Raw genomic sequence first — 113,995 nt, forward strand, 5'->3', positions numbered from 1 at the left:
TCCCGCTGGCCGCGTTCGTCGGCTCGCTCGGCGCGGTCGCCATGACCTACCTGCTCGGGGCGGCCGGCGGGCGGGAACGCTCGACGGCGACGCTGATCCTGGCCGGGGTGGCCGTGTCCGCGTTCCTCTCCGCCGGGCAGACGTACCTGCTCCAGCGCAACGCCGACACCATCCAGCAGGTCTACTCGTGGCTGCTCGGCCGGCTCGCCACCGCCGGCTGGCACGACGTCCGGCTGGTTCTGCCGTACTTCCTGCTCACCACGGTCGTGGTGCTGCTGCACCGCCGCGAGCTGGACGTGCTGTCCGTCGGCGACGACGAGGCCAGGGGCCTCGGCCTGCACCCGCAGCGCTCCCGGTACCTGCTGATCGCCGCCGCCTCGCTCGGCACCGCCGCCGCGGTCTCCGCGTCCGGGCTGATCGGCTTCGTCGGGATCATCGTCCCGCACACCGTGCGGCTGCTCGCCGGGTCCAGCTACCGGGTCGTCCTGCCGCTGTCCCTGCTCTTCGGCGGAGCGTTCCTGGCGCTGACCGACGTGGTCGCCCGGACCGCCGCCGCCCCCGCCGAGATCCCGATCGGCGTGGTCACGGCGCTGCTCGGCGGCCCGTTCTTCGTGCTGGTCCTGCGCACCGCCCGCCGGGTGCTCACGTGAGCACCCCGGCCGGCGTCGGCCCGCCGCCCGGCGCACCCGCCGTAGAGGTGCGGGATCTGCACGTCACCCTGGACGGCGCGCCGGTCCTGCGCGGCGTCGACCTGCGCGTCGAGCCGGGCGGGTGGGTCACCGTCATCGGCCCGAACGGCGCCGGCAAGTCGACCCTGCTGCGCGCCGTCGGCGGCCTGCTGCCCGCGCCGGGGGCCATCTCCCTGTTCGGTACGCCGAGCGAGGCGCTGCGCCGCCGCGACCGGGCCCGGGTGGTGGCCACCGTCGCCCAGTCCCCGGTGGTCCCGGCCGGCATGTCGGTCTTCGACTACGTGCTGCTCGGCCGGACCCCGTACATCCCGTCGCTGGGCCGGGAGTCCGCCGCCGACCTGGCCGCCGTGCGGGACGTGCTGGACCGCCTCGACCTGGACGGCTTCGGCCACCGTGAGCTGGCCACCCTCTCCGGGGGCGAGCGGCAGCGGGTCTTCCTGGCCCGGGCGCTCGCCCAGGGGGCCACCCTGCTGTTGCTCGACGAGCCGACCAGCGCCCTGGACATCGGCCACCAGCAGGAGGTGCTGGAGCTGGTCGACCAGCTCCGCCGCGAGCACGGCCTCACCGTCCTCGCCACCATGCACGACCTCTCCCTGGCCGGCGAGTACGCCGATCGGATGGTCCTGCTGGCCGCCGGTCGGGTCGCCGCGGCCGGGCCGCCCCGTGACGTGCTCACCGAACACCTCCTGGCGACCCACTACCGGGCCTCCGTCCGCGTCCTCCCCGGGGAGCACGGCCCCCTGGTGGTCCCCGTCCGCCCCCGCTGACGCGGGGTCCCTGCCGGGCGTCCCCCCGCCGGCCGGGCCCCGCGCGCCGGGCTCAGTCGGCGAGGGCGATGACGGAGAAGAGGGCGCCCTGCGGGTCGCGTAGGGCGGCGAGCCGACCCTGGGGGATGTCGCGGGGCGGGACCAGGATCGTGCCGCCCAGCTCGGCGGCCCGGGCAGCGGTGGCGTCGGCGTCCGCTACGGCGAAGTAGACGGTCCAGTACGCCGGCAGGTCGGCCGGAAAGCCGTCACCCAGCGGCGGGATCATCCCGGCCACGATCCGCCCGCCGAGCCGCCACCCGGTGTACGTGACCGGTTCCGTCGGCTGCTCCTCCGGATGCCAGCCGAAGACCAGCTCGTAGAAGACCTTCGCGCCCTCCGGGTCCGGGGTGACCAGCTCGTTCCAGCTCATCGCCCCTGGAACGTTGAACAGCTCCGCCCCCGGGTGGGCCATCGGCTGCCAGACGCTGAACACCGCGCCGGCCGGGTCGGCGAAGACCGCCATCCGGCCCTGGTCGAACACGTCGAACGGGGCGACCAGCACCTGCCCCCCGGCCGCCTCCACCCGGGTGGTGACCAGGTCCGCGTCGTCGGTCGCCACGTACGTCGACCAGATCGGCACCTGCCCCGGGGTGGCCGGTGGCCCGGCGCCCGCCACCGACCTGCCGTCCTTGAGGAAGGTGGTGTAGCCGGACGCCTCCGGCTGCGGGGCGATCCGGCCGGTCCAGCCGAACAGCTCCGGGTAGAAGCGCCGCGCGCCTGCCAGGTCCGGGGTGGCCAGGTCGGCCCAGCACGGCGTGCCCGGCGGGACGGTGCTCACGCTGACCCCTCTCGCAGGGGGCGACCCCGGCGGGACACCCTGCCCGCATCCTGGCACCGCAGCCGGGCCGGGCGGGCGAAATTAGGACGAACTGACCCGGGTGGCGTCGACCGCCCGGCCTCCGCATGGTGTCGTCGGGGCGGGTCAGTGGAAGCGGCGACCCTCGTCGCGCCGGTACGCCGAGCAGCGCCGCGATCACCACCACCGGCAGCAGGGAGAGGAGGGTCAGCGCCAGCTCCGCGAGCACCCGGCCGGCGAAGCGCGGCGCAGGCCCGGGGACGGCCGGGCCAGGCTGTAGCGGGCCCGGGGTCGTCAGCGAGGCAGGGGGCGGACCAGCGCCGGCCCGCCGGGCGGCGGGGCCACGGCGGGCATCCGGACACCGGCCGCCGTACGGCCCGCGCCGGTACCGGCACCGGTGAGCGCCGTGACCAGGAAGGCGCCGGTCGCGGCCCCGATCGGATCCGGCTGTTCGGGCACCTGGTAATGGGTGACGTTCATGCCCAGGGTGACCTGCCGCGACCCGTCGGTGGCGTGCAGCGAGACGGTGCTGTGCCCGAAGACCAGGCCGTCGTGCCCCCAGAACCGGCCGCCCGGCAGGGCCAGCCAGAGCAGACCGAGGCCGTACCCGCCGGCCTCCGGCAGGTCGGGGCGCAGTGGCACGGTGGTCCGCATCCGGGCCAGCTCGGCGGGGCGGAGCAGCCGGCCGCCGAGCAGCGCGCGGAAGAACCGGTTCAGGTCGGCCGCCGTGGAGACCAGCGCGCCGGCCGTCCAGGTCCAGGACATGTTGGCCACGCTGAAGTCGCGGAGTTGGCCGTCGTACCAGGGCAGGTACGCCGCGCTGTGCGGCCCGGCGATCCGGACCCGCCGGCCGGGGAAGTACGTGTCGTTCAGCCCCAGCGGCCGGATGACCCGCCGGTGGACCTCGTCGGCCGCGGACCGGCGGGTGACCCGCTCGATGATCAGCCCCGCGAGGATGTAGTTGGTGTTCGAGTAGGCGAACGCCTCCCCGGGCGCGCCGGTACGCGGCTCGCCGAGCCCGAGTCGGACGAGCTGCTGCGGCCGGAACGTGGTGTACCGGTGCCGCTCGACGTCCTCAACGGTGGTGAACAGCACGGTGTCGTAGTCGCCGATTCCGCTGGTGTGGTTGAGCAGCGTCCCGACGGTGACCCCGGGGATGGCGTACTCCGGCAGGTACCGGCCGAGCGGTGCGTCCAACGCCACCCGGCCCTCGCCGGCCAGTTGCAGCAGCGTGGTGGCGACGAACGTCTTGGTGATGCTGCCGACCCGGTGCCGAAAGCCGGGCAGCATCGGTCGTCCGGTGCGGACGTCGGCCACCCCGCTGGCGTCCCGCCAGCGGTCCCGACCATCGCGCACCTCGGCGAACGTCCCCACCATGCCGGCTTCGGTGATCGCCGCCAGGCCGTCGGTGAGCGCGTCCTCCGGCAGCCGCCCTGCCGTCGGGCCGGCGTGCGCCGGCGCGCCGGTCAGCAGGGGTGCGGTCGCCAGCGTGACGCCGGCCCCGGCCAGGAAAGTGCGGCGTGACAGGTGCATGTCGCCTCCTGTGTGGACGATTAAATCGTTGAGAAGATGCCCTTCCTTCTACTCCAGCGGGGTGGGAAGGGGGGCCGTGTGCAGCACTGTCAGGCGGGAGACCGCCCGGGTGAGCACCACGTACAGCCGGTGCAGGCCGCGCGGCTCGGCGGCCACGATCGCGGCCGGCTCGACGACCACGACGTGGTCGTACTCCAGGCCCTTGACCAGCGTCGCGGGGACGACGGTGACCCGCGCCGCGGTCTCCACGTCGTCGGCGGTCGCGGTGTCGATCCCCGCGTCGGCCAGCGCCGCGCGCAGCCCGGCCACCGCGTCGTCGGCGGCGATCACGCCGACCGAGCCGTCGTGCGTCAGCGCCGCCCGCACCTCGGCCACCGTCGCCGCCGGCAGGTCGTCCACCGTACGCACGTCCAGCGCGCCGTCGCGGCGCAGCGACTGGGCCGGGGGCACGTCCACCTCCAGCGCCGGCAGCAGCCGGTTGGCGAACGCCACCACGGCGGCGGGAACCCGGAAGCCGATGCTCAGCGGCACCACCACCGCGTCCGGCTTGCCCAGGTGGGCCAGGGACTCCCGCCAGTCGCGGGCGGCCCACGGGGCGGTGCCCTGGGCCAGGTCGCCGAGCAGGGTGATCGACCCGTGCTCGCTGCGCCGGGCGAGGGCCCGGCACTGCATGGGGGACAGGTCCTGCGCCTCGTCGACCACCACGTGCCCGAAGCCGGCGGGGCGCTCCAACAGCCCGGCGGCCTCGTCGACGAGCACCGCGTCGGCGGCCGTCCACTTCGTAGCCTTCGGGGTGCGCGCCGGTTTCGCCCAGGTCAGCAGCGCCTGCTCGGCGTCGGTGAGCACCCCGTCGGCGGCCGTCGCGAGCGCCGCCGGGTCGGCGAGCAGGGAGTGCACCAGCCCCTCCGGGGTGAGCGCCGGCCAGGCCGCGTCCAGGAAGTCGGCGACCGGGCGGCACTTCCCCATCCGGCGCAGCCAGGCGTCGCCCGGCGACTCGGCCCGGCGGGCCTCGGACTGGCGTTGCAGTAGGCCGACCACCCGGGCCCGGACCCGCTCCCGCCCGGTGGCGTACGGCAGCCCCTCCCGGCGGGTCTCCTCGACCAGCCGGTGCAGCGGGTCGAGGCCGATCCGCCAGCGGAACGACCCGTCGGAGACCATGATCGGCTCGGTCGGCGCGGCGATCCGCGACTCGACCGCCCGGCGCAGCACCTCGGCCATTCGCGGATCGTGCTTGAGGATCGCCACCGCCGGGTCCTCGACCGCCCGCACCGGCAGCCGGGCGATCAGGTCCTCCACGGTCGCCTGCTCGACCTCGACCTCGCCGAGCGCCGGCAGCACCGCCGCGATGTACGACAGGAACGCCCGGTTCGGCCCCACGATCAGCACCCCGGAGCGGCGCAGCCGTTCCCGGTGCAGGTAGAGCAGGTACGCCGCCCGGTGCAGGCCGACCGCCGTCTTCCCGGTGCCCGGTGCCCCCTGCACACAGATCGAGTCGGCCAGGTCGGCGCGGACCAGTTCGTCCTGCTCCGGCTGGATGGTGGCGACGATGTCCCGCATCGGCCCGACGCGGGGGCGCTCGATCTCGGCGGTGAGGATGCGGCTGGCCGTGCCCAACTCCTCGCCCCGGTCCAGCCGTTCGTCCTCGAAGCTGGTCAGCGCGCCACGGTCGAAGCCGAAGCGGCGGCGCACGGTGACGCCCTGCGGGTCGCGGGCGCTGGCCCGGTAGAACGCCCGGGACACCGGCGCCCGCCAGTCCAGCACCATGGGCTCGCCGAGGTCGTCGGTGACGTGGCGGCGGCCGATGTGGTGCTCCTCGTCACCGAACGTGAGTCGGCCGAAGAACAGCGGGGTGTCGGGTTGGTCGGCCAGTTCGGCGACGCGGCGGGACAGGGTGCGCCCCAGCATCTCGGCGGTGTACGCGTCGCCGGCGACGTTGTGGCCGGTGGCGAAGAGCGCCTCGGTCCGTTCGCGCATGCGGGCCAGCGCGGCGCGGGACACGTCCAGGTGGGCCCGTTCGGCGGCCAGTTCGGTGTCGAGTGAAACGGGTGCGTGCAGGGTCATCCGACGTACTCCTCGGCGCGGGAAACAAACGCTGCCGCTCGCGTTTCCGGCATTGGGGCCGGCGCGGGGACGTCCGCTGCGGTGTTCGACACCGCGGCCGTCGGCGGGGCGAACAGTCTACGCCCCGTCCGGCTGCCCCGGCAGGCGGTTTACCGGGTTGGGCCGTGGGTTGGCCGGGCCGTCCCGACGCCGGGATCATGGGGTCATGACCGAGGCACGGCCCGAGCGGCAGCAGGTGACGATCAGCGATCCGCAGGTGATGCGGGCGTTGGCCCACCCGGCTCGGCTCGCGATCATGGAACATCTCGCCTCGCTTCCGGCCGGCGCCACCGCCACCGAGTGCGCGGAACTGGTCGGGCTTTCGCCGAGCGCGACCAGCTACCACCTGCGGGCGCTGGCGAAGTTCGGCCTGGTCGAACAGGCGCCGAGCCGGGGGGACGCCCGGGAGCGGGTGTGGCGTTCGTTCAGCCCGTCCTACTACGTGGAGGCGGGCCAGGCGGCAGACTCCGATGCGCGGGCCGCCGAGCGGGCCCTCGTGGAGGCGCACATCGCGCGGGACGCGCAGCGGACCCGGGACTGGATCCGCCGGGCGCCCGAGGAGTCTCCGGAGTGGTACGCCGTCGGCTCGTTCAGCGACAGCGTGCTGCTGCTCACCGCCGAGGAGTTGGGCGCACTCAACGAGGCCGTCCAGGGCCTGCTGGCGCCGTACCGCCGCCGGCTGCGGTCGGACCCGCCGGCGGGGGCGCGCACCGTCGCGGTGCAGTGGCGGGCGGCACCCATCGACTGAGCGGGGCCCGCCGCCCGGTAGGGGATTGCCAGCGGCAAGTGTGAAGGATTATTTTCGAAGCATGGCCTTCGCATCTGACCGGTCGCGCTGGTCCGACGTCTGGCTCGCCACCGTCGCCCGGGGCGTCTCCAGCTGTGGGGACTTCCTCGCGGCGAGCGCCCTCACCCTTGCCCTGCAGTCCGCGGGGGCCGGCGGTGCCGCCGTGTCGGGGCTGCTGATCGCGGCGACCCTGCCGCTGGTCGCGCTCGCCCCGCTGACCGGGCGGCTCGCCGACCGGGTGAACTCCCGCACCCTGCTGGTGGGGGCCGGCCTGGCCCAGGCCGCGATCTGCCTCGCCCTCGCGTACACCCGGCACCCGGCCCTGGTGATCGGCTTGGTGGCACTGCTCGCGGCCGGCCTCGCGGTCACCCAGCCGGTGCTCTCCGCGCTGGTGCCGACGATGGTGCGGCCGGCCGACCTGCCCCGGGCCAGCGCCCTCAACCAGACCGCCGGCACCCTCGGCGCGCTCGCCGGCCCCGCGCTGGCCGGTCTGCTGGTCGGCGGGTTCGGCCTCCGCCTGCCGTTGCTCGTGGACGCTGCCAGCTACCTCGTCCTGGTCGCCGCCGGCCTGCTGATCCGGACGCGCCGGGGCGGCGCCCGGTCTGCCGCCCGGGTGAAGCCTGGGTCAGGGCCGCAGCCCGGTGCAGAGCTGCAGCCCGGGGCAGGGCCGACGCCCGGGGCAGAGCCGACGATCGGGGCAGGGCCGACGCCCGGGGTGGAGCCGGCGATCGGGTCTGGGCCGACGCCCGGGGTGGAGCCGGCGACGCACGGGGCCGGGCCGACCGCAGGGGCGGGGCCGACCGCAGGGGACTGGCGGCTGCGCCGGGACCGGCTGCTCGTCGCGATGGTGGCCTCGCTCGCCGGGGTGATCGGCGCGGTGGGGGCGATCAACGTGGTCGAGGTGTTCTTCATCCGGGAGACGCTGGGCAGCTCCACCACGGTCTACGGGCTGGTCACCGGGTCCTGGACGCTCGGCATCGTGCTGGGTGCCTGGGCGCTCGCCCCGCTGGTCCGCCGGCTCACCGACGACGGCCGGCTGCTCGGCACGGGCCTGCTCCTGCTCGGCGGCAGCTGCGTCGCGGTGCTGGTCTCCGCCGCGGTGCCGTCGGCGTGGCTGCTGGTGCCGGTCTGGCTGCTCGGCGGGGTGGCCAACGGCGGGGACAACGTCCTGAACAACGTGCTGCTGGCGCGTCGGGTGCCGCAGGTCGCGCTGGGCCGGGCGTACGCCGTGTTCGGGGCGGCCACCCAGGGTGCCTCGATGGTCGGGTTCGCGGCGGGCGGCCTGCTGCTGGAGCTGGCCGAGCCCCGACCGCTGGTGGCGGCGTGCGGCCTCGCGGGGACGCTGGCGGTCGGGGCGTTCGCCGTCCCGGTCGCCCGGGCAGCTCGCGCGGAGCGTGTCGCCGCCCGGCGGGGCGGGGCGGTCCCGGGGCCGGATGCGGAATTGGCCACTTCGAGAGCCGCCCGCTGAGCCCCGGACGGGCCCCGGGGATACGGTCGCATCATGGCTGACCGCATCGCTCGCCCCCGCGTCGGACACATCCAGTTCCTGAACTGCCTGCCGATCTACTGGGGTCTGATGCGCTCCGGTGCCCTGATCGACGTCGACCTGCACAAGGACTCGCCGGACCGGCTCAGCGCCGCGCTCGTCGCCGGAGACCTGGACATCGGGCCGATCTCGCACGTCGAGTACCTGCGCCACGCCGACGAACTGCTGCTGCTGCCCGGCCTCGCGGTGGGCAGCGACGGCCCGGTGCTCTCGGTCAACGTGGTGTCGACCCGGCCGCTGGCCGAGCTGGACGGCGGTCGGGTGGCCCTCGGCTCGACCTCCCGCACGGGCGTGCTGCTGGCCCGGCTGCTGCTCGGCGAGCGGTACGGCGTAAACCCCGAGTACTTCCGCTGCCCGCCCGACCTGACCCAGATGCTGCTGGAGGCGGACGCCGGGGTGCTGATCGGCGACGTGGCGCTGCGGGCGCTCTACGAGGCGCCCCGGCGCGGCCTGGAGGTCACCGACCTCGGCCAGGCCTGGCGGGACTGGACCGGCCTGCCGATGGTCTTCGCCGTCTGGGCGGTACGCCGGGACTTCGCCGCCGCCCACCCCGGCCTGGTGAAGGAGGTGCACGAGGCGTTCCTGCGCTCGCGTGACCTCTGCCTCGCCGAGCTGGACCAGGTCGCCGAGGCCGCCGCCCGCTGGGAGCCGTTCGACGCCGAGACCCTGGCCACGTACTTCCGGGCGCTGGACTTCTCGCTCGGCGAGCGGCAGGTGGCCGGGCTGCGGGAGTTCGCCCGCCGGGCGGCCGAGATCGGCGAGGCCCCGCCCCTGCCCGAGGGTGGCCCGGAGTTCTTCGCCGGCTGACGGCGCGGCGAATGTACGTGCGCGGCCTGTGCACGTGCGCGGCCTGTGCGCGGGGCGGCCTGTGCACGTGCGCGGGCGCGGCCTGTGCGCGGGCGCGGCTGGCTCGGGCCAGCTCGGGCCGCCCTGGGCCGGCTGACCTCCCCCTGTTGCCGCCTATGGAGCTGCCCCGTTCGTGCTACCGCCGCCCGAGGGAGCCGAGGCTGCGCTCGTCGAGGCCGCCCTGCCCCGGTAGCGCAGACGGGGCAGCTCCATAGGCAGCGCCCCGAGCACCACCCTGTGGTCCGGCCGCGACGGGGCCGAGGGGCCGCCGTCAGGTGGTCGAGCGCAGCACCGCCTCGGTAATCTTCTGGCAGTTCTTCATGCCGTACTCGTAGCCCATGTTGATCGGGTAGCGGACCATCACGCCCATCGTCCAGTTGTCGCCGATGGCCAGGCAGTTGATGTGCATCTCCTGCTCCTTGGTCCGGTCGATCCAGCCGTTCTTGATGGCGATCTTCTTCCGTTCCGTCTCCGGGAACGCCTTGCGGATGCCGAAGTCACCGGCACCTCGGACGAGCCGCATCTCGTTGACCAGCCACTTCGTCCACTTCGGGCCGGCCGCGCGACCGTCGGAGATGCACGCGCCGAGTCGCGCGGTGTCCCGGGGGGAGAGGGCGGTCCGGCTCCAACCCCCGTCGGCCGCGACGCTGCTGTCGGTGGTCTTGCAGATGGAGATCAGCCGCTTGATCGACGCGGACCGGCCGACGGAGTTGTAGAACTGCTCGGCCCGGGTGTTGTCGCTGTCCCGGATGATCCGGGTGGCGTCGGCGAGCTTCGCGTCGCTCGGCGTCTGCCCGTCCTCGTCGGCCCGGCGCAGGTAGTCGGCGACGATCCAGGCCTTGATCAGCGACGCGGTGGTGTTGGTCTCGTCCATGTTCTTCGAACCGATGATCTTCCCGGTCCGGGTGTCCAGCACGCTCCAGGCGTACCAGCCCTCGATGTCGAGGTCGATCTGCTTGTCGGCGAACGGCAGCGGCTCCAGCGACGGCGACGGCGACGGGCTGGTGGTGGGGCTGGGGCGCGAGCTGCGGTCCGGCGGGGCGGTAGCCGCGCGGTCGACCGGGGCGGACGGGTCACCCCACTTGGCGGTGGCGGCCGAGGCCAGCGGGGAACCGGGCAGCAGCCGCAGCGACACCAGCACCAGCCCGATCAGGACGACGGCGACCACGATCAGCCGCAGCGGAGAGGCGTCCCCGTCGCGGGCCCGGCGGCTGCCCGCCATCAGAGCTTGCCGATCGGCTGCTGCGGCACCTTGAGCGCGGCGCCCGGCTGCGGGGTGACCAGCTGGGTCGCCACGCCGGCGCAGACCTTCGCGCCGTAGGGCAGACCGCTCTTCTGCGGGTAGCGCAGCATGACGGCGAGGCTCCACTTCTCGGTGACCGTGAGGCAGTTGACGTGCCAGTTCCCGTCGTAGTTCAACGGCGTCCAGCCGTTTTTGATGCTGACCGGGCCCTGCGCCTTGATCTCGGCGGGCAGGCCGTCGACGATTCCCCACTTGCCGCCGCCGGACTTGAGCTGCTGCTCCTTGACGCTGCCGCGGACCTTGCCCATCTCGTCGAGCACCCACTTGGTCCACTTCGGCCCGGCCGCCTTGCCGTTGGCGATGCAGTCGCCGAGCCGGACGGCGTCCCGGGGGGACATCCGGGTGAAGCTCCAGTAGCCCTCGTACCCGGAGACGTTGCCGCGCTTGGTGTCGGTGAGGCCGCAGATGCTGATGGCCCGCTTGATCACCGGGTTCGGCTGGCCGTTCGGATACACCTTGTACGAGCCGCCCGCCGCGCGGTGGACGGCGTTCGCCGCGTCGTCGTTGCTGTCCCGGATGGCCAGGCTCGCCTGCTTCTTCAGCGTGGCGGAGGGCTCCTTGTCGCCGAGCTGCCGCAGATAGTCGGCGACGATCCAGGCCTTGATCATCGACTCGGTCGAGTTGGTCGAGGCCAGGTTCTTCGAGCCGGAGATCGTGCCGGTGGTCCGGTCCATCAGCGCCCAGGAGAAGAACTCACCGGAGAAGTTCATCGAGACCGGGCCTGCGGCCAGGGTCGGCGGCGGCGGGGCGGTCGGCTCGGGGGCCGCCACGCTCTGCGCGCCCCCGCCTGATCCGCCGGTGTCGTCGTCGGAGAACTGGGCGTAAGCGGCGGGAACCAGCATGGCGCTGCCGAGGAGGACCGCCACGACGGCGAGCACCATGGCCACGCGAGGTCGGACGGCGAGCACCATGGCCACGCGAGGTCGCATGAGTGGATGAGCTCCAGATGTCAGGGCCGGGGGGCCCGGTCGTTTTCCGAAAGGGTCGGCGTGATCGCCGAGGCCGGGGGAAGCGGCCTCCGTCTGGCGCTGGCAATCGTCGGCAGCCGATCGGTGTGACCGGCAAAGTCTACGTCCGGACGGCCCTGATGCCAGGATCCGACGCCTGTCGGGTTGCTATGAAGGCGGGATAATGGCCCCCTTTGTCGTTCTTGGCGGCTTTCACCTTTGTTTAGTGACCCATGTCATAGCCCTGATTCGACCTGCGCCGACACCGAAAGTGACAGTCCGTGACGGAAGGTGTCTTCGGAAACCTATGACACCCTCTGGTGTCAGAAGTTGCGAGCTGTAACACTTGCTGTCATGTATGGCAACGACTTCCCCGCCCCGGACGACGCGCCCGGCGGCAGCCTGCTCGGCGAGGTGGAGGCGGCGGAGGCGGCGCTGCGGGAGGCGGCGGCCCGGCGGCGCGGTGGCGCCCCCGGCCCGGACACCGACCTGGAGGCGTACTTCGCCGACGTGATCGACGCCGATCAGAAGATCGAGCCCCGCGACTGGATGCCTGAGGCGTACCGGAAGACGCTGATCCGGCAGATCGCCCAGCACGCACACTCCGAGATCATCGGGATGCAGCCGGAGGGGAACTGGATCAGCCGGGCGCCCTCGCTCAAGCGCAAGGCGATCCTGCTTGCCAAGGTGCAGGACGAGGCCGGGCACGGCCTCTACCTGTACGCCGCCGCGGAGACCCTCGGCATCAGCCGGGACGAGCTGGTGCGGCTCCTCCTCGACGGGCGGCAGAAGTACAGCTCGATCTTCAACTACCCGACCCTGACCTGGGCGGACGTGGGCGTGGTCGGCTGGCTGGTGGACGGCGCGGCGATCGTCAACCAGGTCCCGCTCTGCCGCTGCTCCTACGGGCCGTACGCCCGCGCGATGATCCGGGTCTGCAAGGAGGAGTCGTTCCACCAGCGGCAGGGCTACGAGATCCTGCACATCCTGGCCCACGGCACCCCCGACCAAAGGGCGATGGCGCAGGACGCGGTCGACCGCTGGTGGTACCCGTCGCTGGCCATGTTCGGCCCGCCGGACGGCGACTCCACCCACTCCGCGCAGTCGATGGCGTGGAAGATCAAGCGGTTCTCCAACGACGAACTGCGGCAGCGCTTCGTCGACATGTGCGTGCAGCAGGCCGAGATCCTCGGTCTCACCCTGCCCGACCCCGCCCTGCGCTGGAACGACGAGCGGCAGGCGTACGACTACACCCAGCCCGACTACGACGAGCTGATGCGGGTGATCAAGGGCCAGGGGCCGTGCAACCGGCAGCGGATGGAGCACCGCCGCCACGCCCACGCCGACGGTGCCTGGGTGCGCGAGGCTGCCACGGCGTACGCCGCCAAGCAGGCGGAGAAGAAGGAGAAGGTAGCCGCATGACCGAGCAGTCCCCGCTCTGGGAGGTGTTCGTGCGGGCCCGGCGCGGGCTGTCGCACACCCACGTCGGCAGCCTGCACGCCCCCGACGCCGAACTGGCCCTGCGCAACGCCCGGGACCTCTACACCCGCCGCCAGGAGGGCGTCTCGATCTGGGTGGTGCCGGCCGGCGCGATCACCGCGTCCAGCCCGGACGAGAAGGACGCCTTCTTCGACCCGGCGGCCGACAAGGTCTACCGCCACCCCACCTTCTACGAGGTCCCGGACGGGGTGGCCCACCTGTGAACGGCCCCTTCGACTTCGCCCTCGCCCTCGGCGACGACGCGCTGGTCGCCGCGCAACGGCTCGGGGAGTGGACCACCCGTGCCCCCGAGATGGAGGAGGACATCGCGCTGGCCAACATCGCCCTCGACCAGCTCGGCGCGGCCCGACTGCTGCTCACGTACGCGGGCGAGCTGGAGAGCGCCGGCCGGGACGAGGACGCGCTGGCGTACCTGCGCGACGACCGGGAGTTCCGCAACTGCCTGCTGGTCGAGCTGCCCAACGGCGACTTCGCGGTGACCGTGGCGAAGCTGTTCTTCCTGTCGGCGTACCAGCTCCCGCTGTACGCCGCGCTGGCCGGCTGCGCCGACGAGCGGCTCGCCGCGATCGGGGCCAAGACGCGCAAGGAGTCCGCTTACCACCTCGACCACGCCTCGCTCTGGGTGCGGCGGCTCGGCGACGGCACCGCCGAGTCGCACCGCCGGATGCAGGCCGCCGTCGACCAGGTGTGGCCGTACGTCCACGAGCTGTTCGCGCCGTTCCCGGGCGCGCCGGTCGACCCGACCACCCTGCGCGCGGCGTTCGACGCCGCCGTCGACCCGGTGCTCGCCGAGGCCACGCTGGCCCGGCCAGCGGACGGCTGGGCGCCGGCCGGCGGGCGGGACGGCCTGCACACCGAGCACCTGTCGTACCTGCTCACCGAGATGCAGGTGCTGCACCGCGCCCACCCGGGGGCGAAATGGTAGGTCCGAGGGATGTCGTGGCGGCGGTGGTGGACCCGGAGATCCGGGTGATCACCATCGACGAGCTGGGCATCCTGCGGGCGGTCGACGAGGACCCGGCCACCGGCCGGGTGGCCGTGACCATCACCCCCACCTACACCGGCTGCCCGGCGATGGACGTGATCCGCGCCGACATCCGCCGGGCGCTCGCCGCCGCCGGCCACCCCGACGCCGAGGTCCGCACGGTCTACAGCCCGGCGTGGAGCACCGACTGGATCTCCGAGACCGGTCGGGCGAAGCTCGCCGACGCCGGCATCGCGCCGCCCTCCCCGGTCCGGTCCGGCACGGTCGTGCCGCTGACCCTCGCCGTCCGCTGCCCGCGCTGCGGCTCCCCGGAGACCGAGCAGATCAGCCGGTTCGGCTCCACCGCCTGCAAGGCGCTCTGGCGCTGCCGTTCCTGCTCCGAACCCTTCGACCACCTGAAGGCGCTGTGACTGTCACGATCACCCGCCCGGTCCGTCGCCGGCCGGTCTTCCACCCGCTTCCCGTCGCCGCCGTCGACCGGCTCACCGCCGACGCCGTGGCGGTCACCTTCGCCGTGCCCGAGGAGCTTCGAGAGACCTTCGCGTTCCGCGCCGGCCAGCACCTCACCGTGCGGCTTCCCGCCGGAGGCGGGCTCACCGGCTCCGCCGGTGCTGACGGGGAGGACGTGCGGCGGTCGTACTCGATCTGCTCGACGCCCGACGACCTGGCCCGGCACGGCCGGCTGCGGATCGGGGTGCGGGAGATCCCCGGCGGCGCGTTCTCCGTGTACGCCTGCGGCGCCCTGCGCGGCGGCGACACCGTCGAGGTGCTGCCCCCGCTCGGGCACTTCACCACGGCGTTCGCGCCGGACCGGGCCCGCCGCTACGGCGCGGTGGTCGCCGGCTCCGGCATCACCCCGGTGCTCGCGCTGGTCGCCACCGCCCTGGCCGTCGAGCCGGCCAGCACCTTCACCCTGGTGTACGGCAACCGCTCGGCGAACTCGGTGATGTTCGCCGAGGAACTGGCGGACCTGAAGGACCGGTACCCGACCCGGCTGCACCTGGTGCACGTGCTCTCCCGCGAGCGGGGCGAGTCGCCGCTGCTGTCGGGCCGGATCGACGCCGGGCGGCTGGGTTGGCTGCTGGAGACCATCGTGCCCGGCGACGCGATCGAGGAGTGGTTCCTCTGCGGCCCGTACGGGATGGTGGTCGACGCGAAGGCGGTGCTGGCGGAGCGCGGCGTGTCGGAGTCGGCGGTGCACACGGAGTTGTTCCACGTCGCCGAGGCCCCCGCGCCGCCGCGCCGCCCGGCCGACCAGCCCGGTGCCGGGGCGGAGGTGACGATCGTGCTGGACGGCCGGTCGTCGTCCTTCACGATGGGTCGTGAGGAGCGGGTCCTCGATGCGGCGCTGCGGGTGCGCGCCGAGCTGCCGTACGCGTGCAAGGGCGGGGTCTGCTCGACGTGCCGGGCGAAGGTCGTCGACGGCGAGGTGACGATGGCCCGCAACTACGCCCTGGAGCCGGACGAGGTGGCGGCCGGATACGTCCTGACCTGCCAGTCCAGCCCGGTCACGGACACGCTCACGGTCGACTACGACGCCTGACGGCCTCGCCGTACGGCCGGTGTAGAACTTTTTGTTCTACACTGCTACTCATGGAGCAGATCGCTGTCCGCGAACTCAACCAGCACACCAGCCGGGTGCTGGCGCGCGTGCGGGCCGGTGAGACCGTCGAGGTGACCGATCGGGGTCAGCCGGTGGCCCGGTTGGTGCCCGTCGTTGCCGGGGATGCCATGCTTGGTCGCCTCGTGGCGGAGGGGCGGGCCGTGGCTCCCACCTCGACCGGGCCGGTGCCGCTCCCACCGGTGCTGGGAGACCCGGGTGTCGATGTCGCGGCAGCCCTCGTCGAGGCCCGCGACGAGGAGCGCTGGTGATCTACCTCGACTCGGCGGCGATCATCAAACTCCTTCGTCGCGAGGCGGAGACCGAGGAACTGGTCGGCTGGCTCAACGACCGCACCGGCATGTCCCTGGTCGCCTCGGTACTGGTAGAGGTCGAGGTGCCGAGAGCCCTGCGTCGCTCGGCCCCCCAGGCGCTGGTGGGCGTGCCCGCCGCGCTCTCCCGGCTCTACCGGGTGGAGATTGACGCCACTGTCAGATCGATGGCCGGCTCGTACGCCGATCCACTGCTTCGCAGCCTCGACGCGATCCACCTCGCCACGGCGCAGCTTCTCGCCGGGGACGCCGGAAGCGACTTCGCCGCCTTCGTCACGTACGACCGACGGCTGCTGGGCCTGGCCAAAGGGGTCGGCCTCCCCATCGCCAGCCCCGGGGCCGAATAGGCCACCTGCTCCTCCGGCACGGCCTGTCAGGACGGTACCGGTCCGGGACGGTCAGCGCCGGTACGGGTCGGTGATCTCTCTCGGCCGGCGTGCGGGAGCGGCGAGTTCGCGCAGCGTGGCCGACGCGACGTAGTACCTGCCACGGGTCTGACCGTGTTGTTGGAGGAATCCGGCCCGCACCAGGGCACGAAGGTCACGAACGGCCTGGTCGTCCGTGAGAGCCTCGTCGCGCTGGTAGACGGTCCGGCGGACCCTGCCGCCGGTCGCCGCGAGGTGCAGGGCGCTGACCACACGCTCGGGAAGCCCGCCCTGGCGCACCCGGTCGTCGAGAATTTCCCACAGGCGGGCGGCCTGGTCGAGGCGCTGCCGGACCAACTGCGCCTGCTGGTGGTGGGCGCTCAGGCAGAATCGGATCCACGGGCCGGTGTCGTTCGCCGGTCGCCAGCTCGGGCCGCCCACCTCGGCCAGCACGTCGTAGTAGGCGTAGGTGTTCCGACCGGCACCCAGCCACTCCTCGATCGAGGAGAACTCAGGTGCGAGGACGCCGTCGCGGGCGAGGACCAGAGTGTGCAGGCACCGCGACATGCGTCCGTTCCCGTCGCGCCATGGATGGATCTTGACCAGGTTCAGGTGCGCCATCGACGCACGAACGAGGAGCGGGCTGTCGGGCTCCCCATCGGCGAGCCAGTCGACCAGCTCGGAGACCAGGGCCGGGACTTCGTCGGCATCCGGCCCCGTGTAGACGCGCCGGCCGGTGTGGGATTCGTCGACGTAGATGTCGCCGGGTCGGTACCGCCCCGGCCACTTGGCCAGCTCATGCCGCATCATCATGAAGTGCAGGGCGTTGAGGAGCATGTGGTGCCAGGCGAACTCCCGGGAATGGCCCAGTTGCTGCACGTAGGTGAGAGCGTCCCGGTATCCGGTGATGACGTCCCAGGTGCCCGGACTGGTTTCCATCGGATCTTCCCCGGTCACCGCAGCGACGGCGTCGTCCAGTCCGACCTGGTAGCCCTCGATTGAGTTCGACCCCTGGATCGCGTGGGCGATCAGGGACCTGCGCAGGTGCCCGCTCCACCGGCGTGGCTCGGCGACCTGGTATCGAAGGGCCTCCCGCATCGTCTCCAGCTCGGCGAGGACGCGCTCGTCCTCGCTCGTCAGCCTGGGTGTCAAGTACAGCATGCCCAAATCATATAAGAATTCAGGCATATTGCCGAAATCATTTAGGCAACTCAGGTCGACGGCGGTCGGTCGCCGTGGCGGACGTGGGCGGTCCAGTAGGTCAGGTCGGACTGGTGTTCCGCGAGGACGACCGGCTCGCCGCAGGACTCCTCGATCAGCCTGACCGCCTCGTCCAGGTGCGCCGGGTTGTGGTCCCAGTCGCCGTCGCGGAACATCTGGAGCCCGACCTCGCCCCGGTCGTCGCCGAGCGCCTCCGCGGCCTCCGGCGGCACCAGCACGACGGTGTGCCGCGCCGCCTCCCGCTCCGCCTCGGACGGCTGCGGCTCTTCGGTGCGCCCTCGCCGCCGGAAGCGTTCGATGACCGACGGAATCGGCCCCGGGGAGTCCGCCGGGTCGTACGGCTGGAGCCAGGCGGGCTGGTGGGGCTTGCGGATCTCCGATGTCACGGCGACCTCCGATCGATTACAACCAGTTGCAGCAATGTTGCTGGTGATGGTTGTGCAACGACGAGATCAAGTCAATACTCAGCGTGGCGGCATCGTCACCGTGTCGGCGATGGTCCTGCGTTGAGTGGAGGTAACGGATGCCTGTGGCGAACCAGCCGACCGTCGTCGGTCGGGGTCTCGGTGGCGAGTTGCGGGAGCTGCGGCAGGCCCGCAAGCTGGCCCAACGCCGGGTGGCGATGCGGCTCGGCTGGCAGCCGTCGAAGTTGTCCCGGATGGAGACGGGCATCCAGGGCATCCGCGTCGAGGACGTGGCCTCGCTGCTGGTCGTCTACGGCGTGACCGGCGACGAGCGCAAGCGGCTGCTCGGGATGGCGGAGCGGTCCGCCGAGTCCGGCTGGTGGGAGCAGATCGGCGGGCTCTCCGAGGAATCCCGGACGCTGATCCGGCTGGAGGCGGAGGCGAGCGGAATCGTCAACTGGGAGCCGCTGCTGATCCCGGGCCTGTTGCAGACCCCGGACTACACCAAGGCGGTGATGCGCGGGTGCGGGGTGCCGGAGGGCGAGGCGCAGGCCCGGGTGGCCGCCCGGCTCGGCCGGCAGGCCGTCCTCAGCCGCGCCGAGCCGCCCCGGCTGCACGCCCTGCTCGACGAGGCGGTGTTGCGCCGGGTGCTCGGCGACCGGCGGGTGATGGCCCGGCAACTGCGGCACCTGGCGGAGGCGGCCGAGCGGCCGCACGTCACGCTGCGGGTGGTGCCGCTGGCGGTCGGCGCGCACACCGGGCTCGACGGCTCCTTCGCGCTGCTGGACTTCCCCCGCAACCGGTCCGTGGTCTACCTCGACCACAAGCTCTCCGGGTTGTTCCTGGAGGAGGCGCCGCAGGTCTCGTACTTCCGGGGCGAGGCGGATAGGCTGGCGCAAATGGCGCTGGGCCCCGCCGAGTCGGCGCGGCTCGTTGCGCGGGTGGCAACGGAGCACGAACGGGAGTGAGCCGTCGATGATCATTGCCGAGCTGTCGGGCGCGGTCTGGCGCAAGTCGAGCCGCAGCGGATCGAACGCCAACTGCGTCGAGGTCGCGGAACTGACCCGCGCGGTCGCCGTACGCGACTCGAAGGACCCGGCCGGGCCGGTGCTGGCCTTCGACCCCCCGTCCTGGGCCGCCTTTGTCGCCGGTCTGTCGGTACGTCTTCACGGGTGAGCGTCGGGGGCAGTAGCCCTCGGAAGTGGACCCGGCAGCCCTCCGGACGGTGGGTGAGCCGGGTTTTGCGCTTTTGCGGCAGGGCCAGTGTCGCGTGCCCTACCGAGCTGCCCTCACGAACGGGGCACGCCTCGGAACGGTTGCGGAAGCGGCCGGCTGAGGGGTGGCACGGGGTGCGAGTTACCGGCGGGGAAACGGTCCCACAAACGGGGCAGCTCCATAGGTCGTGCACAACGACACCATCCCTCGGGGTCACCACCAGGCCCCCGGGTTCTCGCACAGCCCTGCCGGACCGGTTCCACCGTCCACGCTGGAGGTGGGGAAGGCCGGCAGGTCGGTGCGGGTGGCCAACGGCGGATGACCGCCCCTGAGTTGTCCGGCGTGACCTTCCGCAAGTCGACCCGCAGCGGCACGAACGCCGACTGTGGCGTGATCCGGCGGTGCCGGCTGCCCTCAGGCCAGCAACGGGGTTAGCAGGCGTGCTGGGTCGACGGTGGTGGGCCGGTCGCTCACCTGGCCGTCCCCCAGCTCGATCACCCGCCACTCCCCGTCGTCGCGCAGCGCCAGGTCGACCGTGACGAAGGGCAGTCCCAGGCCGGCCACCAGCGGCGCGACGGCAGTCAGGTTGGGGTCGACGGCGGGGGGTCGGTCCGGGGTGTCCGGGTGCGGGCCGACCAGCACGCAACGGCCGCCCCGCCACCAGGTCCGCACCTCCGCCGAGGTGAACAGCTCGAAGCGGCGTAGTACGAAACCGCCCACGAAGTCGTCCTCGCGGAGCTGCCGGAACCGGCGGGCCACCGCCCAGGAGGCCTTGGGGTCGGCCAGATCGGGTATGAAGGCCGCTTCGTCCCAGTGGTGCTTCATCGACTTGCAGTAGTCGCGGAGCACGGCCGGGCCGTCGCCCAGGCTGGCGCGGGCCCGGTCGAACGCGTCCCGCCCGGCCCCCACGGTCCACGTCGTGGCCGGCGTCACGGGCCTCAGCTCCGGGTACCAGCCGGGCAGTTCGTGCGCCCGCCGGTACTGCTCGGCGCTGGTACGCAGCGTGACGCCCCGCGCGGCCAGCGCGTCCGCGAAGGCGGCGTACCGCTCGGAGCGGAGCATCCAGCCGCGGTAGACCGCCTCGGTGTCCTCGGGCAGCTGTCGCAGGGCGGCGTCGGCGTCACCCCGGGCGAGCGCGTCGTGGTCGACGACCGCGACCGGCACGCCGGCCTCCCGGGCGGTCGTCGCCTCCGGCGCGAAGTGCGGGTCCGGGTGGCGGGGCCGGAGCGGGTCGGCGGGTACCAGCAGCAGCATCCCGCCATCCTTCCCGAGCCCCGCCATCCGCGTGGGCGTCAGCTCGGGGCCTTGACCTGGCCGTCGAAGGCGATGCTGCGCCACAGGTCGAACTGGCGGTCGTTGCCGACCAGGGGGTTGCCGACCAGCGCGACGGCGGCGTGCACCTCCTCGTCGTTGCGGAGCTGGCGGAAGTAGCCGGCACCGACCAAAGCGATGCCCCGGCCGGGTGACTGGATCAGCCTCATGTCGTCCTTCCAGAGGTCGAGCGGGGGTGGGGTGGTCTGCCCGCGGGCCCGGGCGATGAGCGCCTGCGCGGTGGCCTGCGCGGCGTCGTAGCGGTCCGGGAAGGCGGAGCGCTGCACGCCCTGCGCCACCCGTCCGGCCGACCAGCCGGGGTTGGCGGCGGCCAGCGGGATGGCCCGGGCGAAGAACGAGTTGGCTGCGTACGACACGTTCATGATCTGCGCGGGGGTGCCCCAGCCCTGGGAGGGGCGCTGCTGGAACACGCCCAGCGAGTCGGAGTCGCCACAGGGCAGGTTGTTCATCCGCGACTCCACCCAGCCGGCCTCGAAGCCGGCGAGCAGCACCCGCTCGTTGGCCGACAGCCCGGTGGCGACCTGGTAGACGGCGGTCAGGACGGCGTCGTCGGCGTTCGGTGGGATCGACGAGCAGGCGGCCTGGGCCGGCTCGCCGGAGGCAGTCTGGGACAGCGCGACGCCAGTGGCGACCAGGGCGGCTCCGCTGGACGCCAGGGCGAGCGCCTGGCGGCGGGAGTACGTGTTCATCGTCGGTGTCAGGCCGACGGGGCCTTGACCTGGCCGTCGTAGGCGATGCTGCGCCACAGGTCGAACTGGCGGTCGTTGCCGACCAGGGGGTTGCCGACCAGCGCGACGGCGGCCGTCACCTCCTCGTTGTTGCTGAGCTGACGGAAGTAGCCGGGGCCGACCAGGGCGATGCCCCGGTTGGTGGACTGGATCAGCCTCATGTCGTTCTCCGTGAGGTCGAGGGGTGGGTTGCCGGTGAGCTGGCGGGCCACGTCGGCGCGCATCGAGTCGAGGTCGATGAAGGAGGGGTCGATCTTGCCGCTGGTGCTGGTCTCCCGGTGTCCCCGGGCGTAGCTGGCATCCCGGCCGAGCCGCCGCAGCACGGCGGCGGTCGCGAGCACCGAGGCGGAGTACTGGGCGTTGGTCATGGCCTGGTTGACCCCGTTGTAGTCGATCTCCCAACCGACCATCAGGGTGTTGCCGTCGCCGGCCGGGATGGGGCCGCTGCCCCGGCTGACGCCGGCGTGGTTGGCCCGCCCGCCCGAGATGACGTGGAAGACGCCGTGGTAGTCGACCAGCGCCTGACAGAGCGGGCCGGGCAGGTCGGACCGGCCGTTGATGCAGATGTTCAGGGCGGGGTGCGGGTTGGCGGCGCTGGAGGTGGACGCGGTGTGGTGCCAGAGCACGCCGATCGGGGCGAACGAGCTGCCGGCCACCCGGCCCAGCCAGTTGCCGTGTTCGACCACCGCGACACCGGCCCCGCGCAGCACGTCGGCGAGCCAGGGGATGGTGGCCATCAGGCCGTGATCAGGTCGGCGAGACACTCCGGGGTCGGGGTCGTCGCCGCCTGTGCCGGCTGGCTCACCGTCACCAGGGCCAGCGCGGTGGCCGCGAGGGGTACGAGGCCGAACAGCGTCCGGCGGGGTAGTGGGCGAGGGGCGGGGGGAGTCTGATCCGTGATCATTCACGCATGCTAATTGATCGATCAATCCTGGGTAAGTCCCCGCGTTTGCGGTTGCCCGGGGCAGGCTGTGTCGTGGTCGACAGGAGTCCGGTCCGGCCGGCCGGGGGCGGGGCGACGTAGGCTCGGGGGCGTGAGTGTGAGCCGGGAGATCGACGACATCCTGCAGCGCGGCGCGGACGGCGGGCGGATCACGCCCGAGGAGGCCCTGCTGATCTACACCGAGGCGCCCTTCCACGCCCTCGGCGAGGCGGCCGACGCGGTGCGTCGGCGGCGCTATCCCGACGACATCGTCACGTACCTGATCGACCGCAACATCAACTACACGAACGTCTGCGTGACGGCGTGCAAGTTCTGCGCCTTCTACCGCGCCCCCAAGCACAAGGAGGGGTGGACCCACCCGACCGAGGAGATCCTGCGCCGCTGCGGCGAGGCGGTCGAGCTGGGCGCCACCCAGGTCATGCTCCAGGGCGGCCACCACCCCGACTACGGGGTGGAGTACTACGAGGAGCTGTTCTCCTCGGTGAAGAAGGCGTACCCGCAGCTCGCCATCCACTCGATCGGGCCGAGCGAGATCCTGCACATGGCCAAGGTCTCCGGCGTCGGCCTCGACGAGGCCATCGCCCGGATCAAGGTGGCAGGGCTGGACTCGATCGCCGGCGCCGGCGCCGAGATGCTCCCGGACCGGCCGCGCAAGGCCATCGCGCCGCTCAAGGAGTCCGGCGCGCGCTGGCTGGAGGTCATGGAGCTGGCCCACCGGCAGGGCCTGGAGTCGACCGCGACGATGATGATGGGCACCGGCGAGACCAACACCGAGCGGATCGAGCACCTGCGGATGATCCGTGACGTGCAGGACCGCACCGGCGGGTTCCGGGCCTTCATCCCGTGGACGTACCAGCCGGAGAACAACCACCTCAAGGGCCGCACGCAGGCCACCACGCTGGAGTACCTGCGGCTGGTCGCGGTGGCCCGGCTGTTCTTCGAGACCGTCCCACACCTCCAGGCGTCCTGGCTGACCACCGGCAAGGACGTCGGCCAGCTCGCCCTGCACATGGGGGTGGACGACCTCGGCTCGATCATGCTGGAGGAGAACGTCATCTCCTCGGCCGGTGCCCGGCACCGCTCCAACCTGCACGAGCTGATCGGCATGATCCGTTCGGCCGACCGTATCCCGGCCCAGCGGGACACCCTCTACCGCCGGCTCGCGGTGCACCGCACCCCGGCCGACGACCCGACCGACGACCGGGTGGTCTCGCACTTCTCGTCGATCGCCATGCCGGGGGGCGGGGCCGGCCGGCCGCTGCCGCTGGTCGAGGTCAACTGACCCACCGCGTACCGGCGGACACGCTGGGCGAGCGCGCACCGGCCGGTCGGCCGGTGAGCCGATCGGCGGTCCGGACAGTTCTGCTCGGCCTGTCGGACCTGGTGTGCGTCTTGTCGTCCGAAAGGGTCGCGCAGGCCAGCGCGGGTCGCTAACGTCCCCCGCGACGTGGTCCGAGGCTCAGTCCTCCATCGGCCCGTGCGGGCCGTTCACATAGAGCACGGCGGTGGGGGCGGGATGGTCGACCATCCCGCCCCCACCGTCTTGACGGGTGGGGCCGGACGGATGAATTGCCGTGCCGGCTCCTGGCGCAATCGATCTACCTCGGATAACGTCCGCTCGGTTCCGCAAAAAAGCTCCTTCTTCCCTAACCCCGGGGGATCAATGACCTCGTTCCACCGTTCGGCCCTGGCCCGTGTCGGCGCCGTGGCGCTGCTGGCCGCCGGAGGCCTGGCCACCGTGGCGGCCCCGGCCCAGGCGGCAGACCAGGCCGACCTGGCGCTGATCCCGCTCAGCCAGAACCTGGCCAAGGGCGTCGAGGCGGCCAAGGCCAAGCCGTTCAAGTTCACCGTCGACAACACCCGCAGCTCGGTCGCGGCCCGCGACGTCCGGGTCACCGTGGAGACCAAGGGCCTGACCAAGCGGGTCGGCTTCGTCAAGCCCGACGGCTGCGACGTCTCCGGCACCGCCTTCACCTGCCTGCTCGGCGACCTGGCCGGCGGCACCAGCGAGGACTTCGGCATCCCGCTGTTCAGCACCGGCGGCCGGGGCAAGGGCGGCGCGCTGAAGGTGACGGTCGCCTCGTCGACCGCCGACCCGAACACGGACGACAACAGCGAGACCGTCGACATCGCCGTCACCCGCCCCGGCTACGACCTCACCTCCTGGGTGCAGGACGGGTACGCCAACGTCGTGGTCGACGGCGCGCAGAGCAACGAGCCGGACCTGAAGCCGATTCCGCGCGGCGCGACCGCCCCGCTGGACTGGGCGATCTTCAACGACGGCAGCCGCCGGGCGACCGGCGTCTTCTACGCCATCACGCTGCCGGCCAAGGTCAGCTTCGCGAAGCTGCCCGAGAACTGCTTCGAGCAGGAGATGGGCGGCCTGGCCCAGGCGTTCTGCGAGGACGCCGGCGCGGTGATCCGGCCGGGCGAGTACTACACCGACGACGTACGGGTGAAGGTCGCCGACGACGCCGACCAGCCGGTGCTGCGCATCGGCGAACTCTTCGCGTACGGGCTGGACGAGGCACAGGGCGCTCCCGAGGAGGAGTCGCAGGTCGCCTCGGCGGCCCAGCGTCGCGCCTTCACCGAGACGGACGAGGTCGACAACCAGGCCGTCTTCGACGTCTTCGTGGACCTGTCCGCCCAGCCCACCCCCACCCCCACCCCGACGCCGACCGGCACCCCGACCTCGGGCCCGTCCGCCGAGCCGAGCGCGACCACCTCGCCGGGCACCGGCGGTGGCGGCGGCGGGCTTCCGGTGACCGGCGTGCAGGCCGGGCTGATCGGTGGCATCGGCGGCGCCGTGCTGCTGGCCGGAGGGGCGCTGCTGGTGCTCTCCCGCCGCCGCCGGGTGCTGCTGGTGACCCCGGGGGACGAGAGGTCGAACGCCTGACCGTCGGGAACGACTGACGCGACGCGCCGGGACGGGCGGGGTGGGTGACCACCCCGCCCGTCCGCGTACCTCCGCCGTGCGCCGCCGCCCCGGCATCGGCGGGTGGGGTGTCGGCTGGCAGAGTGGAGGGGTGAGCCTTACCCCGCAGGGCCAGCGCGCCAGCCTGGACAAGCAGCCGCACGAGGTCGCCGCGATGTTCGACGGCGTGGCCGCCCGCTACGACCTGACCAACACCGTCCTCTCCTTCGGGCAGGACCGGTTCTGGCGGCGGGCCACCCGGGCGGCTCTCGGGCTCGGCCCCGGCGACCGGGTGCTGGACGTCGGCGCGGGCACCGGCGTCTCGACCGAGGAGCTGGCCCAGTCCGGCGCGTACGCGGTCGGCGCTGACCTTTCTCTCGGCATGCTGCACGCCGGCAAGCGGTCCCGCCCCACGGTGCCGCTGCTGGCCGGGGACGCGCTGCGGCTGCCCTTCGCGGACGCCAGCTTCGACGCGGTGACCATCTCCTTCGCGCTGCGCAACGTGTCGGACACCGATGCGGCCCTGCGTGAGCTGGCCCGGGTCACCCGGCCCGGTGGCCGGCTGGTGGTCTGCGAGTTCAGCACCCCGGTCAACCCGGCGTTCCGCACGGTCTACCTGTCGTACCTGATGCGCTCCCTGCCGGCGGTGGCCCGCACGGTGTCCAGCAACCCGGACGCGTACGTCTACCTCGCCGAGTCGATCCGGGCCTGGCCGGACCAGCCGGCCCTGGCGGCGCGGATCGGGTCGGCCGGCTGGGGCCGGGTGGCCTGGCGCAACCTCACCGGCGGCGTGGTCGCTCTGCACCGCGCGGTTCGCGACTGACTCGTACCGACCGCGACGCGTTTCCCGAATTAGCGCAATTAGTCCACTTTGCCCGGTAGGCTTGCTCCGTGACGGGAGCAGAGCCGGCGCGCGCGACGCCGAGCGAGGACGCCGCAGAACTCGTCGCCCAGCTCAGGGAGTTGGCGGGGGTCGACCCGGCCGACGTGCGTCAAGTGGTGGCGGAGGTGCTGGCAGCCCTGGACCGCGCGGCCGGCGGCGCCCTGCGTGACCACCTGCCGGAGGCCATCCGGGTCGATGCGGGTCTGGACGAGCCCACCTCCGCGCCGCTTTGACCCCTTTGTGGATCCCGGCGGCTCCCACCTCGGCAAGTTAGGGCCACCTAACCCGGCAGGGGCGTAACGGCGGTCATAGACTCCACCCGACCGGCTTGTGAAGGATTTCACGAGCACGCGGGAGGAGGCCCAGATGACCGCGGTGGAGAACGACGCCGACGTGATCGTCGTGGGCGCCGGTCCTGGTGGCTCGGCGACGGCGTACCACCTTGCGCAGCACGGCGTGCGGGTGCTGGTGCTGGAGAAGACCGAGTTCCCCCGGGAGAAGGTCTGCGGCGACGGGCTGACCCCGCGCGCGGTCCGGCAGCTCATCCGGATGGGCGTGGACACCTCGCCCGAGGCGGGCTGGCTGCACAACCGGGGCCTGCGGGTGATCGGCGGTGGCGTCCGCCTGGAGTTGGACTGGCCGGACCTGGCCAGCTTCCCCAACTACGGCCTGGTCCGCACCCGGCTCGACTTCGACGACCTGCTCGCCCAGCGCGCCGTCTCGGCCGGGGCGAAGCTGCGCACCAACGTCAACGTGATCGGTCCGGTGCTCGACGCCGACAACCGGGTGGTCGGGGTGGAGGCCGAGGTCGGCCCGGACAAGGAGCCCGCCACCTTCCGCGCCCCGCTGGTGGTCGCCGCGGACGGCGTCTCCGGCCGATTCCCGCTCGCCCTCGGGCTGGCCAAGCGGGAGGACCGGCCGATCGGGGTGGCCGTCCGGCGGTACTACCGCTCGCCGGCCAAGCACGACGACGACTACCTGGAGTCGTGGCTGGAGCTGCGCAGCAAGGCCAGCGGCGACAACCTGCTCCCCGGGTACGGCTGGATCTTCGGTCTCGGCGACGGGCGGGTCAACGTCGGCCTCGGCGTGCTCAACTCCTCGACCGCCTTCGGCAAGACCAACTACCGGCGGCTGCTCACCGACTGGCTGGCCAACACCCCCGAGGACTGGGGAATGACCGACGAGTCGAACGCCGAGGGGCCGATCCTCGGCGCGGCGCTGCCGATGGGCTTCAACCGGGTGCCGCACTACACTCGCGGCGTCATGCTGGTCGGCGACTCCGGCGGCATGGTCAACCCGTTCAACGGCGAGGGCATCGCGTACGCGATGGAGTCCGGAGAGCTGGCCGCGGAGATCGCGGTGCAGGCCCTCGCCCGGCCGGCCGGCGCCGAGCGGGAGCGGGCGCTGATGGCGTACCCGCAGGAGCTGAAGGCCCGGTTCGGCGGCTACTACCGGCTCGGCGGGATCTTCGTGAAGCTGATCGGCCGTCCGGAGATCATGCGGATGGCCACCAAGCACGGCATGCCGCATCCAGCCCTGATGCGGTTCGTGCTCAAGCTGCTGGCCAACCTGACCGACCCGCGCGGCGGGGACGCGATGGACCGGGTCATCAACGCGATGACGAAGGCGGCGCCAGCCGTGTAGCACGAGGAGTGCGCGTGAGCCCGCAGGTCGCCGCCGAGTGCGGGGCTCCGGCCGGACGGTCGACGAGGACCGCAGGCCGGACAGGGATCGACCCCGCCGACAGCCGTCGTGAGGGACGTGAATAGTGTGATTTTGGCCAACGATCGCCGAGGGCAGGGAAGGACGAGCAGGAGACCACAATGACGCTCTCGCCTTACGCACCCATCATCGGGCTGTTCGCCCTCGCCGCGGCGTTCTCGCTGTTCTCCGTGGCCGCCGCCCGCTTCGCCGGCCCGCGCCGGTACAACAAAGCCAAACTCGAGGCGTACGAGTGCGGCATCGAGCCCAGCCCGCAGCCCGTCGGGGGCGGCCGGTTCCCGATCAAGTTCTACCTGACGGCGATGCTCTTCATCGTCTTCGACATCGAGATCATCTTCCTCTACCCCTGGGCGGTCTCGTTCGACGCCCTGCCGATCTTCGGCTTCGTGGAGATGGTCCTGTTCATCGTCGCGGTCTTCGTCGCATACGCCTACGTGTGGCGGCGCGGCGGCCTGGACTGGGACTGAGGGAGACACCAGATGGGTATCGAGGAGAAGCTTCCCGCCGGCATCCTGCTCACCTCCGTGGAGTCGCTGGTCAACTGGTCGCGGAAGACGTCCTTCTGGGGCGCCACCTTCGGCCTGGCCTGCTGCGCCATCGAGATGATGGCCGCCGGCGGCCCGCACTACGACCTGGGCCGCTGGGGCATGGAGGTGTTCCGCGCCTCGCCCCGACAGGCGGACCTGATGATCGTGGCCGGCCGGGTGAGCCAGAAGATGGCACCGGTCCTGCGCCAGATCTACGACCAGATGGCCGAGCCTCGCTGGGTGCTCTCGATGGGCGTCTGCGCCAGCAGCGGCGGCATGTTCAACAACTACGCCATCGTGCAGGGTGTCGACCACATCGTGCCCGTCGACATGTACCTCCCGGGCTGCCCGCCCCGGCCGGAGATGCTCATCGACGCGATTCTCAAGCTCCGCGAGAAGGTCATGCACGAGCCGCTGGGCCCGAACGGCCGCAAGATGCTGGAGGCCCGCCGGGAGCGCGGCGACCTGCCGGTCGTCCCGTACGGCTCGATGCCGTCGTCGTACCGCAGTGACAAGGCCCGCCGCGCCGAGTGGACCAAGGCGGTCCGCGAGGGGCGCGAGGAGCAGCTGCGGATCGAGAACTGGATGAACGCCCAGAACCACCTCCACCCGCACGGGGGCATCAAGTGAGCGCGAGGAGTGCAGCGGAGCGGAGCCCCGCAGTCGCGAACGGAGGGCAGGCACGGTGAGCGCAGCTTCCGACAAGCCGAACACCGGCGGCCTGCCGGTGCCGGTGACGCCGGCCGGAGCCAGCAGCGGCGCGCCCGCCGAGCACCCGCCGGCCGGCCCGGCCGGGCGCGGCATGTTCGGCAGCCACGGCTCGGGCGACGTCTCCGGCTTCGGTGGCCTGGTCCGCCCGCGCCAGCCGGTCGAGGAGGCCCCCCGGCCGTACGGGGGCTACTTCGACGAGGTCCGCGACGCGCTGGAGGAGGCCTACCCGGCGTTCGGCGACGCGATCGAGAAGATCGTGGTCGACCGGGGCGAGCTGACCCTGCACGTCCGCCCGGAGCGGATCGCCGAGGTCTGCCAGGTGATGCGGGACGACCTCGCGCTGCGCTTCGAGCTGTGCTCCTCGGTGTCCGGGGTGGACTACCTCGGTGCGCACGAGCGCCGGCTGCACGTGGTCTACCAGCTCACCTCGATGACGTACCGCCGCCGGGTACGGCTGGAGGCCGCGGTGTCCGCCGAGGAACCGCACCTGCCGAGCGTCACCAGCGTCTACCCGACCGCCGACTGGCAGGAGCGGGAGGCGTACGACATGTTCGGCATCATCTTCGACGGCCACCCCAACCTGACCCGGATCCTCATGCCGGACGACTGGGAGGGACACCCCCAGCGCAAGGACTATCCGCTCGGCGGCGTCCCCGTCGAGTACAAGGGCGCGGAGATCCCGCCGCCGGACCGACGGAGGTCGTACCAGTGACGACGTCGAACTACGCGACCGAGCGCGAGACCACCGAGGGCAGGGTCTTCACCGTCACCGGTGGGGACTGGGACCAGATCGTCTCCGGCACGGACCCGATCAACGACGAGCGGATCGTCGTGAACATGGGCCCGCAGCACCCGTCCACCCACGGCGTGCTCCGGCTGATCCTCGAGTTGGAGGGCGAGACCGTCCGCGAGGCGCGGTCGGTCATCGGGTACCTGCACACCGGCATCGAGAAGAACCTGGAATACCGCAACTGGGTGCAGGGCACGACCTTCGTGACCCGGATGGACTACCTCGCGCCGCTGTTCAACGAGACGGCGTACAGCCTCGCGGTGGAGAAGCTGCTCGGCATCACCGACGACATCACCGAGCGGGCCACCACGATCCGGGTCCTGATGATGGAGCTGAACCGGATCGCCTCGCACCTGGTCTGGGTGGCCACCACGGCCATGGAGCTGGGCGCGATCAACATGATGCTGTACGGCTTCCGCGAGCGGGAGTACATCCTCGACATCTTCGAGAGCATCACCGGCCTGCGGATGAACCACGCGTACGTCCGGCCGGGCGGCGTGGCGCAGGACGTGCCGGACGAGGCGATCGTCAAGATCCACAGGTTCCTCAAGATGATGCCGAAGAGGCTCAAGGAGTACGAGGATCTCCTCTCCGGCCAGCCGATCTGGATCGAGCGCACCACGAACGTCGCGGTGCTCGACGCAACCGGCTGCCTCGCGCTGGGCGTCACCGGTCCGGTGCTCCGCTCCGCCGGCCTCGCCTGGGACCTGCGCAAGACCATGCCGTACTGCGGCTACGAGACGTACGAGTTCGACGTGCCGACCCACACCGACGGCGACGTCTGGGGCCGCTACCTGGTCCGGCTCGCCGAGATCCGGGAGTCGCTCAAGCTCGTCGAGCAGGCGCTGGACCGGTTGAAGCCGGGCCCGGTGATGGTCGCCGACCGCAAGATCGCCTGGCCGGCGCAGCTCGCCATCGGCGTCGACGGCATGGGTAACTCGCTGGAGCACGTCGCGAAGATCATGGGCCAGTCGATGGAGTCGCTGATCCATCACTTCAAGCTGGTCACCGAGGGCTTCCGGGTCCCGCCGGGCCAGGTGTACGTCGGCATCGAGTCGCCCCGCGGCGAGCTGGGCGTGCACGCCGTCTCCGACGGTGGCACCCGCCCGTACCGGGTGCACTACCGGGAGCCGAGCTTCGTCAACCTCCAGGCCCTCCCGGCGATGTCCGAGGGCGGCCTGATCGCCGACGTGATCGCCGGCGGCGCCTCGCTGGACCCCGTGATGGGTGGTTGTGACCGATGACCGTTTTCACTGACCAGACGCGGGAGCGGGCGCGGGAGATCGTCGCCCGGTACCCGGCCGACCGGTCCCGATCGGCGCTGCTGCCGCTGCTGCACCTGGTGCAGTCGGAGGAGGGGTACGTCTCCCCGGCCGGCGTCGAGTTCTGCGCCGACGTGCTCGGCCTGAACAAGGCCCAGGTCGGCGCGGTGGCCACCTTCTACACGATGTACAAGCGCAGGCCGACCGGCGACTACCTGGTCAGCGTCTGCACCAACACGATGTGCAACGTGCTCGGCGGGCAGGAGGTCTACGACACCCTGGCCGAGCACCTCGGCGTCGGCCACGACGAGACCACCGCCGACGGCAAGGTCACCCTGGAGCACGCCGAGTGCCTGGCGGCCTGCGACTACGGCCCGGTGATGACCGTCAACTACGACTTCTTCGACGGCGTCGACCCGCAGACCGCCCTCGGGGTGGTCGAGGAGCTGCGTTCCGGCGGCCGGCCGATGCCGACCCGGGGCGCGCGGCTCTGCACGCTGAAGGAGATGGCGGTGCAGCTCGCCGGCTTCGCCGACGAGCGCGAGGGCGCGGTCGCCGACGGCGGCCCGGGCGAGCCCACCCTGCGCGGCCTGCGGCTGGCCGAGCAGCACGGCATCTCGGTGCCGGGCTACGACCCGAACACGCCGATCCGCAGCAAGGCGGAGGCGGACGCCGCCGCGGCGAGGGCGAAGGCCGCGGAGCAGGCGAAGCCGGCCCCCGCCACCACGGCGACCGGCAGCACCGCTCCCGACGTGAAGGCGCCGGACGCCAAGTCGCCCGAGGTGCGGGCCGCGGAGACCCGGCAGCCGGACGCCCGGACCGCCGTGCCGGACGCGCCCGGCACCAAGGTTCCGGCCGACCCGACGCCCCCGGCACCGCGCGACGCGCGGGAGGCCGAGGCCGCCGGCGTCGCCGCGAACACGCCGGCCGGTGACGGCAAGCCCGCCGGCGACGAGGCCGGCGCGCAGGAGCGCTCACTCAAGGAAGCGGCGGCATCCGCGGGTGCGAGGAGTGAGCTTGCGAGCCCCAATCGCCTGCGCGAGGAGCGAGCGGAGCGAGGCCCGCAGTCGTGGGCTGAGAACCGCGCAGTCGCGAGCGAAGGGGGAACCAAGAAGTGACCACTCCTCGGCCGGAGACCCTGGCCAAGCTCACCCCCGTGCTCACCAAGCGCTGGCTGTCGCCGGACGCCTGGCGGATCGGCACGTACGAGAGGCTGGACGGCTACGCCGCCCTGCGCAAGGCGCTCAAGGCCCACCCGGACGACCTGATCCAGCTCGTCAAGGACTCCGGGCTGCGCGGTCGCGGCGGCGCGGGCTTCCCGACCGGCCTGAAGTGGGGGTTCATCCCGCAGGGCGACGGCAAGCCGCACTACCTGGTGGTGAACGCCGACGAGGGCGAGCCGGGCACCTGCAAGGACCTGCCGCTGATGACGCACGACCCGCACTCGCTGGTCGAGGGCGTGATCATCGGCTCGTACGCGATCCGGGCCAGCCGGGCCTACATCTACATCCGCGGCGAGGCGGTGCACGCCGCCCGCCGGCTGCGCAACGCCGTGCGGGAGGCGTACGCCAAGGGCTACCTCGGTAGGAACATCCTCGGCTCCGGGTTCGACCTGGAGCTGGTGGTGCACTCGGGTGCCGGGGCGTACATCTGCGGCGAGGAGACGGCGCTGCTGGACTCGCTGGAGGGCTTCCGGGGCCAGCCCCGACTGCGCCCGCCGTTCCCGGCGACCCACGGCCTGTACGCCAGCCCCACGGTGGTCAACAACGTCGGCACCATCGCCAGCGTGCCGTACATCGTGCTCGGCGGGGCCGACTGGTGGAAGACCATGGGCACGGAGAAGTCCGCCGGGCCGATGATCTACTCGCTCTCCGGTCGGATCGCCAACCCGGGCCAGTACGAGTGCACGATGGGCGTCACGCTGCGCGAGCTGCTGGAGCTGGCCGGCGGCATGCAGCCGGGGCACAACCTGCGGTTCTGGACCCCGGGCGGCTCGTCCACCCCGCTGCTCGCCGCCGAGCACCTGGACGTGCCGCTGGACTTCGAGGGGGTGGCGGCGGCCGGCTCGATCCTGGGCACCACGGCCACCCAGATCTTCTCCGACCAGGACTGCCCGGTGTACGCGACGTACCGGTGGCTGGAGTTCTACCACCACGAGTCGTGCGGCAAGTGCACCCCGTGCCGCGAGGGCAACTACTGGATGGTCCGGGTCTACCGGCGGATCCTCGCCGGCCAGGGCACCCACGAGGACCTGGACACCCTGCTGGACACCTGCGACAACATCCTCGGCCGCTCGTTCTGCGGCCTGGGTGACGGTGCGACCAGCTCGGTGACCTCGTCGCTGAAGTACTTCAAGCAGGACTACCTCGACTACATCGAGGGACGTACCGCGCCGAAGCTGTCGGACAAGCAGCTGGTGGGAGCGCACTAATGACCGACGTAGCCAAGCAGACCGAGACCGTCACCCTCACGATCGACGGCATCGAGGTCACCGCGCCCAAGGGCGCGCTGCTGATCCGGGTCGCCGAGCAGTTGGGCACCGAGATCCCGCGCTTCTGCGACCACCCGCTGCTGGCCCCGGCCGGCGCCTGCCGGCAGTGCCTGGTCGAGGTGGAGGGCCAGCGCAAGCCGGTGGCCTCCTGCACCCAGACCGTCGCCGAGGGCATGGTGGTCCGCACCCAGCTCACCTCCGGCGTCGCCAAGAAGGCGCAGGAGGGGGTCATGGAGCTGTTGCTGCTCAACCACCCGCTCGACTGCCCGATGTGCGACAAGGGCGGCGAGTGCCCGCTGCAGAACCAGGCGATGTCCACCGGCCGCACGGACTCCCGGTTCCACGAGCACAAGCGGGAGTACGAGAAGCCGATGGCGATCAGCACCCAGGTGCTGCTCGACCGCGAGCGCTGTGTGCTCTGCCAGCGGTGCACCCGGTTCTCCGACGAGATCGCCGGCGACAAGTTCATCGACCTGATGGGCCGGTCGTCCGCCGAGGAAATCAACATCTACCGGGACGAGGCGTACGGCGAGGAGGGCGACGCGGGCGACGTCCCGTTCAACTCGTACTTCTCCGGCAACACCGTGCAGATCTGCCCGGTGGGCGCGCTGACCGGCGCGCAGTACCGCTTCCGGGCCCGCCCGTTCGACCTGGTCTCCAGCCCGAGCGTGTGCGAGCACTGCTCGGCCGGCTGCGCCCAGCGCACCGACTGGCGGCGCGGCAAGGTGACCCGCCGGTTGGCCGGCGACGACCCGCAGGTCAACGAGGAGTGGAACTGCGACAAGGGGCGCTGGGGCTTCCAGTACGCCCGCGCCTTCGACCGGCTCACCACCCCGCGGGTCCGCGACTCCGAGACCGGTGAGCTGCGCGAGGCGTCGTGGAGCGAGGCGCTGACCGTCGCCGCCGAAGGGCTGCGGGCCGCCCGGGACGGCGGCCACGGCACGGCGGTGCTGACCGGCGGCCGGCTGACCGTCGAGGACGCGTACGCGTACGCGAAGTTCGCCCGGGTCGCGCTGAACACCAACGACATCGACTTCCGGGCCCGGCCGGTCTCCCGCGAGGAGTCCGACTTCCTGGCCAGCACGGTCGCCGGGCGCACCGACGTCACCTACGCGGACGTGGAGAACGCGCCCGCCGTGGTGCTGGTCGGCCTGGAGCCGGAGGAGGAGTGCCCGATCCTCTTCCTGCGGCTGCGCAAGGCGTACCTGAAGAAGAAGCTCACGGTGTACGCCCTCGCGCCGTTCGCCACCCGCGGCCTGGAGAAGCTCGGGGCCAAGCTGGCCCGGGTGGTGCCGGGCGAGGAGGCGAGCGTCCTCGCCGAGCACGCGACGGTGGCCGAGGCGCTCAGCGCCCCGGGCGCGATCCTGATCGTCGGCGAGCGGCTGGGCGAGGTGCCCGGCGGCCTGTCGGCGGCGGCGGACGTCGCCCGGCGTACCGGCGCGAAGCTGGCCTGGGTGCCGCGGCGCGCGGGCGACCGGGGCGCGGTCGACGCGGGCTGCCTGCCCAACCTGCTTCCCGGCGGCCGTCCGGTCACCGAGCCGGCGGCCCGGGCCGAACTGGGCGAGGCGTGGGACATCGCGGCCGGGGTGATCCCCAGCCAGGCCGGCCGGGACACCGACGGCATCATCGCCGCCGCCGCGAACGGCCAGCTCGGCGCGCTGGTGGTGGCCGGGGTCGACCCGGCCGACCTGGCCGACCCCCGGTTGGCCGAGCAGGCCCTCGACGCGGTGCCGTTCCTGGTCAGCCTGGAGCTGCGCAACAGCGCGGTGGCCCGCCGGGCCGACGTGGTCCTGCCGGTGGCCCCGGTGGTCGAGAAGGCCGGCAGCTTCCTGGACTGGGAGGGCCGGCTGCGTCCCTTCGACGCGGTGCTGCACACCGCCGCGATGACCGACGGCCGGGTGTTGGACGCGCTCGCCGCGCTGCTCGACGTGCAGATCGGCACGGGCGACGTGCTCAGCGTCCGGCGGGAGCTGGGCAGCCTGTCGCCGACCCGGGCCGACCGGCCGTCCGCGCCGTCGGTGGAGCCGGCCCCGGTGCCGCAGCCCGGCGCCGGCGAGGCCGTCCTGTCCACCTGGCACCAGCTCATCGACCTGGGCAGCCTCACCGACGGTGACGAGCACCTGAGCGGCACCGCCCGCCCGCCGGTGGCGCGGGTGGGCAAGGGCACCGCGGAGGCGCTCGGCGTCGCCGACGGTGACCCGGTCACGGTGGGCACCGACCGCGGGGCGATCACCCTGCCGGCGGCGATCACCGAGATGCCCGACGGCGTCGTCTGGCTGCCGACCAACTCACCCGGCTCCACCGTGCGGCGCGGCCTCGGCGCGACGTCCGGCACGGTGGTACGGATCTCCGCGGCGGTCGCCGCCACGGAGCAGGCCACCCCGGCGGTCGCCGCGGACGCGGCCGGCCACCCGGGTCCGCTCCTCAACACCGGGGGTGTTTCCCAGTGAACGCGGTCTACCTGGCCCAGGACCCGACGCTGGCCGACTTCGGCAAGGACCCGTGGTGGCTGGTCCTGATCAAGGTCGTCTTCGCCTTCGTCGTCGCCGTGCTGGCCACGCTGCTCGGTGTCTGGTTCGAACGGCGGGTCGTCGGCCGGATGGCGGTGCGGCCCGGACCCAACCAGGCCGGCCCGTTCGGCCTGCTCCAGACCCTGGCCGACGGCCTGAAGATGGCCTTCAAGGAGGACATCCTCCCGAAGGCGGCGGACAAGGTCGTCTTCTTCTTCGCGCCGACCATCTCGGTGGTCTGCGCGGTCACCGCCCTGTCGGTGGTGCCGTTCGGCCCGATGGTGAGCATCTTCGGCCACCACACGCCGCTCCAGGTCACCGACGTGCCGGTGGCGGTGCTGGTGCTGCTGGCCTGCTCGTCGATGGGCATCTACGGCATCGTGCTCGGCGGTTGGGCCTCCGGCTCGACGTACCCGCTGCTCGGCGGCCTGCGCTCCACCGCCCAGATGATCTCCTACGAGGTCGCCATGGGGCTGAGCATCGTGGCGGTGTTCATGACCGCCGGCACGATGTCCACCAGCGGGATCGTCGCCGCCCAGGGGGACGCCACCCAGCTGACCATCTTCGGCACCGAGGTCCCGGCCCCCGGCTGGTACGCGATCCTGCTGCTGCCGAGCTTCATCATCTTCTTCATCTCCACCGTCGGTGAGACCAACCGGGCGCCGTTCGACCTCCCCGAGGCCGAGTCGGAGCTGGTCGCCGGTTACATGACCGAGTACAGCTCGCTGAAGTTCGCGCTCTTCATGCTCAGCGAGTACGTCGCGATGGTGACCATGTCCGCGGTCACCACGACGCTGTTCCTCGGCGGCTGGCGGGCCCCGTGGCCGATCACCCTGTGGGAGGGCGCCAACTCCGGTTGGTGGCCGATGCTGTGGTTCTTCGGCAAGGTGATCGCCCTGGTCTTCGTGTTCGTCTGGCTCCGCGGCACCCTGCCCCGGCTCCGGTACGACCAGTTCATGCGCTTTGGCTGGAAGGTGCTGCTGCCGATCAACCTGGTCTGGATCCTGGTCCTGGCCGGCCTGCGGTCGATCGAGGACTGGCAGACCAGGGACCGGCTGCTCGCCACCGCGATCGGCGCGGGCGTGCTGCTGCTGGCGACGTTGCTCTGGCCGAGCCGCAAGCCGAAGCCGAAGCCGTCGCTCCAGGAGCAGGCCAACAGCCGTCCGCACGGCAGCTTCCCGCTGCCACCGATGGACCTGCAAGTGCCACCGAGCCCGCGCACCAAGCGTGTGGTCGCCGAGCGGGAGCCGGCCAACGTCGCCGCCGGCTCGGACTCCAGGGAGGTGTGACGTGGGCGCGATCACCGGAACGTTCAAGGGCTTCGGAGTCACCTTCTCGCACATGTTCAAGAAGGTCGTCACGACCGACTACCCGTTCAAGCCGCCGGTCCCGGCGCCGCGCTACCACGGGCGGCACGTCCTGAACCGGCACCCGGACGGCCTGGAGAAGTGCATCGGCTGCGAGCTGTGCGCCTGGGCCTGCCCGGCCGACGCGATCTACGTCGAGGGCGGGGACAACACCGAGGAGAACCGCCTCTCGCCGGGTGAGCGGAACGCGTCGGTCTACCAGATCAACTACGCCCGCTGCATCTTCTGCGGGCTGTGCATCGAGGCCTGCCCGACCCGGTCGCTCACCATGAGCAACGAGTACGAGCTGGCCCGGGACAACCGGCAGGACCTGATCTTCACGAAGGAGCAGCTGCTCGCGCCGCTGCTGCCGGGCATGGAGCAGCCGCCGCACCCGATGCGGCTCGGGGACAGCGAGAAGGACTACTACGTCGGCGCGCTGACCAACCCGGGCACCTCGGCCGGTGCCGAGCACGCGACCAACAGCCCGGGCCGGTACCAGGTTCAGGAGCACCCCGGGGTGACCTTCCCCGGCGCCGAGCAGCACGCCCAGCGGGCGGCGGCGGGGAAGGGGGACAAGGCATGACCACGCAGACGGTGCTCGCCGCGGCGGGCGGGGTGTCCGGCGGCGAGGAGGTCACCTTCTACATCCTCGCCCCGCTGGCGCTGATCGGCGCGATCGGCATGGTCGCCGCGCGTAACGCCGTGCACTCGGCGCTCTGGCTGGTGCTGACCATGCTCTGCCTGGGCGTGTTCTACGTCCTGCAGGCCGGGCCGTTCATCGGCATGGTGCAGATCATCGTCTACACCGGCGCGATCATGATGCTCTTCCTGTTCGTGCTCATGCTGGTCGGCCGGGACGCCTCGGACTCGCTGATCGAGACGCTGCGCGGCCAGCGGGTCGCCGCAGTGCTGCTCGGGCTCGGCTTCGCCGGCCTGGTCGGCGGCGGCCTGTACCGGGCGCTGCACGGCGTCCAGGCGGTGGGCCTGGAACAGGCCAACGCCGAGGGGAACGTGCAGGGCATCGCCCGGCTGCTGTTCACCAAGTACGTCTTCGCCTTCGAACTGACCTCGGCGCTGCTGATCACGGCCGCGGTCGGCGCGATGGTGCTGGCGCACGTCGAGCGGCGCAAGGAAGACAAGATGGACCAGGTCGCCACGATGAAGGCCCGATTCGCCCCGGGTAACTACCCCGGCCCGAAGCCCGGCCCGGGCGTCTTCGCCACCTCCTCCTCGGTGGCCACCCCGGCCCGCCTGCCCGACGGCCGGCTGACCGAGCGCGGCATCTCGCCGATCCTGCCGGTGCGGGAGCTGACCGACGAGGACACCTTGCTGAAGGGGACTGACCGGTGAGCGCGAGGAGTGCAGCGAAGCGGAGCCCCGCAGTCGCGAACGAAAGGCAGGCTCGGGCATGACCCCGGACTTCTACCTGGTGCTCGCCGCGGTGCTGTTCACCATCGGCGCGGCGGGGGTGCTCATCCGGCGCAACGCGATCGTGCTGTTCATGTGCGTCGAGCTGATGCTGAACGCGGCCAATCTGACCCTCGTCACCTTCAGCCGGATCAACGGTGACCTGAACGGCCAGATCATGTCGTTCTTCGTCATGGTGGTGGCCGCGGCCGAGGTCGTGGTCGGCCTCGCGATCATCATGTCCATCTTCCGGACCCGGCGCTCCGCGAGCGTCGACGACGCCAACCTGCTCAAGTACTAGAGGGGCCAGCAGTGGGAGAGATTCTGATGAACGCCCCGGCCGAGCCGGCAGGTGCCGTCGCCTACGCTTCGGCGAGTGGGCTGCTCGGCAGCGTCTGGCTGCTGGTGGCGATCCCGCTGGCCAGCGCGGTGATCCTGCTGCTGCTGGGCCGGCGGGCCGACCGCTGGGGGCACTGGCTCGGGGTGGCGGCGGTCGGCACGTCCTTCGTGCTCGGCCTGACCTACTTCTTCCAGCTACGCGGCCTGGAGAACAAGTCTGTCGAGCGGAGCCTCTGGGACTTCATCGCCGTCGGTGACTTCAAGGTGGACTTCGGTCTGCTGTTCGACCCGCTGGCCGCGGTCTTCGTCCTGCTCATCACCGGGGTGGGCTTCCTGATCCACCTGTACGCGGTCGAGTACATGGCGCACGACGAGGGCCGGCGGCGGTTCTTCGCCTACTTCAACCTGTTCGTCGCCGCGATGCTCCTGCTGGTGCTCGGCAACAACTACGTGATGCTGTACTTCGGCTGGGAGGGCGTCGGCCTGGCGTCGTACCTGCTGATCTCCTTCTGGTACGGCCGGCCGAGTGCGGCCACCGCCGGCAAGAAGGCGTTCCTGATGAACCGGGTCGGCGACGCCGGTCTGGCCATCGGCATCTTCATCATGTTCGCCACCCTCGGCACCACCCAGTACGACGAGGTGTTCACCGGGATCGGCTCGCTGAGCGCGACCACGGTGCTGGTGCTCGGCCTGCTGCTGCTGCTCGGGGCGGCCGGCAAGTCCGGCCAGTTCCCGCTCCAGGCGTGGCTGCCGGACGCGATGGAGGGCCCGACCCCGGTGTCGGCGCTCATCCACGCCGCCACCATGGTCACGGCGGGCGTCTACCTGATCGCCCGCTCCAACCCGATCTTCTCCGCGAACTCGACGCTCCAGCTCGTGGTGGTCAGCGTCGGCGCGCTGACCCTGCTGATGGGCTGCATCATCGGCGCGGCCAAGGACGACATCAAGCGGGTGCTGGCCTGGTCGACGGTGAGCCAGATCGGCTACATGTTCCTCGGCGTCGGCCTCGGCGGCGGGGCGTACGCGCTGGCGATCATCCACCTGCTGGCGCACGGCTTCTTCAAGGCCAACATGTTCCTCGGCGCCGGCTCGGTCATGCACGGCATGAACGACCAGGTGGACATCCGCCGCTTCGGCGGGCTGTCCAAGCACATGAAGATCACCTGGTTCACGTTCATGATGGGCTGGCTGGCCATCATCGGCATGTTCCCGTTCTCCGGCTTCTTCTCGAAGGAGCCGATCATCGTCGCCGCCTTCACGCGGGACGACTGGACCGCCTGGCTCTTCGGCGGGGCGGCGCTGCTCGGCGCCGGGCTCACCGCGTTCTACATGACCCGGCTGTTCGTGCTCACCTTCCACGGCCCGAAGCGGTGGACCGAGGACATCGAGCACCCGCACGAGTCGCCCAAGCTGATGACGATCCCGCTGATCCTGCTCGCGATCGGCTCGGTGGTTGCCGGTGGCCTGATGGTGTGGGACGACGGTCTCGCCTCCTGGCTGACGCCGGTGCTCGGCAGCGAGGGCGAGGCGCACCATCCGGTGCTGTCGCACACGGTGATCACGATCCTTTCGCTGCTGCTCACCGTGGGCGGGGCCGGGCTGGCCTGGTTCCTGTTCCGCAACGGCACGGCCACCGAGCCGCAGCCGGCGGGTGTGCTGGTCACCGCTGCCCGGCGCAACCTCTACACGGACGCCGTCAACGAGGCGGTCTTCGAGAAGCCGGGGATCTTCCTCACCCGGGCGCTGGTGTTCCTCGACAACCGGGGCGTCGACGGGCTGGTCAACGGCCTCGCCGCCGCAGTGGGTGGGGGCTCGGGCCGGCTCCGGCGGCTGCAGACCGGATTCGTCCGGTCGTACGCGACGTCCATCCTGGCCGGCGCGCTACTGGTGGTGGCGGCGTTCATGGCCGTACAGGCGGGGTGGCTGGCGTGATCGACCTCTCTACGGCCGCCCCCGCCGGCGGACCACGCAGTGACGACGGAGGTAAGGCCGCATAATGTCCAACTTCCCGTTCCTCTCGGTGCTGACCGTGGCGCCGCTGGTCGGCGCGCTGGTCGTGGCCGTCCTGCCGCGCCGCCGGCCGGACCTGGCCAAGCAGGTGGCCCTCGGGTGGTCGCTGCTGGTGCTGGTGCTGTCGGTGGTCATGTGGGTCAGCTTCAAGACCGGCGGTGACCGGCTCCAGTTCCGCGAGTCCTACACCTGGATCCCGCAGTGGGACGCCCGGTTCACCTTCGCCGCCGACGGCATCGCGCTGGTGATGCTGATGCTGATCGCGGTGCTGGTGCCGCTGGTGATCCTGGCGTCCTGGCACGACGCCGAGTCGTCGAAGCGCTCGGTGCCGGTCTACTTCGCCCTGCTGCTCATCCTCGAGAGCACGATGATCGGCGTCTTCGCCGCCGCCGACGTCTTCCTGTTCTACGTGTTCTTCGAGGTCATGCTCGTGCCGATGTACTTCCTCATCGGCAGCTACGGCGGCCACCAGCGGCAGTACGCGGCCGTGAAGTTCTTCCTCTACTCGCTGGTCGGCGGCCTGTTCATGCTGGCCGCGGTGATCGGCCTCTGGGTCGTCGGCGGGAAGACCTTCGACTGGCAGGCGCTGACCCAGGTGGACATCACCACCGGCACGGAGCGCTGGCTGTTCCTCGGGTTCTTCCTCGCCTTCGCGATCAAGGCGCCGTTCTTCCCGTTCCACACCTGGCTGCCGGACGCCGGTGGCGCGGCCCCGGCCGGGGCCGCCGCGCTGCTGGTCGGCGTGCTGGACAAGGTCGGCACCTTCGGCATCCTGCGGTACTGCCTGCCGCTGTTCCCGGAGGCGTCGAAGTGGTTCGCCCCCTGGGCGCTGGCGCTCGGGGTGATCGGCATCATCTACGCGGCGCTGCTCGCGGTCGGCCAGAACGACCTGAAGCGGCTGGTGTCGTACACCTCGATCGCGCACTTCGGGTTCATCGGGGTCGGCATCTTCGCCTTCACCACCCAGGCCGGCACCGGCGCGGTGCTCTACATGCTCAACCACGGCCTCGCCACCGGGCTGCTCTTCCTGGTGGTGGGGATGCTGGTGGCCCGGCGCGGATCGGCCCTGATCAGCGACTTCGGCGGCGCGGGCAAGCTGGTGCCGCTGTTGGCCGGGGTGCTCTTCTTCGCCGGTCTGGCCTCGCTGGCGCTGCCCGGCACCGCGCCGTTCGTCTCCGAGTTCCTGGTGCTGATCGGCACCTTCACGGTGAACAAGCCGGTGGCGGTGATCTCCACGCTCGGCATCATCCTGGCCGCCGCGTACGTGCTGTGGATGGTGCAGCGCACCACCCAGGGCACGCTCAATCCGGCCCTGGTCGAGATCGAGCCGATGCGCCGCGACCTCAGCCTGCGCGAGAAGTTCGTGGTCGCGCCGCTGATCGCGCTGATCGTGCTGCTCGGCTTCTACCCCAAGCCGGTCACCGATGTCATCAACCCCGCCGTCCGGGCCACCATGGAGGACGTCGGCAGGACCGATCCCGCCCCTGAGGTCGGCAGCGTCCAGGAGGCCGCCAAATGACCGAGCTGAAGTTGCCGTCGATCGACTACACGGCGCTCGCTCCGATCTTGATCATGCTCGGTGCCGCCCTGCTGGGCGTGCTGGTCGAGGCCTTCGTGCCCCGCAGGCAGCGTCACCTGGTGCAACTGTCCCTGGGCCTGCTGGCGGTGCTCGCCGCCCTGGTGATGGTGATGGTGAACGCCGACGAGCGGCTGCTCACCGCGGGCGGGGCGATCGCGGTGGACGGGCCCACGCTGTTCCTCCAGGGCGCGATCCTGGTTCTCGCCGCGATGGCGCTGCTGCTGATCGGTGAGCGTTCGGTGGAGCGGGGCGGGGCGTTCGTCGCCCAGGCCGCGGTCACCGCCGAGTCGCCCGACGACCGGCGGCAGGCCGAGGGCAGCAACGGGGCGACCGAGGTCTACCCGCTGACCAGCTTCGCGATCGGCGGCATGCTGATCTTCGTGGCGGCGAACGACCTGCTGACCATGTTCATCGCCCTTGAGGTCTTCTCGCTGCCGCTCTACCTGCTCTGCGCGCTGGCCCGCCGCCGGCGGCTGCTGAGCCAGGAGGCGGCCATGAAGTACTTCCTGCTCGGCGCGTACGCCTCGGCGTTCTTCCTCTTCGGCGTGGCCCTGGTGTACGGGTTCACCTCGGGCATCCCGGGCCGGCCGGCGGGCGTCGACTTCGCCACCATCCACGCCGCGGTGAACGAGTCCCCGGCCAGCAAGGTGCTGCTCTTCGCCGGCATGGCGCTGCTCGCCATCGGGCTGCTGTTCAAGGCCGCCGCCGCGCCGTTCCACGTCTGGACCCCGGACGTGTACCAGGGCGCTCCGACGCCGGTCACCGGCTTCATGGCGGCCTGCACCAAGGTCGCCGCGTTCGGTGCCCTGCTGCGGGTGTTCCACGTGGCGTTCTCCGGTGCGGCGTGGGACTTCACCCCGGTCCTCGGCGCGATCGCGGTGCTGACCATGCTGGTCGGCGCGGTGCTGGCGGTGACCCAGACCGACATCAAGCGGCTGCTGGCGTACTCGTCGATCGCGAACGCCGGGTACCTGCTCGTCGGGGTGCTCGCGCCGAGCAAGGAAGGGCTCTCCGGCACGATGTTCTACCTGGTCGCGTACGGGTTCTCGGTGCTCGCCGCGTTCGCCGTGGTGACCCTGGTCCGGGACGCCGACGGGGAGGCCACCCATCTGTCCCGCTGGGCCGGGCTGGGCCGGCGCTCGCCGTTCTTCGCGGCGATCTTCACCTTCCTCCTGCTGGCCTTCGCCGGCATCCCGCTGACCAGCGGGTTCATGAGCAAGTTCGCCATCTTCGCCCCGGCGCTGGACGCCGGCCACGCGTGGCTGGTGGTGGCCGGCGTGCTGACCAGCATGGTGCTGGCGTTCCCGTACCTGCGGGTCGTGGTGATGATGTGGCTGTCCGAGCCGGGCGAGTCCACCCCGACGGTCACCACGCCGGGCGGGCTCACCTCGGCGGCCCTCATGATCGGCGTGCTGGCCACCCTGGTGCTGGGCGTCGTCCCGGGCCCGCTGCTCGATCTTGCCAACGGTGCCGCTGAATTCGTACGATGACCGACCTTTCCCGGCGACGGGGCCGGCACGCTCTCGTGTGCCGGCCCCGTCGCCGTATCCCCCGTCCGGAGCAGGTCGAACGGGTGTGGCATGGTGGATAGCGTGGTGATTTCGGCTGGCGAGCGTTCAGGTGCCACCGGCTCCGCTCGGCGGAGTCGGAAGAGCACTGGTCAGTTCGGCGCGCTCGGCCTGCACTTGGCCGATTCCCGCGTCGAGGCGTCCGTTCTGGGCCTGCTGGAGTCCGTCGAGGCGGAGCTGCGGGCCGCGGTGGCGAGCGCCGACCCGTTGGTGACCGAGGCCGCCCGGCACCTGGTGGACGCCGGCGGGAAGCGGTTCCGCCCGCTGCTGGTCGCCCTGGGCGCCCAGTTCGGCGATCCGACGGACCCGCGGGTCGTTTCCGCCGCCGTGGTGATGGAACTCACCCACCTGGCGACCCTCTACCACGACGACGTGATGGACGAGGCCGCCGTGCGCCGGGGCGCGCCGAGCGCCAACTCGCGCTGGACGAACTCGGTGGCGATCCTGGTCGGCGACTATCTGTTCGCCCGCGCCGCGGACCTCTCCGCCGACCTCGGCACCGAGGCGGTGCGCCTCCAGGCGCGCACGTTCGCCCGGCTGGTGCATGGCCAGATCGCCGAGACGGTGGGCCCCCGGGACGGGCAGGACCCGGTCGACCACTACCTGCACGTGATCGCGGGGAAGACCGGCTCGCTGATCGCCACCTCGGCCCGGTTCGGTGGCATGTTCGGCCAGGCGTCCGTCGAGCACACCGAGGCCCTGGCCAAGTACGGCGAGACCATCGGCGTGGCCTTCCAGCTCTCCGACGACCTGTTGGACATCGCCAGCGAGTCGGTGCAGTCGGGCAAGACCCCCGGCACGGACCTGCGCGAGGGGGTGCCGACGCTGCCGGTGCTCTATGCGCTCGCCTCGGACGACTCCGACGCCGCATCGGTGCGGCTGCGGGAGATCCTGGCCACCGGCCCGATCGTCGACGACGACCTGCACGCCGAGGCCCTCGGTCTGCTCCGTGAGTCCCCCGCCCTGAAGCGGGCCCGGGAGACTGTCCGCAGCTACGCCGAGGACGCGCGTGGGCAGCTCGCCCCGCTCCCGGGCGGGGCGACCCGCCGGGCCCTCGAATCCCTCTGCGACTTCATCGCCGACCGCACGAGCTGACCCCGGTCAGCGGGCGCGCAGCAGGCGGGCCGCCGTGAGCATCAGGGCGGCCGAACCGAGCATGGCCGTCGCCGCCGCGAGCCACATCGACGGGTAGCCGAAGGCGGTGGCGGTCGCGCCGAGGGCCAGCGGGCCGAGGCAGCCACCGGCGTACACCCCGGTCTGGGTGATCGAGGTGGCGGCGGCCGGGGCCTGTGGGTGCAGCCGGGCCACCGCGAAGGTCATCAGCCCGGGCCAGGCCCAGCCCAGGCCGAAGCCGAGCACCACGCCCGCCACGAGCGGCACCGGCCCGCTCAGCGCCAGCAGCACCAGCCCCAGGGCACCGACGACGAGCATGCCGGCGATGACCGCCACGTGGCCGCCGTCCCGGCGGTCGGCCAGGGCGCCGAAGCCGATCCGGGCGGCCGCGCAGACCACGCTGCCGAAGGTCAGGGTCAGCCCGGCCAGGCTCGGCGAGAGCCCCCGGCCGGCGGCCGAGTCGACCAGGAAGGTGCCCAGCGCGTTCGCGGCGGCCGCCGCCAGCGTCGCGGCCACCCCGACCAGTATCAGGGCCCCCGTCGCCCCACCGGCCCGCCGGTCGCCGGTCGGTCGCCCCGGGCGGGCCTCCCGCGCCGGTACGAGCGGCAGCGCGGACAGCGCGGCGACCGTGCCCGCCACGAAGGCCCACCGCCAGCCGGCGGTAACGGCGACGGTCGGCACCGCCAGGCCGGCCAGCAGGGTGGAGAGCGGGACGGCCGCCTGCTTCACCCCGAACGACAGCCCCTGCCGGTGCGGCGGCACGTGCCGGACCAGCGCCGCGTTGCTGGCGAGCTGCCCCAGGGCGTTGGCGGCGGCGCCGAGCGCCAGCAGCACGACCAGCACCGGGTACGACCGGGCCAGCGCCGCCACGGCCAGCATCGACCCGGCGGAGAGCAGGATGCCGGCGCGGGCCACCACGGCCGGGCCGAGCCGCTCCACGAGGGCACCGGAGGGCACCGAGGTGAGCGCGCTGACGCCGAAGTACACGGACACGACCAGGCCCAGCCCGGCCGGGGAGAAACCCAGGTCCGCGCCCATCTGCACGGCAAGGCCGCCGACCAGGAAGACGGGCAGGACGCAGGCGACGGTGGTGGCGACCGCCCCCGCGCCGGCCCGGAGGGGATGGCGGGCGGCGGCCGGTGACGCGGCAGGTGGGGCGGTACGGGTCATGGTCCCGCAAACCTACGCGAGCCCACCTCGCACAACTCACCGTGTCGCTCGGGGCACTGACCGTTTAGGATGATCTGGCATCGTCGATCCGAACAGGCATTTCGCCGGACGCCTGGATTTCATATGGTGTAACTCCCCGGCGGCGGAGGTGGTTGTGCGCGACCCCTTGGCGGAACCTTCGGATCTCATCCGGAGTGTGTCCCGCGCCCTACGCGTGCTCGAATCAGTCGGTCGTGCCCCGAAGGGGCTGACCGTCAAGCAGATCGCGCGGCGCTGCGAGCTGACCGTGGCCACCACCTACCACCTGGTCCGCACCCTGGCGTACGAGGGTTATGTGATCCGCCGGGAGGACGGCACGTACATCGTCGGGCTGGAGATCGCCGACCGGTACCGCGAACTGGTCACCGCGTTCCGGGGGCCGGCGCCGGTCGGCGAGTGCCTGCGGCGGGCGGCCCTGGACACCGGGTACAGCCACTACCTGGGCCGGTTCGTCGGCGGCCAGGTGGCGATCACCGCCGTCGCCGAGGGGCACCGCTCGCCGTACCTCGAGGACATGGTCCCGGGCTTCGACGAGGGGGCGCACGCCACCGCGCTCGGCAAGGCCCTGCTGGCCACCCTCACCGCCGAGCAGCGCTTCCGCTACCTGCGGGAGTACGGCATGCGTCCGTTCACCAACGCCACCCTCACCAGCCCCGAGGCGTTCGAGGCGGACCTGGCGGCCGGCGACCGGCGCGGGATGCAGCTCGAACTGAGCCAGTTCCGGCAGGGCGTGGCGTGCGCCGCGGTGCTGGTCACCCCGGACAAGGACCTTGAACGCCGGATAGTGCTGGCCTGCGCGCTGCCGGCCAGCGAGATGATGACCTCCGCCCGGGTGGTCCGGGCCAAGCTGCTCACCGTCGCTCGCGCCGTCGCCGACGCCGCCGTCACCGAGGGCTGAGACGACAGAACCCCCTCCCGGGTGGGAGGGGGTCGCCGTGCGCGCCGTCGCCGGTCAGCTGCCGATCGGGCCGCCGTCCAGCCGCCAGGTGACCACCACGCCGGGCTTGGCGTAGTCGCCGTCCGGCCAGGTGGAGGCCGGGTTCTCCACCGAGGCTCCGGTGATTTCGCCCGGGTGCTGCACCGCCACGAACACCGACCGGTTGTCGCCGGTGATGAACGGCCCGCAGGTCTCCGCGCCGAGCGGCACGGTCAGGAACTGCTTGAGGTGCCCCCGCTCAGGGCCCTCGACGGCGGTGGCGAACAGGCCGTCGTTGCTGCCCAGCGCGTTGCCGTCGGTGGAGATCCAGAGGTTGCCCGTGGCGTCGAAGGCGACGTTGTCCGGGCAGGAGATCGGGGAGACCTTCGCCTTGTCGTACCCGGCGAAGTGGGTGGACGGGTCGGTCGGATCGCCGCAGACGATCGGCAGCGACCAGGCGAACGTCTCCGCCGCGTTGTTGTTGCCGTCCTCGACCAGCTCCAGCACCTGGCCGTGCTTGTTGAGGTTGCGCGGGTTGGCCTCGTCGGCCGCCGCCTTGCCCGCCTTACCGCGGTCGGTGTTGTTGGTCAGCGCCACATACACCTTGCCGGTGAGCAGGCTCGGCTCGACGTCCTCCGGGCGGTCCATCTTCGTCGCCCCGGCCCTGTCCCCGGCCAGCCGGGTGAAGGTGAGCACGTCTGCGGCGGTCATCCCGTCGACGTACGATCGGTTGCCGCTGACCAGCCTGATCCAGCGGCCCCGGCCGTTGAACGCCCCGTCGGCGGGCAGCGCGCCCGACCCGTCGATCTCGGCGGCCGAGTTGCCTTCGAGCTGGGCCACGTACAGGGTGCCGGACTCCAGCAGGGTCAGGTTGTGCCTGCGGGCCACCGGCGAGTCGCCGGCCATGAACCTCCTGTCCGAGACGAACTTGTACAGGTAGTCGAACCGCTCGTCGTCGCCCATGTACGCGACCACCCGGCCGTCGCGCGCCACGATGACGTTCGCGCCCTCGTGCTTGAACCGGCCCAGCGCGGTGTGCTTGCGCGGCCGGCTCTCCGGGTCGAACGGGTCGATCTCGACGACCCACCCGAACCGGTGCGCCTCGTTGGGGTGCTTCGCCAGGTCGAAGCGCTCGTCGGCGCGGTCCCACCTGCGGTTGCCGCTCGGATACCGGTCGGTGGTGTTGATGCCGTACCGGGCCAGCCTCGGCCTCAGCTCCTCCGGCGCGCCGTCGCCGCCGACGAAGTACTGGTTGAAGTTCTCCTCGCCGGAGAGCACGGTGCCCCACGGGGTGACGCCGCCCGCGCAGTTGTTCAGCGTGCCGACCACCGTGCGGCCCTTCGGGTCGGCGGCGGTCCTCAGCCACGCGGAGCCGGCGGCCGGGCCGGTCAGCTCGAACCTGGTGGCCAGCGCGGTGACCCGCCGGTTGTACGGCCGCCGGCCGTCCCCGACCGGCCGCCACTGCCCGGTGCCGTCGACCCGCTCCAGCTCGACCACGCTCATCCCGTGCGCCGCCATGGCGACCCGCACCTGCTCGACGGTGAGCGCGTCCAGGCCGATGAAGCCGGGGAACATCAGGTCCTCGTTGGTGTACTCGTGGTTGACCACGAGCAGCGCCCGCCGGCCCCGCTTGTCCAGCGGCAGCACGCCGACGAAGTCGTTGTTGTAGCCGAACTGCTTCGCCTGCTTGGCGGCGGTCTGCCTGTGCGGGTCGAACTCCGGCGCGCCCGGCACCACCGGGTCACCCCAGCGGATCACCACGGCGTGGTCGTACCCGTTGGGAACCACCAGCGTGTCGAGCTTGTTCGGCGGGATCGGCTTGAAGGTCAGCGCGCCGCTGCCCACGCCGCCGGGCGGCCGGCCGAACCCGGTGGCCTCCGGCACGACCGGTGCGGCGGACGCGGCACCCGCCCCGGCCAGCGCGCCGGCGGCGGCGCCGCCGAAGCCGAGGACGAGCGCACCCACCGCGCCGGCCCTGACCACGCCGCGCCGGGACACCTCGGCGTCGACCACGTCGCCGAAGTACGGGTTGCCGGAGGAGTTGGGCACCGGGTGGTCACAGGCGTTGCCGCACCGGTACAGACAGGTCATGGCGTCACGGCTGCCGTGGCGCGTGGCGCCCAGCAGGGGAAGCAGCCGGGGACGGTTGCTCATCGGGAGGTGCCTCCTGGAGGGAAGTGCGGGGCACGCCGGGATCAACCGTCCGACGTGCGTACCCGGCGGACGCTAGGAGGACGCGGTGAGCGCGGGTCGGCCCGAACGTGAACCGGACGTGAACACCTGCGCCGGATGCGCCCCGTCGGCCCGCGGATGAACCGATCGGGGCCGCCGGACGTACTTTCGGGCGAAGGCGCCGCCGGGCCACCCGACGGCGCGACCCGCTGGACTCCCCGACGCCCGAGGAGGCCGCCATCAGCGACCACGACGCCCGACTGCTGCGCGCCCTGCACGACGCGCACGCCGACGCGCTCCACGCGCACGCCCTGCGGCTGGTCAACGGCGACCGGACCCGGGCCGAGGACCTGGTGCAGGAGACGCTGCTGCGGGCCTGGCGGCACCCGGAGGCGCTCGACCCGACGCGCGGCTCGGTGCGGGCCTGGCTGTTCACCACCGCCCGGAACCTGGCCATTGACGCCTGGCGGCGGCGCTCCACCCGGGTCGGAGAGGTCTACACCGACGAGCTGCCGGAGCCCTCGGAGGCGGTCGACGAGGCGGAGCGGGCGGTGGAGGCGTGGACGGTGGCCGAGGCGTTGAACCGGCTCAGCCCGACCCACCGGGAGGTGCTGATCGAGTGCTTCTACCAGGGACGATCGGTGGCCGAGGCGGCGGCGCGGCTGGGCGTGCCACCCGGGACGGTCAAGTCCCGCACCCACTACGCGCTGCGCTCACTACGGTTGGCGCTGGCCGAGATGGGGGTGACCCGTTGACCCGCTGCGAGTTCGCGCACGACGACGGCGCGTACCTGCTGGGTGCGCTCGCCCCCGCCGAGCGGGCCGCCTACGAGCGGCACCTGGCCGGCTGCGCCTCCTGCCGGGAGGCGGTGGCCGAGATCGCCGTGCTGCCCGGGCTGCTCGGCCGGCTCGATCCGGCGGGGCTGGTGCCGTTGCTGGAACCGGCGGCCGAGACCTCCCGGGTGGACGCGCTGCTCGCCGCCGCGCGGGACCGCCGCCGCCGCGATCGCCGGGCCGCCGGCCGCCGGTACGTCGTGACCTCGCTGGCCGCCGCCGTACTGGCGCTGCTTGCCGGGCTCGGCGCGGCTACGCTCCGGCCGGCCGCCGAGGTCACCCCGACGCCGGCCCCGCAGGTGCCGATGGCCGCCATGCGGACGGTCGCCGGCGCGGTGCCGGTGCACGCCGAGATCGGGCTGACCGGCACCCCGTGGGGCACCGAGGTCACCATGCGCTGCGGGTACGACCGACGGGACGGTCACCGCAAGGCATACACCTTCCGGCTGGTGGCGTACGGCCCGGACGGCGCGACGGAGCAGATCGGCTCCTGGCTGGCCGCCCCCGGCGACGACCTGCGCTTCACCGGCACCACCCACTTCACCGACGGCGAACTAATCCGCTTGGAACTCCTCCGCGCCGACGGCACCCCAATCCTCGCCTACGACCCCCGCTAACAGCCAGGACGTGCAAGGAGAGCCCTCCCGGCCCGACCTGCCCGCCCCCTAACTGACTCCAACCCCACCCAAGACCCGGTTGATCATGAAGTTGTTGCTATGACACGCCGGGCCGGACGGCAATAACTTCATGATCAACCAGGGTTGCGCATCTTACGGCCCGGGCGAATCGGACTAACGCGGCGAATCGGGGGCCGCTAGTGCTAGAGCGGCGGGGGGTGTGGGGCGGCGGGGGCGGCGGGAACGGCGGGCGTGGCGGAGGGCGTCCGTGGTGAAGACCATTAGGGCCAGCCAGACCAGGGCGAAGCCGGCCAGGCGGGCCGGGGGCATCGGCTCGTGGAAGATCAGCACGCCGCAGCCGAGCTGGAGGATCGGCGCGACGTACTGGAGCATGCCCAGCGCGGTGAGCGGCAGCCGGTTGGCCGCGCCGGCGAAGAACAGCAGCGGGATCGCGGTTGCCGCCCCGGCCAGCACCAGCAGCGCGGTGTGCCCGGCGGAGACGTGGCCGAATTTGAGGCCGCCGGCGGTGGCGAGCCAGCCGAGGTAGCCGAGGGCGGGCAGGGCCAGCACCGCCGACTCCACGAAGAGACCCTCCGCCGCCGGCAGCCCAAGGCGCTTCTTGACAAGCCCGTAGGCGGCGAAGCTGACCGCCAGGGTGAGCGCCAGCCAGGGCAGCCGGCCGTAGTCGACGGTGAGCACACCCACCGCCGCCGCACCGATGCCCAGCGCCAGCCACTGGGTGGGGCGCAGCCGCTCGCGCAGCACGGTCACCCCGAGCAGCACCGACACCAGCGGGTTGATGAAGTAGCCGAGCGCGGTCTCCACCACCCGCTCGGAGTTCACCAGGTAGATGTAGGTGCCCCAGTTGAGGGCGATCAGCGCTGCTGCGGCGGCGATCCCGGCCAGCGCCCGGGGGCGACGGGCCAGCGCGCGCAGGAAGCCGATGTTGCGCAGTGCGGCGAGCAGCAGCGTCACGAACACCATCGACCAGACGATCCGGTGCGCGAGGATCTCCAGCGGCCCGGCCGGCTGGAGCAACTTGAAGTAGAGCGGGAAGAATCCCCAGAGCAGGTACGCGCCGAGGCCGTAGAGGTATCCGAGGCGGAGCGGGGTCACCTGTCTACCGTAAGGGGTGAATCGGCCCCTGGCTCCTTTCTGGTGAGCTGGCTCACCCGCTGGTCGTACTCCATCCACGCGCCCGGGTCGACCGGGGTGAAGCCGACCTTCGCGTACACCCCGTGTGCGTCGGCGGTGGCCAGCACGATCCGTCGTACGCCGAGCTCGGCCAGGTGGTCGCGGGCCGCGCCGGCCAGCCAGGTGCCCAGCCCGCGCCCCCGGGCGACCCGGTCCACATAGACGTCGCAGAACCAGGCGAAGGTCGCCCCGTCGGTGACCACCCGGGCCACGGCGACCTGACGACCGTCCCCGGGGCGGTACACGCCGAACGGCAGCGAGCCGGCGAAAGCCCGCCCCACGGTCTCCCGGTCCCGCCCGAGCGCCCAGTACGCGTCGGTGGAGAGCCAGCGGTGCACCAGGTCGAGGTCGAGCCGGGCCGGGTCGGTGCTGAGCAGGTAACCGTCGTCGCGGGTCAGGGTGATCACGCCCCGATGCTAATCCTGCGGCTGCGGCCCCTCGCCAGCCAATTCCCGCCAACTGGCCTCACCGGCAACGCTCATTCGCGGTCGAGCAGAGCACCCAGGAGCCAGGTGACGACGCCGACGAGGAGCGCGCCGAGCACCGCCGCCGGCCAGAAGCCGTCCACGTGGAACGGCAGCCCGGCCTCGCCCGCGATCCAGCTCGACAGCAGGAAGAGCAGGCCGTTCACCACCAGCGCGATCAGGCCCAGAGTCAGCAGGTAGAAGCCGCAGCCGACGGTCTTGATGACCGGCTGGAGCACGGCGTTCACGACGCCGAAGATCACGGCGACGAGGACCAGCGTGACGACCGCCTCGGTGGCCGAGCCCGTGTCGAGCGTGATGCCCGGGATGAGCAGAGTGGCCAGCCAGAAGGCCAGTGCCGTGCTGCCCAGCCGGATCAGTAGACCCTTCAGGAAACCCATGGCCACGGATGGTGCCACGGACCCGCCACCGACGGAACCCGCGACCGGCCGGGTGGACCACGTGCGGTTCAGCCCCGTCCCGGCCGGCCGACCAGTTGCGACTCGATCGGGGTGGGCGAGAGCAGCGCCCAGCGCAGCGCCCGCCGGTTCACCACCGCCACCATGTCCTCCCGGATCCGGGTCAGCCAGTCCGCCGATCCACCGAGGCCGAGCGCGGCCCCGGCGAGCGCGGCCTCGGCAGGGCTCAGCGGTTGCAGCACCACCAGGTCCGCCCGGCTCAACGGGTCGGCGTCGGCCGGGGTGAGGTCGTCCCGGACCACCAGGGTGGACTGCCAGGCCGGCACCGGCCCGGCGGCCGGGGGCACCGGCCCGGCGTCCACCACGAGCAGCAACGGCCGCAGCGGAGAGGCGGGGCCGCCGCCCACCGGCCGGCCGGGTGGCAGCAGCGGGATCGACCCGCCGGGCGTGCCGACGCCCCGGACGAACCGCTCCCACGCCCGCGGCCGGGTCGTCTGCACCGCCACCATGGCGCCCAGCGCCATCGCCCGCAGGGCCACCAACTGGGCGGCCCGGACCCCGCCGACCAGCATCAACCGGGTGCCCTCCGGCCGGAACAGGCGGACCGTCACGGCCTCGCCGCGCCGGTTGGCACCCACCATCAGCCCGGCCTCGCCGACCGGCAGCTCCAGTGCGTCCACGGCGACGGCGTCGACCGGGGCGCCCGGGATCGCCGACCCGAGCGGCAACGTGCCGGCCAACGCCGGGAGCTGCTGGCCGTCGACCCGGTCCACGTCGCCGCCGGCCGAGTCCACCAGCCCCCGCAGGGCCTGCGCCGCCACCGACAGCTCGCCGGGCGTCCAGGCGGCCAGCCGTACGGTCAGCTCGGCCGGCGGCCCCGCGCCGTCGACGCCCGTGTGGGGGCCGACGCAGAGCGAGACCGTGGTCGCCGCCGCCGGCAGGACGAGCAGCCGGGGCACCAGCCGCCGCCCGCCGTCGGTGCGCACGTCCGGCACGCGGCACACCCGGAAGGTGGTCTGCCACAGCGCCCCCGTGCGCACCGCCGCCCAGGACTCCAGCACGGGGTCGCCGTCGTCGCGATGAGCCAGGTCCGCGAGTACGCGCAGCGTGGCGTGCGCGCCCAGCGGGCGGGCGGTCACCGGCCCGAGGCGGCGGACGATCCGCCGGACCACGCCGGAGAGGGCGACCCGGAGGTCCTCGTCGGTCCACCCGACGACGCGCAGCACCCGGATCGCGAGCAGCGCCCGGTCCCGCCCGGCCAGCCGTCCCTCGGTGAGCTGCCGGTACGACGTCGCCACCGTGCCGCCGCCGGACGTGGCGGCCGGCGCGGGTGAGCCGCTGAACAGCAGCTGGAGCCGGACCGGGGGCAGTTCCGGCGAGACCGGCGGCAGCAGCGTCGACGGCGCGGGGAGGCCGCGGGGGCCGTCGCCGAGCAGGTCGCCCGGGTCCCCGATCTCCAACACGGCGGTCAGCCCTTCGGCGTCGTCGACCAGCGCGGCCGGGCCGCCGGCCAGCTCCGCCGCGCGTACCGCCGCGCCGGGGGAGAGTAGCCCCAGCAGGCCGTCCGGGCCGGCGGTGGGCGTCGGGGCACGCCGTCGGCGGAGATGGCCGCCGGCGACACCGAACCAGCTGAACAGCCAGCGGCCCCGGACCCGCACCCACGAGCCCGCCAGCAGCGCCGCGGCCAGCAGCATGGCGACCCCGGTCGCCGCCGTGCCCCGGCCGACCCCGGCGGCGACCAGCGCCACCGCCACCTGCGAGGCGACCACCTGACCGGCCCGCCGCCCGGCCGACGGTCGCGGGCCGGCGGCGGGTATCCACTGTGGGGGCAGCGGCTGCCGGTGCGCCGGCTGTGCCGTGGCCGCGGCTGCGGTTGTGGTTGTGGTCGTGATCGTGCTGGCCGTCACCGCGCCTCCCAGCGCTCGCCCGGCGACGCCGGGCGGAGTCACGGCGTCGGTGCGGTCGGTGCCGCAGCGTCATCGTATGACTCCGGCCCGGCGCGGGAGGCCCGTGGTTGTCCACAGGGGAGCGCGGCGGGGTAGCAGAACCACCACTGGGCGGCTACCGTCAGCGACGAGTTCGCTGAGTCCTCACCCGCACCGGCGCCGCCTGCCGGCGGGGCGAGCGGCGCGTCCGCCACGGGCGCGGCCGACGGCCAGCCACCCATCGAGGAGACGAGGTGACGTCCGGGGTGTCCCAGACCCAGGCAGAAGCCGCGGTGATGCAGCAGACCGCCGCGAAGTTCGAGCAGGTGGACCAGTCCCTGCAGGCCATGCTGACCGGCCTGCTGACCGAGCTGGAGGTGTTGCAGCAGGCCTGGCGGGGTGCCGGTGGGCGCTCGTTCGAGCAGGTGAAACAGCAGTGGTCGCAGGACCAGTCGGCGTTGCAGCGGGCGCTGCGGGAGACCGCGTCCGCCATCCGCACCGCCGGCCAGCAGTACGACGCTTCCGACAACGAGGCCGCCAGCCGGGTCGCCGGCACCAACCGCGGCATCCAGTTGCCGCTGTAGCACTGACCCGGAAAGGGGATCATCCGATGGACCACGGTGTGCTGGTCGTCAACTTCGCCGCCCTGCATCAGGCCGGCGCGGACATCCAACGGGCGCTGAAGACGCTGGACGACCAACTCGGGCAGCTCGAACGGGACGCCGCGCCGCTGGTGGCGGGCTGGGACGGCGAGGCCCGGCAGGCGTACGAGCAGCGCCAGACCCGGTGGCGTTCCGCCTCGCAGGACCTTCAGGCGATGCTGCGTGACATCAAGCTCGCCGTCGACGACTCCGCGTCCGACTACCTCGACACCGAGAAGCGGAACGTCAACCTGTTCCAGTGAGCCGCCCCGGCGGCGTTCGACGGAAGTCGGGCGTCGCCGGGGACGTCCGGATGTCCTGGGGAGCCCCGGTTCGACGGGGTGCCGGGTGGGGGTCAGGGTGCCGGCCGCCACCGTCGGCGCGCGGCCCGGGGGAGCACCACGGCCAGCAGCACCACGCCCGCCACGGTGGCGCCGGTGACGGCGGCGACGGCCAGTGCCCGGTCCCGGGCCGCCGCGCGTCGGGCCTGCCGGGCGAGCAGGGCGGGATCGGTCCGGTCCGCCGGCAGCGCCCCGACGCCACGCTTCCGGCCCGCCGGGCCCGCGCCGGTCTCGGTCACCGCCCGGTACGGGTTGAGCACCCCGGCGCCGTACCCGTCGCCCGAGCCGTCACCGGGGGCCGGATCGGCCGTCGCGACGATCCGCTGCGTCACCTGGGCGGCGGTCAGTTCCGGCCGGTACTCCCGGACGAGCGCCGCGGTGGCCGCCACGAACGGGGCGGCGTAGCTGGTGCCCTCGGCCCGGTGGTGGCCCTGCCCGGGCCCGGCCGTCAGCACCTCGCCGCCGGGGGCGACCAGGTCGACGTACGGGCCGGCCTGCGAGAAGTCGGCCCGCCGGCCGTCGGGGCCGATCGCGCCCACGCCGAGCACCCCGTCGTACGCGGCCGGGTACGGGCGGGGGTTCCCGCCGTCGTGCAGGTTGCCGGCGGCGGCCACCACGACCACGTTCCGGTCCACCGCGTAGCGGACCGCCGCCCGGACGGCGGGGTGGTCGACGTACAGCACGAGGGAGAGATTGAGCACGTCGGCGTCGTGGTCGACCGCCCAGCGGATCGCCCGGGCGAAGTCCGTCGCGCCGACCGTCCGCCCCGCTTCGCGTCCCTCGACGACCTGCTGCTCGCTGACCCGCACCGGCAGGATCCGGGCGCGGGGGGCGAGCCCCTGGAACGCGACGCCGGCACGCGGCACGGCGGCGATGACGCTCGCCACGCCGGTGCCGTGCCCGGCGCAGTCCCGGCTGCCGTCGCCCCCCGGGTCGAGCAAGTCGGTTCCGTCGAGGACCCGGCCGGCCAGTTGCGGGTGCTCCCGGTCCACCCCTGAGTCGATCACGGCGACGGTGATCCCGGCCCCCGTTGCCAGGGCGGCGAGCCGCTCGGGGGCGTACCGGCGCTGGGGCCAGGGGGTGGCCGCGATGGGCCGGACGGGCGCGAGCGGGGTGGCACACCCCGGCGCCGCCGCGCCTCGGAAGCCCGCCAGGTCGAGCCTGTTCGCCGCGCCCGCCGGCTCGGCCACGCGTGGGCCGCCTCCCTCGCCCACCGGGTCGACCGTGCCCGGCCGGTCCGGCGGGGGCCACGGGTCGGCCACGCGCGTCGGGGTGGCGGGCAACATGATCAACAGGGCCGCCGCCGCGGCGGCGAGGACCGGTCGCGCGGTGGGCCGGGGCATCGATCGCCTCCGTATCGTGTCGGCTCCGGAACAGGATGTTAGTCCCACCCGGATCGCCCGGCGGGGCGTCACCGGCCAGCCATTGTGATCTTGTTACCACCTTGTAGGTTGTAGGCGATGCCTATGGCCTGTTCACGGGAGGAGAGGTGGCCGTGACCGACTGGGAGCCGGCTACCGAGGCCGAAGCGGCGATGCGGGATGCGCTCCGCGCCAACGACCAGGAGCTCTACTTCCGCGTGCTGGCCCGCACCGAGCTGCTGTTGCCGGTCTCCACGCAGGCGCTGGCCGGGCAGGCCCCGATGGGCTGGGGGACCTGGACCACGGGCGGGCGCACGCACGTGCTGGCGTTCACCTCGCCCGCCGCGTTGCAGGCCTGCCTGGGCGGGAACCCGGCGGCCAACCGCCGCAGCGCGTACGCGGATCTCGCCGTCGACTGGCCCAACCACGAGTGGTGGCTGGCGGTCAACCCGGGCCTGCCCATCGAGGGGTACCTTCCCGCCTGGTTCGTCTCCCAACTGTCCCGGGGCGACGTGCGGCTGCCCGGCCGCACCATGGGCGCCCGGGCCCGCCTGGAACGCGCGGAGAACGTCGCCAGGACCAGGGCCACCGCGGTGGTTCCCGGCCGGGACGCCCCGACGTCGCCCGCGCCGGGCCTGCCGGAGCCGTCGGTCGCGGGACCGCCACCGGGCCGCCCCACGACCGAGTTGTCCGCCGCCGCCGAGGCGCCCACCGCGCCGCTGACCACCGCCCCGCCGGAGCCGGTACTGCCCAACTCGGTCCTGCCCACGTCGGTCCCGCCCGGGCCGTCGTACCGGTCGCCCGGCGGCGCGGGCGAGCCCGCAGCCGGCGGGCCGTACCGGGCCGGAGAGGTGGCCGGACGACCGGGTCCCGCCGTGGCCGGCGGGCCGGACGACGCCGAGGCGACCCGCGCCGACGCGGCACCGTCCGGATCGGCGTGGCTGAACGTCTCCCGGCGGCGGACGCCCGACGCGCCCCCCGTCGGCGAGGTGGCAGTGGGCGGAAACGGCCGGTCCCCCGATCCTCCGGCGCCGCCCACCCCGCCCGCCTCCTTCTTCGAGCCGGCGTCCGGCCGGAGCCGAGCCGCCCGGCCGATCGGGGAGCCCCGTCGCCCCGCTGAGCGGGCCGCCCCGCCATCCCGGTTCGCCGGGGGTGGTCAGCCCTTCCCGCGGCGACGTCCGGCCTCGGACCCGTCCACCGAGCAACCGCCGCATGCCTTCCACCCCGCCGCACCCGCGGAGCCGTCGACGGTGGCGTTCCCGCCCGCCGGTGCCGCCCCGTCCGCGTCGCAGCCCGAGCCGTTTCGCCCCGGTGGTGCCGGCCCCGACGAGGTCACCCGGGCGTTCCGCCCCGACGGTGGCGGCTCGGACGACGTCACCCGGGCGTTCCGCCCCGACATCGGCGGCTCGGACGAGGTGACCCGGGCGTTCCGGCCCGGGGACGTCGGGCCCGGAGAGCGGACGCAGGCCCTGCGTACCGGTGCCGTCGGGCCTGAGGAGGTCACCCGGGCGTTCCGGCCCGGGGAGGTGACCTCACCGGGCCCCGGCCCTGTCGGCGCAGAGGACCCCACCCAGGCCCTGCGTCCCGGCGGTGGGGCACCGCCGGAGCCCATCCGGGGGTTCCGGCCCGTCGCGCCGGGCGACGAGCCGACCCGTCCCTTCGGCGTGCCAGGTGGTGGCGTGGTGCCGGACGAGCCGACCCGTCCCCTCGGGGTCGACGGTGCCGGGCCCCCAGGCGGGCCGTCACGTCGTCGACCCGGGGCCGGCGCCGCCCAGGCGTTCCCGCGCCCCCGCCCCGGTGCGGACGGGGAGGGGCCCACCCGGTCCGCTGCGGAGCAACCCGTCGCCGCACCGGTCGAGGAGATGGCGGAGGAGTTGCCGACGTCGGTCGTCGAGCCGGTCTCCGGGCCGTCCGCGTCCCGCCGTTCGTTCTCGCCCATCGTCATCGAGGGCACCATCATCGAGGCGCGTGACCTGTCGGCGACCGAGCCGGCCGCTGCGCCGGGCGTCGCCCCCGGCCCGTCTCTTTTCGGCGGCACCCCGCCGGCGGCCCCGGCCTCGACATCGGTGCCCGACCTCGGTGGGCTCGACCCGGTGCCCGAACTCGACCGGATCGACCCGGTGTCTGATCTTGGCTGGCCCGCACCGCCGTCCCTCCCCGACCACGCCGGCGCGGTCTCCGAACCGCCCGCCCCGGACGACCCGGGCCCGACAGCCCTGCTGTTCCCCCCGTCGACGCCACCCGCGCCGGACCCGTCGGCCGGGTCCCTGTTCCGCCCGGCCACGTCCGGCGTCGCCGACCCCGAGCCGGCCGGCGGCGCCGTGTCAGCTGTGGACCCCGAGCCAGCCGTGGACCCCGAGCCAGCCGTCGATGCCGTGTCGACAGGGCCCCTGCCGGGCCCGCCGTCCACCGGCGAGCCGGACCTGGGAACCGCCGGGGAGCCGGTGGCGGCCCGGGAGCAGGAACAGGCGGCGTCGGCAGCCCCTGTGGACGACTTCCAGCCGGCGAACGAGGTGGAGGAGGACCTGCTCGCCGCCGCCGGCACCGGCAGTACCGACAGCTTCCTCTCCACGTTGCTGCTGGCCCGGGTGCTGCTGCCGGTGGCGCCCGACTCGGCCACCGACAGCCGGCCGGGGGACCCGGGCTTCGTCTGGCGGACCGAGCGGCTGGACGGCGAGACGTACGTCGTGGTCCACACCTCCCCGGAGCGGCTGGCCGACCACGTCGACGAGCCGGTGGAGACCGTACGGGTCAAGTTCGTCCAGCTGATCCGCTGCTGGCCCGACGACGCCTGGTCGTTCGCGGTGAACCCGAACACGCCGGTCGGCGCGAAGCTGCCCGGCGAGCAGATCGTGGCGCTGGCCAGCTGGGCCGCCGAGGTGGGGCTCGGCGACGACGCCGGGAGCGAGCCGGAGCCCGAGCCGGAGCGGGCCGCCGAGGCGTCCACGGGTGCTGTCCGGCACGTCCCGCCGCCCGTGGACCCGAACCGACCCGTGGTGATGCAGAAGGCGATCGCCCCGAGCCAGCTCACCTACTACCTGGAGCGCGGCTACGACCGGGTCTCCGGCTTCGTGCACCGGGCCAACGAGCTGGCCCACCTGAACAGCCCCGCCCAGTTGCACGACGCGCTGGGTCTCGGGTACCCGGACTCGCCGTTCTCCCGGGACGCCGCGCAGATCTATGTGCTGCGCTGGCCGGCGCACCGGCCGAGCCTCTACCGGATCCCCTACGGCGGGCAGAACGAGGGCGCCATGCGGGCCATGGAGGGCTGGGTCATGGAGCGCCCACCGTTCCGGGGTAACGGCTTCGCGCCGGGCGACAGCAGCGACGTGGTGGCGGAGTTCAAGGTGGACAGCGCCCGGCTGCCGCACGGCGCGGAGCTGTGGCGGATCGGCGCGGACGGCAGCGAGCGTGTGGTCGCGATCCTGGACACCGACGCCCTGCTCTGGCGACAGGTCGGTGAGTCCTGATGCGCGACGGTTACGTGGCTCGCTGGCGCGGGCGTGAGTACCAGGCCAGCCCGGACGGTGACGACGTCCGGCTGTACCAGCCGGAGCCCGGCGACGGGTTCGAGGAGATCCGCCCCGGCCGGTACGTCCGGGTGCTCCCGGTGACCGAGATCGACGAGCTGGCGTACGTCCGGACCACCTGCACCTGGCAGGGGCAGCCGTTCATCGTGCTGGCCGAGCACGACGGCTGGCTGCGGGTGGAGTACACCGGCGGGCGCTGGCCGGTCGCCCGGTCGATGGGGCTGGAGGTCTTCGACTTCGGGGTGTACCAGGGCTGGGCCCCGGCCCGCGAGGTTGCCGAACTGCGCGAGCAGCGCCTCTGACAGCGCGGGGGTGCGAGCGGGTCACCCGGCGGTCCGAGCCGGCCGCCGACTGACCTCCGGCGGTCAGGACTTGGCCCAGCGCAAAATCTCGCCGAGCACCACGTCCCGGGCCTCGACGTGCGGGAAGTGCCCCACGTCGTCCAGCAGCCGCCACTCGTAGGGGGCCACCACGTACCGCCCGGAACCCTGGGCGGTACGCGGCAGGGAGGCGACGTCCAGTGCGCCGTGCAGTTGGAGCGTCGGGGTGATCAGGGGCTTCTGCATCAGCCGGACGAACCGGTAGCCGTGCAGCCGCAGCACCGACCGGAACGCCCACCGGTAGCCCTCCAGCGCGCAGAACGCGGCCTGCGGGATCCGCATCGCCTCCCGGCAGCGCTCGGCGTACGCCTCGAAGTCGGGCCCGGCCACCCAGCGCGGCCCGCCCCAGCGGCGCAGCGCCTCCCCGACGGCCGCCGCGTCGTCCCGGGTGAGCACGTGCTCGTACCGGGGCAGCTGGAACTTCAGGGTGGGTGTCGAGGCGGTGAACTGGCCGCGCGGGTCGGCGAAGATCGCCGCCCGCAGCCGGAGCGGGTGCGGGGCGCCGAGCACCACGAGCCGGCGGACCAGCGACGGGTGGAACGACGCGACGGTCCAGGCGATCATGCCGCCGGCCCCGGTGCCCACCACGGTGGCGGAACGCTCGCCGAGGCCGCGGATCAGGCCGGCGACGTCGGCGGCGAGGGTGTAGCCGTCGTACCCGCGCGGGGGCTTGTCGCTGGCGCCGTAGCCGCGCAGGTCGACCGCGACCGCCCGGAAGCCCGCGTCGGCCACCGCCGGGAGGATGTCGTGCCAGGCCCACCAGTGCTCGGGGAAGCCGTGCAGGAAGAGCACCATCGGGCCGGTGCCGGCCTCGACCACGTGGAAGCGGCTGCCGTTCGCGCCGACGAACCGGTGCGTCCACGGCCCCTCGGTGAGGACACAGGTCTCGTCGACGGCCCCGCCACGCTGCTCGGTCATGCCCACAGCCTATGACCCCGGCGTGCCTGTCCGTCCCGGCGTTCCGGCCGGCCGGCTGGTTCCCGGACGGAAAGGGCGATGCCCGGGCAGTTGGACTGCCCGGGCATCGCGGTGGTGCGGTCGATCAGTGGATCAGGAGAAGCGGACCTTGACCGAGGTGCCGTTCTGCTCCAGCACCTTGATCTTGGTGCCGGTGGCCGGGACCTTGACGCCGTGGTTCGGCAGCTCCGGGTACCAGTACTGCTTGGTGTCGTCGAACAGCGGCTGCGCGGCCTGGCCCCGGATGTACTGGGCCTGCCCGTTGATGTGCAGCGTGAACGAGTCCGCCTTCTTCAGGCCGAACGTCGCGTCGTAGACCTGGACGCGGGCCCGCCACGGGTTGCCGGTCAGGTTGTAGATCGGCTGCGGGTGCGAGTCGATGATCATGTTCCGACCCTCACCCGGGTGCTCGAACGTGTCGTTGTCCGCGAACCGGAGGTTCCAGTACGAGATCAGCAGGCCCTCCTGGTACGCGTAGTGGTCCACGTAGTCCGGGCGGGTGGTGCCGTAGCCGAAGTAGTACGGGCCGGTCTTCAGGTACTTGTCGTACGAGACGTAGGTCCGGTTGCCGGCGATGTAGTAGTTGTCGAAGAGCCGGGTGTAGGTCGCCGCGACGATGCTCCAGCCCTTGGCCGCCCAGTTGCCGGTGCCGGTCTCGGCGCCGTCGGTGGACAGGGTCTGACCGTCGGCGGTCACCGTGATGTTGTCACCGAAGAAGCCGCCCGATGCGACCCCGCCGTCGGTGAGGTAGTGGAAGCGGAACTGCACGACCTGGCCGGCCAGCGAGTTCAGCGGGATGTTGATGTCGGTCCACCGGCCCGCGCTGCTGCCGCTGAGGCCCGGCGTCGGGTCGGTGTTCGACACCGGCGGGATCGCCCTGCCGTCCACGGTGCCGGGCAGCGCGTTCCAGGTGGCACCGCCGTCGGTCGACGCCTCGAAGAAGAGGTAGTCGTAGCCCGACTCGATGTTGAACCGGCCCTTGAGCGACAGCGCCGCCGAGGTCTTCCCGGTGAGGTCGATCGTCCTGGTCAGCGAGTTGTCCAGGTCGTCGTCGTTGCCCGAGAAGAACTGCTTGGCACCCTCGAACGGCTGGCCGTAGTTGAAGGTGTACTCCCGCTGCGGGAGCACCACCACGGCGGCCTGAGGCTTGGCGGAGTTGTACTCCTGCGGGCCGAGCTCCAGGGTCTTCTTCTGGCCGGCCTTGACCACCTCGTAGTCGAGCCAGCCGAGCTGGAGCTTGTTCCAGGCGCCGAGGTCGCCGCCGCGGTCGCCGATGCCGGCGTCCTCCTTGGCGTTCAACCGGCTCTGGGCCATCAAGGTCCAGTGCTCGTTGTTGTTGTCGCCGCCGTTGAGGTTGTTGTAGTCGTCCGGCAGGCCCAGGTCGTGTGCGTACTCGTGGTAGAAGACGCTCCGGCCGCCGTTTTCCGGCTGGACCGTGTAGTCGCGGATCCAGATGCCGGTGTTGCCGATCTGGGTGCCGCCGATCGGGAAGTTCGGCGGGCCGGTGCGCGAGGTGTTGTACGCCGACCAGCGGTGGCTCCAGATCGCGTCCTCACCCTGGTGCGGGTCGCCGTCGGCCTGGTCGCCGCCGGAGTGGACGATCTGGAAGTGGTCGATGTAGCCGTCCGGCTCGTTGAAGTCGCCGTCGCCGTCGTAGTCGAACCGGTCCCACTGGTCGTAGGACTGCATGTCGGCCTTGATCTGGGCGTCGGTGCGGCCCTTGGCCTTCTGGTCGAGGACCCACTGGTTGGCGGCGTCGCGGACCAGGTCCCAGGCGTTCTGGCAGTTGTTGGCGTCGCAGACCGCCGGGTCACCCGTCGGGTCGTTGTCGGCCTTCGGGTCGTTCGAACGGCCGTAGCGGGCGGCGTTGTACTTGACCTTGACCCAGTCGCTGACCTGGCCGTCCACGGTGTAGCGCCCGGACGACTGGGCCTCGTAGTACTGCTTGACCGACTCGTCGCCCTGCCCGGTGCCGAAGTACAGCTTGCGGAAGTAGTCCGCGCTGTAGTCCGCCTGCCACACGGTCGAGTTGTCCACCGCGCGGTTGGGCTGGGGAATCTGGTTGTGTACCGGCCCGTTGAAGGTGGTCGGACCCGCGATGGTCGGGTTCGTGTCCTTGTCCGGGTAGGCCGGGTCCCGGTCGTCGCCGAACTCGGCCAGGATCACGAAGATCTTGTCGGTCCGCTCCCGGGCCAGCTCGACGTACTGGTCCTGCTGGCCCGCCTTGGCGTTCCGGGCGCCGGCGCTCGCCGCCGTGCTGCCGACGGTCTCGCCGACCTTGACGACGGTGCTGCCGTTGATCTTCTGCGCCTTGGCCCGGCCGGAGAGGACCTCGCTGAGTCCCTCCTGGCGAAGCGCGCGGCGCTTGTCCTCGAGCTTGTCCGGCAGATCGTGATCCGCCGGGTTCTCGGCGGCCGACGGGGCGGTCGCCGGGAGCTTCGGAGCCGGCGCGGCGCTGGCGGACGTGCCGACCACCAGTCCCGTCGCCGTCAACGAAAGCCCGAGCAGACCCACTGCGACTTTCCGCACGTGGTACCTCCGGTGTGAGGGAACCGACCCAACGGGGGTACGGGCCGGTGAGAGGTCCCACTAGTGGGACCAATGGTGAACATAGAGTCTCCTGGGACGGGTGGGAAGACGCGTACGTCGATTTGTTGCAAACTTTTGTTGGGAATGCGTTCCACCGTCACACCCCTGTCGCTCTCCGAACGGTTGAACAGGGCGGACGTCGGGTCAGGAATTGCAGTGACACATCTCGATCAGTAGGCGTCGGCGCAGACGGAAGGGGCCGGTGGCGTCGCCGCCACCGGCCCCTTCATCGATCAATGGATCAGTTGCTGACAAGCAGGACCATGTTGTCGGTTGCCTTCTTGCCCTGCGTCACAATCGTGATCTTGGTGCCGGTGCCGGCCACCTTCACCGAGTTCTGCGGGTTGCCGGCCGTCCAGTAGCGGTCGACGTCGCTGTCGCTGAACACCGGGTTCGGGTTGAGCTTCGGCACGGTGACCGCCACCCCGTTGAGGTGGAAGGTCTGCGCCGGCTTGGTGTACCAGCTGAACGTGGCGTCGTAGCCGTTGCGCCGGTTGGTGATGGCACGGTCGCCCACCTTGATCTGGCCCGGGCGGACGTCGACCGGCAGGTTGAAGCCGAAGCCCGGGTGCTGCGAGGTGTTGTTGTCGCCGTACGCGTAGTTCACGTACCAGATCAGCATGCCGGGCTGGTTCGAGAACCGCTCCACCCAGTTCGGGCGGGTGTTGGCGAAGCCGTAGTTGTACCCGCCGGTGCGCAGCGTGTCGTCGTACCCGAGGTACGTCCGGTTCTCCGCGATGTAGAAGCGGGGGTACGAGTCGGTGACCGAGCCACCCATCCGGGTGAAGCCCTTGGCGGTCCACGCGGCGTCCAGCGTCTCCGCGCCGTCGGTCCAGGTGGTGACACCGCCCTTGACCAGCGAGATGTTGTCCAGGAACGCGCCGGCCAGGTGCACGCCGCCGTCGCTCTGGTAGCGGTAGCGGAACTGCACGGTCTGCCCGGCGTACGCGGACAGGTCGTAGGTCAGGTCGACCCAGTTGCCGTCGCTGGAGCCGTCGACCCCGGTCTCGCCGGCGTCGATGAGCGAGTTGCTCAGCGGCGCCCAGGTGGCGCCACCGTTGGTGGACACCTCGGCGTACAGGTAGTCGTAGTCCTCTTCGATGTCGTACCAGGCCTTCGCGGTGATCGACGCGGACGTCGTACCGGTCAGGTCCAGCTGACGGGCCAGCGTGGTGTTCAGGTCGTCGGCGCTGCCGCCCCACCACTCGTTGGCACCCGCGAACGGGGTGTTGTACGAGGTGGTCTGGGTCTGCGGGGGCAGGTTCACCACGACCGCCTGGGCCTTCGGCCCGTCGCTGTCACCGGCCGGGCCGATCGGCAGGATGGTGTTGCCCTTGCCGTACTCGACCGTCGAGTGGTTCAGCCAGCCGAGGTAGAGCTTCGACCACGGGTCCATGTAGCCCGGGGTCGAGCCGATGTCATCGGTGCCGCGGCTGAGCCACGAACCCGAGGCCATCAGGCTCCAGAAGCCCACCCCGTTGTCGCCGCCGTTGGTGTCGTACAGGTCCGGCAGGCCGAGGTCGTGGCCGTACTCGTGCGCGAAGACGCCGAGGCCGCCGTTCTCCGGCTCCGTGGTGTAGTCACGGATCCACATCCCGGTGTTGCCGATCTGCACGCCGCCGGACAGGTTGCCCGCCGGGCCGGCGCTGCCGGCCAGGTTCGGGAACGCGGCCCACCGGTGCGACCAGATGGCGTCCTCGCCCTGGGCGCCGCCGCCGGCCTCCTCGCCCTCGCCCGCGTGCACCGCCTGGAAGTGGTCGACGTAGCCGTCGGGCTCGTTGAAGTCGCCGTCGCCGTCGAAGTCGTACCGGTCCCAGATGTCGAACTGCTTGAGGTAGTCCTTGATCTGCTGCGGCGTCTTGCCGGCCGCGACCTGGGAGTCGTACCAGGACGTCGTGCTGTCCTTGACGAAGTTCCAGTAGCCGTCGGCCTCGGAGATGGCGCTGCTGCCGTACCGGGCCTCGTTGTAGGGGACGGTGACCCAGTCACTCACGTCGCCGTTGACCGTGTACCGGCCCCCGGACTGCTTGAGGTAGAAGTCCCGGAACGACTCGCCCTCGCCGTAGAACATGTCCATGTAGTGGGCCCGGTTGAAGTCGGCCCGCCACAGGGTGCTGTTGTCGTCGGTGGCGCCGCCGTCCCAGTTGCGGTCCGGCGCGGCGATCTGGTTCACCTGCGGGCCGGCGGTTCCGCCGGTGCGCGGGTCGGTCTGGTTGCCGAACTGGACCAGCATCGTGAAGATCGGATCGGTCTTCGGGGCCTGCTGGTACTCGACGAACTTGTCGTTCTTGACCTGGATGACCTTGGAACCGTTGCGGGTCTGGAGCTTGACCTTGCCCTGGAGCAGGTCGGCGATCGCCTGCTTACGGACCTCCTGGTGCTGGTCCGCTTTGGCGTCGGGAAGGCTGTCGCTGCGGCGCTCCGCCTTCTCGGCGCCCGGGGTCGGCTCCGCCGTCGGGGCGGCGGACGCCGGGGCCGTGACGACGCCGGCCGCCAGCAGCACGGCCGCGGCCGAGGCCAGGCCCGCGGTGACTCGTCTCCTCAAAGATCCTCCTTTGTGGACTGTTACATGACAGGAACGACCGGAGTCGATGCTGTCATGGGTGCGTCTGCCACCCTGGCAGAGGAGTCGGTCGTTGTCACTGTCCGGTGAGTGGGGTCGGCCGATGAGGACGCCCGGCAAAGGTCGGTAAATCGGGGCCAATGGGCGACGGGATGCGAGTTACGTTTCGGCCACGATCACCTGGCGTTTCAGGGGTTGCGAGGGCCACGTCCACGCAGCGCCGCCGGACGACGCAGGCGGGGCCCGCCCGGAGCGGTGTGCTCCGGACGGGCCCCGCCCGATGTTGCGACGCGCCTGAGGGGTCAGGGCCGCGCCGAGGTCACCCGCACCGAGGCGACGGTGTTGTCCGACGTCGCCTGCTTGACCGTGAGCGTGACGCCGAAGTGCACGTTCTGGCTGGCGGGGTTGCCGTTGCCCAGCACGATCGCCCCACCGCCCAGCACGACGCCGTAGAACGACCGGGCCGGCGTACCGTCCGGGTTGACCACCCGGGTGGTGTACGGCGCGTTGCCCCGCGACGGCAGCACCACGGAGGCGTCGTTGTCCCGGGCGTACGGCGACCCGTCGCGCATCTCGATGCCCGGGTACCAGGTCTTGGCGTCGGTGAAGCCCGACACCGCCGGCTGCGCGGGGAAGCTCGTGCAGTACTCGCTGTACGGCTCGCCCGCCGCCTCGAGGCACTCGGTGAACGGCTTCGTCTTCTTCAGGCCGAACGCCGCGTTCGCCGACTGGGGCCGGCTGGGCAGGTTGTCCAGCACCGACGGGTCCTTCTCGGCCGCCGTGCCCTGTCGCCGGTACGGGTCGAAGTGCGAGTCGACGATCAGCAGGCCACCCTTCGCGCCGTAGCTCGGCAGGGCGGTCATCTGCCCGGTCACGTGGTTGACGTCGCCGAGCGCGGTGTCCCGGTACCAGACCAGCATGCCCGGGGCGTTGTAGGAGATCCGGTCGACCTTCCACGCCTCGTGCGAGTACACCGTGTCGTACGTGTACTTCAGGCCCTTGTCGAAGCCGTCGAAGTTGCGCCACTCGGCCAGGTAGAAGTGCGCCCGCCGCTCGGTGCCCGTGTTGACGTTCCAGCCCGCGCCGGTGGTGTCGGTGAACGTGCCGCCGGTGGCGGTCCAGCCGTTCGCGCCGCCCTCGACGTCGTCGCTCCAGGTGGTGGCCCCGCCGCCGGTGACCGAGAAGTCGTCGGCGAACCAGCCCCGCTCCACGAACGCCTCGTCGGTGGCCTGGCGCAGCCGGAGCTGCACGGTCTGGCCCGCGTACGCCGACAGGTCGACGTAGTCGTGCCGCCAGCCGCCGGTGGGGCCGGTCAGGCCGTACCGCTTGTTGCCGAAGTCGGCCATCCGGCCGTTCGGGTCGGCGTAGTTGTCATCGGTGGTGACCAGCGCGCCGGTGGCGTCGTAGACCTTCTGCTCCGACCAGGTCGCCCCGCCGTCGGCGGACAGCTCGACGAAGCCGTAGTCCCAGTCCTCCTCGATGACGTAGTTGTTCCACATCCAGAACTTCGAGTCGGCCGCCGAGGGCACGCTCACGGTGCGGGACAGCTTGACGTCGGCCCAGTTCTGGTCGGCCCCGCTGTGCCACATCTTCGTGCCGCTGTGCGGCGTGGCGAGGGTGATCACCTTGTCCGGCAGGTCGACCTTGATGCCGTCCGCCGTGCCGACCGGGGTACGTGAGGTCTGCCCGACCCGGACGACGCGCGGCGCGGAGCCGGGGGTGATGGTCTCCGGCTCGGCCCAGCCGAGCACCCACTTGTCCCAGATGCCCATGTGGGTGGGCAGCGCCTGGAAGATCTCGCCGCTGTGCGACCCGGAGGCCATCAGGTCCCAGAAGTCCACGTCCGAGTCGGCGTTGCCGGAGGTGTCGTACAGGTCCGGCAGGCCCAGGTCGTGGCCGAACTCGTGGGAGAAGACGCCGACCCCGGCGTCCTCCGGCTGCACGATGTAGTTCGCGGCCTTGAGGTTCGTGCCCGGGATCGTGTAGCCGCCGGGGACGGTGGAGGAGTGCGCCCAGACGGCGTAGGTGCCCTCGTTGCCGCCGCCACGGGACTTGCCCTGGCCGGCGTGCACCAGCACCAGGTGGTCGATCACGCCGTCCGGCTCGAGCAGGTTGCCGTCGCCGTCCCGGTCGGCCTGGTCCTCGATGTCGTAGTCGGCCCAGGGGAAGCTCGGGTCCATCGCGGCGAGAGCGTCGATGGCGTCCGTGGCGAGCCGGCCCGCCCCGGCCGGGTTGTCCGGGTGGCCGTTCATCGCCTGCTCGCGGCCGGCGACCCAGTTGCCGTTCTCGTCCTGGAAGCAGCGCGAGGCGGCGTACCAGCCCTCCGAGTGCGGCACGGTGATCCACGGGCTGGCCTGCCCGTCCACCGTGTACGCGCCCTTGGACATCTCCAGGTACATGTTGTGCATGGTCCGGCCGGCGAGGCTGACGCCCGGCTTACCGTCCGGCCCGGTCAGGTCCGTGCGGACCCGCTCGGTGATGCCCCTCTTCGTGTAGAGCATCTTGTCGTAGTGGGTCGGGGAGAAGTCCGGCACCCACATCGAGTTGTTGTCCTTGTGCGGCAGGGCCGCCGGGTTCGCGATGTTGTTGTGCTTCGGCCCGTTCTGCACGGTGCCGGGGACGCAGGTCCGGTCCTCGAACACCGTCTTCGGGACCATCACGCCGGTGAAGTCGTCGTTGGCCTGGTCGTTGAACTCCACCAGCAGGGTGAGCAACTTGGCGGTCTGGGTGCTCGGGGCCTGCTTGATCTTCCGGGGGCTCTTGCCGGTCTGGACCGACTTGGCCTCCAGCTTCGCCAGCTGCTTCGCGGTCGTCGGGTTGCCGGCGGCGAACTTACGGTCGTACGCCCGGGACTCGTCCGCCGCAGGGGTGTAGACCCCGTCAGCGCCCTTGACCTCCTTGCCGCCGGTGTTCGGCTGCACCTCGGGCTCGGCGTAGTTGATGTAGTACTCGTCCGCACCGATCGTGGCTGGGGCTGGGCGGGACGTCTCGGCCGACGCGGTTCCGGTCACGGTCAGTGCCGTGGCCGCGAGGGCGATGGCGGGCAGCGCGACGAGTAGTCGTCGGCGTGACCCGGTGCGCGGATTAGTGTGCATACCGCTCCGTTCTCGGGGCGTGGGGAAGGACGCCGGCCGGTTCGACGCACAGTGACAAAGGTCGAATCGACCGGTGCGGCTGAACCTAGAGGAGAACGGTGTCTTCCGACAGGGGGTGTCGTTCCCTGTGTCCGTTCAGGCCGGTGCGCCCTCCGCCGACCGACCGAGCGGGCCGGTCGGGTGACGTGCTGTCGGCGTACCCCCGAAAGACAGCGGTGGGTGACGGTCCGCGCGGACCGTCACCCACCGAGGGGGTACGCCTACCGTCAGTCCTCGTCGGACTTGCCGCCGCCGATCCCGGAGGAGATCAGCTCCATCACCGAGGAGTCCTGGAGGGTGGTCACGTCGCCCAGCGACCGGTTCTCCGCCACGTCCCGCAGCAGCCGACGCATGATCTTGCCGGAGCGGGTCTTCGGCAGCTCCGGCACCAGCAGGATCTGCCGCGGCTTCGCGATCGGGCCGAGGGTCTTCGCCACGTGGTTGCGCAGCTCGGTGATGAGCTTCTCGCCCGCCTCACCGGTGGTGTCGGTGGTGCCGCGCGGGATGGCGAACGCCACGATCGCCTGGCCGGTGGTCGGGTCGGTCGCGCCCACCACGGCCGCCTCCGCCACCGACGGGTGCGACACCAGCGCCGACTCGACCTCCGTGGTGGAGATGTTGTGGCCCGACACCAGCATCACGTCGTCCACCCGGCCCAGCAGCCAGATGTGCCCGTCGTCGTCCTTCTTCGCCCCGTCCCCGGCGAAGTACATGCCCTCGAACCGGGACCAGTACGTCTCGATGAACCGGTTGTCGTCGCCCCAGATGGTGCGCAGCATCGACGGCCACGGCTCCCGCAGCACCAGGTATCCGCCGCCGCCGTTCGGCACCGACTGGCCCTGGTCGTCCACCACGTCGGCCACGATGCCGGGCAGCGGGGTCATCGCCGAGCCCGGCTTGGTCTCGGTGACGCCCGGCAGCGGCGAGATCATGATCGCGCCGGTCTCGGTCTGCCACCAGGTGTCCACGACCGGCAGCTCACCCCCGCCGACGTGCTGCCGGTACCACATCCACGCCTCGGGGTTGATCGGCTCGCCGACGCTGCCCAGCAGCCGCAGCGAGGACAGATCGAAGCCGGCGGGGATGTCGTCGCCCCACTTCATCATCGTCCGGATCAGCGTCGGGGCGGTGTAGAGGATGCTGACCTGGTACTTGTCGACGATCTCCCAGAACCGGCCCTTGTGCGGGGTGTCCGGGGTGCCCTCGTACATGACCTGGGTGGCGCCGTTGGCCAGCGGGCCGTACACGATGTAGGAGTGGCCGGTCACCCAGCCGATGTCGGCGGTGCACCAGTAGACGTCCGTCTCCGGCTTCAGGTCGAACACCGCGTGCGCCGTGTACGACACCTGGGTCAGGTATCCGCCCGTGGTGTGCAGGATGCCCTTCGGTCGGGCCGTGGTGCCGCTGGTGTAGAGGATGAACAGCGGGTGCTCGGCGTCGAACGGCTCCGCGGCGTGCTCGGTCGACGCCTGCTCCACCGTCTCGTGCCACCACAGGTCCTTGGCCGTCCAGGCGACCTCCTCGCCGGTGCGGCGGACCACCAGCACGTGCTCCACCGACGGGCAGTTCGCCACGGCCTCGTCCACCGTCGGCTTCAGCGCCGACGGCTTGCCCCGGCGGTAGCCGCCGTCAGCGGTGATCACCACCTTGGCGGTGGCGTCCTGGATCCGGTTGGTCAGCGCGTCGGCGGAGAAGCCGCCGAAGACCACGCTGTGGGTGGCGCCGATCCGGGCGCAGGCCAGCATCGCCACCGCAGCCTCCGGGACCATCGGCAGGTAGATCGCCACCCGGTCGCCGGCGGTCACGCCCAGCTCGGTCAGCGCGTTCGCCGCCTGGCAGGTCAGCCGGTGCAGGTCGGCGTACGTGATGGTCCGGGTGTCGCCCGGCTCGCCCTCCCAGTGGATGGCCACCCGGTCGCCCCGGCCCGCCTCCACGTGCCGGTCCAGGCAGTTGTACGCCACGTTGAGCCGGCCGCCGACGAACCACTTCGCGAACGGCGGGTTCGACCAGTCGAGCACCTGGTCCCACTGCTTCGCCCAGGCCAGCCGCCCGGCCTGCTCCGCCCAGAAGGCGAGGCGGTCCCCGGCGGCCTCGGCGTACGCGTCGGCGGTGACGTTGGCGTTCGCGGCGAGTTCAGCCGGAGGCGGAAACTGCCGGGTCTCGTTCAGCAGATTGGCCAGTGCCTCGCTCATGCCGTGACTCCCTCATCGCATCCGTGACCTGCGTCCCTACCCCCGCAGAGGTTAGCCGGGGCGGTCGGTGCCCGCGACAGGTCCCGGAGCACACCCGCGCCGAGCGGCCCCCGCCGCGCGCCGAACTGTAGGAGTGAGGTGGGCGGCGGGGCGGTACCGGGGTGGCGGGAGTCGCGTTGTCGGGCGGCTGCGGGCCGGGCGCCCGGGCGGGTCGCTAGCGTGACGGGGTGACCACCGACCCGCTCGCCCCGCTCCTCGCGCTCGCCGACATCGCCCCCGCCGTCGAGCGGGCCCGCGACCGGGTCGACCAGTCGTTGCGGCACCGCGCGCTGCGCCGGCACGGCGGCCAGGTCGCGGCCGAGGTGAGCCTCCGCTGCGCCGTGGCCAGCGCCGCCCTGGAGGGGGCCGCCCACGACCGCGAGGCGGTCCGCGCCGGTACGGTCACCGACCCGGTGCTCCAGGGCGCGCTGCGGGTGGCCGGGGCGCTGCCCGGGCTGACCGATCCCTGGCCGAGGGCCCCCCGACAGGTCCTCGCCCGGCTGCACGTGCTCGCCGCCCGGGACGTCGTACCCGCCGACGAGCTGGGGCGGCCGGTGGCCGACCCGGTGGTCGGCGCCCGGCTGGACGCTCTGGCCGGGCTGGTCGCCGGCGGCACCTCCGTGCCCCCGCTGGTGCTCGCCGCCGTGGTGCACGGCGAGCTGCTGAACCTGCGCCCGTTCGCCGGGCCGTCCGGGGTCGTGGCCCGGGGCGCCGCCCGGCTGGTGCTGATGTCCACCGGCCTCGACCCGCGTGGGCTGGTCGGCACAGACGTCGGCCACCGCGAGCGCGAGCCGGAGTACGTCGGCGCGGCCGGCGCCTTCGCCACCGGCACCCCGGACGGGCTGCGCTCCTGGCTGCGGCACTACCTGACGGCGGTCGAGGTGGGCGCCGACCAGCTCACCGCCGTCGGCGACGAGATCCTCGCCGCCGCCTGACCAGCGGCCTGACCAGCCGCCTGACCAGTAACCGGGGCCGCGCCCTGTCGACGCCCATGCCACCCGTGCCGGGTCCCGTCTCCCGGGCGGTGGCTCAGTCGCGCCGGACCGCCCGGTTGACCTTGGCCTGGAGGGCCCGTCGGGCGATCGGCCCCAGGTCGTCCACGATCTCGATGAGCACCGCGAGCTGGTCGAGCGCGGACATCGCCCGCCCGGCCGCCTCCCGGTCCACCCCGTCGTAGAGCTCCAGCCCGATGAACGCGGCCGACACAGCCCGGGCCAGGCCGGGCACGTCCGCGATCTCCGCGAACGGGGAGCCGGCGAGCAGGCGACCCAGGACGGCCTCGATCTCGTCCACCCAGAGCTGGAGCGCGCCGGCCGTCGGGGCGGCCAGCCGCTCGTCGGCCTGCGCCCCGGCGAGCATCTGGGCGAGGAAGGAAACGTTGCCCAGTTCCCGCTCCTGCTCGTGCAGGGCGCGGCCGACGGCGAGCAGTTCACGCAGGGAGCCAACCCCGGCCAGCCGCGCCGACCAGTGCCCGACCCGCTCGACCGTGCTGGCCCGGCAGGCCGCCGTGAGCAGGTCGTCCACGCTTCCGTAGTGGTAGAACACCAGCGCCTGGTTCACCCCGGCGGCGGCGGCGATGGTACGGGCCGAGACCCCGGCGATGCCGTGCTGGCGGATCGCGGCGATGGCGCCGTCCAGGAGGCGCTGCTTGGTGTCGGACATCCCTCTCCTCGCCTGCCGGCTCGTCCGGCTTCGGCTTCTCCCGCGCCGACCGCTGCGGCTCGAACTTTTCGCGTGCCGGCTTGCCCGGCTCGCCGGACGCCGGCCGGACGCGGCGGTGCGATCATCGCATCGGTCACCAACTGCGCGAGCCAGGCGACCCCGGGCAGCCGCAGCGTCCAGCCGGCCAGCGCCCAACCGAGGTGGACGTGTTCGAGCGCGCGGGCGACGGCAGCCACCCCCCGTTCCCGGTGGCCGTCACCGCCCGCGTACTCCGCCCGCCGCAGCACCCCGTCGTACGCCGAGGCGGGCCGGAGGACGAGGCCCACCGGGTGCCGGCGGGCGAGGAAGCGCCACACCGCCGCGCACGGCCCGCAGTCGGCGTCGAGCCAGAGGACCGCAGGCGGCCCCGACACGTACGGCCGCCAGCGCGGCCACCAGTCCCGGACCCGCCGTCGGTAGGCCCGCCAGCCCTCCGGGTACCGGCCGGCGAGGTCGTGCTCCTCGTGCGGCCCGGCCACCGCCGCCGCGAAGGCGACCGCCGTCGCGCCCGCGCCGGCCAGCGCCAGGCTCCCGGTCGCCGCGGCGGTCAGCAGCACCAGGGCCACCCCGCCGAGCTGCATCGGGTTGGCGAGGTAGGCGTACGGCCCGGTGGTGACCAGCCGCCGGGGCGGATCCCACGGGTACGGGGTGCCGCCGCCCCGGACCGCGAACTCCCGCACGGCGGCGAGCGCCGGCGTCGCCACCAGCAGGACGACCTGCCCGACGAGCAGCAGCCGGGACGCGGGCAGCCCGGTGAGCCCGGCCCAGGAACCGTCGCCCAGTTCGAAGGCCAGCGTCGGCACGAACCACAGCAGCAGGGCGGCGAAGAGGCCGACCTGGAGCAGCGCCCGGGCGGCCAGGTGCCGGCGGTCCGCGCACCACCGGCCGAGCAGTTGGGCGGGCAGGGCCACGGCGAGCAGCCCGGCAGCCTCCCCGACGAGCCAGTGCGGACCGAGGCGGACCAGCGGGTGCAGGGCGGGCATCGCCACGGCGTCGAGCCAGAGCAGCAGGCCCAGCGCCAGCGGCAGCGGGAGAACCCTGCGCAGCAGCACCGGCAACGGGCCCCACAGGGCGGCCCAGCCGATCCACAGGTCCACCGGCAGCCCCCGGTACGCGCCCCGAACGGGTGCGAAGGTGTACCAGCCGGTGCGCCGGGCCGCCTCGTCGAGGGCTGCGATGCCGACGGCGCCGGCCACGAAGGCCAGCAGTGCCGCCGCCCGGGCGTCCCGGTCCCGCTCCAGCCGGGCGGCGGCGAGCACGGCCAGCAGGGGCACCGCCAGGCTCAGGTGGCGGGCGACCGTCATCGCGGGACCATCATGTCCAGCAGGTGCCCGACCCCCTCGCCGAGCAGGACGTGCTGCACCGGGCCGAAGTACCAGGACGGGTCGAGGCCGCGCCGGTAGTCCACGCTGATCCGGACCTCGGTGTGCCCGGCGTCGACCGCCCGCCAGCGCAGGTCCGCCCGCCGCCAGGTGAACCAGCGGGCGGTGATCGAGGTGTCCTCGACGAAGCGGAAGACCACCTGTTGTGGCTGGGCGGCCTCGACCTCGGCGAGCAGGTGCCCGCCCGGCCCGTGCGCGCTGCCGTGGTAGCCGAACATCCAGCGGTCGCCCACGGCCAGGCCGTCGCCGCTGACCTCGGTGGGTGTGGGCGCCCCCAGCAGCCGCAACGGAATTGACCGGACCGGGACGGGCCGGGGGCCGGCAGCGAGCCGCTCGGCGACCTGGTCGACGGGCAGCGCCACCACCCGGACCACCTCGACCGACTGCTCCGGGGCCAGCCGTGGCCCGATCCCGCTGCCCTCCAGGCCGGGCAGGAGCAGCAGCGGCACGGCGAGGACCGCGTACGTCCGCGAGGCGTCCCGCAGCGCGCGGATCAGCGCGGTGGTGCCGTGCGCCACCGCGTACACCAGCGGGGCGGCCAGGACGACGCAGACCGCCCCCTCGTGCAGCGCCACCGCCGCCAGCAGCAGGGCGATCGTGGTGACCCCGAAGACCCGGCCGTGCGCCGTCCGGCCGGGGGCGAGGGCCAGGGCGACCGCGAGGATCACCGGGAGGGCCACGAACAGCAGGGCGCTGTCGGCCCGCCCAGCGCGGATCGTGACGATGTAGACCACCAGCCCGAAGGCCGCGATCAGCCCGGCCAGCACCCAGTTGGCGGCGGTCCGCCGCGGTGGCCGTTCGCCCTGCTCCGACATGGCACCCTCCCGTGTTTGAGCGTTCGCTCAAAGCGGAGCATAGGCGGAATTGAGCGATCGCTCAACAGGGGGGTTTCGCCGACGGTTGCGGTTCGGTCGCCCGGCAGCTGTGGGGTCACTCTGGGACGAGGCGCCAGTCGCCTCCCAGTTCCGGAGCGTTCCGGGTCCGGGCGGCTCGGAACCGCCGGCGATCGGCCAGGCGTGCAAGATCGTGCTCGATCCCGGAAAGGGTGGCTCCCTACCCGCTTGGGCTCAAGTGGTTGTTGCAACGGGGTGGATTCTCGTGAGGATGAGGGTTTATGCCGGGGAGAAGGTTGTCGTCCGTGGAGCGGGCGCAGATTGAGGTGTTGTTCGGGCAGGGGTTGTCGTTTCCGCAGATCGCGGCGGTGATCGGGCGGGATCGGTCGACGGTGTGGCGGGAGGTGTCGCGTAACCACTGCGGTACCGGGGGGCGGGTGCCGACGGGTCAGCGGCATCCGTACGGCCCTGATCGGGGCTATGTGGCCGGGGTGGGTTACCCGAAGGGCTGGGGTGGGGCGTATCGGTGGAAGTACTGTCACCGCAATGCTGGGGCCAAGGCGCAGTGGCGGGCGAGGCGTCCTCGTGGGGGCAAGCTGCGTCCGGGGTGGGGGCGGCCGTGGCCTCCGTTGTGGCAGACGGTCAGGGATCGGCTGCGGCAGCGGCACTCGCCGGGGCAGATCGCCCGGTCCCTGCGGGTGCAGTTTCCCGATCGACCGGAGATGTGGGTGTCACACGAGACGATCTACCAGGCGATTTACTTCCAGGCCCGAGGCGGGATGCGTCAGGAGTTGGCCCGGCAGGTCGCGTTGCGGTCGGGGCGGGCGGTCCGCCGGCCGCAGTCGCGGCAGGCCGCCGCGGGACGGGGAAGCCGCCCGTGGGTGCGGGACTTCCACATTTCCACCCGCCCGGCCGAAGCCAACGATCGGGCCGTGCCCGGGCACTGGGAAGGCGATCTGGTCATCGGCGCCCGAGGATCCAGCGCGATCATCACCCTGGTCGAACGGGCCACCCGCTACGTCATGCTCGGCGCTCTACCCCACTCCAGGGTCAGCGAACAGGTCATCGACGTGCTCACCGGGCTGATGCGCCGGCTGCCCGCCGAACTACGCAAGACCCTGACCTGGGACCAGGGCATCGAGATGATCCAACACCCCGTCTTCACCCTCGCCACCGACTGCAAGGTCTACTTCTGCGACCCCCACTCACCCTGGCAACGCGGCAGCAACGAGAACACCAACGGACTCCTACGCCAGTACTTCCCCCGCTCCAGCACCGACTTCCGCACCTACACCCAAGACGACCTCGACACCATCGCCCGAGAACTCAACGGACGACCACGCCAAACCCTCAACTGGCAGAATCCAACCGAAGCACTCCACAAGTACCTCGTTGCAACAACCACCTGAAACCGCCCCGTAACGAGGCCACACTTTCCCTGATCGAGCACGATCTTGTTCAGCGTCCAGCGTGATCCAGTGCGATCGGGTGCGCTCGGACGGACCCAGACCGCGCCAGGGCCCGCCCGCGCAGGGAACAAGCCTGAACGCCCGGAGCGGGCCGGCAGGGGGAGTTCCGCAGCCCGTACACGGCGCCCCTGGCGGAGTCAGGCGGCGGGGGCGCTCGGAGAGGTGGCCGGGCGCGGTGGACGCCGGCCGGTGGGGTGACCCCGGGCGTCGGTCAGGCGACGGGGGCGGTGCGGGTGCGGCGGTGCCGGCCGTACCAGGCGATGCCGATGGCCACCCCGACGCCGACGCCGAGGGCCGCCGCGGCGACCGGGACGGCGGGACGCTCCCGCAGCCGGCGGCCCAGCGGGATCGGGTGCCGGAACTCCAGCACCGGCCAGGCGTTCTCGCTGGCCAGCTTGCGCAGCGCCCGGTCCGGGTTGACCACGCTCGGGTGGCCCACGCACTCCAGCAGCGGCCGGTCGCTCATCGAGTCGGAGTACGCGTACGAGTCGGCGAGGTCGTAGTCGCGCTCCCTGGCCAGCTCGCTGACCGCCTCGACCTTGCTCGGCCCGGCGGCGTAGAACTCCACCTCACCGCTGTAGCGGCCGTCCGTCACCGTCATCCGGGTGGCGATCACGTCGGTCACCCCGAGCAGTTCGCCTATCGGCCGGACCATCTCCTCGCCGGAGGCGGAGACCAGCACGACGTCCCGGCCGGCGGCCTGGTGCTCCTCGATGAGGGCCGCCGCCTCGGCGTACACGTAAGGGTTGATCAGCTCGTGCAGTGTCTCCGCGACGATCTGGCGGACCTGTTCCACCTGCCAGCCCTTGCAGAGCGCGGCGAGGTAGTCCCGGGTCCTGGCCATGGTCTGCTCGTCGGTGCCGCCCAGCCGGAACATCAGCTGCGCGTACGCCGACTTGACCACGTCCCGCCGGGTGATCAGCCCATCCCGGTAGAATGGCCGACCGAACGCCAAGGCGCTCGACTTGGCGATGACGGTCTTGTCCAGATCGAAAAAAGCGGCACTTCGGCCCACGGCGCGAAAGTCTAGCCCGATGGACTATCGTCGGCGGGTCCCTGGGGTACGGACTTCGGCCCGACCTGGGGGCGACCCCTAGGACCACTGCCCGTCAGTGACGGCAGTCACACTCTCCGAACACAATTTCGCACTGAGTGGAGTCAACACCACTCGACGTATACGGGTCTGCTCAGGCATGCTTGTGGTTGCGACGAGGACTCACGTGTCGTGCGAAGCAGGCCCTCGGCGGTTGCACCCCCCGTAACCGCTGAGTCGGTTCGGCTCAACCCCCCCGGAGCCGAACCGCCCGACGACCCCCGTCTCCCCCCGACGGGGGTCGTCCCTTTCCCGGTCCGCTTCCGGGCCAGGTGAAGCCACGTCTCCTGGGTCCGTCGGGCGGGGCGACGGGCGGAAAAGTCAGCGAATCGTCAGCGAACGTCAGCCGGACCCCGAGCCGGCGGAGGTCGTCATCGGTGAGGTAGGCGAAGCGGACCCGGACAAATTCACCGCTCCATCGCCGTCGCCGAACGCTCCGCATGCAGCACGAAGGCCGGCTCGGCTCCGTGCCCGGATGCCTGCGGGTGGTGGTTAGCTGGCGGTGGGGTTCCATCCCTGGGCGAGGATGGAGTAGAGCAGGGGTCGCGCCATGTGCCGTTGGTGTGGACGTGGTCGCGAACGGCCTCTACCTTCCGTGCCTTCCAGCTCGTGACGCGTCACCCTGGCCCTGGTCTGCGACACGGTGTGTGGGTCGGCGGCAGACAAGGCCTGCACTCCGAAGCCGCGCTCGCTCACCTCTGCGGCGCAGCACCCATCCCCGCGACTTCAGGACGAGTACGCCGCCGTCTCCACCGAGGAGGCGACCGGCGCCAACCACGCCCTACACACCGTCGCCCTGTGCCGAAAGCGCTACGACCAGCGCACCCGCGACTACGTCCACCGACGCATCACCGAAGGCCTCAGCAAGCAAGAGGTCCTCCGCTGCCTCAAGCGCTACATCCTCGCGACGTCTACACCGCCCTGGGCGCCGACTCCGCCGCCCTGATCTGTTGGCCTCCATAGGAGCATTGGGATGGCATAGTTGCAGCAAGGTGCTGGTCAGCTACTGTAGCCCTAGGCTCTACGCCGTACCGCCCTACGTTTCGCCCCAAAGTCGACTACCTTCACCCCGTCAGTCCAAGTCGGGTCGACTTGGCTCTGGGCAGCAAGAGCCAGTTGAGGAGTGGGCGCGATTGAACGCAAAAGAGTTGGATGAATCGCAAGTTTGTCCGCGCCCTGCAAGTAAGGACGAGATCCATAACGACGGGACAGTAATGTCCAAAGCAGCTTCGGCGATTCATGCCCGACCGAGACGGGTTCTCGCTTCCGCCACCCCTTCGCTGATAACTGAACGAACAAAGAGTTCTTTCGAGTGTCTCCGATGGCGCCCACGGTATGCCCGCGCATAATCAGCGCTTGGATGGAAACGCCCCACGTTGCCTTTAGTCGGGCATAGTCAGTCAGCGAGAGCCTGTCTGACATGCTGACCTGTGCACGATCAAGCGGAACCAGTAGAGCGGTAGCGAAAAGATTCGCTTCCTGCTCGGCTTCGCTATGGATGATCCTCGGCCGGAACGTATGCAGGACCAGGTGTCCGAGTTCGTGAGCCAGGGTAAAGCGGTCCCGGTCGCCTTGGTGGCCCGGGAAGTATCCGACCAGCGCAGTAGCGCCGAGACCGCCCCAGTAGGAAACACCAAAATGCCCGACTGCGGCTTGTTCCTCTCCCTCATGGTCCGGAAGAACCATGGGCGCAACTGCGATCCCGGCTCGTTCAAGGGCACGCGTCAGGTGAGGAATGGGCTTGTCGGGAGCTAGCTGGAGCGCTTCTCGTGCCTCGTTTGCGAGCTGCTCGATTTCCGCGCCGGTAAGACTGGCGTCGCCAGAGGCGAAGGGGAGGGACGGCGTCGGATAGTGTTCAGCCTCAACCAGATCTTCGGTTACGCGGTAGCTCTCACCGTAGACCGCGTGCACTCGGCGAGTGGTGATCTTCCTAGCGGCCGATGATTTGCGGAACCGAAGGGTGTCGAGAGGAAGTGATGCCGGGCGGGCTGCAAAGAAACTGACGGGTGTGCCGGTCGAGTCCGCAATCTGCTGGAGCTTGTCCTGGGTCGCCTCTCTGCTCGACGTCTCAACGTCGGATATCCAGGGTTGACTGACGCCAGACACCTCAGCTAGCTGACTCTGCGTCAACCCAAGGATGTCACGCAGGGTCTTGAGCCGCTCACCCGGCGCTGCCGCCAGCATCTTCGATCCCGCCTTCCAGTTGGTCCTCGTTTGGGATGTCCAACTCCATGCCCTCGTCCGAGGGCTCGAACTCTAGTGCAGCAAGATCCTCTGCCGTCTCGGGCAGGATGAAGTCGATGTCAGTCTCAGCGTGGTCCCCCCACTTCCAGTTCCCGATCGGCCTTACCACTCGGAAGGCTGGAACGCCGGTCTTCAGGTCGATGCGCCAGACGAACAGCAGGCGATCGTCCGGCGGTCCCGTGAGGCGCTGCTGCGGCAGAGTGAAGAGCGGCATATTCCGGTAGTAAGCCTGCCTCGCAGCGTTGCTTCCCGCTGGAGGAACATCCGCGTCACGGACGGTGTGTAGAAGCCGAGCCCGGTAGTCGCCGTCCGTGAGCCATAGCTCTCCGTTGCGCGAGTGGTTGCCGGAGAGGCCCCAAGAGTCGATCTTGACTTGTTGCAGCCGTAGATGGGCGAACGCGCGGATGGTGTGGGTTGCGTGCCATCTGTACTCCGGCAGGCCATCGAACTCCGGCAGCGCCCCCTTGCGCTGCTGGTCAGCCCAGGTGAAGACGTCGTGCAGCGGTTCGCAGAGCGGACCAAGGGCTTCGCGGATGCGCTCGACGTCCTCGTTAAACATGAGGCAGATATTATCACCAGGATTATTAACGCGGAAGCAGCGACGCGCCCTGGGATCGGCGGCAGGTGGTGCGATGAGCAAGCGAGCGAGCGAGTGGTAACAGCTTGGCCACTCAGCGTTGATCTTGAGATTCGGAGGCAGCGAGGAGGCAGCGAGACAGTTGGTGCAGCAGCCGGCGCACACCCTTGAGATGCCACTGTGGACTGACTAGATTTGATCCTCAGCCACGATCAGGGACCGGCTTCGAGATCAAGAGAGTGACCCCATCGCACACATCGATCTAGGGGTGGATGAGACCGAGCTTCCAGGCGTCCGTGGGCCGCTGCGCTTCCGGCCGGAGACCGGTCAACCGTTGCTTGAGCTGGTCGAGGTGCTGCTGCGCGGACCGCATTCGCTCACCCCCGGGGAACGGGAACTGATCGCCGCGTACGTCTCCGGCAGCAACGAGTGCACCTACTGCTGCTCGGCGCACTCGGCATACGCGGCGGCGCAACTCGACGAGGGCATGACCCTGGTCGACCAGGTACGCGCCGACCTGGACAACGCCCCGATCTCCGCGAAGCTGCGCGCCCTGCTGCACATCGCCGGGGCCGTGCAGGTCAGTGGACGCGAGGTCACCCCGGAGCTGGTCGAGGCCGCACGCACCGAGGGCGCCACCGACCTGGAGATCCACGACACGGTGCTCATCGCGGCGGCCTTCTGCATGTTCAACCGGTACGTCGACGGCCTCGGCACCCAACCGGCGGCCGACCCCGGGTGGTACGCGCGGGCGTCCGAGCGCATCGTCAACAACGGCTACCGACAGGTCGTCTGACGACGATCCGGCCGGCGCCACTGGGCCGAACCCCGCCCGCCCCACGAGCAGAACCCGGAGCATCAGGTCATCGCACATATCGACCTTGGCCAGGACGAGCAGGTCTACCTGGGTATCCACGGCCTGATCCGTTACCGGCCGGAGACCGGCCGCCCCCTGCTGGCGCTGAACGAGGCGCTGCTGCGCGGACCGCACCCGCTCACCCCCGGGGAACGGGAACTGATCGCCGCGTACGTCTCCGGCCGTAACGAGTGCCGGTTCTGCCAGGGCGCGCACTCGGCGTTCGCCGCCGTACAGCTCGACGAGGGCATGACCCTGGTCGACCAGGTTCACGCCGACCTGGACAACGCCCCGATCTCCGCGAAGCTGCGCGCCCTGCTGCACATCGCCGGGGCCGTCCAGGTCAGTGGACGCGAGGTCACCCCGGAGCTGGTCGAGGCCGCACGCACCGAGGGCGCCACCGACCTGGAGATCCACGACACGGTCCTGATCGCGGCGGCGTACTGCATGTTCAACCGGTACGTCGACGGCCTCGGCACGCTCGTACCCGACGACCAGGAGTGGTATCTGGGACCGGCCGGACGGGTCGCCACCCATGGTTACCTGCCGGTGCTGGACCGCTGACCCACACCGGTCACCCGAAGTTTCACCTGCTAGAAAAATGAGGGCGTGACGTCATGGCACACATCGACCTGGGCGTGGACGAGAACGAGTTTCCCGGTGTCCGGGGCCCGTTGAAGTACCGGCCGGTGACCGGCAAGCCGATGCTGGAACTGGCCGAGACCCTGCTGCGTGGGCCGCTCAGCCTGTCGACGGCCGACCGCGAGCTGATCGCCGCGTACGTCTCCGGCCTGAACGAGTGCACCTACTGCTGCTCGGCGCACTCGGCGTTCGCCGCCGCCCTGCTCGACGAGGGCAGGGCCCTGGTCGACCAGGTACGCGCCGACCTGGACAACGCCCCGGTCAGTGCCAAGCTGCGCGCCCTGCTGCACATCGCCGGGGCGGTGCAGCACAGTGGACGCAGCGTCACCGCCGGACTGGTCGAGACGGCCCGCACCGAGGGCGCCACCGACGAGGAGATCCACGACACGGTGCTGATCGCGGCGGCCTTCTGCATGGTCAACCGGTACGTCGACGGCCTCGGCACGTTCGCCCCGAGTGATCCGAAGTACTACGAGGAGGCGGCCCAGCGGGTCATCAGCGTCGGCTACCGCGACATGGTCTGAACGTGATCTTTAACCCGTGCGTTGCTTACGATCGGTGACATCCAGGCCACGCACGACGGTATTCGCGACGTCGTGGCGGGGCGCCGTCCGCGCCTCCATGGCTAGGTTGGGAACGGGCCGCGTACGGTGACTCCTCCATCGACGACGAGGCTCTGCCCGGTCATGTAGGCGGCAAGCGGAGAGGCCAGGTAGACAGCTGCCGCGGCGGCATCATCGGGGACGCCGACTCGACCCATCGGAATCTCAGGGACTGCCGCGGTGCGCTGGTCGGAATTCGCCGCCGCCGTTGCGATGGCACCGCAAGCCACCACGTTCATGCGGATGCCGTCACCGGCGTACTCCGCAGCGACGGTCTTGGCGAGGCTGGCGAGCCCGGCCTTGGCAGCACCGTAGCCAGCCTGCATGGGTGCGGCCATGACGCCCGCGACGGACCCGACGCTGACGATGGACCCGCCGCTGCCCTGGGACAGGAAGGCACGGATGGCAGCCCGGGCCGCACGCGCCACATAGCGAAGGTTCATTTCGTACGCCAGGTCCCAGTCGTCGTCCTCCATCTCGTGCAGGCGCACCGCGGGTACGAACGCGACCTGCCCTCCGACGACGGTCACCAGTGTGTCGAGCCGACCGAACTCGCCGGTGGTGCGGGTGACGAACCCGTCCAGATCCGAGCGCGAGCGCACGTCACCGACGAGCGGAACCGCGCGGGCGCCAGACTCTGTCAACTCATGAACGGCATCATGCGCCCGGTCCGGATCGACGTCGGCGACGGCGACGGCTGCGCCGGCCGCAGCGAAGGCACGTGAGATCGCGCGCCCGATACCTTCGCCGCCACCTCCGATCACCAGGGTGCTCATGCCGTCCAGTGGCGCAGCGAAGTGGTTCATGGCCGGATCTTTGCATACGGCCCGCGCCTGCTGACCCTGCTGAACCATGTCCCAGTACTGCGACCCTGCGCGACTGCTGTCGTTCGAAACGGGCGGGGCCGGCTGCCAACACGCCGCTCAGGAAGTCTCGACGGCGTCGGTCAGTCGGGTGGCGAGGCCTCGGATGTGGGTGATCAGCTCGGGTGGTTCGTGGATGCGGAAGCGGAAGCCGAACAGCGCGACATAGACGGCGATCTCGTCCAGGGAATTCGACCCGGTGTGCAGCATGCAGGTATGCGAATCGACGGCTTCGATGACGCCGACGGTGGGCGCGATCCGCTCGGCGGCGGCCTCCGCCGAGGCGTACAAAGTGATTTTGGCCTGGTAGCGGTAGGAGGCGGTGGACACGCCGTGGGTCAGGTACGTGGCGAAGTCGGGGTCGGGTGCCGGTCGTGGCGTGAATCGGGGTCCGGTCGGGATGCGCGGTTGGATCCGGTCGACGCGGTAGGTGCGCCAGTCGCTTCGGTCGGTGTCCCAACCGATGAGGTACCAGCGCCGTCCGCTGTGGACGAGCCGGTGGGGTTCGGCGTCGCGTACTGACGAGGTGCCGTCGTGGCGGCGGTAGTCGAAGCGGAGCCTCTGGTGATCGCGGCAGGCCGTGGCGATGGCGACCAGCACGTCCGGGTCGACGGTGGGGCCGGTGGCGGGGACCGTGACGGTGACCGAGTGCAGCAGGTTGACCCGGTGCCGTAGGCGCGACGGCAGGACCTGTTCGAGCTTGGCCAAGGCGCGGAGCGAGGTGTCTTCGATGCCGGTGACCGTGCCGCTGGCGGCGGTGCGCAGCCCGATGGCGACAGCGACGGCCTCGTCGTCGTCGAGAAGCAGTGGCGGGAGCTGCGTTCCCGCGCCAAGTCGGTAACCGGCAGCACCAGGGGTGGCGTGCACGGGGTAGCCGAGGTCGCGCAGCTTCTGGATGTCGCGGCGCACGGTCCGTACGTCGATCTCAAGGCGCTGCGCCAGTTCGGTGCCGGCCCAATCGCGGGGTGTCTGTAGCAGCCCGAGTAGCCGCAGCAACCGTGCGGAGGTTTCCAACATGCCCCAAGTCTGCCAGCAAGCTAGGGCCAGAGCTGTCCTAGCTCGGCCGTAGGGTGATGTTCATGAGCGAACAGATCACCCCGTTCCGGATCGAAATTCCCCAGGACCGCCTCGACGACCTGCGCCAGCGGCTCGCCGCCACCCGTTGGCCGGACGAGTCGCCCGCCACAGGCTGGGAGGCGGGGGTGCCGCTGGGCTATCTGAAGGCGCTGGCCGACTACTGGCACACCGGCTACGACTGGCGTGCCCATGAGGCGCGGCTGAACGAGTTTCCCCAGTTCACCACCGAGATCGACGGACAGACCGTGCACTTCCTGCACGTTCGTTCGCCTGAGCCGGGAGCGGTGCCGCTCATCCTCACCCACGGCTGGCCCGGCTCGGTCGTGGAGTTCATGAACATCATCGGCCCGCTGACCGATCCCGCCCGGTACGGTGGCGATCCCGCCGACGCCTTCCACGTCGTGGCCCCGTCCCTGCCCGGCTTCGGCTTCTCCACCCCGCTCGCCGCACCCGGATGGGGCACCAGCCGGGTGGCCCAGGCATGGGCCGAGCTGATGAAGCGCCTCGGCTACGACCGCTACGGCGCCCAGGGCGGCGACACCGGAGCGATCATCACCCCGGAGCTCGGCCGCATCGACTCCGATCACGTGATCGGGGTGCACGTCAACAACCTGGGCACCTTCCCCTCCGGCGATCCGGCTGAGCTGGTCGGCCTCACCGAGGCCGACGAGGCCCGCCTCGCGTTCATGACCACCTGGGGCAGGGACATGTCCGGGTACGCCATCGTCCAGTCGACCCGGCCGCAGACGATCTCCTACGCCCTCACCGATTCACCGGTCGGTCAGCTCGCGTGGATCGTCGAGAAGTTCAAGGAGTGGACCGACCCGAGCGCCGGCCTGCCCGAGGACGCCATCGACCGCGACCTGATCCTCACCGACGTCTCGGTGTACTGGCTCACCGGCACCGCCGGATCCGCCGCCCGGATCTACTACGAGGACGCCCGCACCTGGGGCCAGGCCAACCCGAGGTCACAGGTCCCGACCGGGGTGGCGGTGTTCCCCAACGACATCACCATCCGGCCTCTCGCCGAACGCGACCACAACGTCGTGCACTGGAGCGAATTCAGCCGCGGCGGCCACTTCGCTGCCTTGGAGGCACCCGACCTCCTGGTGGACGACGTGCGGAAGTTCTTCCGCCCGCTTCGCTGACGGCAACCAGCCAGGGCAGCCGCCCCGCCGGCCCGCACCGCCCGATCCAGTCCGGCGGGACGACGCCTTCGGAGCCTGGAACCAGGCGGGGTACGACGCCAGTTGCCGGCGCCACCAGGACCGATCGACGACGCCAGGAGCCGTGCTCGATGGCCTACCAGTCCATAGTGATGCTTTGGCTGTCCTTGCAGACATGTGGGGCCTGACCGCGCTCACCGTTGCCGAACGCCAGGAACTTGACGACCAGGCGAAGCGTGTCGGGGAAATCCTGGAGGGTGAGCCGCTGTTGACCATCGGGACGGTCGCACTCGGCGGCCACGCGTAGGCACCCTGACCGGAAGCGACGGCTGCGGCGACGGCCTCATAGGCCATGACCGGTGCGCCTCCGGGTGATCGTCAGCGAAGGGTGTCTTTCCGAGCCGGACGAATTCGCCGGTGCACCCGCTGGTCTGCGGTGGTGCCCGCCCACCTGCTCAGGAGCGCGGTGCCATAGCAGATCGACTCGCCTTCCGGGCGTTGTCCACAGCGACCTCGGTTGTCCACAGGCGGGTGTGCACCACCGGCGGGGCCTGCCGGGTTCCCGGCACGCTCTCCGGCAGCACCCCCGAGTCCGACTGCTGGAGGCCGCGATGCCACCCCGTACCTCGCTCCCACCGCGCCGGCGGCTGCCCCTGCTGGTGACCTCGGACCACGACCTCCTGGACGAACTGCTCCGGCTTGCCGCCGCCGGCGGCACCGAGGTCGAGGTGGCCGCCGACCCGGCCGCCGCCAGGTCCCGGTGGACACCGGCGCCGCTGGTGCTGGTCGGCGACGACCAGGCGCAGGCGTGCCTGCGGGCGCGGCTGCCGCGCCGGCCACGGATGGTCCTGGTGGGTCGCTCCGGGCAGCTCGACCCCGGCTGGGAGATCGCCGAGCTGATCGGGGCTGAGCACGTCGCCGTCCTCCCCGCCGCCGAGCCGTGGCTGGTGGACCGGTTCGCCGAGTGCGCGCCGGACCGCGCCGGCGACGGCGTGGCCCGGGTGGTCGCGGTGCTCGGCGGGCGGGGTGGCGCCGGGGCGAGTGTCCTCGCGGGCGGGCTGGCCGTCACCGCCGCCCGGGCCCGGCTGCGCACCCTCCTCGTCGACGTCGACCCGCTCGGCGGTGGGCTGGACCTGGTGCTCGGCTGGGAACAACTGGAAGGGCTGCGTTGGCCGGCGCTCACCGACGCCGACGGCCGGGTCGACCCTCCGGCCCTGGTCCGGGCCCTACCCAGCCGGGGTGACCTGGTGGTGCTCTCCTGGGACCGGGGGGACCTGTTGGCCCTGCCCGCCCCGGCGATGGCGGCCACCCTGGAGGCGGCCCGCCGGGGGCGGGACTTCGTCGTGGCCGACGTGCCCCGACACCTCGACGACCCGGCCGTGCTCGCGTTGCAGGCCGCCGACCAGGCATTTCTGGTCGTGCCGGCCGAGCTGCGGGCCACCGCGGCGGCGGCCCGGGTGGTCGCCGCCGCCGCGCCGCACTGCGCCCAGCTCTCCGTCGTCGTGCGCGGCCCGGCACCGGGGCGGCTGAAGGCCGTCGAGGTGGCCCGCGCCCTGGGGCTGCCGCTGGCCGGGACGCTGCGACCGGAGCCGGGCCTGTGCCGGGGACTGGAACGGGGTGAGGCGCCCGCCGCCGACGGGCGTGGCCCGCTCGCCGCGCTCTGCCAGCGGATCGTCGGCGAGCTGACCGGCTTGCCCGCGTCGGGCGCGGCATGACCGCGCCTCCGGGCGGCGAGGAGCTTTCGAGCCGGGTACGCCAGCGCTTCGCCGCCGCGGACACCCCGGTCACCCCGGCCGCCGTCGTCTCCGCCGTACGTGCCGAGCCCGCCGCGGCGGTCCTCGGCGACACCGCCGTGCTCCGGATCGCCGGCCGGGTGCACGACGACCTCGTCGGCGCGGGTCCGCTGGCCCCCCTGCTCGTGGACCCAGCGGTGACCGACGTGCTGGTCAATGGGAATCGGGTGTGGGTGGACCGGGGGCAGGGCCTGCGTCAGGTCGCTGTTCCGCTCGGCACGATCGACGACGTCCGCCGGCTGGCCCAACGCCTCGCCGCCGGAGCCGGTCGCCGCCTCGACGACGGTTCCCCGTACGCGGACGCCCGGCTGCCCGACGGGACCCGGCTGCACGCCGTGCTGCCTCCGGTCGCGACGGACGGGCCCTACCTGTCCTTGCGCACCTTCCGGCAGCGCCCGTTCACCCTCGACGACCTGGTCCGGCAGGGCACCGTGCCCCGGCCGGTCGCGCCGGTGCTGGCCGCCGTGGTGGCGGCCCGGCTCGCGTACCTGGTCGTCGGCGGCACCGGCTCCGGCAAGACGACGCTACTCAACACGCTGCTGGGGCTGGTCCCGGGTACCGAGCGGATCATCCTTGTCGAGGACGCCGCCGAGCTGCGGCCCGTACACCCGCATGTGGTCGGGTTGCAGGCCCGCACTTCCAACGTGGAGGGCTCCGGCGCGGTCGGGCTCAGTGACCTGGTCCGGCAGGCCCTGCGGATGCGGCCGGACCGGCTGGTCGTGGGGGAGTGCCGGGGCAAGGAGGTCGTCGACCTGCTTGCCGCCCTGAACACCGGTCACGACGGCGGGGCGGGGACGCTGCACGCGAATGCCCCGTCCGACGTGCCGGCCCGGCTGGAGGCGCTCGGGATGCTGGGTGGGCTGCCCCGGGCCGCCCTGCACGCTCAGGTCGCCGCCGCGCTCCAGGTGCTGCTCCAGGTCCGCCGGGGTGCCCGGGGCCGGGTGCTGGAGTCGGTCTGCCTGTTGCTCCCCGAGGGACCGGACCGCCTGATCACCGTCGTCCCCGCCTGGGTACGCGGCCACGGGCCGGCTCCCGCCGCAGCAGCCCTCGGCACGCTGCTGCGCGAGCGCGACGTGCCCGTCCCGCCCGTCCTCGGTGAGGTGTGGCCTGGTCACCCCGATCGGGATGGCCGCTCCGATCGGGGCGACCGGTTCGAGGTGAGGGGCGGCGGGTCCCGGCACGGAGGACCCGAGTGACCAGGGCGGGTTGGCTGGTGGCGGTCCTTCTCGTCGTCGCCGCTGCGGCTGTGGCGTGGCCGCTGCGCAGCAGCCGGTCCCGGCGACGGCGACTACTCGGTTCGTCTCCGGGCCGGCCGTCGTCGCCCGTTGACCCGGCCGATCGGGTCGGTGCGGTACGCATCCCCACCGGGGAGGCCGCGCCGAGAGATGCCGGCGGGGCGTCGAACCGGCAGCGTGACCCCCGCGACGCCCGGGATCCCGGGCGACACCCCCGGAACGGGGCCGCGCCGGGGGAACATGGCGGCCCGTGCCCTGTTCCGGGCAGGCCGTCCGGCCCGCGTCCGTTCTCCGGCCCGTCCGGTCCGTCCAGGCCGCCCGACCCGTTCGGCTTCGGCGGACGGTCTGGGCCGCCCGGTCGTCGTGACCCGCGCCGGCCCACTGCCACCCTGGACCGGTCCGAGGCTGCCCCGCCGGGGCAGCGAGGCTCGCTGTTGGCTTCGCTGCTCCCCGATGCCGGGAACTGGCGTACCGGGTCGTCGCCAGGGCGGTTTCCCGCCGGCACGGCAGGCAGCCGTCGGCCGGGGGTGCCCGGGTGGCTGTCCGCCTCGCCCCGGCGAAGCCTGCTGCTGGCGGGAGCGGTGGGCGCCGGGGCAGGTGGCCTGCTGGCCGGGCCCGTGGCCGCCGTGGTGGTCGGCGCGTACGGGGCGTTGGCCGCGCGGGCGGTGCTGCGCAGAGGCCTCGCGCGTGCCGCTGAGCGCGCCCGACGACACAGCCTGGACCAGCTCAGCGCCCTAGCCGCAGACCTGCGCGCCGGCGTGCCGGTGCTGACCGCAGCCGCCGCCCTGACCGCTCGCCTGCCCTCGGCTGAGGTCGCCCCGAACGCCACCACCGTGCCATCGTTCGAGGTCGCGCTGACCGTCGGAGCCCCGCCGGCCCCCGATGGTCCGCCGGCCGCCTCCGGGACGGTCAACGATCCGGGGTTGATCCCCGGTCCGGCCCCGGACGCCGGCAGGCCAGCCGTTGCCGCGCCCGACCCGGACCGGCTGGGGCGGTTGGCCCAGGCAGCGATCCGGCTCGCGGACCGGACCGGCGCTCCGCTGGCCGACCTACTGGAGCGCGTCGAGGCCGACGCCCGGGCCACCGACCGAGGGCTGGCCGGCGCGGCGGCGCAGGCGGCCGGGGCGCGGGCCACCGCACTGCTGCTCGCGGCTCTGCCGCTCGGCGGCGTCGGGCTCGGGTACGGGGTCGGCGTCGACCCGGTCGAGGTCCTGCTGCACACACCCGTCGGAGGCGGATGCGCGATCGCGGCCGCCGTCCTCCAGTCGGCCGGGCTGCTCTGGACGGAGCGCCTCGGCGCGGTGCCGGACGGGAGCCGCTGATGACCCGGCAGGCGGTGGCGGCCGGTTGCCTCGTCGCGGCGGCGGTGCTCGCCCTCTCCGTCGGCTCGCCTGCGGGCACCGCCCGTCGCCTGCGTGGCCTGCAGGGGCGGGCCGGGCCGACCGGGCAATCGAGACCGGCGTGGTGGCCAGACCGAATCCGGCTCGGGGCGGGCCTCGCTGCGGTGGCGACCGTCGTGGTCGTCGGTGGCTGGTCCGGGCTCCTGGGTGGTGCCGTCGTCGCCGTCGCAGCGGACCGGGGTCTACGCCGGATCGAGCCCCCCGCCGTCCGGGAGCGGCGGCTCCGGGAGGCCGCCGACCTGCCTCTCGCGGCGGACCTGCTCGCGGCCGCGCTGCGGGCCGGTGCGCCGGTAGACCGTTCCGTGCTGGCGGTCGCGGAGTCGCTCGGCGGCCCGTTGGCCGACCGCCTGGGCCGGGTCGGTCGGACCCTGCTGCTCGGTGGCGGCCCCGAGGAGGCCTGGGCGCACCTTGTTCCGGTGCCGGGTGCCGAGCGGCTGGCCGGTGCCGCGCTGCGCTCGTCGAGCAGCGGCGCGGCGTTGGCCGGCGCGCTGACCCGCCTCGCCGACGACCTGCGCGCCGACCGGTCCACCGCCGCCGAGGCGTCGGCCCGTCGGGCCGGGGTCCTCATCGTGCTGCCGCTGGGGCTCTGCTTCCTGCCGGCCTTCATTCTCGCCGGCCTGGTGCCGGTGATCGTCGCCGTCCTCGGCGACGTCCTGTGAGCGCCGCCGGCCGGCCGGCCGGCGGCGAACGTTGAGAAGGGAAAAGCATGCGCATGATCCTCAATCGCCTGCGAGGCGACGCCGGGATGAACACCGCCGAGTACGCGGTCGGCACCCTCGCCGCCGTCGCGTTCGCCGGCATCCTGCTCAAGGTGCTGACGTCGGGCAACGTGCAGTCCGCGCTGACCGCCGTCATCGACCGGGCGCTGAAGTGACCGACCGCCGGCAGGCAGGGGACGAGCGGGTAGTGCCCGGGCGACGGCCGGGGCCAGCTCGGCCGACCGCGTCGGCGCGGCCGAGTTCGTCCCGGTCGCCACGGGACCGCGGGTCGTTCACGGCCGAACTGGCCGCCGGCCTGCCGGCGTTGCTGCTGCTCCTGCTGGCCGGGCTCACCGCCGTCAACGCGGTCGCAACGAAGGCGGCCTGCCTGGGAGCGGCCCGGGAGGCGGCGCTGGCCGCCTCCCGGGGCCAGCCCGGAGGTGCGGCGGGAGCCGCAGCGGCCCCGGCGGGGGCCGAGGTCTCGGTCGTGGGGGATGGCGATCGGGTCACCGTGACGGTGCGGGCGCCGGTACGCGCCCTCGGCGCCCGGCTGCCCCGGATCACCGTGACCGCCACCGCGGTCGCCGCCGTCGAGCCCGGCACCCCGGGACCGCAATCGTGACGGCCCACGCGGAACATTGCGGTCGCAGCCGTCGGGCCGGGAGCGTCCGCGAACACCACTGCAGTCGCAGCCGTCGGGCCGGGAGTCCTGGAAGTTCCGACGTTCAGCGGCGAGTTGCCGGAACGCCCCGGGCTGGGCGCGAGCGGGGCGGGGCGACGGTGTGCCTGCTCGCGGTCGGGCTGGTGTTCGTCGTGGTGGGCCTGTTCGGGGCGACGGTCGGTGCGGCTCGGGTCGCCCGGCAACAGGCCCGGGTGGCGGCGGACTTCGGCGCGCTCGCCGGGGCGGGTCGGGCCCTGGCCGGTGAACAGGTGGCCTGTGCGTCCGCCGACGATGTCGTACGGGCCAACGGGGCGCGGCTGACCGACTGTCGGCTGGACGGGCTGGATGCCGTGGTGACGGCGGAGGTGACGGTTACCCCGGCACCCGGCCTCACCCGGGTCGCTACGGTGACCTCCCGTGCCGGGCCGGTGCGGGCTGACGCCGACGGCGCGGCCCCGATGGGTCCGGATGCCCAAACCCGCAGAAACTGGCCGGCGAAGCCTGCCAGCGGATCGGTTCCCTCAGCCGAAACTCTTCCGGGACGGCTCAGCTGACGCTTCCGGGGAGGCGTCTCCGACGAGCCGCCGCCTATCCTGGCCCGACTGGCCGACTCCCGTGCGGCACAAACTGGCGTAAAGGACGGTTGGGTGACTTCCACGAGGTCGAGCACCCCTGCGACGTTTCTGATCGTGTTGATGTTTCCGTCGTTGTATCTCACCCTTACGGCGCTTGGGTGGAGCACCGACGCGGCCAAGCAGTCGACCCAGGTGGCCGCAGCCATTGTCGGCGCGCTCGTGGTGATGAGGCGGAATCGAGGCATGAGCCCTTCGGGCGACGTGCCGGGTCACGGTGCTCCTCGGATCCTCCTGCGTGCCGTTCTCCTGACCGTGGCGGTCTACCTCGCGGTCGCCGTCGTGACCGGGGTGGTCTCGGGCTTCGAGCCAATTGAGGCGACAAGCGACGAAAAGCAACTGTTCGACGACCGGTTGGAGATGGTGGTCGGGCTGCCGGTGAACATGCTTGTTGTTTACGGCATGGGCGTACGGTCCGTACGGTTCCTTCGCGTCGAGCGTGCCCTCGCGTGGTTGGCCCTCGTGGCGGTGGCCAGCCGTGTCGTGGCCCTGTCGATGTATCCGCTCGGGGCGGCCTTCGGACGAGCCCACGACCTGCCCGTTCCCGCCTTCCATGAGGCGCTGGTCGCGCAGGCCCTCTTCGGAGTGTTGATCTTCTGTTTCCTGGCCCTCGGTAACCTGCGCGTCCGTATGCGGACTCACGCCGCCGGGCCCAGCGCACCACGGCCTTGAGTGTCTGGTAATGCCGGCTCGAAGCAGACCAGCCCCCGGTCGCGGCTCGTCGGTCACCACCCGGGGTGACCGACGTAGGTCTGCTGCCGGTACGCCTCTTGCGTGCGGGGGAGCCGCATGAGCGGAAGCTGTTGCAGGACTGGTCTGCTGCTGGCGTTCGCCGTCACGGAGTTGATCGGCAGCCGGAGCAGCCGGGGCGCGTACCGCAATCGGCACGCGCCCCGAGGCGGCGATGGTCAGCGGCCCTGGTCAGCGGCCCTGGAGGGCATCCAGGCCGATTGCCATGGCGATCACGAGCCGGCGGTCGACCTGCGGGTTGTGCACCTCGACGACGTACCGGTCGCGCAGGCCCCACTTCTTGACGACCGAGAAGACCGGCTGGCCGCCCGCGGTGAAGTCGAAGTGGTACGGCAGCCAGGACAGCGAGTCCACGAACCGGCGCAGCAGCGCCACCGGCATGCTCCGTTCCTGGCCGGTCACCTGGGGCAGCCCGGCCTGCTCGACGTGCCACGTCGAGCGGAGCAGCGACTGGGCGAAGTCCTTGCGGAACAGCCCGATCGGGTTGCCGGCGTGGTCGGTCACGTCGTACGTGGCGCCGAGGTCGAGCCGCTGGCGGGCCTTGAAGCCCAGCAGCGGGTGCTGCTTGGTGTCATCGGTGTAGATGGTCACCTGCTCCTTGAAGGCGAGCCGCTTCTGCTGCGCGAACGCGAGCATCTCGCCTTCCGAACCGTCGGGGGCGACGGCGTGGACCTGGTACTGGTTGACCATCATCCGAATCCGCTGCCGGATGTGGAACTGCTTTTGGTGCTGCAAGGCGTCGAGCTGCATGAAATCTCCTTCAGGACGTCGCCGGAGTGTCGCACAGCCCTCGATTCGGCATTCGACCCCGGCCGCGGCCCGGGCGCCCCGGGAGTTTCCGCCCTCAGCGCCCGCCGTCGACGGTGGCCTTGAGCGCCCAGGCGTTGAGCACCTGGTGAATGCTGCGCAGCCGCTCGTTGATCTGTTCCAGCCGTTCCGCCTGGGCCAGCGCGGCCAGCGCGCTGCCGAGGGCGATCTGCTGGTCGGGGGTGAGTTGGTCCTGGTCGATGGTGTAGAGCAGGTCGACGGTCTCGGCGATGGTGTCGGCCACGACTCCTCCTCCGGCGGGAAACACGTGCTCGGGCGGTGGTGGGGTGCGCGAGTGCATGGAAGCGCTCCCATGTGTCAATGCCCCGCCGGGCCGTGATCTATTCCTGCGCTCCGGACGCCGCCACCCGATCGCGCTCCCCGTCCCCGGGCGGCTCGACGTCGGGCGCGTCGGCGGGGCCGGGCTGCCGGGGCGGGTGCTCGGCCGGCAGGTTGGCCAGCACCACGTCGAGGACCCGCACGGCGTCCGGCTTCGACAGCGGGTTGTTGCCGTTGCCGCACTTCGGGGACTGGACGCAGGACGGGCACCCCGCCTCGCAGCCGCACTCGGCGATCGCGTCGCGGGTGGCCCGGAGCCACTGGGCGGCCGTCCGGTACGCCCGCTCGGCGAACCCCGCCCCGCCCGGGTGGCCGTCGTACACGAAGACGGTGGGGGCCTCGGTGTCCGGGTGCAGCGCCGTGGAGAGCCCGCCGATGTCCCACCGGTCGCAGGTGGCCATCAGCGGCAGCAGCCCGATCCCGGCGTGCTCGGCGGCGTGCAGCGCCCCGGGGACGTCCGCCGCAGCGATCCCCGCCGAGGTCAACGACTGCGGGGACAGGGTGAACCAGACCGCGACGGTGCGCAGCTCCCGGGCCGGCAGGTCCAGCGGCCGGGTGTCGATCACCTCGCCGGAGGCGATCCGCCGCCGCTGGTACGACACCACCTGGCTGGTCACGTCGACCTCGCCGAGGAACAGCCCGACCGGGCCGGCGTCGACGTACGAGCGCACCGAAGCCACGGTCAGCGAGGTGACATCCCGGGCGTGGGTGGACCAGTCCGGCTCCTCGGGGTGCACCAGCGCGCAGCCGTCGGCCAGGTCGAGCGCGTCGACCACGTACGAGACTCCCTGGTGCAGATAGACCGCGCCGGGGTGGAGCAGGAAGTGCGACGAGCCGCCGTCCACGGTGCCGAGCAGCCGTCCGGTGGCCGCCTCCACCACGCACACCGGTGCCCCGCCCTCGCCGCGCAGGTCGACCTCGGGTCGCTCGCGGTGCCGCCAGTACCAGCCGGTCGGCCGCTGCCGCAGCGCCCCGGCCGCGACCAGGTCGTCCACCGCCTCCTTGGCGCCCTCACCGAAGAGTTCCAGGTCGGCCGGGGTGAGCGGGGCCTCGGCCGCCGCGCAGGCGAGCTGCGGGCCGAGCACGTACGGGTTGGCCGGGTCGAGCACGGTCGCCTCGACCGGCCGCCCGAACAGGGCCTCCGGGTGGTGCACCAGGTAGGTGTCCAGCGGGTCGTCCCGGGCCACCAGCACCGCGAGGGCCTCGTCGCCGGAGCGCCCGGCCCGGCCGGCCTGCTGCCACAGCGACGCCCGGGTGCCCGGCCACCCGCAGATCAGCACGGCGTCCAGCCCGACCAGGTCGACACCCAGCTCCAGCGCGTTGGTCGAGGCGAGCCCGAGCAGGTCGCCGTGCAGCAGCGCCCGTTCCAGTTCGCGCCGCTCCTCGCGCAGGTAGCCGCCCCGGTAGGCGGCCACCCGCTCACCCAGCCCGGGGACCGCCTCGTCCAGGGCGCGGCGGGCGTTGGCGGCCACGACCTCGGCGCCCTTGCGGGACCGGACGAAGGCGAGGGTGCGTACCCCCGCGGCGACCGTGTCGGCGAGCAGGTCGGCGGTCTCCCGCAGCGCCGACCGGCGCACCGGCGCGAGGTCGGCGACGGTGGCGTCGGCGTCGGCGGGCAGCAGCGGCGGCTCCCACAGGGCGAAGGTCACCCCGCCGCGCGGGGAGGCGTCCTCGGTGACGGCGGCCACCGGCAGGCCGGTGAGCTGCCCGGCCGCCGTCGCCGGGTCGCCCGACGTGGCCGAGGCCAGGATGAACACGGGGGTACGGCCGAAGCGGGCGCACTGCCGGCGCAGCCGGCGCAGCACGTGCGCGACGTGCGAGCCGAACACCCCCCGGTAGGTGTGGCACTCGTCGACGATCACGTACGCCAGCCGGCGTAGGAAGCCGGACCAGTGGGCGTGCCCGGGGAGGATCCCGTGGTGCAGCATGTCGGGGTTGGTCAGCACGAACCGGGCGTGCCGGCGGATCCAGTCCCGCTCGGCGCGCGGGGTGTCCCCGTCGTAGCAGGCGGGGCGTACCCCGTCGAGTTCCAGGCCGGCGACGGCGCGTAGCTGGTCGGCGGCGAGCGCCTTGGTCGGCGCCAGGTAGAGCACGGTGGCCCGGGGGTCGGCGAGCAGGGTGGCCAGCGCCGGGAGCTGGTACGCCAGGGACTTGCCGGACGCGGTCCCGGTGGCGACGACGACGCTCCTGCCCGCGTACGCCAGGTCGGCGGCCCGGGACTGGTGCCGCCAGGGCGCGACCACGCCGCGTCGGGCGAACGCCGCCCGCAGCTCCTCGGGCGTCCACTCGGGCCACGGCGCCCGTTCCCCGGCCCGGGCCGGCACCCGCTCGACGTGGGTGACCGGGTCGGCGCCGGTGCGTGCGCGCAGCTGGCGCAGCAGCTCGGCCGGTGCACCCACCGGCGGGCGGTCGGGCCCGCGGCCTGCGGATACGGTTGCTGCGGGGCTCACGTCCTGCACTCTCGCACAAGTGTTCGGAGTTGACTGGCGTGGGTTGTGGGTAAGGGAGAGCCTCCACCGGTGACCTCACGTACGCCGGCGGCGGGGATGGTTAGATGCCCAGGAGAGTTTACGACTCTTGCGAGGAGGACCGATGGAGCTGTCGCTGGCGACCCGTGCCGTGGGGGAGCACACGGTGCTCGAGGTAGGCGGTGAGGTGGACGTCTACACCGCACCCCGGCTGCGGGAACGACTCTTGGAATTGATCGACGGTGGGGCCCGTCACGTCGTGGTCGACCTGGGCCGGGTCGACTTCCTCGACTCCACCGGCCTCGGCGTGCTGGTCGGCGCGCTCAAGCGGCTGCGTTCGGTCGGCGGCAGCTTCGCGCTGGTCTGCGACAAGGAGCCGCTGCTCAAGATCTTCCGGATCACCGCGCTGGATCAGGTGTTTCCGCTGCACCCGACGGTCGACGCGGCCATCGGGGCCGATCCGACCGGTGCCGGCGCCTGATGGCCACGGTCCGGCTCTCCTTCTCGCCGGCGCCGGTGCACGTCCGCACCGCCCGGCTGGTCGGCGTCGCGGTGGCCCGGCGGGCCGGCGTGCGCGAGGACCTGCTCGACGAGGTGCGCTTGGCCATCGGCGAGGCGTGCACCCGGGCGGTGGCCCTGCACCGGCAGTACCACGTGCCCGACCCGGTGCTGGTGGAGATGTCCGACACCGGGTCGTACTCGGTGCGGGTGGTGGACCGGGCGCCGATCGAGGCGAGCATCGGCCTGACCGCGCTCGACGCCGACCAGCTCGCCAACGAGTCGCTGGACGAGGACGACCTGACCACCGGCGTGGGCTTCGCCCTGCTCGCCGGCTTCGTGGAGGACCTCCAGGTGCGCCCGGTCGACGACGGCGTGGGCACCGAGGTCCGGATGGTCTGGCCGGTGGGCCGCTGACTTCCGCTGATCCGTCGATCAACTTCTCTGGCTGACCCGCCGCTCAAGCAACTGATTCGCTGATCAGGCCGCTCCTCCCGACCGGGAGGGCGGCCCTTCCGTCGTTCCCGGGCCTTATATCAGATTCTTTCGCATAACACAGCGACGAAGATCATCCGGACACTGTGCCCCATGATGTGACCTCCGGCACTACGGAGGGCTACAGTACGCGGGTTGTCAGCAAGTGATCCTTCCCGCAGCCAGCGGGTATGGGTGCTCATCGCTGGCCCGCTGGGGTGGGTCGGCGCGCTTGCGAGTCCGCATCCAGGCGTCGGTCTCTGCGTCTCCACGGCCGGCGCGAGCGTTCGGTACAGGAGGACACAGATGTCCGGGACCTTGGCCGCCGAGGGCGGCGCACTGTCCCTTACCGGAGCCAACCTGACGTACGTCGTCATCGCCGCGGTCATCGCGCTGGTGGCACTCGTCTTCGCCGCCGCCTTGACCAAGGCCGTGCTGGCAGCCGGTAAGGGCACCACCAACATGCAGGAGATCTCCGGGGCGGTACAGGAGGGGGCCTCGGCCTACCTGCTCCGGCAGTTCAGGACCCTCGCGATCTTCGTGGTGATCGCCGTGGTGCTGCTCTTCCTGCTGCCGGTGCACGACACCGACGGCAGCGAGACCGCGGTGAAGATCGGTCGGTCCGCCTTCTTCGTGGTGGGCGCCCTGTTCAGCGCGTTCATCGGCGGCGCTGGCATGTGGCTGGCCACCCGCGCGAACCTGCGGGTCGCCGCCGCCGCCCGGGAGGTGGCCGGCGGCCGGGAGGGCGCCATGAAGATCGCCTTCCGTACCGGAGGCGTGGTCGGCTTCCTCACCGTCGGTCTCGGCCTGTTCGGCGCGGCGCTCGTGGTCCTGCTGTTCAAGGGCGACGCCCCGACCGTGCTGGAGGGCTTCGGCTTCGGCGCCGCCCTGCTGGCCATGTTCATGCGGGTCGGCGGCGGCATCTTCACCAAGGCCGCCGACGTCGGCGCCGACCTGGTCGGCAAGGTCGAGCAGGGCATCCCCGAGGACGACCCGCGCAACGCCGCCACCATCGCCGACAACGTGGGCGACAACGTCGGCGACTGCGCGGGCATGGCCGCCGACCTGTTCGAGTCGTACGCGGTCACGCTGGTCGCCGCGCTGATCCTCGGCCGGGCCGCGTTCGGCGACGAGGGCCTGGTCCTCCCGCTGATCATCTCCACGATCGGTGTGCTGGTGGCGATCGTCGGCGTGTTCATCACCCGGCTGCGCGCCTCTGACCGCAACGGCCTCACCGCGATCAACCGGGCCTTCTACATCTCCGCCCTGGTCTCGGCGGTGCTGGTCGCGATCGCCTCCTACGCCTACCTGAAGCCGACCTGGGCCGACCTGCTCGGGCCCCAGTGGCGGGAGAGCCTCGGCGTCGACGGCGGGGACCCGCCCCTGGGCCCGCGCGGGGTGACCATCGCCGCGGTGGTCATCGGCATCGTGCTGGCCGCCGCGATCCAGGCGCTGACCGGCTACTTCACCGAGACCAACCGGCGTCCGGTGCAGGACATCGGCAAGAGCTCGCAGACCGGTGCGGCCACCGTCATCCTCGCCGGCATCAGCATCGGCCTGGAGTCGGCGGTCTACTCGGCGCTGCTGATCGGCGCGGGCGTCTTCGGCGCGTTCCTGCTCGGCGGCGGCTCCATCACGCTGTCGCTGTTCGCCGTGGCGCTGGCCGGCACCGGCCTGCTCACCACCGTCGGCGTGATCGTCGCGATGGACACCTTCGGCCCGATCTCCGACAACGCCCAGGGCATCGCCGAGATGTCCGGCGACATCGACGAGAACGGCGCCCGGATCCTCACCGAGCTGGACGCGGTCGGCAACACCACCAAGGCGATCACCAAGGGCATCGCGATCGCCACGGCGGTGCTGGCCGCGACCGCGCTGTTCGGCTCGTACACCGACACGCTGCGCACGGCGTACGCCGACGCTGGTGTGGGCGACGTCGGCGCGGAGATCCTCAGCTCGCTGAACGTGGCGAACCCGCGCAACCTGGTCGGCCTGATCATCGGCGCGGCGGTGGTCTTCCTCTTCTCCGGCCTGGCCATCAACGCGGTGTCCCGCTCGGCCGGCGCGGTCGTGATGGAGGTCCGCCGGCAGTTCCGAGAGCTGCCCGGGATCATGGACGGCACCCAGCGCCCCGAGTACGGCAAGGTCGTCGACATCTGCACCCGGGACGCGCAGCGCGAGCTGATGACCCCCGGCCTGCTCGCCATCCTCGCCCCGATCGCGGTCGGCTTCGGCCTCGGGCCGGGCGCGCTGGCGGCGTACCTGGCCGGGGCGATCGGCGCCGGCACCCTGATGGCGGTGTTCCTGTCCAACTCGGGCGGCGCGTGGGACAACGCCAAGAAGCTCGTCGAGGACGGCGCGTACGGCGGCAAGGGCTCCGACTCGCACGCCGCCACGGTCATCGGCGACACCGTCGGCGACCCGTTCAAGGACACCGCCGGCCCGGCGATCAACCCGTTGATCAAGGTGATGAACCTGGTCTCGCTGCTGATCGCGCCGGCCGTCGTGGCGTGGAGCGTCGGCGACGGGCGCAACGTCGGCCTGCGGGTCGGCATCGCGGTGGCGGCCACGCTGATCATCGTCGCGTCGGTGGTGTTCAGCAAGCGCAAGGGCGTCGCGATGGGCGACACCGACGGCAGCGGCACCGGCGCAGGCAGCGCCGACCAGCGGCCGGAGGCGGTCAACGCCTGAGCGGTGACACAGCGGGTTCCCGGCCGGCCAACACCCGCGGCCGGGAACCCGCCCCGCCCGGCGACCGGCCATCCGCACCGTTTGCAAGATCAGCAGCCGGTCGGGCTCCCGCCAGGGCCGGCCGGCGGTCGGAGTCCGGCAAACCGAGCGGTGGCACATCGGCGCGGAGGCCGTACGCTGCTTCGCATGCGCACGTGCCGGGCGGCGACCGCCGGAAAGCTCATGGTGGTCCTCGCCACGTTCGTCCTGACGCTGACCGCCTGCGGCGGCGGCCCCAGCCCCCGGGCCTGGGCGGCGTCGGTGTGCGAGGCGCTCACCCCGTGGCGCGCCGAGATCAACAAGCTGACCAGCAGCACCCAGCAGCAGATGACCGCGCAGACCACCCCGGCACAGGCGAAGGAGAACCTGGTGCGGCTCTTCGGCGGCGCGGAGCAGGCCAGCGAGACGGCCCGCCGCAAGATCGACGAGGCCGGCGTCCCGGGGACCGACCACGGCGAGGAGATCTCGCAGGGCTTCCAGGCGTCGCTGGGCAAGGTGCGCGACGCGTACGGCCGGGCCCGGGCCACCATCGGCGGCCTGGGCGCCGGCGATCCCACCGCCTTCTACGACGGCGTGCGCGCCGCCGTGGACACGCTCAACAAGGAGTACGACGCCAGCGCCCTGGACACCAGCCGGCTCGGCTCCGAGGAACTCAAAGAGGCCTTCGACGAGGTCCCGGAGTGCCGCTGACGTCCCCCGACCGACCACCCGATCCGGTCCGGCAGCTCTCCCTGTTCGGTGCCGAGGCGGCGGACCCGTCCGTCGCCGATCTGGCCGGCCTGCTCGCCGGTCCGGGGGAGATGGTCCGGATGGGTGGCACCGCGCGGCTGTCGATCGTGGTGGACGCCGCCTGGCGGGTGCACGTGCTCGTCGCCGAGCTGGCCCGGTGCGGGCTCGCCGCGACCTGGGAGGCGACCGCTGACCAGCAGCACCGGGTCCGCACCTCGTACGCCAGCACGCTGGCCCCGCTGGCCCTCGCCTGGCTCCGCGACCCGCCGGTCGGCGGCGGTCCGGTGAAGCAGCCACCCGCCGGGTTCCACCTCAACGGCCGGCGGCTTCGGCTCTGGGTGGCCGCCGCCGGGAAGTCCGACCCGCCCGGATTCCTGCTCCGCCTCGGCGTGCACGACGAGGCGTGCCGGGAGCCGGTCGGCGCCGCCCTGGCCGCCGTCGGCCTGCTGGCGGCGCTGCTCGACGCGGAGGCGGGCGGGCCGGCGTACCGGATCACCGGCCGTCGCCGCCTGGCCCGCCTGGCCGACCTGATCGGCGACCCCCCGGCCACCGCCCCACCCCTTGTCTGGCCCCACCATCCCTGACCCCGGCGGGCCCCGCGAAAGCGGCGAATCGGCTTCAGCCGCCCACCGCAAGTCCATGATCGGCGTCGGGGCGGGCACGTAAGGTGTGGTCGGCTGTCCGATGGGGGACAGTTCGGCCGTCGGTTTCCCGGGCGAACGGGCTGGTGAGATCGGCCGACGGGCCGGCATCGTCACAGTGGCCCGCTCGGCACCCTACACACGGTGTACGGTGGCGCCGTCCGGCAAGACCGTCAGCGGTGTCCGGGAAACGGGTGGGCGGGTTGGCCGCCCGCGAAACCCGAAACGTGGGCGGCGCGTTACGTTGGACATCCGGACCGCCGGCGGTTCCGGCGGACCGAGGGTGGTCCGCGCCTCGGACCCGGCCGGCCACGAGCAGGAGTGAGGTCGCAGGAGACGTGCCGAGCAACGCCAGGACCACCCGTCTGGTCATCGTCGAGTCACCGGCGAAGGCCAAGACGATCTCGGGCTACCTCGGCCCGGGGTACGTCGTGGAGGCCAGCTTCGGTCACGTCCGCGACCTGCCCCGCAACGCCGCCGACGTGCCGGCCAAGTACAAGGGCGAGCCGTGGGCCCGCCTCGGCGTCGACGTCGACAACGGCTTCCAGGCCCTCTACGTGGTCTCGCCCGACCGCAAGCAGCAGATCAGCAAGCTGGTGAAGCTGGCCAAGGAGGTCGACGAGATCTTCCTGGCCACGGACGAGGACCGCGAGGGCGAGGCGATCGCCTGGCACCTGGTGGAGACCCTCAAGCCCAAGGTGCCGGTCAAGCGGATGGTGTTCCACGAGATCACCAAGCCGGCGATCCAGGCCGCCGTGGCCAACCCGCGCGAGATCGACCGGGACCTGGTCGACGCCCAGGAGGCCAGGCGCATCCTCGACCGCCTGTACGGCTACGAGGTCTCCCCGGTGCTGTGGAAGAAGGTCATGCCGAAGCTCTCGGCGGGCCGGGTGCAGTCCGTGGCGACCCGGATCGTGGTCGAGCGGGAGCGGCAGCGGATGGCGTTCCGCACCGCCGAGTACTGGGACATCCTGGCCACCCTGGCGGTGGCGAAGCCGGGCGAGGGGCCGCGCACCTTCAACGCCACCCTGGTGGCGCTGAACGGCGACCGGATCGCGACCGGCAAGGACTTCGAGCCGACCACCGGCCGGGTGAAGCCCGGGGCTGGCGTGGTGCACCTCGACTCCGGCGGCGCACGTGGGCTCGCAGCCCGCCTCCAGGGGCGGCCGTTCACGGTCACCCGGGTCGAGGAGAAGCCCTACCGCCGCCGCCCGTACGCGCCGTTCATCACCTCCACCCTCCAGCAGGAGGCGGCCCGCAAGCTGCGGCTCTCGTCCCAGCAGACGATGCGCACGGCGCAGCGGCTCTACGAGAACGGCTACATCACCTACATGCGTACCGACTCGGTGAACCTGTCGGAGACCGCCATCACGGCGGCCCGCCGGCAGATCATCGAGTTGTACGGCGAGCGCAGCGTGCCGCCGGAGCCGCGCCGGTACACCGGCAAGGTGAAGAACGCCCAAGAGGCACACGAGGCGATCCGGCCGGCGGGGGACAACTTCCGCACCCCGGGCGAGGTGGCCAAGGAGCTGTCGGGCGAGGAGTTCAAGCTCTACGAGCTGATCTGGCGGCGCACCATCGCCTCGCAGATGACCGACGCGGTCGGCTCCAGCGTCTCGGTGCGCATCCGGGCGGTGTCCTCCGCGCAGGAGGAGGCCGACTTCGGCGCGACCGGCAAGACCATCACCGACCCGGGTTTCCTGCGGGCGTACGTCGAGTCGTCCGACGACGAGACCGCCGAGGCCGAGGACGCCGAGCGCCGGCTGCCGAACCTGGTCAAGGACCAGCCGCTGAGCGCCGACGAGTTGGCCGCGCAGGGGCACCACACCCAGCCGCCGTCGCGCTACACCGAGGCGTCGCTGGTCAAGGCAATGGAAGAGCTGGGCATCGGCCGCCCGTCGACGTACTCGTCGATCATGCAGACGATCCAGGACCGCGGGTACGTGATCAAGCGCGGCCAGGCGCTCATTCCGACCTTCGTGGCGTTCGCGGTGATCGGCCTGCTGGAGCGGCACTACCCGCGGCTGGTCGACTACGACTTCACCGCCAGCATGGAGAACGAGCTGGACGAGATCGCCGGCGGCGACCACGCGGCCGTCGACTTCCTCACCGGGTTCTACTTCGGCAGCCCCAACGGCACCGGCGACCGGGCCATCGCCCACGCGGGCGGGCTGAAGAAGCTGGTGACGGAGAACCTCAGCGAGATCGACGCGCGCAGCGTCAACTCGATCCCGCTCTTCGCCGACGAGGAGGGGCGCGAGGTCGTCGTCCGGGTCGGGCGCTACGGGCCGTACCTCCAGCGGGAACTGCCCGGCGGCGAGCCGGCGGCGCAGGCGGAGGGCGAGGAGGGCGGCGGTGGCCAGGGTGACCGGGCGCCGATCCCCGAGGGGCTGGCCCCGGACGAGCTGACCCCGGAGAAGGTGCAGGAGCTGTTCCTCGGCGGGGGCGGCGAGCGCAAGCTCGGCGACGACCCAGCCACCGGGGAGCCGATCCTGCTCAGGTCCGGCCGGTACGGCCCGTACGTGGCCAGCGGCGAGCGCAAGTCGTCCCTGCTGCGTTCGCAGTCGCCGGACTCGCTGACCCTCGCCGAGGCGTTGAGGCTGCTCAGCCTGCCCCGGCTGCTCGGGATGGCCCCGGGCGGCGTCGAGGTGTTCGCCAACAACGGGCGCTACGGCCCGTACGTCAAGCAGGGTGACGAGTTCCGCTCGCTGGACTCGGAAGACAAGATGTTCACGGTCACGCTGGACGAGGCGCTGGCCCTGCTGGCCGCCCCGAAGGCCCGTCAGCGCCGGGCCGCCGCGCCCCCGCTGCGGGAGATGGGCGTCGACCCGCTGACCGAGAAGCCGCTGGTCATCAAGGACGGCCGGTTCGGCCCGTACGTGACGGACGGCGAGTTCAACGCGTCCCTGCGGCGTGGGCAGACCCCGGAGGCGCTGAGCATCGAGGAAGCCTCCGAGATGCTCGCCGAGAAGCGCGCAAAGGGCCCGGCGCCGAAGAAGGCCCCGGCAAGGAAGGCCCCCGCGAAGAAGGCTCCCGCGAAGAAGGCCACGGCCGCCAAGAAGACCACGGCCGCGAAGTCCACCGCCAGCAAGTCGACGGCCAAGAAGGCCACCCCGGCGAAGAAGACCCCCCCGAAGAAGGCCACCACCCCCACCGACTGACGCTCTCCTGCCCAGATCTTGGAAGAAAACGGCCCCTCCGGGGGCCGTTTCCTTCCAAGATCTCAACGTTGTCCACAGGGTCAGCGGGAGGGTGGCAGGTTCGGCAGGGTTTGTTGGATGGGGAACCGTGAATCGCGGGCGTTGGCGGCATGGCGGCGGGCGCTGCCGGGTGACGACGCCGACGAGCTGACCTGGCTGCTCTTCCGTCAGGAGGAGGTGATCAGCCTCCGTCAGGCGCTGCGGCACCTGTCCCGCAAGGCGATTCGGCACCGGGTCGACACCCATCGCTGGCGCCAGGTGCACCGGGCCGTGTACGTCGCCCACAACGGCCCGGTGAGCGCCGAGCAGTTCCGCTGGATCGCGGTGCTCGCCGCCGGGCCGACGGCCGTGCTCGGTGGGCTGACCGCAGCCCAGGCGGGTGGTCTGCGCGGGTTCCCCGGTCGGCCCATCCACGTGATGCTGCCGGCCACCTGCCGGCGGGGTCCGCTGCCCCAGGGCGTGTCGGCGCACCGGACGACCTGTCTGCCGGACGAGGACGTGCTGGCCGTCGGGCAACCCCGCCGGACGATGCCCGCCCGGTCGATCGTCGACGCGGCGGGGTGGGCCGGCAGCGACGAGGAGGCCAGGGCGGTGATCGCCGCCGGCTTCCAGCAGCGTCTGGTCGGTGGCGATGAGGTGCACCGCGTCCTCGACCGGCTGCCGCGGGTGCGCCGCCGACGGCTGATCCTCGCCACCGCCATCGATGCGGCCGGCGGTGCACACTCCCTGGCCGAGCTCGGCTTCCTCGGCCTGGTCCGTCGTGCGGGGCTGCCCGAGCCGACCCGGCAGTTGGTCCGATACGACTCGACCGGCCGACGCCGCTACCTCGACGCCTACTTCGAACAGTGGCAGGTGCACGTCGAGATCGATGGTGGGCAGCACCTCGATCCCCGTCAGGCGTGGGCCGACATGCGCCGGCAGAACGCGCTCTGGGTCGACGGGGACAGGTGCTCCGGTTCCCGTCCTGGGCCGTCCGCGCCCGCCCCGAAGAGGTCATCGCCCAGCTACGGGCGGCCCTGCGCGCCGCCGGCTGGCCCGGCTGACGGAACAACGTTGAGATCTTGGAAGAAAACGGCCCTTCCGGGGGCCGTTTTCTTCCAAGATCTGGGCGGGTCAGGCGCCGAAGAGGGTGTCCAGGTGGGGGGTTCTGAAGATGCCCGCCGGGTCCAGGCGGGCGCGGACGGCCTGGAAGTCGGCGAACCTCGGGTACGCAGGGGCCAGCGACGCCGCGTCGCGCCAGTGCAACTTGCCCCAGTGCGGGCGGCCACCCAGGCCGGCGGCGACCTGCTCGAAGGCCCGGAAGTACGGCTCGTACGGCATCCCGACGTACTGGTGGACGGCGATGTACGCCGACTCGCGCCCGTACCCGTGCGACAGCCAGATGTCGTCCGGGGCGGTGAACCGGACCTCGACCGGGAAGAGCACCTTGAACGGGAGCCCGTCGACGATCCGGCGCAGCGCGTCCAGCGCCTCGGGCAGGGCGGCGCGCGGCAGGCCGTACTCCATCTCCACGAACCGGACTCGGCGCGGGGTGCAGAAGACCGCGTCGGAGCGGCCGGTGTAGGTGCGCTCGGTGAGCGCCCGGGCGGAGACCGCGCTGATCGTCGGCACCAGGGCGGGCACGGCCCGGCCGAGCCGGCACGCGCCAGCGAAGATCGTGTTGGACAGGAAGTCGTCGTCCAGCCAGCCGCGCCAGCCGGGCAGCGGCCGGTCGTCGGTTGGCGTCCGGTCGTTGACCTTGACCTGTACCCGGTCGGTGTACGGGAACCAGTAGAACTCGACGTGGTCGTGGGCGGAGATCAGGGCCGGCAGGTCGGACAGCACCTCGGTGAGCGGGGCGGGCCGCTCGTGGGCGCGCAGGGTGAAGGCGTCCACGCAGCGCAGGGTCACCTCGGTCAGCACCCCGAGGGCGCCGAGGGAGACCCGGGCGGCGGCGAACACGTCCGGGTGCTGCTCGGCGGAGCAGTGCAGCACTTCGCCGGTGCCGGTGACCAGGGTGAGCGCCTCGACGAAGGTCGACAGGCAGCCGTACGCGGCCCCGGTGCCGTGGGTGCCGGTGGAGATCGCCCCGGCGATGGTCTGCGCGTCGATGTCGCCGAGGTTGGGCATGGCCAGCCCGTTGGCGGTGAGCAGGGCGTTGAGTCGGTGCAGCGGTATCCCGGCCGGTACGGTGACCAGGAGTCGATCCCGGTCGATCAGTATCTTGGTGTCCAGTTCGGTCAGTTCCATCCGGCGGCCGTCGGTGCGGGCGACGGGGGTGAAGGAGTGACCGCTGCCGACCGCCCGGATCCGTTCGCCGGCCGCCCCGGCCGCTCGGACGGCCTCGGTGACGTCGGCGACCGTGTGAGGGCGGAGGATGGCGGTGGCGGTGCTGCGCTGGTTGCCGGCCCAGTTGGTCCAGGCGGCGGTGGTGAGCGGTGCGGTGCGGGCCATGCGCGCTCCTCGACGTGAATATGAGCTGTCTTCATATCAGGAACGTTGTGCCTGGTAAATACCGCAATCGAGGTCCGCTCGTTGTACCGGTAGTCACGCACTCGTGACGTGCAGATATGTTCATCCGTCGAAGGGGGGTGGCCGAGTGTCCACACCAGCCGCCACGACCGGGCCGCTGCGCCGGGTACCGGTCCAGGGTCGAAGCGTGGCGCGGGTCCAGCGAATGTTGGACGCCTGTGCCGAACTCGTCGACGAGGTGGGGTACGAGGGGCTGACCACTACCCTGCTCGCCGAGCGCGCCGAGGTTGCGATCGGGTCGGTCTACCAGTTCTTCCCGGACAAGCGGGCCATCGTGCAGGCGCTGACGCTGCGCACGATGGAGTCCTACCTCCAGCGTCTCGACGAGCGGTTCGCCTCGGACGACCTGAGCCACTGGTGGGACGGCGTCGACGCGGGGATCGACGAGTACATCACCATGCACCGCACCGTCCCCGGGTTCCGCACCCTGCACTTCGGCGACGTGGTCGACCTGCACCTGCTCGATGAGCAGCGGGACAACAACGGCGTGATCGCCGACCAGTTGGCCCGGGTGCTCACCGAACGGTTCGGGATGACCGACGAGCCACGCCTGCGGTTCTGCCTGGAGATCGCCGTCGAGGCCTCGGACGCCCTGATCAAGCTGGCGTTCCGGCGCAACCCCGAGGGCGACGAGCGGGTGCTCGCCGAGGCCAAGGCGCTCATTCGCGAGTACCTGCACCGGCACGTCATCGTCCCGGCCGACGCCGCCACTCCAGCTTCCGGCACCTCCTCCTGATCCCGGCCGCCGGGGCGGCCCTACCTTCTGGGGTCGCTCGGGCGGTTACAGGAAGGCGTGGCCCTCCCCCCGGTAGGTGGGGACGCTGCCCACCACCCGGTCCCCCTCGACCAGGTGCAGTTCGTTGACGTGCTCGCAGAGCTCACCGGCCTTGGCGTGTCGGAACCAGACCAGGTCACCGAGCCGCAGGTCGTTTGCCGCCCGGCCGGCCAGTGGGGTCTGCACCTCGCCGGCCCCCTCCGCGCCGAGCAGCTTCAGCCCGGTCGGCAGCCAGGGGGCGGGCAGGCGGGTGTCCTCGGCCGGGCCGGAGGCGATCCAGCCGCCGCCGAGCACCGTGGCCAGCCCGGGCGCCGGGCGGCGGACCACCGCGCAGGCGAAGAACGCCGCCGGGGTGGGCCGCCAGGCGCGGTACGCGTCGAACAGTGTCGGCCCGTACAGGCCGGACCCCGCGGTGACCTCGGTGACCGCGGGGTCGGCGCTGGTCGCCGCCACGCTGCCGGTGCCGCCGCCGTTGACGAATTCCAGCTCGGCGTGTTCGCGTACCGCGGTCACCGCCGCGCCCCGGCGGGCCAGCAGTTCCCGGTACGAGCCGCGCTGGGCCAGCCGGATCGCGGCGGCCAGTGCCGCCCGCCCCGGCGGGGCATCGCCCAGCCCGGCGATCTGCGCCTCGTACGACATCAGGCCGACCAGCCGGAAGCCGGGCCGGGCGGCGACGGCGGCGGCGAGCGCGCCGGCCGCCCGGGCGCTGTGCACCGGGGAGCGGCGCACCCCGACGTGCACCCGCCCGCGCAGGGGGCGCCAGGAGGCGTCGAGGTCGATGCAGACCCGCAGCGGGGGGCGATGCCCCGGCGGGCGGACCGCGTCGATGAGATCGAGCTGCTCGGTGCCGTCGACCATCAGGGTGACGGACCGGGCCAGTTCCTCGTCACCGGCCAGTTCGGCGAGCGCCCTCCGGTCGGCCGTGGGGTACGCCACCAGCGCGTCGTCGGTCACGCCGGTGCGGACCAGCCAGCTCGCCTCGGGCAGGGTGAACGCCATCACCCCCGCCCAGCCGGGCCGGCCCAGCACCCGGCCGAGCAGCTCACGGGCACGTACGGACTTGCTGGCGACCCGGATCGGCTTGCCGCCGGCGCGGGGGAGCAGCGCCGTGGCATTGGCATCGAACGCCGTCAGGTCGACCACCGCGTACGGCGGGTCGAGGTGGGCGGTCGCCTGGTTCAGGCGCTCGCGAAGTTTGTCGCTTTCGGTGGCCACGTGTGCACGCTAACTGTCAAACGGTCAATGCGAAATACCCTCGCGTATGCCTGGCTGCGGCCGGTGGTGTCGGCGGCCTAGGCTCGGCGAGCAGGCAATGTCGCGGACGGGATGGACCCCGGCCGGGACTAGAGTGTTGCACCGGGACTGCCCAGCGTTGGGCCGGCACGTGGAGGTACGGCCATCGAAAGCCAGAACAACGGCGAGTCGCCCGGCGTGTCGCCCTCCGGCGACCGGCCCGACGGTGCCGACACCGACGAGACCGGGGGCCGGTCCGGCGGCGCGGCCACGGCCCAGGCCGCCGACCGGTCCGGGGCCGCCGCGATCCGCTCCGTGCTGCGCATCCGGCCGTTCCGCCGGCTCTGGATCGTGCTCGGTGCCGCCTCCTTCGGCGACTGGCTCGGTCTGCTCGCCACCTCCGTCTTCGCCGCCGCCCAGGTCTCGGGCAGCACCGCGCAGGGCGCCGCGTTCGGCACCCTGATCGCGATCCGGCTGCTGCCCGCGTTGCTACTCGGCCCGGTGGCCGGCGTCCTCGCCGACCGGTTCGACCGGCGCTGGACGATGGTCATCTGCGACGTGCTGCGCTTCCTGCTCTTCGCCTCCATCCCGCTGTTCGCGCTCACCGGGGCCAGCGGCGGCCTGGTGGTCGGCTGGGCGGCGGTCGCCACCTTCCTGATCGAGACGATCACCCTGCTCTGGATCCCGGCCAAGGAGGCCGCGGTTCCCAACCTCATCCCGCGCGCCCGGCTGGAGGCGGCCAACCAGCTCACCCTGATCACCACGTACGGCCTCACCCCGATCGCCGCAGCGCTCGGCCTGGCCGTGCTCGACCGGAGCATCCGGGGCGTGACCGGCGGCGAGATCCCGTCCTGGTCCGAGCCGGCCCAGATCGCACTCTGGTTCAACGCGTTCTCCCGCCTGGCCACCGCGCTGGTGGTCGCGTTCGGGATCAAGGAGATCAGCCAGACACAGGCCAGCGAGGCGGAGCGCACCGAACAGGGCATGCGGCACCAGTTCACCGAGGGCTGGAAGTACATCGGGCAGACCCCGCTGGTGCGCGGCCTGGTGCTCGGCATCTTCGGCGCGTTCGCCGGCGGTGGGATCGTGATCGGCACGGCGAAGTTCTTCGCCGCCTCGCTCGGCGCCGGTGACGCCGCCTTCTACCTGCTCTTCGGCGCGATGTTCGTCGGCCTCGCCGTGGGCATCGGGCTCGGCCCGATGATCGTCCGGGACATGTCCCGGCGGCGCTGGTTCGGGATGAGCATCGTGCTGGCCAGCGCGTCCGTGCTGGTGCTCGCGTTCGCCATCCACCTGTCCATGGCGGTGCTCGGCGCGATCCTGGTCGGCGCGGGCGCCGGGATGGCCTTCCTCGCCGGCACCACGCTGCTCGGTGGTGAGGTCGCCGACGAGGTGCGCGGCCGGGTCTTCGCCGTGGTGCAGATCGGTACCCGGCTGGTGCTGATCCTCGCCATCGCGCTGAGCAGCCTGCTGGTCGGCGTCGGCGGCTCCCGCAAGCTGACCATCGCCGACCTGGGCATCTCCATCTCGTCCACCCGGTTGCTGCTGCTCGCCGCGGGCGCCGCCGGCATCTTCGCCGGGATCAGCGCCTTCGGCCAGATGGACGACAAGAAGGGCGTGCCGGTCCTCGCCGACCTGTGGGGGTCGATCCGGGGTCGCCCGCTGATGCCGGCCGAGAAGTTCGTCTCCAGCGGGCTCTTCGTGGTCTTCGAGGGCGGCGAGGGCGCCGGCAAGTCGACCCAGCTCGCCACGCTCGCCGAGCGGCTGCGCGGGCAGGGCCGGGAGGTGGTGGTCACCCGGGAACCGGGCGCCACCGAAGTCGGCGAGCGGATCCGCTCGCTGCTGCTCGGCACCACCGTCGAGGCCCCGTCGCCGCGCGCCGAGGCGCTGCTCTACGCCGCGGACCGGGCGCACCACGTCGCCACCGTGGTCCGGCCGGCGCTCGTCCGGGGCGCGGTGGTGATCAGCGACCGGTACGTCGACTCGTCGCTGGCGTACCAGGGGGCCGGGCGGACGCTGCCCGTCGACGAGGTCTCCTGGCTCTCCTCCTGGGCCACCGGTGGGCTCAAGCCCGACCTGGTGGTGCTGCTCGACGTCGAACCGCAGACCGGCCTGTCCCGGGTCGCGTCGCGCAGCGCCGGGATCGACCGGCTGGAGGCCGAGTCCGTCGCCTTCCACGAGCGGGTCCGGTACGCCTTCCTCGACCTTGCGGCGAGCGACCCGAAGCGGTACCTGGTGCTCGACGCGTCCCGCCCGGTCGGGGAGACCGCCGAGCTGGTGGCCCGGCGGGTGGGGGAGTTCCTCGTCGACCCGGCCGGCATCGTGCACCCCCGTCCCGCCCAGGGGCCGGACACCTCGGTGCAGCCGGAGTTATCCGACACGGAGCTGGTGACGATGGAGCGCCGGACCTGATGCCCGACGTCTTCGCCGACCTGGTCGGGCAGGACGACGTCGTCGAAACGCTGCGTCGGGCCGCCGCGTCCGCCGCGGCCGTGCTGCGCGGGGCCGCAGCCGCCCACGCGGCGGCCACCGCCGGCCCGGTCGACCCCGACGACGCCGACGCACTGGCCGCCGAGGCGGAGGCCGAGGCCACCGAGGGGGCGGGCGGGGCCGACCAGGAGTCGGGGATGACCCACGCGTGGATCCTCACCGGGCCGCCCGGCTCGGGGCGCTCGGTGGCCGCCCGCGCCTTCGCCGCAGCCCTCCAGTGCCGGCACGGCACCGGCTGCGGCGAGTGCCAGGGCTGCCACACCACGCTCGCCGGCACCCACGCCGATGTCCGGCTGGTGGTGCCCGAAGGGCTCTCCATCGGCGTCGGCGAGATGCGCGCCCTGGTGCTCCGGGCGGCGAGCACCCCGTCCGGCGGCCGGTGGCAGGTGGTGATCGTCTCCGATGCCGACCGGCTCACCGAGGCGGCCGGCAACGCACTGCTCAAGGCCGTCGAGGAGCCGCCGCCACGCACGGTCTTCCTGCTCTGCGCCCCGTCCACCCACCCGGACGACGTCTCGGTGACCATCCGGTCGCGCTGCCGGGTCCTGCCGTTGCGGCAGCCGGCACCCGAGGCGGTGGCCGAGGTGCTGGTCCGCCGGGACGGCGTCGCCCCGGACGTGGCGCGGTGGGCGGCGGCGGCCGCGCAGGGGCACGTGGGCCGGGCCCGGCGGCTCGCCGGCGACCCGGAGGCCCGCAGCCGGCGCGACGCGGTGCTCGCGGTGCCGCGCCGGCTGACCGGAGTGGGCGCCGCCTTCGACGCGGCGTCCGCGCTGATCGAGGCGGCCGAGGCCGAGGCG

The 113,995-nt window shown here is 72.2% G+C and carries 98 protein-coding genes and 5 pseudogenes (2 of these 103 only partly in view); 67 read left to right on the forward strand and 36 right to left on the reverse strand.

Annotation, left to right across the window (positions count from 1 at the left end; all coding sequences use genetic code 11):
• On the forward strand, positions 1–650 hold the 3' portion of the coding sequence (locus tag ACQPZO_RS01870; RefSeq protein WP_433346456.1) for a FecCD family ABC transporter permease. The gene continues 427 nt to the left of window position 1, outside the view; only the last 650 of its 1,077 coding nucleotides appear in the window; its start codon lies off the left edge, out of view; its stop codon occupies positions 648–650.
• Positions 647–1,456 (forward strand): ABC transporter ATP-binding protein, encoded by an 810-nt coding sequence (locus tag ACQPZO_RS01875; protein WP_433346458.1) that lies wholly within the window; start codon positions 647–649, stop codon positions 1,454–1,456. Before ACQPZO_RS01870 ends, ACQPZO_RS01875 begins: the two co-directional genes overlap by 4 nt.
• 52 nt (positions 1,457–1,508) lie before the next feature.
• On the opposite strand, the gene ACQPZO_RS01880 is transcribed toward ACQPZO_RS01875, so the two are convergent.
• From ACQPZO_RS01880 to ACQPZO_RS01890, 3 genes are all read right to left on the reverse strand, one after another.
• Positions 1,509–2,273 carry a VOC family protein gene (locus ACQPZO_RS01880; RefSeq protein WP_433346460.1) on the reverse strand — a complete coding sequence of 255 codons (765 nt, stop codon included), beginning with the start codon at positions 2,271–2,273 and terminating at the stop codon, positions 1,509–1,511.
• Positions 2,274–2,585: 312 nt separating this feature from the next.
• The gene (locus tag ACQPZO_RS01885; protein WP_433350721.1) at positions 2,586–3,779 is read right to left on the reverse strand and encodes a serine hydrolase domain-containing protein; all 1,194 of its coding nucleotides are present in this window, start codon (positions 3,777–3,779) and stop codon (positions 2,586–2,588) included.
• A 93-nt stretch (positions 3,780–3,872) separates the two neighbouring features.
• A complete protein-coding gene (locus tag ACQPZO_RS01890) occupies positions 3,873–5,885 on the reverse strand; it encodes a HelD family protein (RefSeq protein WP_433346462.1) in 2,013 nt (670 codons plus the stop codon).
• Between the two features lie 205 nt (positions 5,886–6,090).
• On the opposite strand from ACQPZO_RS01890, the gene ACQPZO_RS01895 reads away from it, so the two are divergent.
• The 3 genes from ACQPZO_RS01895 (at position 6,091) to ACQPZO_RS01905 (ending at position 9,064) form a co-directional block, all read left to right on the forward strand.
• The gene (locus ACQPZO_RS01895) at positions 6,091–6,672 is read left to right on the forward strand and encodes an ArsR/SmtB family transcription factor (protein WP_433346464.1); all 582 of its coding nucleotides are present in this window, start codon (positions 6,091–6,093) and stop codon (positions 6,670–6,672) included.
• A gap of 61 nt (positions 6,673–6,733) precedes the next feature.
• Entirely contained in the window at positions 6,734–8,179 is a 1,446-nt protein-coding gene (locus ACQPZO_RS01900; RefSeq protein WP_433346466.1) for an MFS transporter, read from the forward strand.
• Between the two features lie 33 nt (positions 8,180–8,212).
• A complete protein-coding gene (locus ACQPZO_RS01905) occupies positions 8,213–9,064 on the forward strand; it encodes a menaquinone biosynthetic enzyme MqnA/MqnD family protein (protein ID WP_433346468.1) in 852 nt (283 codons plus the stop codon).
• Between the two features lie 310 nt (positions 9,065–9,374).
• On the opposite strand, the gene ACQPZO_RS01910 is transcribed toward ACQPZO_RS01905, so the two are convergent.
• A complete protein-coding gene (locus tag ACQPZO_RS01910) occupies positions 9,375–10,325 on the reverse strand; it encodes a hypothetical protein (protein ID WP_433346470.1) in 951 nt (316 codons plus the stop codon).
• The gene (locus ACQPZO_RS01915) at positions 10,325–11,335 is read right to left on the reverse strand and encodes a hypothetical protein (RefSeq protein WP_433346472.1); all 1,011 of its coding nucleotides are present in this window, start codon (positions 11,333–11,335) and stop codon (positions 10,325–10,327) included. The genes ACQPZO_RS01910 and ACQPZO_RS01915 overlap by 1 nt, the downstream gene beginning before the upstream one ends.
• Positions 11,336–11,707: 372 nt before the next feature.
• On the opposite strand from ACQPZO_RS01915, the gene paaA reads away from it, so the two are divergent.
• From paaA to ACQPZO_RS01950, 7 genes are read left to right on the forward strand one after another with little or no spacing between them, the layout of a single operon-like run.
• Complete coding sequence (gene paaA / locus ACQPZO_RS01920) at positions 11,708–12,775, forward strand: 1,2-phenylacetyl-CoA epoxidase subunit PaaA (protein WP_433346474.1); 1,068 nt, start codon at positions 11,708–11,710, stop codon at positions 12,773–12,775.
• On the forward strand, positions 12,772–13,056 hold the full coding sequence (gene paaB / locus ACQPZO_RS01925) for a 1,2-phenylacetyl-CoA epoxidase subunit PaaB (protein ID WP_091081942.1): 285 nt from the start codon (positions 12,772–12,774) through the stop codon (positions 13,054–13,056). Before paaA ends, paaB begins: the two co-directional genes overlap by 4 nt.
• Positions 13,053–13,778, forward strand: a complete 726-nt coding sequence (gene paaC / locus ACQPZO_RS01930) for a 1,2-phenylacetyl-CoA epoxidase subunit PaaC (protein WP_433346476.1) — start codon at positions 13,053–13,055, stop codon at positions 13,776–13,778. Before paaB ends, paaC begins: the two co-directional genes overlap by 4 nt.
• Complete coding sequence (gene paaD, locus ACQPZO_RS01935; RefSeq protein ID WP_433346478.1) at positions 13,772–14,248, forward strand: 1,2-phenylacetyl-CoA epoxidase subunit PaaD; 477 nt, start codon at positions 13,772–13,774, stop codon at positions 14,246–14,248. The genes paaC and paaD overlap by 7 nt, the downstream gene beginning before the upstream one ends.
• Positions 14,245–15,381 (forward strand): 1,2-phenylacetyl-CoA epoxidase subunit PaaE, encoded by a 1,137-nt coding sequence (gene paaE / locus ACQPZO_RS01940; RefSeq protein ID WP_433346480.1) that lies wholly within the window; start codon positions 14,245–14,247, stop codon positions 15,379–15,381. Before paaD ends, paaE begins: the two co-directional genes overlap by 4 nt.
• A 50-nt stretch (positions 15,382–15,431) precedes the next feature.
• Complete coding sequence (locus tag ACQPZO_RS01945) at positions 15,432–15,710, forward strand: type II toxin-antitoxin system Phd/YefM family antitoxin (RefSeq protein ID WP_433346482.1); 279 nt, start codon at positions 15,432–15,434, stop codon at positions 15,708–15,710.
• Positions 15,707–16,117, forward strand: a complete 411-nt coding sequence (locus ACQPZO_RS01950; RefSeq protein ID WP_433346484.1) for a type II toxin-antitoxin system VapC family toxin — start codon at positions 15,707–15,709, stop codon at positions 16,115–16,117. The genes ACQPZO_RS01945 and ACQPZO_RS01950 overlap by 4 nt, the downstream gene beginning before the upstream one ends.
• A gap of 51 nt (positions 16,118–16,168) precedes the next feature.
• Here the strand turns inward: ACQPZO_RS01950 and ACQPZO_RS01955 are convergent, their stop codons facing one another.
• Together ACQPZO_RS01955 and ACQPZO_RS01960 are read right to left on the reverse strand one after the other, a co-directional pair.
• Positions 16,169–17,296 carry a Fic family protein gene (locus tag ACQPZO_RS01955; protein ID WP_433346486.1) on the reverse strand — a complete coding sequence of 376 codons (1,128 nt, stop codon included), beginning with the start codon at positions 17,294–17,296 and terminating at the stop codon, positions 16,169–16,171.
• 50 nt (positions 17,297–17,346) lie between these two features.
• Positions 17,347–17,742, reverse strand: coding sequence for a hypothetical protein (locus tag ACQPZO_RS01960; RefSeq protein WP_433346487.1), 396 nt, complete (start codon positions 17,740–17,742; stop codon positions 17,347–17,349).
• 137 nt (positions 17,743–17,879) lie between these two features.
• Between ACQPZO_RS01960 and ACQPZO_RS01965 the strand changes: the two genes are divergently transcribed.
• Positions 17,880–18,728, forward strand: coding sequence for a helix-turn-helix domain-containing protein (locus tag ACQPZO_RS01965; RefSeq protein WP_433346489.1), 849 nt, complete (start codon positions 17,880–17,882; stop codon positions 18,726–18,728).
• A gap of 7 nt (positions 18,729–18,735) precedes the next feature.
• On the forward strand, positions 18,736–18,936 hold the full coding sequence (locus tag ACQPZO_RS01970) for a DUF397 domain-containing protein (RefSeq protein WP_433346491.1): 201 nt from the start codon (positions 18,736–18,738) through the stop codon (positions 18,934–18,936).
• 453 nt (positions 18,937–19,389) lie between these two features.
• Here the strand turns inward: ACQPZO_RS01970 and ACQPZO_RS01975 are convergent, their stop codons facing one another.
• Genes ACQPZO_RS01975 through ACQPZO_RS01990 form a run of 4 tightly spaced genes read right to left on the reverse strand, consistent with a single transcriptional unit; the run spans position 19,390 to position 21,939 of the window.
• Positions 19,390–20,229 carry an ATP-grasp domain-containing protein gene (locus tag ACQPZO_RS01975; RefSeq protein ID WP_433346493.1) on the reverse strand — a complete coding sequence of 280 codons (840 nt, stop codon included), beginning with the start codon at positions 20,227–20,229 and terminating at the stop codon, positions 19,390–19,392.
• Between the two features lie 38 nt (positions 20,230–20,267).
• Positions 20,268–20,996, reverse strand: coding sequence for a hypothetical protein (locus ACQPZO_RS01980; RefSeq protein ID WP_433346494.1), 729 nt, complete (start codon positions 20,994–20,996; stop codon positions 20,268–20,270).
• Between the two features lie 8 nt (positions 20,997–21,004).
• Positions 21,005–21,772 carry a peptidoglycan recognition protein family protein gene (locus tag ACQPZO_RS01985; protein WP_433346496.1) on the reverse strand — a complete coding sequence of 256 codons (768 nt, stop codon included), beginning with the start codon at positions 21,770–21,772 and terminating at the stop codon, positions 21,005–21,007.
• Positions 21,772–21,939, reverse strand: a complete 168-nt coding sequence (locus ACQPZO_RS01990) for a hypothetical protein (RefSeq protein ID WP_433346498.1) — start codon at positions 21,937–21,939, stop codon at positions 21,772–21,774. The genes ACQPZO_RS01985 and ACQPZO_RS01990 overlap by 1 nt, the downstream gene beginning before the upstream one ends.
• Positions 21,940–22,069: 130 nt before the next feature.
• Here ACQPZO_RS01990 and mqnC point away from each other — a divergent pair, with 130 nt between their 5' ends.
• The 20 genes and pseudogenes from mqnC (at position 22,070) to ACQPZO_RS02090 (ending at position 45,135) form a co-directional block, all read left to right on the forward strand.
• Positions 22,070–23,260: a cyclic dehypoxanthinyl futalosine synthase gene (gene mqnC / locus ACQPZO_RS01995; RefSeq protein WP_350883408.1), complete on the forward strand. Its 1,191-nt coding sequence runs from the start codon at positions 22,070–22,072 to the stop codon at positions 23,258–23,260.
• Positions 23,261–23,641: 381 nt separating this feature from the next.
• Complete coding sequence (locus tag ACQPZO_RS02000; protein ID WP_433346500.1) at positions 23,642–24,874, forward strand: LPXTG cell wall anchor domain-containing protein; 1,233 nt, start codon at positions 23,642–23,644, stop codon at positions 24,872–24,874.
• A gap of 193 nt (positions 24,875–25,067) precedes the next feature.
• The gene (locus ACQPZO_RS02005; RefSeq protein ID WP_433350723.1) at positions 25,068–25,715 is read left to right on the forward strand and encodes a demethylmenaquinone methyltransferase; all 648 of its coding nucleotides are present in this window, start codon (positions 25,068–25,070) and stop codon (positions 25,713–25,715) included.
• Positions 25,716–25,783: 68 nt separating this feature from the next.
• Entirely contained in the window at positions 25,784–26,008 is a 225-nt protein-coding gene (locus ACQPZO_RS02010) for a hypothetical protein (protein WP_405114511.1), read from the forward strand.
• Positions 26,009–26,141: 133 nt separating this feature from the next.
• The gene (locus ACQPZO_RS02015; protein WP_433346502.1) at positions 26,142–27,419 is read left to right on the forward strand and encodes a geranylgeranyl reductase family protein; all 1,278 of its coding nucleotides are present in this window, start codon (positions 26,142–26,144) and stop codon (positions 27,417–27,419) included.
• A gap of 179 nt (positions 27,420–27,598) precedes the next feature.
• Entirely contained in the window at positions 27,599–27,964 is a 366-nt protein-coding gene (locus ACQPZO_RS02020; protein WP_043961418.1) for an NADH-quinone oxidoreductase subunit A, read from the forward strand.
• Positions 27,965–27,976: 12 nt separating this feature from the next.
• Complete coding sequence (locus ACQPZO_RS02025; RefSeq protein ID WP_433346504.1) at positions 27,977–28,654, forward strand: NuoB/complex I 20 kDa subunit family protein; 678 nt, start codon at positions 27,977–27,979, stop codon at positions 28,652–28,654.
• Positions 28,655–28,709: 55 nt separating this feature from the next.
• The gene (locus ACQPZO_RS02030) at positions 28,710–29,447 is read left to right on the forward strand and encodes an NADH-quinone oxidoreductase subunit C (protein WP_433346506.1); all 738 of its coding nucleotides are present in this window, start codon (positions 28,710–28,712) and stop codon (positions 29,445–29,447) included.
• On the forward strand, positions 29,444–30,769 hold the full coding sequence (locus tag ACQPZO_RS02035; RefSeq protein ID WP_396671548.1) for an NADH-quinone oxidoreductase subunit D: 1,326 nt from the start codon (positions 29,444–29,446) through the stop codon (positions 30,767–30,769). The genes ACQPZO_RS02030 and ACQPZO_RS02035 overlap by 4 nt, the downstream gene beginning before the upstream one ends.
• Positions 30,766–31,785: pseudogene (gene nuoE / locus ACQPZO_RS02040) on the forward strand (NADH-quinone oxidoreductase subunit NuoE); the annotation flags it as partial. The gene ACQPZO_RS02035 and the pseudogene nuoE, both read left to right, overlap by 4 nt.
• A 116-nt stretch (positions 31,786–31,901) precedes the next feature.
• Complete coding sequence (nuoF, locus tag ACQPZO_RS02045) at positions 31,902–33,218, forward strand: NADH-quinone oxidoreductase subunit NuoF (protein WP_433346508.1); 1,317 nt, start codon at positions 31,902–31,904, stop codon at positions 33,216–33,218.
• Positions 33,218–35,728: an NADH-quinone oxidoreductase subunit G gene (locus ACQPZO_RS02050; RefSeq protein ID WP_433346510.1), complete on the forward strand. Its 2,511-nt coding sequence runs from the start codon at positions 33,218–33,220 to the stop codon at positions 35,726–35,728. The genes nuoF and ACQPZO_RS02050 overlap by 1 nt, the downstream gene beginning before the upstream one ends.
• Positions 35,725–37,077 carry an NADH-quinone oxidoreductase subunit NuoH gene (gene nuoH, locus ACQPZO_RS02055; RefSeq protein ID WP_396671544.1) on the forward strand — a complete coding sequence of 451 codons (1,353 nt, stop codon included), beginning with the start codon at positions 35,725–35,727 and terminating at the stop codon, positions 37,075–37,077. Before ACQPZO_RS02050 ends, nuoH begins: the two co-directional genes overlap by 4 nt.
• A gap of 1 nt (position 37,078) precedes the next feature.
• Positions 37,079–37,720, forward strand: coding sequence for an NADH-quinone oxidoreductase subunit NuoI (gene nuoI / locus ACQPZO_RS02060; protein WP_350883384.1), 642 nt, complete (start codon positions 37,079–37,081; stop codon positions 37,718–37,720).
• The gene (locus tag ACQPZO_RS02065; RefSeq protein WP_433346513.1) at positions 37,717–38,487 is read left to right on the forward strand and encodes an NADH-quinone oxidoreductase subunit J; all 771 of its coding nucleotides are present in this window, start codon (positions 37,717–37,719) and stop codon (positions 38,485–38,487) included. The genes nuoI and ACQPZO_RS02065 overlap by 4 nt, the downstream gene beginning before the upstream one ends.
• 58 nt (positions 38,488–38,545) lie before the next feature.
• Complete coding sequence (nuoK, locus tag ACQPZO_RS02070) at positions 38,546–38,845, forward strand: NADH-quinone oxidoreductase subunit NuoK (RefSeq protein WP_350883381.1); 300 nt, start codon at positions 38,546–38,548, stop codon at positions 38,843–38,845.
• 26 nt (positions 38,846–38,871) lie between these two features.
• Complete coding sequence (gene nuoL / locus ACQPZO_RS02075; RefSeq protein WP_433350724.1) at positions 38,872–40,815, forward strand: NADH-quinone oxidoreductase subunit L; 1,944 nt, start codon at positions 38,872–38,874, stop codon at positions 40,813–40,815.
• Between the two features lie 64 nt (positions 40,816–40,879).
• Entirely contained in the window at positions 40,880–42,412 is a 1,533-nt protein-coding gene (locus ACQPZO_RS02080; protein WP_433346515.1) for an NADH-quinone oxidoreductase subunit M, read from the forward strand.
• The gene (gene nuoN / locus ACQPZO_RS02085) at positions 42,409–43,962 is read left to right on the forward strand and encodes an NADH-quinone oxidoreductase subunit NuoN (protein ID WP_433346516.1); all 1,554 of its coding nucleotides are present in this window, start codon (positions 42,409–42,411) and stop codon (positions 43,960–43,962) included. Before ACQPZO_RS02080 ends, nuoN begins: the two co-directional genes overlap by 4 nt.
• 90 nt (positions 43,963–44,052) lie before the next feature.
• Positions 44,053–45,135 (forward strand): polyprenyl synthetase family protein, encoded by a 1,083-nt coding sequence (locus ACQPZO_RS02090; RefSeq protein WP_433346517.1) that lies wholly within the window; start codon positions 44,053–44,055, stop codon positions 45,133–45,135.
• 6 nt (positions 45,136–45,141) lie between these two features.
• Here ACQPZO_RS02090 and ACQPZO_RS02095 read toward each other — a convergent pair whose 3' ends face one another.
• Positions 45,142–46,323 carry an MFS transporter gene (locus tag ACQPZO_RS02095; RefSeq protein WP_433346519.1) on the reverse strand — a complete coding sequence of 394 codons (1,182 nt, stop codon included), beginning with the start codon at positions 46,321–46,323 and terminating at the stop codon, positions 45,142–45,144.
• A gap of 154 nt (positions 46,324–46,477) precedes the next feature.
• On the opposite strand from ACQPZO_RS02095, the gene ACQPZO_RS02100 reads away from it, so the two are divergent.
• Complete coding sequence (locus ACQPZO_RS02100; RefSeq protein ID WP_433346521.1) at positions 46,478–47,260, forward strand: IclR family transcriptional regulator; 783 nt, start codon at positions 46,478–46,480, stop codon at positions 47,258–47,260.
• A gap of 54 nt (positions 47,261–47,314) precedes the next feature.
• Here ACQPZO_RS02100 and ACQPZO_RS02105 read toward each other — a convergent pair whose 3' ends face one another.
• Entirely contained in the window at positions 47,315–49,432 is a 2,118-nt protein-coding gene (locus tag ACQPZO_RS02105) for a PhoX family protein (RefSeq protein ID WP_433346523.1), read from the reverse strand.
• Positions 49,433–49,710: 278 nt separating this feature from the next.
• Here ACQPZO_RS02105 and ACQPZO_RS02110 point away from each other — a divergent pair, with 278 nt between their 5' ends.
• On the forward strand, positions 49,711–50,205 hold the full coding sequence (locus ACQPZO_RS02110) for a sigma-70 family RNA polymerase sigma factor (RefSeq protein WP_396672042.1): 495 nt from the start codon (positions 49,711–49,713) through the stop codon (positions 50,203–50,205).
• Positions 50,202–50,900 (forward strand): anti-sigma factor family protein, encoded by a 699-nt coding sequence (locus ACQPZO_RS02115; RefSeq protein WP_433346525.1) that lies wholly within the window; start codon positions 50,202–50,204, stop codon positions 50,898–50,900. The genes ACQPZO_RS02110 and ACQPZO_RS02115 overlap by 4 nt, the downstream gene beginning before the upstream one ends.
• A gap of 174 nt (positions 50,901–51,074) precedes the next feature.
• Here the strand turns inward: ACQPZO_RS02115 and rarD are convergent, their stop codons facing one another.
• From rarD to eccE, 4 genes are all read right to left on the reverse strand, one after another.
• Positions 51,075–52,016: an EamA family transporter RarD gene (gene rarD, locus ACQPZO_RS02120; protein ID WP_433346527.1), complete on the reverse strand. Its 942-nt coding sequence runs from the start codon at positions 52,014–52,016 to the stop codon at positions 51,075–51,077.
• Positions 52,013–52,501 carry a GNAT family N-acetyltransferase gene (locus tag ACQPZO_RS02125; protein ID WP_433346529.1) on the reverse strand — a complete coding sequence of 163 codons (489 nt, stop codon included), beginning with the start codon at positions 52,499–52,501 and terminating at the stop codon, positions 52,013–52,015. The genes rarD and ACQPZO_RS02125 overlap by 4 nt, the downstream gene beginning before the upstream one ends.
• Positions 52,502–52,572: 71 nt before the next feature.
• Complete coding sequence (locus ACQPZO_RS02130; RefSeq protein WP_433346531.1) at positions 52,573–52,959, reverse strand: phage holin family protein; 387 nt, start codon at positions 52,957–52,959, stop codon at positions 52,573–52,575.
• 68 nt (positions 52,960–53,027) lie between these two features.
• Positions 53,028–54,884 (reverse strand): type VII secretion protein EccE, encoded by a 1,857-nt coding sequence (eccE, locus tag ACQPZO_RS02135; protein ID WP_433346533.1) that lies wholly within the window; start codon positions 54,882–54,884, stop codon positions 53,028–53,030.
• A gap of 284 nt (positions 54,885–55,168) precedes the next feature.
• Here eccE and ACQPZO_RS02140 point away from each other — a divergent pair, with 284 nt between their 5' ends.
• Both ACQPZO_RS02140 and ACQPZO_RS02145 read left to right on the forward strand, forming a co-directional pair.
• A complete protein-coding gene (locus ACQPZO_RS02140; protein ID WP_396672041.1) occupies positions 55,169–55,486 on the forward strand; it encodes a WXG100 family type VII secretion target in 318 nt (105 codons plus the stop codon).
• 26 nt (positions 55,487–55,512) lie between these two features.
• Positions 55,513–55,806 carry a WXG100 family type VII secretion target gene (locus ACQPZO_RS02145; protein WP_350883357.1) on the forward strand — a complete coding sequence of 98 codons (294 nt, stop codon included), beginning with the start codon at positions 55,513–55,515 and terminating at the stop codon, positions 55,804–55,806.
• A 92-nt stretch (positions 55,807–55,898) separates the two neighbouring features.
• Here the strand turns inward: ACQPZO_RS02145 and mycP are convergent, their stop codons facing one another.
• Positions 55,899–57,227 carry a type VII secretion-associated serine protease mycosin gene (gene mycP / locus ACQPZO_RS02150; RefSeq protein WP_433346535.1) on the reverse strand — a complete coding sequence of 443 codons (1,329 nt, stop codon included), beginning with the start codon at positions 57,225–57,227 and terminating at the stop codon, positions 55,899–55,901.
• Positions 57,228–57,379: 152 nt separating this feature from the next.
• Between mycP and ACQPZO_RS02155 the strand changes: the two genes are divergently transcribed.
• Together ACQPZO_RS02155 and ACQPZO_RS02160 are read left to right on the forward strand one after the other, a co-directional pair.
• Positions 57,380–60,715: an SseB family protein gene (locus ACQPZO_RS02155; RefSeq protein ID WP_433346537.1), complete on the forward strand. Its 3,336-nt coding sequence runs from the start codon at positions 57,380–57,382 to the stop codon at positions 60,713–60,715.
• Entirely contained in the window at positions 60,712–61,077 is a 366-nt protein-coding gene (locus ACQPZO_RS02160; RefSeq protein ID WP_433350726.1) for a hypothetical protein, read from the forward strand. The genes ACQPZO_RS02155 and ACQPZO_RS02160 overlap by 4 nt, the downstream gene beginning before the upstream one ends.
• A gap of 63 nt (positions 61,078–61,140) precedes the next feature.
• Here the strand turns inward: ACQPZO_RS02160 and ACQPZO_RS02165 are convergent, their stop codons facing one another.
• The 5 genes from ACQPZO_RS02165 to acs all read right to left on the reverse strand — a co-directional run bounded on the left by ACQPZO_RS02165 (position 61,141) and on the right by acs (position 72,590).
• Entirely contained in the window at positions 61,141–62,073 is a 933-nt protein-coding gene (locus ACQPZO_RS02165) for an alpha/beta fold hydrolase (RefSeq protein ID WP_405114466.1), read from the reverse strand.
• 132 nt (positions 62,074–62,205) lie between these two features.
• Positions 62,206–64,626: an immune inhibitor A domain-containing protein gene (locus ACQPZO_RS02170; protein WP_433350728.1), complete on the reverse strand. Its 2,421-nt coding sequence runs from the start codon at positions 64,624–64,626 to the stop codon at positions 62,206–62,208.
• A gap of 316 nt (positions 64,627–64,942) precedes the next feature.
• Positions 64,943–67,246, reverse strand: a complete 2,304-nt coding sequence (locus ACQPZO_RS02175; protein ID WP_433346540.1) for an immune inhibitor A domain-containing protein — start codon at positions 67,244–67,246, stop codon at positions 64,943–64,945.
• 320 nt (positions 67,247–67,566) lie between these two features.
• The gene (locus tag ACQPZO_RS02180; RefSeq protein WP_433346542.1) at positions 67,567–70,359 is read right to left on the reverse strand and encodes an immune inhibitor A domain-containing protein; all 2,793 of its coding nucleotides are present in this window, start codon (positions 70,357–70,359) and stop codon (positions 67,567–67,569) included.
• 266 nt (positions 70,360–70,625) lie between these two features.
• Positions 70,626–72,590 carry an acetate--CoA ligase gene (gene acs, locus ACQPZO_RS02185; RefSeq protein WP_433346544.1) on the reverse strand — a complete coding sequence of 655 codons (1,965 nt, stop codon included), beginning with the start codon at positions 72,588–72,590 and terminating at the stop codon, positions 70,626–70,628.
• Positions 72,591–72,817: 227 nt separating this feature from the next.
• On the opposite strand from acs, the gene ACQPZO_RS02190 reads away from it, so the two are divergent.
• Positions 72,818–73,564: an oxidoreductase gene (locus ACQPZO_RS02190; protein ID WP_433346546.1), complete on the forward strand. Its 747-nt coding sequence runs from the start codon at positions 72,818–72,820 to the stop codon at positions 73,562–73,564.
• Between the two features lie 94 nt (positions 73,565–73,658).
• On the opposite strand, the gene ACQPZO_RS02195 is transcribed toward ACQPZO_RS02190, so the two are convergent.
• The 3 genes from ACQPZO_RS02195 to ACQPZO_RS02205 are packed head-to-tail and all read right to left on the reverse strand — an operon-like array spanning position 73,659 to position 76,527.
• Positions 73,659–74,291 (reverse strand): TetR/AcrR family transcriptional regulator, encoded by a 633-nt coding sequence (locus ACQPZO_RS02195; protein ID WP_433346548.1) that lies wholly within the window; start codon positions 74,289–74,291, stop codon positions 73,659–73,661.
• Positions 74,186–75,634 carry a methyltransferase gene (locus ACQPZO_RS02200; RefSeq protein ID WP_433346550.1) on the reverse strand — a complete coding sequence of 483 codons (1,449 nt, stop codon included), beginning with the start codon at positions 75,632–75,634 and terminating at the stop codon, positions 74,186–74,188. Before ACQPZO_RS02200 ends, ACQPZO_RS02195 begins: the two co-directional genes overlap by 106 nt.
• Positions 75,631–76,527 (reverse strand): hypothetical protein, encoded by an 897-nt coding sequence (locus ACQPZO_RS02205; RefSeq protein WP_433346552.1) that lies wholly within the window; start codon positions 76,525–76,527, stop codon positions 75,631–75,633. The genes ACQPZO_RS02200 and ACQPZO_RS02205 overlap by 4 nt, the downstream gene beginning before the upstream one ends.
• Positions 76,528–76,826: 299 nt before the next feature.
• Here ACQPZO_RS02205 and ACQPZO_RS02210 point away from each other — a divergent pair, with 299 nt between their 5' ends.
• Complete coding sequence (locus tag ACQPZO_RS02210) at positions 76,827–77,954, forward strand: IS30 family transposase (protein WP_433341506.1); 1,128 nt, start codon at positions 76,827–76,829, stop codon at positions 77,952–77,954.
• Between the two features lie 271 nt (positions 77,955–78,225).
• Here the strand turns inward: ACQPZO_RS02210 and ACQPZO_RS02215 are convergent, their stop codons facing one another.
• The gene (locus tag ACQPZO_RS02215) at positions 78,226–79,029 is read right to left on the reverse strand and encodes an HAD family hydrolase (protein WP_433346554.1); all 804 of its coding nucleotides are present in this window, start codon (positions 79,027–79,029) and stop codon (positions 78,226–78,228) included.
• 747 nt (positions 79,030–79,776) lie between these two features.
• On the opposite strand from ACQPZO_RS02215, the pseudogene ACQPZO_RS02220 reads away from it, so the two are divergent.
• Positions 79,777–80,070, forward strand: a pseudogene (locus ACQPZO_RS02220) (transposase); the annotation flags it as partial.
• A 51-nt stretch (positions 80,071–80,121) separates the two neighbouring features.
• Here the strand turns inward: ACQPZO_RS02220 and ACQPZO_RS02225 are convergent.
• Both ACQPZO_RS02225 and ACQPZO_RS02230 read right to left on the reverse strand, forming a co-directional pair.
• On the reverse strand, positions 80,122–81,291 hold the full coding sequence (locus ACQPZO_RS02225; protein WP_433346556.1) for a helix-turn-helix domain-containing protein: 1,170 nt from the start codon (positions 81,289–81,291) through the stop codon (positions 80,122–80,124).
• Positions 81,269–81,910, reverse strand: coding sequence for a hypothetical protein (locus tag ACQPZO_RS02230; protein WP_433346558.1), 642 nt, complete (start codon positions 81,908–81,910; stop codon positions 81,269–81,271). The genes ACQPZO_RS02225 and ACQPZO_RS02230 overlap by 23 nt, the downstream gene beginning before the upstream one ends.
• Positions 81,911–82,175: 265 nt before the next feature.
• Here ACQPZO_RS02230 and ACQPZO_RS02235 point away from each other — a divergent pair, with 265 nt between their 5' ends.
• The 4 genes and pseudogenes from ACQPZO_RS02235 (at position 82,176) to ACQPZO_RS02250 (ending at position 83,950) form a co-directional block, all read left to right on the forward strand.
• On the forward strand, positions 82,176–82,724 hold the full coding sequence (locus ACQPZO_RS02235) for a carboxymuconolactone decarboxylase family protein (RefSeq protein WP_433350730.1): 549 nt from the start codon (positions 82,176–82,178) through the stop codon (positions 82,722–82,724).
• Positions 82,725–82,904: 180 nt separating this feature from the next.
• A pseudogene (locus tag ACQPZO_RS02240) lies at positions 82,905–82,952 on the forward strand (hypothetical protein); the annotation flags it as partial.
• Between the two features lie 81 nt (positions 82,953–83,033).
• On the forward strand, positions 83,034–83,348 hold the full coding sequence (locus ACQPZO_RS02245; RefSeq protein ID WP_433346559.1) for a carboxymuconolactone decarboxylase family protein: 315 nt from the start codon (positions 83,034–83,036) through the stop codon (positions 83,346–83,348).
• A gap of 53 nt (positions 83,349–83,401) precedes the next feature.
• Positions 83,402–83,950, forward strand: coding sequence for a carboxymuconolactone decarboxylase family protein (locus tag ACQPZO_RS02250; RefSeq protein ID WP_433346561.1), 549 nt, complete (start codon positions 83,402–83,404; stop codon positions 83,948–83,950).
• Between the two features lie 101 nt (positions 83,951–84,051).
• Here the strand turns inward: ACQPZO_RS02250 and ACQPZO_RS02255 are convergent, their stop codons facing one another.
• Together ACQPZO_RS02255 and ACQPZO_RS02260 are read right to left on the reverse strand one after the other, a co-directional pair.
• Complete coding sequence (locus ACQPZO_RS02255; RefSeq protein ID WP_433350732.1) at positions 84,052–84,804, reverse strand: SDR family NAD(P)-dependent oxidoreductase; 753 nt, start codon at positions 84,802–84,804, stop codon at positions 84,052–84,054.
• 147 nt (positions 84,805–84,951) lie between these two features.
• Positions 84,952–85,908 carry a helix-turn-helix transcriptional regulator gene (locus tag ACQPZO_RS02260; RefSeq protein WP_433346563.1) on the reverse strand — a complete coding sequence of 319 codons (957 nt, stop codon included), beginning with the start codon at positions 85,906–85,908 and terminating at the stop codon, positions 84,952–84,954.
• Positions 85,909–85,982: 74 nt separating this feature from the next.
• On the opposite strand from ACQPZO_RS02260, the gene ACQPZO_RS02265 reads away from it, so the two are divergent.
• The 10 genes and pseudogenes from ACQPZO_RS02265 to ACQPZO_RS02310 all read left to right on the forward strand — a co-directional run bounded on the left by ACQPZO_RS02265 (position 85,983) and on the right by ACQPZO_RS02310 (position 94,225).
• The gene (locus ACQPZO_RS02265) at positions 85,983–87,116 is read left to right on the forward strand and encodes an epoxide hydrolase family protein (RefSeq protein ID WP_433350734.1); all 1,134 of its coding nucleotides are present in this window, start codon (positions 85,983–85,985) and stop codon (positions 87,114–87,116) included.
• A gap of 175 nt (positions 87,117–87,291) precedes the next feature.
• Entirely contained in the window at positions 87,292–87,441 is a 150-nt protein-coding gene (locus ACQPZO_RS02270; RefSeq protein WP_433346565.1) for a hypothetical protein, read from the forward strand.
• Positions 87,442–87,745: 304 nt separating this feature from the next.
• A complete protein-coding gene (gene ssd, locus ACQPZO_RS02275; RefSeq protein WP_433346566.1) occupies positions 87,746–88,849 on the forward strand; it encodes a septum site-determining protein Ssd in 1,104 nt (367 codons plus the stop codon).
• A complete protein-coding gene (locus tag ACQPZO_RS02280; RefSeq protein ID WP_433346568.1) occupies positions 88,846–90,123 on the forward strand; it encodes a TadA family conjugal transfer-associated ATPase in 1,278 nt (425 codons plus the stop codon). Before ssd ends, ACQPZO_RS02280 begins: the two co-directional genes overlap by 4 nt.
• 578 nt (positions 90,124–90,701) lie before the next feature.
• Positions 90,702–91,484, forward strand: a pseudogene (locus tag ACQPZO_RS02285) (hypothetical protein); the annotation flags it as partial.
• Positions 91,484–92,221: a type II secretion system F family protein gene (locus ACQPZO_RS02290; protein ID WP_433346570.1), complete on the forward strand. Its 738-nt coding sequence runs from the start codon at positions 91,484–91,486 to the stop codon at positions 92,219–92,221. The pseudogene ACQPZO_RS02285 and the gene ACQPZO_RS02290, both read left to right, overlap by 1 nt.
• 47 nt (positions 92,222–92,268) lie before the next feature.
• Positions 92,269–92,436 carry a DUF4244 domain-containing protein gene (locus ACQPZO_RS02295; RefSeq protein ID WP_350884280.1) on the forward strand — a complete coding sequence of 56 codons (168 nt, stop codon included), beginning with the start codon at positions 92,269–92,271 and terminating at the stop codon, positions 92,434–92,436.
• Between the two features lie 128 nt (positions 92,437–92,564).
• Positions 92,565–92,882, forward strand: coding sequence for a TadE family type IV pilus minor pilin (locus ACQPZO_RS02300; protein ID WP_433350736.1), 318 nt, complete (start codon positions 92,565–92,567; stop codon positions 92,880–92,882).
• A gap of 158 nt (positions 92,883–93,040) precedes the next feature.
• Positions 93,041–93,355: pseudogene (locus ACQPZO_RS02305) on the forward strand (Rv3654c family TadE-like protein); the annotation flags it as partial.
• 255 nt (positions 93,356–93,610) lie between these two features.
• On the forward strand, positions 93,611–94,225 hold the full coding sequence (locus ACQPZO_RS02310) for a hypothetical protein (protein ID WP_433346573.1): 615 nt from the start codon (positions 93,611–93,613) through the stop codon (positions 94,223–94,225).
• 249 nt (positions 94,226–94,474) lie between these two features.
• On the opposite strand, the gene ACQPZO_RS02315 is transcribed toward ACQPZO_RS02310, so the two are convergent.
• The 3 genes from ACQPZO_RS02315 to ACQPZO_RS02325 form a co-directional block, all read right to left on the reverse strand.
• Positions 94,475–95,053: a hypothetical protein gene (locus ACQPZO_RS02315; protein WP_433346575.1), complete on the reverse strand. Its 579-nt coding sequence runs from the start codon at positions 95,051–95,053 to the stop codon at positions 94,475–94,477.
• A 94-nt stretch (positions 95,054–95,147) separates the two neighbouring features.
• Entirely contained in the window at positions 95,148–95,354 is a 207-nt protein-coding gene (locus ACQPZO_RS02320) for a hypothetical protein (protein ID WP_396671508.1), read from the reverse strand.
• Between the two features lie 97 nt (positions 95,355–95,451).
• The gene (locus ACQPZO_RS02325) at positions 95,452–97,908 is read right to left on the reverse strand and encodes a DEAD/DEAH box helicase (RefSeq protein ID WP_433346577.1); all 2,457 of its coding nucleotides are present in this window, start codon (positions 97,906–97,908) and stop codon (positions 95,452–95,454) included.
• A 133-nt stretch (positions 97,909–98,041) separates the two neighbouring features.
• Here ACQPZO_RS02325 and ACQPZO_RS02330 point away from each other — a divergent pair, with 133 nt between their 5' ends.
• The 6 genes from ACQPZO_RS02330 (at position 98,042) to topA (ending at position 106,150) form a co-directional block, all read left to right on the forward strand.
• Positions 98,042–98,398, forward strand: a complete 357-nt coding sequence (locus tag ACQPZO_RS02330; protein ID WP_396671506.1) for an STAS domain-containing protein — start codon at positions 98,042–98,044, stop codon at positions 98,396–98,398.
• Entirely contained in the window at positions 98,395–98,832 is a 438-nt protein-coding gene (locus ACQPZO_RS02335; RefSeq protein WP_433350738.1) for an ATP-binding protein, read from the forward strand. Before ACQPZO_RS02330 ends, ACQPZO_RS02335 begins: the two co-directional genes overlap by 4 nt.
• Positions 98,833–99,195: 363 nt before the next feature.
• Positions 99,196–101,580, forward strand: coding sequence for a sodium-translocating pyrophosphatase (locus ACQPZO_RS02340; protein ID WP_433346579.1), 2,385 nt, complete (start codon positions 99,196–99,198; stop codon positions 101,578–101,580).
• Positions 101,581–101,766: 186 nt separating this feature from the next.
• Entirely contained in the window at positions 101,767–102,309 is a 543-nt protein-coding gene (locus tag ACQPZO_RS02345; protein ID WP_433346581.1) for a hypothetical protein, read from the forward strand.
• Positions 102,300–102,932, forward strand: coding sequence for a hypothetical protein (locus tag ACQPZO_RS02350; RefSeq protein WP_433346583.1), 633 nt, complete (start codon positions 102,300–102,302; stop codon positions 102,930–102,932). Before ACQPZO_RS02345 ends, ACQPZO_RS02350 begins: the two co-directional genes overlap by 10 nt.
• Positions 102,933–103,327: 395 nt before the next feature.
• Positions 103,328–106,150 (forward strand): type I DNA topoisomerase, encoded by a 2,823-nt coding sequence (gene topA / locus ACQPZO_RS02355; RefSeq protein ID WP_433346585.1) that lies wholly within the window; start codon positions 103,328–103,330, stop codon positions 106,148–106,150.
• A gap of 1,152 nt (positions 106,151–107,302) precedes the next feature.
• Here the strand turns inward: topA and ACQPZO_RS02360 are convergent.
• Positions 107,303–108,622, reverse strand: a complete 1,320-nt coding sequence (locus tag ACQPZO_RS02360; protein ID WP_433346587.1) for a D-arabinono-1,4-lactone oxidase — start codon at positions 108,620–108,622, stop codon at positions 107,303–107,305.
• A gap of 223 nt (positions 108,623–108,845) precedes the next feature.
• Between ACQPZO_RS02360 and ACQPZO_RS02365 the strand changes: the two genes are divergently transcribed.
• The gene (locus ACQPZO_RS02365; RefSeq protein WP_433350740.1) at positions 108,846–109,436 is read left to right on the forward strand and encodes a TetR family transcriptional regulator; all 591 of its coding nucleotides are present in this window, start codon (positions 108,846–108,848) and stop codon (positions 109,434–109,436) included.
• 45 nt (positions 109,437–109,481) lie between these two features.
• Here ACQPZO_RS02365 and ACQPZO_RS02370 read toward each other — a convergent pair whose 3' ends face one another.
• Positions 109,482–110,690, reverse strand: coding sequence for an amino acid deaminase/aldolase (locus ACQPZO_RS02370; protein ID WP_433346588.1), 1,209 nt, complete (start codon positions 110,688–110,690; stop codon positions 109,482–109,484).
• A gap of 147 nt (positions 110,691–110,837) precedes the next feature.
• Between ACQPZO_RS02370 and tmk the strand changes: the two genes are divergently transcribed.
• Together tmk and ACQPZO_RS02380 are read left to right on the forward strand one after the other, a co-directional pair.
• Entirely contained in the window at positions 110,838–113,120 is a 2,283-nt protein-coding gene (gene tmk / locus ACQPZO_RS02375; protein ID WP_433350742.1) for a dTMP kinase, read from the forward strand.
• Positions 113,120–113,995, forward strand: the 5' portion of a protein-coding gene (locus ACQPZO_RS02380; RefSeq protein ID WP_433346590.1) for a DNA polymerase III subunit delta'. Its footprint extends 417 nt past the window's final position; the window shows 876 of its 1,293 coding nt (coding positions 1–876); its start codon is at positions 113,120–113,122; its stop codon lies beyond the right edge, outside the window. The genes tmk and ACQPZO_RS02380 overlap by 1 nt, the downstream gene beginning before the upstream one ends.

Origin of the sequence: Micromonospora sp. CA-111912 (genome assembly GCF_050948415.1) — a bacterium.
Taxonomy (GTDB): Bacteria; Actinomycetota; Actinomycetes; order Mycobacteriales; family Micromonosporaceae; genus Micromonospora.

Excerpts from the sequence above, each read along its gene's own strand:
- ACQPZO_RS01890 (WP_433346462.1), bottom strand. The coding sequence starts at position 5,885 with ATGACCCTGCACGCACCCGTTTCACTCGACACCGAACTGGCCGCCGAA.
- ACQPZO_RS01895 (WP_433346464.1), top strand. The coding sequence starts at position 6,091 with ATGACCGAGGCACGGCCCGAGCGGCAGCAGGTGACGATCAGCGATCCG.
- ACQPZO_RS01900 (WP_433346466.1), top strand. The coding sequence starts at position 6,734 with ATGGCCTTCGCATCTGACCGGTCGCGCTGGTCCGACGTCTGGCTCGCC.
- ACQPZO_RS01905 (WP_433346468.1), top strand. The coding sequence starts at position 8,213 with ATGGCTGACCGCATCGCTCGCCCCCGCGTCGGACACATCCAGTTCCTG.
- ACQPZO_RS01910 (WP_433346470.1), bottom strand. The coding sequence starts at position 10,325 with ATGGCGGGCAGCCGCCGGGCCCGCGACGGGGACGCCTCTCCGCTGCGG.
- ACQPZO_RS01915 (WP_433346472.1), bottom strand. The coding sequence starts at position 11,335 with ATGCGACCTCGCGTGGCCATGGTGCTCGCCGTCCGACCTCGCGTGGCC.
- paaA (WP_433346474.1), top strand. The coding sequence starts at position 11,708 with ATGTATGGCAACGACTTCCCCGCCCCGGACGACGCGCCCGGCGGCAGC.
- paaB (WP_091081942.1), top strand. The coding sequence starts at position 12,772 with ATGACCGAGCAGTCCCCGCTCTGGGAGGTGTTCGTGCGGGCCCGGCGC.
- paaD (WP_433346478.1), top strand. The coding sequence starts at position 13,772 with ATGGTAGGTCCGAGGGATGTCGTGGCGGCGGTGGTGGACCCGGAGATC.
- ACQPZO_RS01945 (WP_433346482.1), top strand. The coding sequence starts at position 15,432 with ATGGAGCAGATCGCTGTCCGCGAACTCAACCAGCACACCAGCCGGGTG.
- ACQPZO_RS01955 (WP_433346486.1), bottom strand. The coding sequence starts at position 17,296 with ATGCTGTACTTGACACCCAGGCTGACGAGCGAGGACGAGCGCGTCCTC.
- ACQPZO_RS01965 (WP_433346489.1), top strand. The coding sequence starts at position 17,880 with ATGCCTGTGGCGAACCAGCCGACCGTCGTCGGTCGGGGTCTCGGTGGC.
- ACQPZO_RS01970 (WP_433346491.1), top strand. The coding sequence starts at position 18,736 with ATGATCATTGCCGAGCTGTCGGGCGCGGTCTGGCGCAAGTCGAGCCGC.
- ACQPZO_RS01975 (WP_433346493.1), bottom strand. The coding sequence starts at position 20,229 with ATGCTGCTGCTGGTACCCGCCGACCCGCTCCGGCCCCGCCACCCGGAC.
- ACQPZO_RS01980 (WP_433346494.1), bottom strand. The coding sequence starts at position 20,996 with ATGAACACGTACTCCCGCCGCCAGGCGCTCGCCCTGGCGTCCAGCGGA.
- ACQPZO_RS01985 (WP_433346496.1), bottom strand. The coding sequence starts at position 21,772 with ATGGCCACCATCCCCTGGCTCGCCGACGTGCTGCGCGGGGCCGGTGTC.
- ACQPZO_RS01990 (WP_433346498.1), bottom strand. The coding sequence starts at position 21,939 with ATGATCACGGATCAGACTCCCCCCGCCCCTCGCCCACTACCCCGCCGG.
- ACQPZO_RS02000 (WP_433346500.1), top strand. The coding sequence starts at position 23,642 with ATGACCTCGTTCCACCGTTCGGCCCTGGCCCGTGTCGGCGCCGTGGCG.
- ACQPZO_RS02005 (WP_433350723.1), top strand. The coding sequence starts at position 25,068 with ATGTTCGACGGCGTGGCCGCCCGCTACGACCTGACCAACACCGTCCTC.
- ACQPZO_RS02015 (WP_433346502.1), top strand. The coding sequence starts at position 26,142 with ATGACCGCGGTGGAGAACGACGCCGACGTGATCGTCGTGGGCGCCGGT.
- ACQPZO_RS02020 (WP_043961418.1), top strand. The coding sequence starts at position 27,599 with ATGACGCTCTCGCCTTACGCACCCATCATCGGGCTGTTCGCCCTCGCC.
- ACQPZO_RS02025 (WP_433346504.1), top strand. The coding sequence starts at position 27,977 with ATGGGTATCGAGGAGAAGCTTCCCGCCGGCATCCTGCTCACCTCCGTG.
- ACQPZO_RS02050 (WP_433346510.1), top strand. The coding sequence starts at position 33,218 with ATGACCGACGTAGCCAAGCAGACCGAGACCGTCACCCTCACGATCGAC.
- ACQPZO_RS02065 (WP_433346513.1), top strand. The coding sequence starts at position 37,717 with ATGACCACGCAGACGGTGCTCGCCGCGGCGGGCGGGGTGTCCGGCGGC.
- nuoK (WP_350883381.1), top strand. The coding sequence starts at position 38,546 with ATGACCCCGGACTTCTACCTGGTGCTCGCCGCGGTGCTGTTCACCATC.
- nuoL (WP_433350724.1), top strand. The coding sequence starts at position 38,872 with ATGAACGCCCCGGCCGAGCCGGCAGGTGCCGTCGCCTACGCTTCGGCG.
- ACQPZO_RS02080 (WP_433346515.1), top strand. The coding sequence starts at position 40,880 with ATGTCCAACTTCCCGTTCCTCTCGGTGCTGACCGTGGCGCCGCTGGTC.
- nuoN (WP_433346516.1), top strand. The coding sequence starts at position 42,409 with ATGACCGAGCTGAAGTTGCCGTCGATCGACTACACGGCGCTCGCTCCG.
- ACQPZO_RS02090 (WP_433346517.1), top strand. The coding sequence starts at position 44,053 with ATGGTGGATAGCGTGGTGATTTCGGCTGGCGAGCGTTCAGGTGCCACC.
- ACQPZO_RS02095 (WP_433346519.1), bottom strand. The coding sequence starts at position 46,323 with ATGACCCGTACCGCCCCACCTGCCGCGTCACCGGCCGCCGCCCGCCAT.
- ACQPZO_RS02105 (WP_433346523.1), bottom strand. The coding sequence starts at position 49,432 with ATGAGCAACCGTCCCCGGCTGCTTCCCCTGCTGGGCGCCACGCGCCAC.
- ACQPZO_RS02130 (WP_433346531.1), bottom strand. The coding sequence starts at position 52,959 with ATGGGTTTCCTGAAGGGTCTACTGATCCGGCTGGGCAGCACGGCACTG.
- ACQPZO_RS02145 (WP_350883357.1), top strand. The coding sequence starts at position 55,513 with ATGGACCACGGTGTGCTGGTCGTCAACTTCGCCGCCCTGCATCAGGCC.
- mycP (WP_433346535.1), bottom strand. The coding sequence starts at position 57,227 with ATGCCCCGGCCCACCGCGCGACCGGTCCTCGCCGCCGCGGCGGCGGCC.
- ACQPZO_RS02165 (WP_405114466.1), bottom strand. The coding sequence starts at position 62,073 with ATGACCGAGCAGCGTGGCGGGGCCGTCGACGAGACCTGTGTCCTCACC.
- ACQPZO_RS02180 (WP_433346542.1), bottom strand. The coding sequence starts at position 70,359 with ATGCACACTAATCCGCGCACCGGGTCACGCCGACGACTACTCGTCGCG.
- acs (WP_433346544.1), bottom strand. The coding sequence starts at position 72,590 with ATGAGCGAGGCACTGGCCAATCTGCTGAACGAGACCCGGCAGTTTCCG.
- ACQPZO_RS02195 (WP_433346548.1), bottom strand. The coding sequence starts at position 74,291 with ATGTCCGACACCAAGCAGCGCCTCCTGGACGGCGCCATCGCCGCGATC.
- ACQPZO_RS02200 (WP_433346550.1), bottom strand. The coding sequence starts at position 75,634 with ATGACGGTCGCCCGCCACCTGAGCCTGGCGGTGCCCCTGCTGGCCGTG.
- ACQPZO_RS02205 (WP_433346552.1), bottom strand. The coding sequence starts at position 76,527 with ATGTCGGAGCAGGGCGAACGGCCACCGCGGCGGACCGCCGCCAACTGG.
- ACQPZO_RS02210 (WP_433341506.1), top strand. The coding sequence starts at position 76,827 with ATGCCGGGGAGAAGGTTGTCGTCCGTGGAGCGGGCGCAGATTGAGGTG.
- ACQPZO_RS02225 (WP_433346556.1), bottom strand. The coding sequence starts at position 81,291 with ATGCTGGCGGCAGCGCCGGGTGAGCGGCTCAAGACCCTGCGTGACATC.
- ACQPZO_RS02230 (WP_433346558.1), bottom strand. The coding sequence starts at position 81,910 with ATGTTTAACGAGGACGTCGAGCGCATCCGCGAAGCCCTTGGTCCGCTC.
- ACQPZO_RS02245 (WP_433346559.1), top strand. The coding sequence starts at position 83,034 with ATGACCCTGGTCGACCAGGTTCACGCCGACCTGGACAACGCCCCGATC.
- ACQPZO_RS02250 (WP_433346561.1), top strand. The coding sequence starts at position 83,402 with ATGGCACACATCGACCTGGGCGTGGACGAGAACGAGTTTCCCGGTGTC.
- ACQPZO_RS02255 (WP_433350732.1), bottom strand. The coding sequence starts at position 84,804 with ATGAGCACCCTGGTGATCGGAGGTGGCGGCGAAGGTATCGGGCGCGCG.
- ACQPZO_RS02260 (WP_433346563.1), bottom strand. The coding sequence starts at position 85,908 with ATGTTGGAAACCTCCGCACGGTTGCTGCGGCTACTCGGGCTGCTACAG.
- ssd (WP_433346566.1), top strand. The coding sequence starts at position 87,746 with ATGCCACCCCGTACCTCGCTCCCACCGCGCCGGCGGCTGCCCCTGCTG.
- ACQPZO_RS02280 (WP_433346568.1), top strand. The coding sequence starts at position 88,846 with ATGACCGCGCCTCCGGGCGGCGAGGAGCTTTCGAGCCGGGTACGCCAG.
- ACQPZO_RS02290 (WP_433346570.1), top strand. The coding sequence starts at position 91,484 with ATGACCCGGCAGGCGGTGGCGGCCGGTTGCCTCGTCGCGGCGGCGGTG.
- ACQPZO_RS02295 (WP_350884280.1), top strand. The coding sequence starts at position 92,269 with ATGCGCATGATCCTCAATCGCCTGCGAGGCGACGCCGGGATGAACACC.
- ACQPZO_RS02315 (WP_433346575.1), bottom strand. The coding sequence starts at position 95,053 with ATGCAGCTCGACGCCTTGCAGCACCAAAAGCAGTTCCACATCCGGCAG.
- ACQPZO_RS02330 (WP_396671506.1), top strand. The coding sequence starts at position 98,042 with ATGGAGCTGTCGCTGGCGACCCGTGCCGTGGGGGAGCACACGGTGCTC.
- ACQPZO_RS02340 (WP_433346579.1), top strand. The coding sequence starts at position 99,196 with ATGTCCGGGACCTTGGCCGCCGAGGGCGGCGCACTGTCCCTTACCGGA.
- ACQPZO_RS02345 (WP_433346581.1), top strand. The coding sequence starts at position 101,767 with ATGCGCACGTGCCGGGCGGCGACCGCCGGAAAGCTCATGGTGGTCCTC.
- ACQPZO_RS02360 (WP_433346587.1), bottom strand. The coding sequence starts at position 108,622 with ATGGCCCGCACCGCACCGCTCACCACCGCCGCCTGGACCAACTGGGCC.
- ACQPZO_RS02365 (WP_433350740.1), top strand. The coding sequence starts at position 108,846 with ATGTTGGACGCCTGTGCCGAACTCGTCGACGAGGTGGGGTACGAGGGG.